Genomic DNA, 115,343 nt, shown 5'->3' with positions numbered 1-115,343 from the left:
AAGTGCAGACTTCCCGCAATTTTCTCGTCAAACAAAATGTCCTTCATCGGGTGCAGAATATACGGGTTAAAGCCAATCGCAAATTCCCCGATGTATCTCGCACCTTCGTCTGAATCCAGAATCTCATTCAGGCGAGTTGTATCACTGCCGGTCGCTTCCACAATCTTGCCGTTCTCAAAGCGGAATTTGATATTTTCAAAGGTAATTCCATTATAGAGCGTTGCCGCGTTATAACTGATCGTACCATTAACGGAATCACGCACAGGAGCAGTGTATACCTCGCCGTCAGGAATATTTTTCTGACCGGAGCATTTTTCGGATTCGATTCCCTTGATCGAGAAGGACAGATCCGTTCCCGGTCCTGTGACGCGTACCTTGTCGGTCCGGTTCATCAGTTCGGACAATGCGTCCTGAGCCCGGTCCATCTTGGCATAATCCAGATTGCAGACGTCAAAATAAAAGTCCTCAAAGGCCTCTGTGCTCATACTTGCCAACTGAGCCATGCTGGCATTCGGGTAGCGAAGCACAACCCACTTCGTCTGCTTTACCCGTTGCTCGCTATGTACCGGGTGAGAATACAGCGAATTATACAGCTTCATCTTGTCTTTTGGCACATCAGACATGTCGTTGACGTTGGAGCCTGCACGAATGCCGATATAGCAATCCATCATCTTCATGCGAACCAGATCATATTCAGCCCAGGCTTTGATTCCTTCCTCAGTCGCATATTTCAGCTGCGAGCTTTGTACGGCCTTGTCTGTCAGCTCCACAAAGGCGTTGCCGCCCTTCTTCCCGATTTCCTCGACAACTGCCTTAAGCAGGTCGCGCTCGTCGCCAATCATCTCTACGAGTACATTTTCTCCTGGTTGAACATCGACCGAATAACCGACCAGGTTCTCCGCTAATTTCTGAATTCTTGGATCTTTCATGTAGAGCAGCCTCCTCCAGATACTTGCTTTCGTATTTTCGCAGCGAGCCCGCTGCCTGAACACCGTTCGACATTTAGTTGAACAATGGTTAATTTATCTATTTCATTGTAGCACGGCACAGGACAGAAGTCAGCACAGCCTATTTACCGTATTCAAATTTACTGTCCGTAAGCAATGCCTCCTGCTCCTGAATACCACGGGTATTCGTATAGATCAGCCTGGTCTCTGAGGTCATACGTTCAGGAAGCCCTGTGTTCCGGTTAATCGTCAAATAATAGACGGTTTCTGCCTGACAAACAGCAAGCATGTTATCGAGATGCTTCCTCCCCTTTGACCATTCCCGTTCCAGTTCCGATTCCACCTCTTTGCGCTGTCCCCCCGAGAGGTTCTGCAGCCTGCGCTTCCAGCCGGTACGCACCGCTTCCATTTCCTCGACCAATTGCTTGTTCAATACCTTCTTCGCGGCTTCCGGGTCAAGCTGAATACGCAATACCCGGGTTCCCCTCGCCGCCGCATGCTCCTCGGTAATGGTCTTGGAAGCGCGGCGAATAGATTCCAGCTGTTCCAGCGGATTAAATCTGGACAGCCCAGCCGTGAGCGCGGAGACTTGGCTATCTGCTACTTTCCAGGTTTCACCGTTCCAGGCAAGCTGAATCTGAGCTTGCGAGGTACCGGCCGCCTCGATCTGCTGTCCCTTGTCCTGGCCCGCTTTCGTTGAAGGGAGAGTGCTCTGCATGCTCAGCTTCTGATGATCCTTCAACTCGCCGCTGTACCCTAACTGCTCATCCAAACTCCAGCGCTGTCCCCTTGCTACTGCCGCTTGCCCCTTGAACTTGAGCGTATCAATCCCTGCCAGTCCGGACCAGGTGAAATCAAACCACTCCTCAGCCGTTTTCGATTCCTGCCAACCGCAAGACGCTAAAAGAAACATTACCATGTACAGGCAAGCCACTCTGCCTATCGTAGATTTTCGCATCCGATCTTCACCTTCCCGGTCAGTATTTCAGTATTGTATGCTGGCGCCGTTTTCCTTACTTATTCCGGTGTTTATTTAGGCTTAGACTGTCCTTCGCATGAAAATCTATACAAAAAAAGAAGCCTGCATAATTCGACCTGCAGACTTCCTGCACCAGTGACGCACTACCCAACGCACGACTGGTTTCTTCCGCTCTTTTTTGCTTTATACAACGCCATATCAGCCAAATAGAACAAGGACTCTACGCTGACCTTTTCCGATTCAAGTGTCCACCCTGATATTCCGCAGGAAACGGTGACCTGAGGATCGGTCTCGGAGGCGACTCTCAGACGTATCTTCTCCGCAATTTGTTGTCCGATATGAACGTCCGCCTCCGGTAAGTAGATTGCCAGTTCTTCCCCGCCCCAGCGGGCTGAAATATCGCTTTTCCGGACTGTACTCTTTATAATTGCACATACTTGCTTTAATATCCGATCACCGACCTGGTGGCCAAAGGTATCATTAATCTGCTTAAAGGAATCGATGTCAACGATAATCAAGCATCCCTTTTCATGAAGCCTAAGCATTTGCGACACCCGATCATCCAGATACCGCCTAGCATACAGCTCCGTCAGCATGTCCTGGTTAGCCATTCGCTGCACTTCCGCATGCAGCGAAGCATTCGCAATCGAAAGAGCTATATGGGAAGACAGAACTTGCAGCAGCCTATAGTTATCATAGGAGAAGAAATGCTCCTTCCGATGTGCAAGCATAATGGTGCCGATCACCTCTCCCCTCACAATGAGCGGGGTAACGATCAATGACCGTGAGCCCGTATCCTCCATAAGCTTGGACTGCATTTTATTATCAGCCTTGTAATCTGATAATATCATCGGCTCCCGAGTGGAATAGACCACACCTGAGAATCCATAATCCTTAGGAAAATGCTCTTTGGATAACTCCGGAATATTGCAAGCCATCACCTCAAAATACTCGCCGTCTCTGTCAATCTGACAGATGCAGCAGTATTCCGCATGGAAAATAGACAGAAGTTCTTCTGTTGCAAATTTGAATACTTCCTTCAAACGAAGGCTTCCATTTAAGCGCTTAGTCAATTCATTAATCAGCCGAAACTCGCTCACAAGAAGATTGGACTGCTCGTACAATTTGGCATTTTCAAAGGCAGAACCGGCCGTATCCGCCAACATTTCAATCAAACGGAGATCCGCTTCCTCAATATCATCCCGGGGAATCACTAAATGAAACACGCCGTATACTCCTTGCTTTCCGGTTAGCGGGACTGCAACTTCCAGACATGGTTGCCGCATTTCATTGAGACACTCATGTCGAAGCATCTTCCCTTGCATAAATGCTCTAACACACATGTGGTCGTCTTCCCCCTGCAGCTGCAAGGATTTAACCCTCGGGTCTCGGCTAAGATAATCCTGGGACATTAGAAGTTCTACCTCAACTCCCGGATACATTCCCGAAATCCGCTCGAACACTTCAGTAAGCACGGCATCCACATCAATTTGATCGTGCAGCTTTTGAACCACCTGAAACAGAATGTTCCTCCGGTGTTCCTCCTGGCTTGACTTGTGCTGAAGACTCAGTACATCCGAGACAAATAACGCTTTAAAGAATTTGTAAAAGCACGACAAAAAATACCTTCCCGCCAACTCAACCCAGGACAGTGCGAGCGGTGCGGTGTCCGGCTGCAACCCGCTGACCCTGCAGCCCAGCACTGCAAACAGCTCCTTAGTATGCCTGGACAGCAAGGGTACAGCAAGGTAGTGGCTGCCTTCGGAGAGAGAAGATACGGCTGCGGAGCGGTTCACACAATCCCGTGCAACCCGATTGCCCTCCTCCATCTCTTGATGAAGAAGCAATTGTCCTGAATAGTCGGCAATAAACCAGACGACCTCATCTATGCCCGGAAGCAAAGGCAGTTCCTTCGACCATTCTTCATAGGTCTCAAGGAGTAGCGGTGTAATATAAGGATAGTCATAAGAAGTAATATCCACGAATTCGAGCCAGTCCGTATAGTCCATACGTGTCCGGGCTGAATCTACGGTTTGGAGAGAAAAGCCAGCGTTGCCTTGCAATGTCGTCATCAGATCGTCATGGGGATGTTTGGCCATAGATAGCTCCCTTTCACTCTCGTCTTCTCTTGAGAAGCGAAGAAGTCATGTACTCGAAGCCTTTCGATTCTGGATGCAGGATGATTAACGAATTGACAGCCGCTTGTCCGTATAATTTATGTACATCCATTCTACTATCTAATTAACACGTTTGCATTAAAAAATCTCTATTTTCCAAGCTTTCCCTAGGACAAAAGAACTATCGACAAAATTCCAGGAGAACATGCATATTACGCCCTTGACTTTATAGCACTAATTCATATAATATTTATTGTTGATAAAGATCAGGATAGGATCTTGATTAGGGCGTAACGCATGCGAGCACCCTCTCGGTTTTTGTTGCCGACAAGACAGCGGCTGAACTTTCTTGTCGGAGGGCGGACATCTATCCTCCGCACGCACAAACAAAACCCGCGCAAGTAGAACCCTACACAGAAAATTATTGATAAAAGGAGTCTACCTATACAATGGCACGTTACACTGGTCCTAAATTTAAACTCAGCCGCCGCCTTGGCATTTCCTTGAGCGGTACTGGCAAAGACTTGAAACGCCCTTTCCCTCCAGGACAACATGGTCCTAACCAACGCAGAAAGGTTTCCAACTACGGCATGCAGCTGTTGGAGAAGCAAAAACTGCGTCATATGTACGGTTTGGGTGAAAAGCAATTCCGCACACTCTTCGCACACGCGCAAAAACAACCGGGTATTGCCGGTGAAAACTTTATGGCCCTGCTCGAAAGCCGCCTGGACAACCTGGTATACCGTCTTGGCTTCGCTAATTCCCGTGCAGGTGCACGCCAATTGGTAGCTCATGGTCATATCACAGTGAACGGCAAGAAAGTGGATATCGCTTCCTACCGTGTGAGCCTGGGTGACGTAATTGGTCTTCGCGAAAGAAGCCGCGGCTTGTCTTCCGTGAAGGAAGCCCTGGAAAACCGTTCGCATCTTCCAGCTTACCTGGAGTACAACGACAACGCTATGGAAGGCAAGTACATCCGCCTGCCAGAACGTTCCGAGTTGTCCCAAGACATCGACGAGAAGCAAATCGTCGAATTCTACAACCGTTAATAACGAGAACAGCCGTCCGCGTGGACGGCTGTTCCTTTATGTTCCAAGATGTATCTTCTCTAAATTATTTCTTCAGTATGGAGCCCCTGTTCTGCGGCAGCATACCTTTCGAAGCTTCGGGAGTCCAGCGGCGGACTGAAAAAGTTCCCTTGCAATTCCTCACAATTTAACTCTACAAACAATTCCTGCTCGGTTTCTGTCTCTATACCTTCCGCAGTAACCTTGAGCCCCATGCTGTTAACCAGACCGGCAATTCCTTTCACTACAGAGGCGTTATCTTCGGTAAGATCTTCTCCATTATGAAAAAAGGTCCTATCCAGCTTCACGGTTGAAACCGGCAGATGCCGAAGTCTGCTTAAGGAGGTATAACCGGTTCCAAATTCCTCAATGACAATTTCAATTCCCATTCTCTTAAGTTCCTGCAAGGCCTCGACGACCTGTTCAGTCTGATTCATAAATACACTTTCCGTAAGTTCTAGCCCCAAATAATGCGGCTCAAGACCTGTCTGGCGCAAGATTGAATGTATGCGTCCTACAATGTTCATCCGGTAGAAATGCTTGGTGGACAGGTTCACAGAGATTGGCAGTTTATGGACCTTAAGTTCATGCCATTCCTTCGTCTGTCTGCATGCTTCCCGGAGCATCCAGAAATCAATATCCGCGATCACACCCGAGGCTTCGGCAATCGGAATGAACTTTGACGGGGGAATCGCTCCCAGTTCGGGATGATTCCAACGTATGAGCGCCTCATATCCCCTCATTCGCCCTGTTACCGGATTCACTTTAGGCTGATAGACCAGATATAACTGCTCTTCATGCAAAGCGGTTCTTAGACCGTTCTCCAGAAGCACGGTTTCATTCATCGCATTCTCTCTGTCTCTGTTGAAAATATAGTAGCTGCCCTCCCCCTTCTCTCTGGCCGCATACATGGCCATATCCGCTTTCCTGACGATATCATCCTGACTGATCCCATGCTCTGGATAGATACTGACTCCAATACTCAACGTAATATAAATATAATTCCCCTCCAGCTCGAGCGGGGAGTCAAACAGCCTGCCGATCCGCTTGGCCATTTCAGGAAGATCGTCATCCGAAATATATTTGTACAGGAAAATGAATTCATCTCCTCCCAGCCGGAACACCTCGCACTGCTCATCAGCAAGCTGCTCAAAACGAAGTGACACCTTCAGCAGCAGCAAATCCCCTGAGATATGTCCCAGGGCGTCATTCACTTCTTTAAACCGGTTAATGTCGACAAATAGGACCGCTATCTTCTCCCGTAAGCCCGTATCCCTGATCATTTCACTGAGCCGCTGACGAAACCTTAGCCGATTTGGCAGCCCGGTCAAAGTATCGTAGTAAGCAAGATATTTCAGCTTCTCCTCCGAAACGCGCAACTGGCTATTTATCGACTCCATTTCTTCGAACCTGTTCAGTAATTCGTCTGATATGCTTTTAAAATTATGCGCTAACGAATCAATCTCCAGAATCCCACTGGAGGACCAGTCAGGTACAGCCATCTGCCTGAGCTTGACCGGCAAACGGCTTGAATTGAGCTCCAGCCGTTTTAGGCTTCGTTCAAGCCAGGCGTTGATACACAGAGCCAAGCATACCGCAATGGAAGCGCTTGCCATCATGTACAGGATTTGATATATGTACTCCAGAAAAATGGCTGTCTGATAAGGCATAACAGGCAGGATGACCGATATCAGATATTCCTGCTTGTCCGAAGATGCTGTGTAGACATAATTCGCATCATGCCAGCGTCCGGTGGGAAGCAGGGTGCTCTCCTCAGGAAGGTCAATCTCGAACCTGCTCTCGACCGGCTTCAGCGGCTCCCTCGGCTTCCAGTTTGCATATAAGCTCATATCGCTGGCAGCCAATGCAACCCCCTCCTTGCCTGCAATAACGATGTTGAGCAGGTCAGGAGCAGGGGTTGCGAAGCGGGATGCAATCTCCTGCAGATCCCCGGTCTGAAGTCCCTCCTCTCCCCTGTGCTCCAGCTCGCTTAAAATACGTTCAGCCGTGCTCTCCGCCGTCTTGAGTGCATTCATCTTGGAGGAATCGATAGAATGCCAGCCACCAACGGTCAGGTTAATCAAGAAGGGGAGCGATACGGTGGTGACCGTTAGATGGAATAAGACGCGCTTGAACGGAATCGGCGGACGGTATTCTTTTGCAGGTGGTATGACTCTTCTCATCACATAGTAGTCCAGCATATCGGCTGTAAGGATATTAAACAGGCTGTTGGACACCGTGATTGCAAACAGAAGTGCAAATTCGATCATGGTATAGGAGCCGCTTGTGAAGAATAAAGCCGTCGTTAAGGGGAGCCCGATCAAAAGCCAGAAGTACAGGTCAAGCTTCAGTACCTGTCCTTGATTTCTGTGAATACAAATCGCAATCCAGAGCAGTTCCAGGAAAAAGATCAGCACATAGGCAGGGGCGGCATTCAGTGCAATCATGATTCCATAAGCGCTTGCAGATACCAGGATACCCATCCGGATCCCTTGGAGTCGAATAAGCCCAATAAGAAAAATGTTCGTAAAAACGACGGTGATTCCAAAAATAAGATGCGGGCGAGTGAACATGCTCACGAACGCCAGCATCATCAAAACAGCGATACACACCCGCCGGACCAGTTCTGTCTCCGCACTATCCTTTTTCATTCATCACTCCTCCTCCAAAAAAGCCGCCTGCTTGAAAAAAAAGACCTAATGGGGCCTGAAAGGTCCATTCGGTCTTATACAAATCTGTCCTATTAGGTTAAGCGGTTGTGAGATAATCGGATCTCGATCCAATTCTACAATAGAATTACACAAATTCATAGAACCTTCGACCTATAGAAGTGAAAATTCTGTCTATTTTATCACAAGCCTGGCAAATTTCCGTTTCCCTGCCTGGAAAATGTCCCCGGCAGACTATTGAATTTCAATATCCGGGCCGGCCACTTTCCCTTCGTTCGGCTTCACCGGCTCGTGCTGAATGATGTCCAAAATGCACGAAAGCTAAACTTAAAAGCCAATTTATGCTATAATGGGGACGGTAAAAAAGGAGGAACATCCATGGTTCAAGAGAATGAGAACAGCTCCGGAAAGAAGCGGAGATCGAAACCGAAGAAGACGCAACCTACCCGCAGACGCAAACGCGGACGCTGGGTCTGGGCAACTCTCGGATGGCTTTTCCTGCTGGGCATTGCCGGGGGCTTGTTCGCCGGGGGCGCTGTATTCGGATATGTCTCTTCCATTGTAAAGGAAGAACCTATACGCTCCCAGGCTGATATTGAGAAAAAGATGAATTACAATGCCATTACCGGATTTGCATATTTCCGTGACGGGCAGCCGATTGGACAGCTTCGTTCGGAAGAGGACCGCCGGCCCGTGAATCATAAGGAAATTCCCGCAACCGTCATTGACGCGGTTCTCGCGATTGAAGATAACCATTTTCGGGAGCATATCGGCATCGACTTCAAGGGAACCCTTCGTGCCGTCAAGCAAAGATTGTTGAACGAAGACGTTCAAACCGGCGGAAGTACGTTGACCCAACAGCTTGCCCGAAGAGTATTTCTGAATCTCGATCGAACGGACAACCGGAAGGTCAAGGAAATTCTGCTTGCACTGCGTCTGGAGCGTTTTTTAGGTAAGGATGAGATTCTTACCGCCTACCTGAATAAGGTTCCGTTCGGCAATGGTTCCAACGGATATCAGGTCTATGGAATCAAGGCTGCGGCCAAAGGAATTTTTAATATTACTAATCTAGAGGATCTCAATATCGCACAATCTGCTTATCTGGCGGGTCTTCCGCAGCTTCCCTCCTCCTATTCGGCCTTCAACGGCAAGGGGGAATTCAACCAAGAAGCCTTCGACCGCGCTCTGAAGAGACAGCGGTTGGTGCTTCAGCGGATGCTTGAGGAGAACAAAATTACCGAGTCTCAATATCATGAAGCACTCGCCTTTGATATTAAGTCTTCCCTGGCTCCGCAGACGAAGAAGGCTTATGATACCTTCCCTTACCTGATGCTGGAGACAGAGCGTCAAGCAGCCATCGTCATTGCAATGCTCAACAATCCGGAGCTGACCAAGGAAGAAGCGTCCAGCAATTCTCAGATTCTGGAGGAGGCAAGGCAGGAGCTGTTGACCGGTGGATACCGCGTCTTTACGACGATTGATAAAAAGGTCTACAACTCCATGCACAAAATCTCTGACGATGCGAATAACTTCTCGCCTTATAGCGAGACCAAGGGTTTGGAACAGGTTGCAGGCATGATGATCGACAATACCACAGGAGCCATCCTAGGCATGATTGAGGGTCGGGACTTCTATACAGAGCAGATGAACTATGCCACCCAGATGGTCCGGCAGCCCGGCTCTACCATGAAGCCGATAGCCGCCTTCCTGCCTGCAATGGAAGAAGGACTCGTCCAGCCGGCAAGCATCATCGACGATTCGCCGATTATCCTGCGCGATTACCAGAAGGGTTATCACATTCCGGTAAATTCAAGCGGAGGCTATAAGGGACTGGTAACCGCCAGAACCGCACTTAACGAGTCTCGAAACGTCCCTGCTCTGAAGATTTTCAATAACATCTTAGGGATAGATAAAGCGTGGGATTTTACGAAAAAGCTCGGAATTACTACTCTGGATGAGCAGGATTATTCTGCGCAAACCGGGGTGCTTGGCGGCCTGAAATACGGAGTATCGGTTGAGGAATTGACGAATGCCTATTCCGCCATCGGCAATGGCGGACAGTTCAATGACGCCTATATGATCTCTAAAATTACCGATTCCAACGGAAATGTCGTCTACCTGCACGAGAATGACCCGCAGCGTGTGTTCTCCAAGCAAACAGCTTACCTGATGACCGATATGCTTCGCACGGTCATCACAAGCGGAACCGGGACGTCCATTAAGAGCGATTTTGATAAATACGGAAAAATCCCTGTGGTCGGCAAAACCGGATCGACGCAAAATTATGCGGATGTCTGGTTCATGGGATATACGCCGGATGTGACTCTGGGAATCTGGATCGGCTACAAGGAGCCGGTCAATACCCTCTCCAGTGAGGGTAAATCTCGTGCCAGAAAAATTTGGGCACTCGTTATGAACGAAGTGACCGATAATGTTCCCGATCTGTTCGTGACGAACGAATTTGCCAAGCCTGAGGGTATCGTCAGTAAAACCGTGTCCGGCTATAGCGGCAAGCTGCCGACAGATTTGACAAGGCAGGCCGGCAAGACGGTTACAGATATTTTCAACTCAAAATTCGTGCCTACCGAGCCGGATGATGTATTGGTCCGTATGAAATACATCACTTATGAAGGCGTCAATTATATCCCTCAAGAGGCCACACCTGAGGATATGGTTCTCGAAAAGGTCGTCATGAAGCGTGAAAAGCCGATCCAGGCGCTGATTGAAGAATTGGAAAATGCCTTTAAAGTCATGAAGAATCACAAGTCGCTCAGCTTTTATATGCCGAAGGATGCCGGAGAAGATGCGCCTAGCAAGCCGGATCCGCGGGTTGACGACGGTAATCCTCCTGCCGCACCAGCCAATGTAAGGCTGGATAGCTCAAGCGGAGCAGCCGTTGTAAGCTTCGACAAGAATCCGGAAAGTGATGTTGTAGGTTATAGGCTCTACCGGTCTATTGACGGAAGCACCTTCCAATACACAGGAAGCGTTGCACGGACTGGCGGGGACACGGTGATCAAGGATCCTGGCAACGGCGGCTTTAGCAGTTCCTATTATGTGACTGCGGTTGACGTGGCAGGCAAAGAATCCGTACCAAGTGCGATTGTCGGTTACAATGACTGGTTCCCTGATTTCCCTGACGCTTCGGAGGGCGGAGAAGGAAGCGGAGAAGGAAGCGATCCGTCCGGAGAACAGCAGGGTGAAATCTTCCTGCCGCCAGCTGCACCAGGACAGGTTAGCATACAAAATAATGATAACAGCATTACGGTAACTTGGCAGTCCGGAAGTCTTGCGGATCAAGTGATCAGCTACAATATTTACTATTCGGAGCATGAAGCAGGTCCATTTAATCTGCTTGGCACCTCCTCCACCGCACAATTCAGCTTTATGAGCGACAAGGGCGGATGGGTCCAGGTAACGGCTGTGAATGCTCTTGGGGAATCTTCTCCTTCTGCACCGGCCAAAATCACGAATTAAAAATGGCTGTCTCAAGCTCTATAGCAGAGCTTGAGACAGCCATTCTCATATATTCAACCCTCTAGTCCTCAATTGTCGACAAATCACCAGCCGGGAGATTCAGCTCCCATGCCTTCAGGACACGACGCATAATCTTACCTGAACGGGTCTTCGGCAGCTTATCCTTGAACTCGATCTCCCTTGGAGCCGCATGCGCCGACAAGCCTTCCTTCACAAAGCGCGATATCTCTGCCTTCAGCTCTTCTGTCGGGTGATAGCCTTCTCTCAATGAGATAAATGCCTTGATCACCTCTCCCCGCACCGGATCAGGCTTTCCGATAACGCCCGCTTCGGCCACTGCCGGATGCTCGACAAGCTTGCTCTCGACTTCAAAGGGGCCTACTCGCTCCCCGGATGAATTGATCACGTCATCGATCCGGCCTTGAAACCAGAAATACCCGTCCTCATCCATATAGGCCGTGTCCCCGGAAATGTACCATCCGGGAATTCGGAAATATTCCTCGAATTTGGGCGCATTGTTCCAGACAAGCCGCATCATGGACGGCCAAGGCGTGCGGATGGCCAGATTCCCCATGCGGTTCGGCGGCAATTCCTTGCCATTGTCATCGATGATAGCCGCCTGAATACCGGGAACGGGTTTCCCCATCGAACCCGGCTTGATCGGCAGGGACGGATAATTACAAATCAGCTGTCCTCCCGTCTCCGTCATCCACCAGGTATCATGAATCCGGTGTCCATACGTCTTATGCCCCCATCGTACAACCTCCGGGTTCAAGGCTTCTCCGACAGACAGGACATGGCGCAAGGAGGACAAGTCATACTCCCTAACAATATCTTCACCGGCGCCCATCAGCATCCGGAAGGCCGTAGGAGCACTATACCAGACTGTGACAGCGTAACGCTGGATGGTGTCATACCAGTCCCCCGGGCTGAAACGTCCGCCCCGTACCACATTAGTTACGCCATGCAGCCAGGGTGCAAAGATCCCATAGGAAGTGCCTGTAACCCAGCCCGGATCGGCAGTGCACCAGTATACGTCATCCTGCTTCAGGTCCAGTACAACTTTACCGGTATAATAGTGCTGGAGCATGGCATTATGGACATGGTAGATGCCCTTCGGCTTTCCCGTTGAACCGGAGGTATAATGCAGGATCAATCCGTCCTCACGGTTCACCCACTCCATCTCCGCATTTGTGGAGGCCTGACTCATTTCACTGTGATAGTCAAGGATCCCGTCTTCCTTCTGCACATGATCGCCAGCAACAAAGACATATTTCAGCAGCGGCAATTCATCCCGCCGTACACGCGGCAGCAACGCAGTTGTTGTCACAAGCGCAACCGCTCCGCTATCCTCAAGACGATCCTTAACCGCTGTCTCCATGAAGGCTTCGAACAAGGGCCCGGCGATCGCTCCTATCTTGAGAATGCCAAGGAGGCAAATGTACAGCTCCGGGCTGCGAGGCATGAATACAAATACCCGGTTTCCCTTTGAAATCCCCTTGCTTCGAAGCACATTCGCAAACTGGTTCGACTTTGCCTGGAGCTCTTCAAAGGTATAGGATTCTTGTCGTCCATCGCCGTCTTGATACAGAAGAGCAATCCGTCCCCCTCTTCCCTCGTCCACATGACGATCAATCGCTTCATAGGCCATGTTGACCTTCCCGGTCTCATACCAGGTGAACTGCTTCTCCACATCTTCCCAATGAAATTGACTGCAGGCTTCTTCATAATTGCCCAAATTGGAAGAAGCAGCTCCTACAGCTATAATCTCTCCTTGCAATTGACTCATTGTTCCATCCTCCCCTTGAAATTCTTCAACTTATAGCTGTTGCTTTCAATGAAAACGGATTCAAATCTGAATAGAACATAAATTGCAGAATTTCTGAATTGAGCTTGAAAGAAGCAGAAATTGATATTAAAATCACATTGTCAAGATGTAAATGTGAAAATATTATGTCGGAGAACATTATAGCACACCCCTCTGCAAGCGGCTATACTTTTCAGGAATTGATTTTTTTGGTATAAGTGAGGGAAATGAACCAAGGAGGCGGCCAGGATGGAGCATCGAAAAACGTATATCCGCCACACCCTACCCTATGGTGAAGAGGAAATTGTACTGGAGGGGCCTGTATCACCTTCCCACCTTCGTACTTTGCGGATGCATCCCGATCTGGACGCCTTCCGAAGGCCCCAGGAACAATGGAAGGCCCTGATTGAGATCGCCGAGCTGCCGGAGGGGCGAATCATTCTCGCACGGGTACTGGACGAAATTATCGGCTACGTTACCTTTCATTATCCCGATGAGATGGAGCGGTGGTCTCAGGGAAGGATGGAGGATTTGATTGAGCTCGGAGCCATCGAAGTAGCGAATGCGTACCGCTCCTCTAAGATCGGGTCCCGGATGATTCAAACGGCGTTCGAGGGGGAGCAAATGGAGAACTACATCGTATTTACCACGGAGTATTATTGGCATTGGGACTTAAAGACAAGCGGACTCTCCGTCTGGGATTACCGCAAAATGATGGAACGGCTGATGCAGACGGTCGGGATGGTCTGGTATGCTACAGACGATCCGGAAATATGCTCGCATCCGGCCAATTGCTTAATGGTTCGCATAGGTAAAGAGGTACCGATAGAGTCGGAGGAAAAGTTCGACCGAATCCGGTTCCAGCAGCGATTTATGTATTAGAATTAAAGTTTTGAATGGAAAAGGGATGGGGGAGGCTATGAGCGGAAGAGCATTATTTGTAAATCATGATAGAGCGGCAAATTACCGTTTTCATGATCGGCATCCTTTTCATCCGATTCGTCTGGAGCTTACCGTCGATCTGCTGTCCTGCATCGGCGCTCTCGAGCCCGGACACTTACTGAAATCCCGGTCTGCCGAGGAAGAGGAACTGAGGTGGGTCCACCAGCCCGCATATATCGAGGCAGTTAAAGCCCTGAGCGTGCCGTCTCCGCAACCGGAGATCATCCGGAGCGCGGAACGTTACGGACTGCTGGATGAGGATACACCTTACTTCACAGGCATGCATGAGGCAGCTTCGGATGTTGCAGGCGGGACTATCACGGCGGTAGAAGCCGTGCTGTCCGGGCAATGTGAGCACGCCCTGCATCTGGGCGGCGGTCTTCATCATGCACTCCCTGCCAAAGCAGCCGGATTCTGTGTATACAACGACGCCGCTGTTGCAATCGAATATGCCCGGAGACGCTATGGGGCAAGGGTCTTATATATCGATACAGATGTTCATCATGGGGATGGAGTGCAATGGAGCTTCTACTCCGATCCAGATGTATGCACCTATTCTATCCATGAGACTGGCAAATATCTGTTCCCCGGTACCGGATTCGTCACGGAACGCGGGGAGCATCATGGGTATGGCGCCTCTGTGAACATTCCGCTCCAGCCCTACACGGAGGATGCCTCCTGGATGGAGTGCTTTACCCGGTCGATCTGGAGGCTGGCTGACCACTTCAAGCCTGACCTGATCTTGAGCCTGCATGGCTGTGATGCCCACGCATTAGATCCGCTCTCGCACATCCATTGCAGTATGGAGATCTATAACCAGATGCCGCATATCCTTCATGAGTTAGCTCATACCTATTGCAGCGGCCGCTGGGTCGCTATCGGCGGCGGGGGCTACGACATCTGGCGGGTTGTTCCTAGGGCCTGGAGCCTGCTGTGGCTGGAGATGAGCCACCATTCGCTCAAGCAGCAGCTGCTGGAGTCTTCTCCTCTCCTGCCTCTGCCTTCCGCCTGGATCGAAAAATGGCAGCCGCAGACGTCGTTCAAGCTGCCGGCCTGCTGGCTGGATGATATGTCTCACTGGGAAGGAATTCCCCGGAAAGCGGAGATTACAGCAAAAAACCGCGAGACCCTCGCGGTTGCCATGCAGGAGTATCCGGAAATTCGGGAGCAGCGAACGATCAGCCCTCATAATTAGCAAGCATGTCCGCTATGATCTCATAAGAACGGCTTGCGGCCTCTACCGAGAACTCCGAGTAATTTGCGCTTGCCGTACCGTCCGCCTTGTCAGACATGGAGCGGAGCATCACATACGGAATCTCATTCCTGTAGCACACTTGTGCTACAGCCGCCCCCTCCATTTCCACACAGGCACCATCCATCTCCTCATAGAATCGCTTGATGAGCACTGAATCGGCGATAAATTGATCCCCGGAGAGCACCCGGCCTGTCAGATAACTGCTGCTGGTACAGACCCTCTCGCAAGCCTGCTGAGCAAGAGCGATAAACGGCAGGTGGGCCGGAAAATCGGATACCTCCTGATAGGGTGTTACTCCAACCGGATATCCCAGCGGCGAGCAATCCATGTCATGCTGCTGGCAAGAGGAGGAGATCACGATATCTCCGATGTCCAGCGACGGATCGACCGCACCGGCCACCCCCGTAAACCATACGGCACCGATATCGAAGCGGTCAATCAACAGTTGGGCAGTCATTGCCGCGTTTACCTTTCCAACTCCGGACTTGCATACCACAATTTCTTTACCATGAAAATTTCCCTTGCTAAAGGAAGTGCCTGCATAGCTGAAGTTCTCGGTTGCTTCCAAGCCCTGTAATAAAAGCTGAATTTCTTCATCCATCGCGCCTATGATTCCAAGTGTGGCCACTACCCCAATTCACGCTCCTCAACGTGCCAAATTTTTTGAAATTTCAAAAAAAGCTCCTTATGCAAGGAGCTTTTTTCCGTGTTAACCTTTTTCATATATTTGTCTTTATAATTATCTCTATTTGTACAGCTATTAGTTACACATGACTTACAGACAGACGCAAGATCGTCTCATGCGGCAAAATAACCCGAGGGTTGTCCACCGCTTCTTTCTTCATCAGCTTGGTCAACAGACGCATCGCTACCGCGCCAAGGTCATACATCGGCTGCGCCACGGTTGTGAGCTGAGGCCGAACCATGGAAGCCATGCGGATGTTATCAACACTGATTACGGAGAAATCATCCGGAACCCGCAAGCCTTCATCCTGGATGCTGTGAATCGCACCGATTGCCATCTCATCCGTTGCTGCGAATACTGCCGTCGGCCGCTTCTTGAAGCCAAGGAAATACTTCATAGCCTCGACACCAGATTCGTAGCGGTAATTGCCGATTCGGACCAAGTCCTCATCATACGGAATATCCGCCGTCTCCAGCGCACGCTTGTAGCCCTGGAACCGGGCATATCCGTTCGCCGGATCCTGGAGCGTACCACTGATCATCGCAATATGGCGATGCCCATGACGAATCAAAGTGCTGACCGCATCAAATGCCGCTGCTTCATGGTCGATGTCGACAGAAGGAATTGTGTCGTGCTCTTCACTCGTCGCGCACAGAACAATCGGAACCGCAGAGGTCTGGAACGCCTGAAGATGCTCATCGGTTACGGTGCCGCCCATGAACAGAAGTCCGTCCACCTGCTTTTCAAGCAAGGTATTGATTACACGGATTTCCTTCTCCTTCTTCTTGTCGGCGTTACACAAAATAATGTTGTAGTGATACATGTTCGCAATATCCTCGATACCGCGTGCAATTTCCGCAAAAATCGAATTGGAAATATCGGGAATGACCACGCCTACCGTGGTCGTCTTCTTGCTGGCGAGGCCTCTTGCCACAGCATTCGGGCGATATCCGAGCCGTTCAATCGCTTCATAGACTTTCTTTCGAGTCTGCGGCTTCACATTCGGATTGTTGTTCACAACCCGGGAAACCGTAGCCATCGAAACGCCCGCTTCACGTGCCACATCGTAAATGGTTACTGTCACATTCTTCTCTCCATTGCCAATAGATTTTCAATTAAAAATATGATACGACAAAAAAATACTTTACGCAATGATAACGCTTTAATTCGATAAGACTTCCTCTAATGCGTCTGCAGTAATTCTCGAATGGGAGGTATTCCATACCGCCTGTCCGTTCTTGACAAGAATCGCCTGCGGAGATTCATGCTTGACCCTCAGCTTGTCCGCAGCCTCATTGGATATCTCCCGATCTTCCACTACATAAATCAAACCGTATGTAACTTGTTCATTCGGTGTCTGACTCAAGTAAGCTTCTGCTTCCCGACAGGCTTCCGCACTGATCGGACATCTTGTGCTGTGCTTGAACAGCAGGACCGGCTGCTCTGCCGACCGTGTCAGCAAGGCCGATAGTTCCTCTTTGGAGACGATTCTTTTCCATTCCGGCATCAAGTTTCATCCCTTTCAGAAAACTGCTTTTTCATTTTCTAATCATATCTTACCAAAAAAAGAAAGTTAAACACAACTCCATTTAAGAAAAACATCTAAAATTCTCTTTATTTCGCCCCAGAAAATTGGCGTTTACTAACAAAATTCGACAGAGTGGCTAAGCGGACCGTGATTTCATTCATCCAATTTTTGTCGTTCGATTTTTGAGCACAGCCGTATAAGTCGAGCAAAAGATTAATTCGCTCCTCGCAGCTCGTCACCAGCATGGCCTCATTGAGGTCGGCTTCCAGCATCGGATCAGTAAACAAGCCATACAGGACGTCAGCCAGTTCATTCACCTCAGGAAACAGGATTAATCCGGTCTCGCCCTGCTCCTCCAATTGGAACAGAAGATCCAGCAGATCGGATTTCACAGCAGAAAGTACTTCATAGCGTTCGCAATCATCACATTCCATAATCGGCACCCGGTCTACCTGAATCCCATTCTTGTATATAACCAGACGGAAGCCGAGGCTCATACGATGTCCGCAACGGCATAGCTTGCGCACAGGATCACCTCATCTAATCATCAGCAATTTTCATAGAAAAAATTTTAATGAATCACAACTTTTTGATACAATCTAAATATTACGGATGGAATAGGCTGCTCGTCAACGGAAATAATAGACAGGAGGAGACGAATTTGAGATTATCTGGTAAAAGAATTATTGCTTTGGTCGATGATGAATTTGAGGATTTGGAGCTTTGGTATCCGATTTATCGCGTTCGTGAGGAAGGGGCAACTGTACATCTTGCCGGCCCGGAGAAAGGCAAAAAATACATTGGGAAATACGGTGTTCCCGCGGAAAGCGAGCTTTCCTTCGATGAGCTGTCTGCCGCTGATTATGACGGCATTCTCGTTCCCGGCGGATGGGCCCCGGACAAGCTTCGCCGCTACAAGCAAGTGCTTCAGGTGGTTCGAGAGCTGCATGAAGCGAAGAAGCCGATCGGGCAAATTTGTCATGCGGGATGGGTGCTAATTTCAGCAGGAATTCTAAAAGGGGTCACTGTCACCTCAACCCCAGGCATTCGCGATGATATGGAAAATGCGGGGGCCATCTGGAAGGATGAAGCCGTTGTCGTTGATGGTCATATTGTTTCCGCACGCCGACCGCCTGACCTGCCGGAATACGGCAAGGCATTTGTTGATGCCGTTGCAGGGCAGGACTGAAGCAAGTTATATAAGTTGAACTACTGAATTTTACGTTCTGGGGGCAACGTGTGAAGCACACTTATGCCCCTTCTACGTAGTTTTCTAGTTCAACTCATGATATAAGCGAAAGGGCAATTTCACAGAACTGATCGTTCCCGTGAAATTGCCCTTTCGCTTATATTTTTTAGCTTTTCGTCCATCTTGTAAGTGCTGCTTCAATCTCTTCAGAGGTTGTTAGCGTGTAGCAATGCTTGCCCTGCTCCATCCCCTCGGCCAATGTGCTGTTCAGAATCCGGTGCTTCACTCGAAGCAAGGATTGAGGCGACATGCTCAGGTTGGTCACACCAAGATAGAGCCAGAGCGGAAGCGCCTTTTCATCGCCGGCCATTTCCCCGCAGACGCTAACGGAAATCCCGGCTTCCTTGGCGGCCAGCACCGTCTGCCGCAGCAGACGAATAACGGCAGGATGATAGGGATGATAGAGATGCGCAACCTTCTCGTTCATCCGGTCTACGGCCAGCACATATTGGACCAGGTCATTCGTGCCGATACTGAAAAAGTCGACCTCCTGCGCCAGCAAATCAGCAATTGCGGCAGCCGCAGGAATCTCAATCATGATTCCGGTCTCAATATCTTTGTTGAAGGGCAGCTCACGGCGAAGCAGTTCCTGCTTGGCTTCCTCCAGAAGCGCATTGGCTTGCCGCACCTCCTCCAGAGTATGAATCATCGGATACAAAATCTTGATCTGTCCGTACGCACTCGCCCGCAGAAGCGCCCGAAGCTGGGTCTTAAACATCTCAGTCTCGTCCAGACTGATTCGGATCGCTCTGAAGCCGAGGACAGGATTCTCTTCCTCAAACAGCGGGAAGTACTCCAACTGCTTATCTCCGCCAATATCGAGCGTACGAATCACTACCGGATGCCCGCCGGCCGCTTCCACGACCTGTCGATACACTTCGAACTGCTCCTCTTCGGATGGAAAGGCAGGACGGTCCATATAGAGAAACTCCGTCCGGAACAATCCGACCCCTTCGGCTCCATATTTGACCGCTTGCTCTACATCCTTCACAGAGCTGATGTTGCCGGCCAGTCTCATGCGGTAGCCGTCCTTGGTGACCGCATCGACCGATGCCAGCAGTTGAAGCTGCTCCTTGCGCAAACGCTGCTCCTCGGCAATCCGGTTAAACTGCTCTAGAAGCGCCCGGGAAGGCTCCCGATATACGGTGCCCTCATCCCCGTCAATGATGAGCAGATCGCCGGTTGAGAGCGGCTCTTCCGTCAGGCTTTCCAGCCCCGAGACCAGCGGGATTCCGAGTGCCCGCGCCATAATGGCCGAATGGGAGGTCTTTCCCCCTGACATAGTAACCATGCCGAGTACATTTTCCGGATTCAAATGAACCAGTTGGGAGGGAGACAGTTCCTTAGCCACCAGAATATAAGGCTGTGTATCAGAAGGCAAAGTGATCTCCGGCGTACCCAGCAGATGCTTCAGCAGCCGGTTCCCCACATCCTTGATATCCAGTGCCCGCTCCTTCATGTATTCATCATCCAGCAGATCGAACATCGTGACAAAGTGGTCGATGGCTTCTTTCACCGCCACCTCGGCCGCTTTATACTGACGCTCGATGATTCCTTGAATTTCACTCATAAATACAGGATCGTCAAGAATTGCAATGTGCGCATCGAAAATGCTGGATTCCTCAGCACCGACGGTTTCCCTGATTTCATTCTTCATGACCTCGATCTCGGTCTTGGACGTACGGATTCCTTCGTACAGGCGCTCAAATTCCTTGGCCAGATCCACCTTTTCCATCCGGCGATCCGGAACATCCCATTCCCAGGCGGGCAGCACAAAAGCCTTGCCGATAGCTACGCCCGAGGCTGCACCGATACCCTGTATCATGTTTCGACCCCCTAATCTTCTGCCGTGCTTATTCTCGCAAGTTAGGATTTGCTTCTCTCTAGTTCTTTATGGTAAGCCCAGCCTGTCAAATTTGTCAAAGGAAATTCCGCAGAACGAAGAAAGACCCGGATGTCTGAGCACAGCCGGGTCAGCCAATCATGGCTTGATTCATTTATCTTTTTCCGAGCAAAATACTGTCTTCCACCTTGATACAGCGATCCATGATCACGGTAAGTCCGCCTTCGGCAGCGATGCTCCCTGCCTCCTCGCTCACGATCCCTTGCTGCAGCCACAGCACCTTTGCCCCGATTTGAACGGCTTCACGGGCAACCTCTGGCGTATGCTCGCTGCGCCGGAATACATTCACGATATCAATCGGCTCCGGGATGTCGGACAGGGAGGCATAGACCTTCTCTCCAAGAATTTCCCCCTGCACCGCAGGGTTTACCGGAATGATCCGGTAGCCTTTTTGCTGCATGGCAGCGGCAACCATATACGAGGTACGGTCGCTTTTATCCGACAAGCCTACAACAGCGATATTGCCTGCCTGTTCAAGAATCTCCTTGATTTGCTCGCGATCCGGATTTTCAAATGCCACAAAGCATCTCTCCTTTCAGACTCAAGCTTATTTTACCCATTCCACCGAAGCGCCAAGCGCCTGCAAATGGTCGAAAAACTGCGGATACGATTTGGCCACATGATGCGCATCCTTGATCAAAAGCGGCTCCTTGCAGCGTAAGCCGACAACGGTGAGCGCCATGATCACCCGGTGATCAAAGTGGGCATTGATCGTCGCGCCGCCCTCCAGACCGCCAGGTCTGCCGTGCACAATGATCTCTGATCTGCCTTCCTCAACCTTCGCTCCCGCCTTCTTCAGCTCGTTCAAGTAGTCTGTGATCCGGTCGCATTCCTTATACCGCAGGTTCTCTACGTTATAGAATCTGGAGGTTCCATCCGCAAAGACGGCGGCTGCCACCATCGCAAGCACGGCATCCGTTGCCGCATCTCCATCGAATTCAACCGGGCGAAGGCGGCCGTTACCGGTTACATGAACCGTACCGTCCTGGTGCTTCAGCGGCACATCCATCATTTGCAGCACATCTACAATCGCCCGTTCGCCCTGCTTGCTCTTCTCCATCAGGCGATGTACCTTCACATCGGATTTCGTGACAGCCGCAGCCGCCAGAATCGCTGCAGAGCCAGGATAATCCCCTTGAACGGTGTAGTTCTTGGCCTGATAAGCCTGGCGTCCGGGCACACGAAACCGGGAGTAATCGGAGGAAGCGTCGATCTGGATGCCCGCCTGCTCAAGCACCTCCAGAGTCTGGCCGATCACGACCTTTGACTTCAGATCGCCGAGCACCGTAATCTCGCTGTCTTCCTCCAACAGAGGCGCCAAGAACAGCAGGGCGCTCAAATATTGGGAGCTGACCTCGCCGGAGACCGATATTTTGCCGCCTTGCGGCTTCCCGCCCATAATCCGGATCGGCAGCTTGCCGTCCTGATGCTCGATTTGCACTCCCATGCCTTCAAGCGCAACAATCAGATCGCTGTGCGGCCGCTTGCCAAGAGAATCAGGATAACTGTTCACAAAGGTAACATCCGGACAGAGCGAGGCGATCGCCATCAAAAAGCGCAGCACCGCCCCGGCATTGCCAACATTCAGCTCCTTCACATCGCGCGGACGTCCTCCAAAGCCGGTGATCACAATTTTCTCTTCATCCTCTTCCAGCACAGCGCCAAGATCCTGAATGCAGCGGCGCATGGCATCGCTGTCTTCGCTATGAGCCGGATAATAGACCGTACTCGTTCCTTCCGCCAGAGCGGCAACTAATAAATAGCGTGTCGTATAATTTTTTGACGATAATGCTCCGATTTCGCCATTCAATTCCGGTGTAGGTCTCACGATCAAGTCCATGGATACAGCTCCCCTTCATTCATTTCACTCATTGATTAATTCGATGAACCGCGGTAATGCGTTAAAATTTCAGCCGATACTTCTTCCGGACTTTTCCCGGAGGTATCGATGATCACATGGGCAAAATCGTACGCCTGTCTTCGTTGCTCCAGTAAAGCCTCTACCCGAGATCTGGCCCCGCCGGCCAAGAGCGGCCGCCCAGGGTCCTCGCCGACCCGGCTGACAATCTCGTCCAGGGTAGCCTTCAAGGCCACGACCCAGCCCCGAGAGGTCATCTCCAGGCAGTTCTCTTTGCGGAGCACCGCGCCGCCGCCAGTAGCCAGGATGATGCCCTCCTGTGCCAGCACATCCTTCAGAACAGCGGCCTCCAGGTCTCGGAAATAGGGCTCTCCCCGCTCTGCAAACAGCTGCGGGATCGGACAACCGGCCGTCTCCGAGATCAAGGCATCCAGATCAACGAGCGGATAGCCTGTCTCCTCTGCCAGCCTTGCGCCAACGGTTGTCTTGCCGGTGCCCATCATGCCGATCAGCACGATGTTGTCCTGCTTCTCCTTCACCATCTCACCCGCTTCAGCGCAGCCTGCTTCATCAGGCCGCCGTATTCAACTTTCTCATATACTAAACTTTTTCATATCATAACACACGCCGGAAGCTTTCGGCATCCAGGTTAAAAAAAAGGCGCCGCAGCCTGCGGATTTCCGCGGCCGGGCGCCCTTCTTCAAGCAAGCGTCTGCTCTTAGAACCATTGATGGTGGAATACGCCTTCCTTGTCCACACGTTGGAACGTATGAGCGCCAAAGTAGTCGCGTTGTGCCTGCAGCAGGTTGGCTGGCAGACGCTCCGTACGATAGCTGTCATAGTAGGAGAGCGCGCTGGAGAAGCCAGGAACCGGAATTCCGTTCTCTACAGCAGCCGCCACAACCTTACGCCATGCGTCCTGATAGCTTTCGACTACATTCTTGAAATAGGAATCAAGCAGCAGGTTCTTGAGCTGCGGATCACGATCATAAGCATCCTTGATATTTTGCAGGAACTGCGAACGGATAATGCAGCCGCCGCGGAAAATCATCGCGATGTTGCCGTATTTCAAATCCCAGCCGTATTCATCGGAAGCATAGCGCATTTGAGCGAAGCCTTGCGCATAGGATACGATCTTGCTTGCGAACAACGCCTTGCGTACCTGCTCAATGAACTCAGCCTTGTCGCCGGCGAAGGATTTCACTTCAGGGCCGCTCAGCACCTTGCTTGCCGCAATCCGCTCGTCCTTCATCGCAGACAGGAAGCGGGAGAACACCGATTCCGTAATCATGGAGAGAGGCACACCAAGATCCAATGCACTTTGGCTTGTCCATTTGCCCGTACCCTTTTGTCCTGCAGCATCCAGGATTACGTCAACCATCGGCTTGCCGGTCTCTTCATCGTACTGCGAGAAGATATCCGCCGTGATCTCGATCAGATAGCTGTCCAGCTCGCCTTTATTCCATTCGGTAAAGATCTCATGAAGCTCCTTGGCGTCCAGACCCAGAACATCCTTGAGCAAATGATATGCCTCGCCAATCAGCTGCATATCGCCATATTCGATACCGTTATGAACCATCTTCACATAATGGCCTGCACCGTCAGGTCCGATATATGTACAGCAAGGATCACCGTTTACTTTAGCCGAAATTGCCGTCAGAATCGGTTCAACCAGCTTGTAGGCACTCTCTTGTCCGCCAGGCATGATGGCAGGACCGTTCAGCGCGCCCTCTTCGCCGCCGGATACGCCGGTACCGATAAACCGGAAGCCCTTTCCTTCCAGCTCCTTGCTGCGGCGCTGTGTGTCCGGGAAGTAGGCATTGCCTCCGTCAATAATAATATCGCCTTGATCCAGGTAAGGCAGCAGGCTCTCGATTGTAGCGTCTGTTGCTTTACCGGCTTGTACCATAATTAAAATTTTGCGAGGAACCTCTAATGATTCAACAAATTCCTGCACAGAGAATGTGCCTACAAGATTCTTGCCCTTGCCTTCATGTTCAAGAAGGTCATGCGTTTTCTCCGGGGAGCGGTTAAACACCGATACGGTGAAGCCTCTGCTTTCAATATTCAAGGCCAGGTTTTTGCCCATGACAGCCAGGCCGATAACGCCAATCTGTTGTTTTGACATATTCTCCATCCTTTTCTCACTTTTTTAACAATAATATCATTTTAACTGTTTTGAGTACAGACGTTAAATCGTAAATTCCGATCTCCTTTTTCACAAAACAATCCCCCTGAGTCTCAGGGGGCTGAGCCGAAGCCGGTGAAAGCTATAGTATGCCCGTTCTTCTTACCATTCAAGCTGAAGCAGCAACCTTCTGATCTTCTTCAGCCGCTCCTTGCACTGCTCGGAAGCCGACCTATCCCCGCTCTGGAGCGCTTCATGCAACCGTTCAAGCTCGTGATCCAGCTCCCGCTGAAGCTGCTCCAGCTGCCGCTCGGCTGACTGGGAGATGAACAGGTCGATCATTTGCTCCGCATCCATCATCATGTTTTTCTGATACAGGATCCGATGCTCTACCCCCGTAATCTCGACAAGGCGGATGACCTCTCCGAACAAAATATTCTCCACCAGAATCTGGCGGTCCTTGAATCGTTTCACTACGGCATGCCCCCGCAAGTCGCCGATCAGCTTCTCCAGCCACTCCGCCAGCCTTGCATCGCGGATCACGTAATCGCCGGCCAGCCGGTATTCTTGGCCCATGCGCTGAAAATGCAGCTTGGTCAGCTTGCGGCCCGTGCGCACAGAGATAATGAATACATCTTCATTTTCGCTCCAATATAAGGAATATCCATCCTGGATCAAATCGCGAATCAGCTGCTGTATGTGCCGGCGGTCAAAACGGAGTTCCAGATTGCAGTATTCCACCTCATAGCTTTTATTCACGGCACTCCCTCCCTATCGAATGACACTCCTGCGTTTACTACATCCTATGTAACGGGACTCGGTTTATTGATTATTTTTACCCGTTTCGGGCTATTTCTGACGCAAGCAGGCGTCCGGGCCTGTGCTATAATAATGACTTAGGACTTGCTGTTCGACAGGAGAAGACTTTTGACAGGAGGAATCAAGATGACTTATCCCGGATTTACCGGACAAGATTTCGATAGCTTGACTGTGCCCGGGCTTGAGCCGCGGATGAACGCGATCATTACCCATATCAGACCAAAGCTTGAGGAGCTCGGGCAGTCCTTTGCTCCCTTTCTTTCCACACTGTGCGGAGAAGAAATGTATCATCATGTAGCCAAGCATGCCAGACGCAAAGTCAATCCGCCAAAGGATACCTGGGTAGCCTGGGCGCCTAATAAACGGGGCTATAAAGCATTCCCGCATTTTGAGGTTGGCATGTTTGAATCTCATTTATTCGTGATCTTTGCAGTTATTTATGAAAGTCCGAATAAGTCTATTTTCGCCGAATCTTTACGGAAACAAGCATCCAGGTATAAAAAAATGCTGCCTGACCATTTGTACTGGTCCATGGATCATATGGATCCGGGAGGAACGCCTAACGGAGAGGTTAGCATCAAGGGCCTGAAAGAAATGGCGGAGAAGCTGCGAACTGTTAAAAAAGCGGAAATTCTCTGCGGCCTGCGCATTGACCGCGATGATCCGCTGCTGACGGATGGAGAACGCCTCTCCTCTACGATTGAGGAGACATTTACGACGCTGCTTCCATTGTATAAAGCTTCATTCTAAGCGATCCCTGCCCGCTGCCGATGGAAGTGCTTCCTGTCCATCGCGGCGGACATTTTTGTGTGAGAGCCGCAAATGAATGAGGAACAAAAGGCTCATCGCCCCGGCGCTTGCCAAGAAAGGAGCATGCGGACCGAAGAAGTCCCAAAGCCTGCCGGACACGACCGGCCCTATCACCATGCCTGTCCCCTGAATGGCAAGGAAGAATCCCCAGACCGCCCCCTTCTCTTTCTTCGGCAGAAGTGTCGATACCATCGTATTCCAGGACGGAAGGATACAGGCATAGCTGGCCCCGATCAGAATGACGAGCCCCCATACCAGCAAGCCCGGCATTCCTTTTGCATACGCAAACAGGCCTATGGACACGGCAGCCAAAGCGAATCCGGCATTCAGAAACGAGGTTGTTCCCCATTGATCCACGAGCCGTCCGACCGGAATCAGCCCAAGTACAGTAAATCCCCCGCCCACAATCAGCATGAGGCTGAACTGCTCAGGCGATAACCCCAGCTCGGTTCGCACAAACAGAGTGATCACTGGAGTCAGCAGGCCCACGGCAAAGGACTGCAGAAATAACGCCGGATACAGCAAGCGGCTCACATGAATATTTCGACGTACCTCTCCTATCGTCTGGGCCAACCGCTCCTGAAGATGCTTGAGCTTGTCAAATGGCCTTGAAGTGTTAACTTTCCCTCTCCTTGGCGCCTCCTCTTCTTCCGCCTCCTTTACTACGCCAGGCAATGCCAATGAGATCAGCAGAACGGCTCCGATACAGCCAAGCAATACGCTGAACACCAGTGCATACGAAATTCCGACGAGAAAATTGATCAGGACCGGGCCAAGACCTGTTCCGCCCAGACTTGAGATTTGAATCACGCCCATGGCCGTGGCAAAATTCTGATTCTTTTCCGTAACCGATGACACACCCAGCATGACACAGGGCCACAAGGGAGAGGTCCCCGCCCCAAGCAGCGCGCAGCCGAGCACGATATAGCCGATCTGATGTGTGAAGGCAATCAGCAGGACCGCAATCAGCATAATACTGATGCCCAGCGTCATCGCGAGCCGGAAGCCAATTCTGCTTATCAGCCAGCCAGCAGGGGCTCGGAATAGATTGTCCCCGATATATTGAGTGGAGAATGACAAACCAATCGCGAGAGCGCTAAGTCCCAGCACATCTCCCATATAGACAGGGAGAATAGAGACCAAGAGCGCGCCTTTTACAAATTCAATTAGAAACATCATCGTCCACAAGCTGAGGAAGGTGGGCGTAAGCAAGTTACGATTTACTTTCGGCAAAGGAATCTCCATGTGGTCTCCTCCTCCGTATACAGTCTGATTGGTGCTCCTTCTATCCTATTATTTCCTCTCCAAGCTTCTTAATAACCCTGGGTACTGTCCAGTGATATCCAACACGGCTTTCGCCCAAAACTTCGCTTGCATTCCGGGCCCATTTTGCTATACTCAAGCTTGTTGAAAATTTACTTGAAAGGCAGGGACGGCTCTATGGATCATCAAAGAACGCCGCTATTTTCCGCGCTGAAGCAGCACGCTGCTGCTGGTCCCGTACAGTTTCATATTCCCGGGCACAAAAAAGGGCTCGGAACCGATACCGAATTCCGTGAATTTATCGGCGATAACGCCCTTGCTATCGATTTGATCAATATTGCTCCGCTTGATGATCTTCATCAGCCGACCGGAGTTATTGAAGAAGCACAACAGCTCGCTGCCGATGCTTTCGGCGCTGACTATACCTTTTTCTCCATTCAGGGGACAAGCGGGGCCATCATGACTATGGTCATGTCTGTCTGCTCTCCCGGGGACAAGATTATCGTCCCGCGAAATGTCCATAAGTCCGTCATGTCGGCTATTATTTTCGCCGGGGCCAAGCCTGTATTCGTATCTCCGGCTCAGGACGAGAATCTTGGAATCGATCATGGGATTACTACCTCCTCGGTTCGCCGTGCCTTGGAGCGGCATCCTGATGCGAAGGCAGTGCTTGTTATCAACCCGACTTATTTCGGCGTATGTGCTCATTTGCAGGAAATTGTTGAGCTAGCACACAGCTTCCATGTGCCTGTTCTCGTAGACGAGGCGCATGGCGTGCATATTCATTTCCATGAGGAGCTGCCCATGTCTGCAATGGAGGCCGGGGCTGATCTCGCGGCAACCAGCGTGCATAAGCTTGGCGGGTCTATGACCCAGAGCTCCGTGCTTAATCTGAACGCCAAGAACGGTTACATCAACCCTCAGCGCGTGCAGACGATTATCAGCATGCTGACTACAACTTCGACTTCCTATGTGCTGCTGGCCTCGCTCGATGCGGCCCGGAGAAACCTCGCCCTTCATGGGCATGAGATGATCCAGGAGACGCTTGCGCTTGCCCATGATCTGCGAAGTAAAATCAATGAAATTCCCGGCCTGTACAGCTTCGGGCGTGAAATTCTGGGGGGCGAGGCCACCTTTGATCTGGATCCGACCAAGGTAACGATTCATGTTCGGCACCTTGGAATTACCGGCTATGAGACAGAGAACTGGCTGCGTGAGCATTACCGGATCGAAGTCGAGCTTAGCGACATGTATAATATTCTCTGTATCATTACCCCTGGAGACACGAAGGAATCGGTGGATACCTTGCTTGCAGCCCTGCGGGAATTGTCAGAGACTTACTATAAAGAGAACAATGCAAACGAATTGGTGGTCAAAATCCCGGAGATTCCGCATCTCTCACTGATCCCTCGGGACGCCTTCTATGCGGATACCGAGGTTATTCCGTTTAAGGAGTCTGCAGGCCGGATTATTGCGGAGTTCATCTATGTCTACCCGCCGGGAATTCCGATCCTGCTGCCGGGCGAGGTAATCTCCCAGAGCCACATTGACTATATCGTCGATCATGTAGAGGTCGGGCTGCCGGTCAAAGGACCGGAGGATCGTTACATTAATCAGGTAAAGGTCATCGTTGAAGCAAATCCGATTTTCTAAAAGAGAAAAAAAGAAGCTCCCTTTGCGGGAGCTTCTTCTGTATATAACCAATGGAGGTTTGCAGCCTATTCTTGAGATTGAACCAATTCATTATAGGCTTCTTCGACCTGCTTCCATTCCGCTTCGTCTTCGATATTGTAGAGCACCATTTCTTCGTTCTCTTCTTCCATCCGAAGAATAATGCCGTCTGCACCAGGATTGTTACGCTCAAGCAGCAATGCATAGAGCTTCTCGCCCACGTCGAAGGTTTCGACAAGAACCATCTCAACATCCTTGCCTTCTTCGTCTGTCAGCGTTAATACAAATTCCTCATGCTCGTGCTCATGGTCATGATCATGTCCGCAGCCGCAAGCGTCGCCATGCGCGTGATCGTGATTGTGATCGCTCATTCAAATACCTCGCTTTGATTTATTGGATAGTTAACCTGCCGGTTTCTCTCGTATCGTAACATTTTCAAAGAAAGAGGTCAATTTGAAGCCTTATTTGAGCACATTGATGCTCTTCTCGGAGACGAGGACAAAATCTGCGCCATCCGCAGGCTTCATATAAAAACCAACGGTGTATTTACCTGAGCTTTTAAAATCATACGTGTAATCTTCCGTGCGGAACCAAAAGTTATCCTTTTGATCCTTAATCTCGCTGCTTTGAATCACTTTCGAGCTGCCATCCGGCGACGTAATCGATACACGGACCTCGGAAATATTGGCGCTCAGATTATCAATTTGGGAGAAGACATTGAACTTCAGTTTCCCGGTTTTCTTAATTTCACCAAATACGGTATCATCCGCAAACAGGAACATGTGCACATTAGGTTTATTATAGGTTACTGTCTTGGAGCCCTCATCATATTTAACCAGTCCTTCAAGCTGACGAACCGGAACATAGGTCTTTCCATCAATCACATAACCGCCTTCCTCCAGCTCGCTTCCATTTAATAGAAGCTTCACTTTCTGGGAAGCCGAATCCGCAAACAGCAGCGATCCTCCCATTAAGGAGAAAGCAACGACTAGAATTGCAACTCTTCTCCATTTCATTATTCAAAACCTCCAATTGGTTTAATTCATGTTGATGTAAATGTATACTCTATAAGAGAAGGCAAGTTGCGCTATTTTCACGAAAGAAAAGAAGATTTTTAACTTAAAATGCCGTATTTATTATTGTCCCGATAAAGGAGGAAGGTAAATTGGCGCTTCATTTACAAATGCTGGGCACGGGCGGCGCTTTCGCTAAGGCTTATTATAATAATAACGCGTTGCTCTCAACAGATGATTTCACCTTACTGATCGACTGCGGGATTACAGCTCCGATGGCCATGCATCAGCTTGGGGTCACCCCGGAGAATATAGATGCGCTGCTCGTCACTCATATTCACGGCGATCACGTCGGCGGTCTGGAGGAATTTGCGTTCCGGATGAAGTACGGCGCAGGGCGCAAGCCGGTGCTTTATGTGGCGGAGGCTTTGGCCGGCCCCCTATGGGACCATACGTTAAAAGGAGGACTCGGGCAAGACGGGATAACCTGTCTTGAGGATGTTTTTGATGTTCGCTTGCTGAGGGAAGGAGTTCCATGCAAAATCGCTGAGGGCTTGAAGGTGGAATTGATCCGGACTCCTCATATCCCGGGAAAACCAAGCTTCTCCCTCTACATCAACGAGGAAATCTTCTATAGTGCAGATATGATATTCCAGCCCAAGCTCCTGCAACAGCTTGTTGACGAGAGGGGCTGCCGCAAGATCCTGCATGAGGTTCAGCTTACAGGCTCCGGTGAAGTCCACACCACGCTGTCCGAACTGCTTTCGCTTCCCCGGAAGCTGCGGGCGATGATCTCGCTCATGCACTACGGGGATGAGATGGAGTCATTTAACGGTCAGACCGGAGAGATGGACTTCCTACGCCAGCATAAACTCTATACGCTCTAAGCACAATACAGGAAAGGCCGCCTCCGAAGATCCATCATTTTCGGGAGCGGCCTTGTGCGTGCTATTCAGTTTCGAATCCTGGCAGAGAATCCAGGTTGTTAGACGGATCTCCATCGGCATCGCCCCGAATATACAACTCGCCGTCTCTTCCTTTAAAGAGATTCACACCCGCAATGGCCCCGGCCTGAACCTCCTGCTTAGCCTGCTCATAATCCAGAATGCGGCCGCTTGATGTCTTGAATGCTTTAAGATCACCGTCGCCGTTTTTTTGAACTGCGATGAAGGTTTCTCTCGAATCGAGTGCCATGACGAACTCATCTCCTCCGTATTATTTCCCTCTGGGGATCTGGGGATAGAGATAGTATGCCCTGCCTTTCAAAGAAACATGACCCCTCGTATAATGCGAGTTCAAAAAGTCAGCTTTTCAGCACCGAGAAGGTTGCGAGAACCCAAAGAAGGAGGCACGGAGTGTAGGCAGAACCTACATGAGCAAAATGCTTCCAAAGGAAGCATACCTCGTAAGCATCCGCTTGGACTTCGAGGGTAAACGCAAGAATCGATGTCGAATCAACCCCTTGGAACACTTCGTGATCAAAAGATGACTTTTTGAACAACTTCTTATAAGGACTTGGTCATCCGTACATGAGGAATTCCCGCATCATCGAACGGTTCCGTCGAAATCGTCTCATAGCCCAGCTTCGTATAGAATGCTTCTGCCTGACATTGAGCATCAAGCACGGACTTGGTTAGTCCGAGTTCACGGGCCAACGCCTCCATGCCGAGCAGAAGTACACTTCCTATTCCGTGGGAGCGATATTCCTTACGCACAGCAATCCGCTGCATTTTGGCGGCATTATCGACATAATAGATCAATCTGCCGGTTGCAGCAGGCTCGCCGCCGACTTCAACAAGAACATGATGCACCTGATCTCCAATCACATCATATTCATCGATCTCCAGATCCACCGGCACCTTCTGCTCTATCACGAATACCTCTTTGCGAATCTCCAGGCATTCCTTTAATTGTATATCGTTCTCTACGTGAATGATGACTGCTGCCATAGCTGTGCCTCCGCCTCCTTTACATCGTAGCATTATACAAAAAAAGTATTATCGTGTATAGTTGGGACAGAAAAAGACCATGCAGTGAAGGAGCCGATCTTCGTGGGTATAACAATTGCCGCCTCTATTGTCATCGCGATTCTTCTCATCTCATCAATGTTCTATGTAACGAAAAAGGGCTACTCCCGCAACTGGGACGAGGAGCAGGAGTAGCCGATTGTCCCCGGGTTACGGATAGATCGGTACACCCGGATAGACCTCCTTCAGCACCTCTTGCGGGTACACCTCATCCGCCAGCGCCGGCACCAGCCACCAAGGCTCACTTTGCTGGCGCTCCAATGTAGCCTGGCTGGCCGTGAAGGTGCAGCCTGTGGTCAATATAGACATCACTAAGAGCCCAGCCGCAAGCACGCTTATCTTTTTCCAGATCGTCATAAGTCGAATATCCTCCCTCTACATCTGTCTGTCCAGTATTGCCATGGAAGAGAGGGTTATACCGCCTTGAAGCGGACACATGCAAAACAACCCCGGATATAGATATATCCGGAGCTGGGGATGGATCAGTGTTATTATGGTAAATCCGCATTCATTAAGACATTAAGAATCCGAGGGCGGTTCCTTTGTCTTGTCCTTGTCCTGTTTTGAAAAACCAGCTTCGAATGCAACTCCCAAAGCCACGCCTAAAGCTATTCCTATAGCAATATTGTCAAAAACGATCCAATAAAGCACGCCAAAGCTTATTCCCATAGCTATGCCTGATCCGGTCGATGAGCTCTTCTTCTTCAAAATTGCACCTCCTGCTGTTTCTTACTATTTACGAGTTAAGGAAAGGAGGGTTCCATTCTACTGTTCTGACACTCTGTGGGTTTGTATGTCTGTGGGTTTGTATTGACATTCCTCTTGGTCCCTGATATTATCTATTTTATCTTCACTATACAAACGATCTGCTAGCTCAGCTGGGAGAGCACCATCTTGACAGGGTGGGGGTCAGTGGTTCGAGCCCACTGCAGATCATACAGAAAAACCCTTGTATATCAAGGGTTTTTTGCTTTTTATGGGCAATGTGATGTGCTTAAATAAGCCCCGCAATATGAAATTGGTGCCGGATTGGTGCCCTTTATTTAACTAAAGTGTCCGTTGTCTTACCTTGGCTTCTTATTGCATCCTGCTTAATAGGAACCCACGCCGCATATTTCACTTTCGATCCTTTCCGTTGCTAACTCCAATGACGAATTCCAAGGGTTCTTCTTGACATTCTTATCCTTACTTACGGTCATACTAGATTCCTCCTATATTTTCCTTGAACGGACCATTTCTCTGTAGAAATGAATGAATGTATTTGTTACAATGTCATCATAAAGACAAGGAGCGGGACTTATGGATAATAAACAATTTGAAATCATAAATCAGCAATTTGAGAAAATGAACTCTCGCCTAGATAGTGTTGACCAACATCTCAGCCGTGTTGACCAACATCTCAGCCGTGTTGACCAACATCTCAGCCGTGTTGACGAACGTCTCAGCCATGTTGACGAACGTCTCAGCCGTATTGAAGAAGATCAGCACTTAATTAAAAGAGCAGTGTTAGATACGAATGAACGGGTAATGAAAATGGAATCCGTCCTAGAGAATCAACATAGAATCATTGAACTGCTTTCTACACGTTCTATCCAGCAAGAAGCTGAATTGAAAAGAATTAAGTAAATCGATCCGGTGCCGGTGCATCGGATTTTCTTTTTATGCACCTTATTCTGGACCTCTTACAGGCGATACCACATAGCTCCTGCCATGCATGGATTCCCCCTCCTTGCTGCACAATAGTTGAACGGACATCCTGCATCCGACCCGGATGCCAATCAATGTAAAGTGCAATGGAGGAACTTTATTGATGAGACTCAAGACTGCAAGCTGTATAGCCTTATGCCTGTCGTTTACGTTTTTGATCCAATCGGTACCAACGGATGCCGCCCCGGCAGCCAATCTGAGGGGCAGAGAATATTATGAGGAGCGCGGTGATATCGTCTGGGAGGTTCCCACGGAAGAGAAATATATCGCCCTGACCTTCGATGACGGTCCCGATGAGAAGCAAACGCTGCTCATTCTGGATTTGCTTAGCCAATATCATGCCAAGGCTACGTTCTTTGTGGTCGGCGACCGGGTGGAACGATATCCCGAAATTGTTCGCAGGGAACTTGCGGAAGGCCACGAGGTGGCAAATCACTCATATACTCATCCGGCATTCCAGCGTCTGTCAAGCGGGTCTATGGAGGAGGAATTAAATCGTACTCAGGAAGCGGTCTTCAAGGCAACAGGGACAAGACCGATCTTATTTCGCCCGCCCGGAGGTTACTACAATGAGCGCCTGATTTCCCTTTCAAAGCTGCATCATCTTCAAATGGTCTTGTGGTCCTGGCATCAGGACACAAAAGATTGGCGCTCACCGGGCGTGCAAGTCATCGCAAACAAGGTGCTTGATAATGCACGAAGCGGCGACATCGTGCTTATGCATGATTTTGTGCATAGGAGCTCCCAGACTTACGAGGCCTTGCGGATCATTCTGCCTGAGCTGGAGCGTCGAGGATACTCCCTGGTGACAGTGTCCGAGCTGCTTTCGCATAAAGTCGCCCCGAAGAACCACATCAAGGTAAGCTACTAATCATCCTGAAAAAGGAGTTATACACTATGGATAGCCATGCTTCTTCAAAATCCTCTAAGCAAATTAAGAAGGAAACAGAATTGGGCCCCGGTGTTGATTCTATTCCCACGCCCAAACAGCCGTTATCTTCTACAGATGGCCCGGAAGATATTGTGGGTGCGCTCATGAATGGGGATGCAGACTCGCAGCAGCCAGTTAAATCCTCAGAGAAAAACTAAAGAGCCGATTCATCCCTCTTACCAACATATGAAGAGCCGCATACACGTGGAGCAATCTGTCTCCTGAACGTGCATGCGGCCCTTCTTTTGTTAGGTGTATGAATACTGTCGCTTCTTTCTTTTTACGAAAAACTCAGTTCAGATCCTCACCAGCTTCCAGCCCATCAAACACGCTTTTCTCAGGCATTGACTTAGCAGACGGGTGACGCTCCCAGACCAGCTCAAAGGTTTCATAGCGGTATTGCGGCAGCATATTCGGACCTAATTGACCGAACACACGCTCAACGCTGAACATCTGGGATTCATGAGCTTCAAGGGCACGACGCTTTATATCCCATTTACCTTCCCCGTCTATTCTCAGAAGTCCCGACATTCCTGACATATCCGACAGAGGTGACCCCAAGTGATTGTAATACAATTTTTGCACAGAAGAAGCCTTTCCCCCGTAGATAACACTGTTCACAGCATGATGAATGACAATATGGTCCTGATGACCGGAAATACCGTCCTCAGGGAAGGTGACAACGATGTCGGCCTGATGAAGATTCAGAAAATCTGCAATCTCCTGCTGAAGCCGTTCCGGGTCAGCATCCTTCAATTTCCCGTCTCCTAGATCCAGCTGCTTAACTGCGGAAATCCCCAACACATTAGCTGCCTGCTCCAGCTCTTGATCACGCCTCGCAGCCAGCTCCTCCCGGCTCATCTCACCTAACCGCCCAGTCTTTCCCGCTTCCCCGCGGGTTGCTGTCAGAAGCACCGCTTGACCGCCTCGATCCGTAATATCCTGAATTAAATACGAACAACCGAATGTTTCATCATCTGGATGAGCGTAAACAAACGCCGCTGTAAAATTTTTACACATATCGATCCCTCCAACTATTTCTATACTTACTATACTTCAATATTGACTAAGTGCTTAAAATTCTCTACAATTCAGTAGAATCTACTATAAACAGGTGATCTGGCATGAGTCAACCCAAAGAAATGCCCACGCGGAATAAAATTCTGCAGATGATGAAGACTACCGGACCGATGAGTACCCGGGAAATAACAGCCGAGTTGGGAATTACGGAGATGGCGGTGCGCCGTCACCTGGGCGTGATGGAGCGCGATGGGCTTATTGAGTCGAAGATGATCCGCCAGACGCTGGGGCGTCCTACCGCGGTATTCGGGCTTACTGAGCATGGAGAAAGCTTATTTCCTAAAAATTACCACTCTTTAACATTGGATTTGCTTGGCGAGCTGGAGCAGGAGCTTGGCGAGGATACGGTGAAGCATTTGTTCGATCGACGCAAAGTGAAGCTGAACCATCAATACGAGCCGGAGATGCAGGGAAAAGATTTTCATGAGAAGGTATTACGTCTGGCTGAAATTCAGAATGAAAATGGTTATATGACCGAATGCGTGAAAAAGGACGACGACCAGTATGTTCTGATGGAGTACAATTGCCCGATCTCTCAAATCGCTAACCGGTATAACCATGCTTGCGACTGTGAGCTCAAGCTGTTCGAAAGTCTGCTTGATGCCGATGTTGAACGAACGGAATGTCTTGCCCAAGAAGGGCGAAAATGCGTCTATATCATCAAAAGTAAATAGAACTTATTCATAATGAATAGCCGGTAATCTCCCGCATTATAGTGGAGGCCGGCTATTTTTTTTATAGATCTATCCCATGGAACGCCGCAAGTTCCGCTTGAATTTGTTGGCGTATTAGCGCGAGACATTCTTCGGAGGTCTTAGCAAATACTTTATTTCCATTAACCATGGCATAAGGTCTAGCTCTACAAAGCCCGCACAGGTTCAAGCAATCGAGCCGCAATACGGCGATTTCCGGGAACTCCTCTTCCAACTTCTCTATATCCAGCGAGGACAGCAGGTTCGCTTCACAGATCTCAACGACAACTATCCCTAATCCCATGTTTCAAAACCTCCTGTTAAGGGTATAATTTATCCGATCAATCATTATGATAAATACGTGGGCTTTTGTCAACGTGTTCAAGATTGACATCACGATAAAGCATACTTACTATACATGTATGTTGACTAAGTTCGTGAGGATAATTATAATAGATTGTGTTGAGACTATCTTACATATTCCATTTGGAGGTTGATAACTTATGGCACACCAATTACCGGCATTGCCTTATGCCAACAACGCACTTGAACCGCATATCGATGAAACAACGATGATGATTCACCATGATCGTCACCACAATACGTATGTTACAAACCTGAACGCTGCTCTGGAATCTGCTCCTGAGCTCCAATCCAAATCCGTTGAAGAACTGATCAAAGATTTGGACAGTGTTCCAGAAGGTATCCGTACGGCTGTCCGCAACAATGGCGGCGGACATGCCAACCACTCCTTGTTCTGGGAGACAATCGGTCCTAACGGCGGCGGACAGCCTTCCGGCAAGCTGGCAGCAGCCATCGATAGTGAGCTTGGCGGCTTCGACAAGTTCAAGGAAGACTTTGCGAAAGCAGCTACAACCCGCTTCGGCAGCGGCTGGGCGTTCCTGGCTGTAGATGCTAACGGCAAATTGTCCGTATACAGCCTGCCTAACCAAGACTCCCCGATCATGGAAGGCAAGACACCGATCCTAGGTCTGGATGTCTGGGAGCATGCTTATTACCTGAAATATCAAAACAAGCGTCCGGATTACATTAACGCCTTCTTCAATGTTATTAACTGGGCTGAAGTGGAAAAACGTTACGAAGCTGCCCTGTAAGTTGTCTTCGTAAGATTATTTAGCGACAAAAAAGCCGTTCTTGGAGCAATGATCAGTTCAATGCTCCAAGAACGGCTTGTTTTATGGCTTCAAATGTGAGGTTCGGGATATCAAGGTTGGGCGAACGTAGATCCGAACTGCTTCCCGGAGACTTTCAGTCAAGGAGAGCAGCAAGTCGGCCGCCGCTTCACACATCCGCTCCTTCTCCACCCGCATCGTTGTTAAGGCAATATCAATGCTTCCTTTATACTGAAGATCGTCAAACCCGACTAACGCAATATCTTCTGGTATCTTTAATCCCCGCTGCTCCAATTCCTTAGCTAGCAAATAAGCGATCCGGTCATTTCCGCAAAAAAACGCCTGCGGTAATGGATTCATTCCCTTTACAAAGTTGTGAATTTCCCGCTCCGAGTCCTGGTAACTGCCGGAATGCGTAAGAATATAGTCCCTCTGGATCGTCAAATCGTGATCAAACATCGCCTTCCAGTAGCCTTGCCAGCGCTCTTCGTGGCTCGATGCCAGATTCACGGGGCCAATAAATCCGATCTCCTGATGCCCCGAAGCAATCAACAAGGATACCGCCTCATAGGCACCTTCTACATTCGCGGACACGACTGCGGGACAAGGCAGGCTCCGGTGATACGAGTCCAGCATAACAAGCGGTACATCCAGCTCCCACACGCGTCTCACATAAGCTTCTTTAAGCGCGCCAAACAGAACAATTCCCCTGTACGCAATCTCCGCGCAATGACGCGGAAGCTCCAGCCGCTGTTCCATATCGGCGGTAATTCTGACCAGCACGGCATTAAGCCCGCGGTTCCGGATGCTGCCCTCAATTCCCCAGATCATATCGTGAAAGAACTGAAAGTGATCGTTATCCTCATAGTCCATAACCCGCTCCGGTACAAGCACCAGAATATTTCCGCGCTCGGGCAGCCTAGGCTCTCCAAACCGACCGTAACCAAGCTCCTTCGCCGCTTCAATCACCCGTCTTCTTACCTCTTCACTGACACCCTTTTTATTCAGCAGGGCAAGCGATACCGCATTCTTCGAAATTTGTAAATGGTCAGCAATCGTCTGCATAGATACTTTCTTTTTCCGGGCCATCAGCTTTTCATTCCTTCCAAAACATGATACACTTGGCCTAACATTACTTTACAAAAATAATTCTGTCAAGTTTGTCAAGTAAATCAATGAAACATCGGAGGGTTAAACCATTGAATTACGCAATTGGTATCGACATTGGCGGCACGAAGACCGCCATCGGTCTCGTGGATTCCGAAGGCAATGTTAAGGATAAACTATCCTTGCCGACGGACCAATCTGTAAGTCCTAGCGAAATGGTGGACCGTATGGCTTCAGCGGTGCGGCAGCTGGCTGATCAGGCTGGATTATCTATCGAATCGCTCACAGGCATCGGAATAGGTGCTCCCGGGCCGCTGAACACGAAGCTGGGACAAATCTCCGAGCCGCCCAACTTACGCGGCTGGTGGGGGTTCCCGGTTGTTGAAGCCGTAAAGCGGCACTTTGATCTGCCGGTCTTCTTCGAGAACGACGCTACAGCCGCTGCGCTGGCGGAGAAATGGATCGGTGCGGCACGCAACTCTCAGCATTTTATCTACATCACGATCAGCACAGGTATCGGAGCCGGCATTTACAGCCACGGTCGTCTGATTACTGGCGCTTCCGGCAACGCCGGAGACGTCGGACACTTTGTCGTCGCTCCAGAAGCAGGCCAATGCGTCTGCGGTCAAGAAGGCTGCTGGGAATTCGTTGCCTCCGGCACAGCCATTGCGAGACAAGCCAGCGAGCTTCTCGGACGCCCCGTGTCTACCAAGGAAGCCATTGATTTGGCGGTCTCTGGCGATCATCCTGAGATGACCGCACTGATTGAGCGAATCTTCAAATACATTGGGGTGGGCTGTGTAACCCTGATTAATACGCAGGATCCCGAAATGCTCGTGCTCGGTGGCGGAGTAAGCCAGGTAGGAGAACCATTGTTCAATGCGGTCAAAGATTATGTATCCCGCTATGCGCTTAATCCGACCGGCCGCGAGACACGGATTGTCCCTGCTGCGTTATCCCAAGATGCCGGCCTGATCGGTGCGGCAGCGTTGGTACACGTATCATATTAATAATGAACCATAAATGAACCACATAGGAGGAATTTCATAATGAATCAACCCATTTTTTTAGAGCCTGTATTTCAAGAACGAATCTGGGGCGGTACGAAATTGAAGGAGCTCTTCCAGTACGACATTCCTAGTGAACATACTGGGGAATGCTGGGCCATCTCAGCGCACCCGAACGGACAGAGTATTGTCAGCGGCGGAGCCTATCAAGGTCTCAAGCTCGGCGAGCTATGGAGCCGGCATCCGGAGCTGTTCCGTTCCTCTTCCTCTGTATTCCCTCTGTTAACGAAGCTTCTCGATGCTTCTGATGACCTGTCTGTACAGGTTCATCCTGATGATGAATATGCCGGCAAGCATGAGAATGGTGAATTGGGCAAGACGGAATGCTGGTATATCGTTGATGCTGAGCCAGGATCCGAGATTATTTATGGAATTGAAGCAACTACCAAGGAAGAACTTGTACGTATGATCCGTGCAGGCGAGTGGGACCAGCTCCTCACCAAAGTCCCTGTTAAAGCCGGAGACTTCTTCTATGTACCTAGCGGTACCGTACATGCATTAGGAAAGGGAATCGTCGTACTGGAAACACAGCAGAGCTCCGATACGACCTACCGTGTATATGATTATGACCGGAGAGATGCTCAAGGAAATCTGCGGGATCTGCATCTAGAAAAGGCGATCGACGTGACAACAGTACCTCAAAGCTATGTTCCTGTATCATATACCGTATCCGAGGAGAAGAACCTTAAGAAAACCTCCTTTGTCTCGAACTCCTTCTTTACGGTGGAAAAATGGGAAGTGTCCGGTCAGGCTGAGGCAGCCGAGCAAGCCAAATACACCTTGTTCAGCGTCATTGAAGGCAGCGGTGAGCTTCGCCATCAAGATTCCGTATACCCATTGAAGAAAGGTACGCACTTTATTGCACCGGTGGACTTTGGAGCATTTGCTTTGTCCGGAGAATTAACAATGATCGTTGCTCACGAATAGAGCGCATATAAATAGGCCGGGTTGCTGTTCATAACGAACACGACCCGGCCTTTATTTTTATTGATCTTGAATAGCTGAAAGATAACGGTCTTTCATAATTCCCATATGATGGATAGCATGTCCTGCGATAATATAGGCAATTGCTCTTGCAGTAGTATCATGCCCCGAGGCATTGCCGACACGCATCCAGGCCTCATCATCCAGTTGACGGAACAGAGAGAGTGTAGCGATTCTTACAGCAGCAAAATCCTGAAGCAGATCATTAATTGAGCGAGTGTCGGCCTGAGAATGAGCAACGAACAAATTTTCCTCAAAGCCGGGAAGCGGGGTCTTATCCCCTCTGGCTATCCGCAAAAGTCTGTAGCTCATGATACGCTCCGTATCCGCAATATGCCCAAGCACTTCCTTCAGACTCCATTTTCCCTCTGCATAACGGAATTTAGATTGTTCCTCAGAAATGCCTGACAATAGTTGAATGCATTCTTCAATTTGTGATTCCAGCAACACGGCTAAATCAACATCTGGAACTTTTTCAACATACGGTTCAAAATGACTTCCATATTCTCCAGCCAACGGGCGCTCCAGCATATAATCACACTCCTGTAAGGTTCATATCATCATTCACAGCTTCAATCTTCCCATACTTGCTCCATCAGTCTCCGGATCTTCGACGACCTTTCTTTCGTTAAGGCAATATCCACATTCCACTTGTGTCCATCCCATACAACAACATCTCCAGGCTTCACTTCCGGCGACACAAGCGCTCGCGGCACGTCCTGATGGACCCCATCAATCTCCAGAATACATATTTCCTCTTCCATTCCCTCGACGATGGCTGTCAAACGCCTCACCTCCCTGTCAAGACCTCGATTTGTTCTCCATTTGTGGAGATCTCGATGGAGCCTTGAAGATCATTACGATATACCCTTACTCCGGCCTCAGCCAGACGGTTCAGAATCTCTTCCTTGGGATGGCCGTAAGAGTTCTCCCCCACCTGAATAACACCCACCTGAGGACGAACACGCTCCAGAAAGCTGACTGACGTCGAGGACTTCGACCCATGATGACCCACCAAGAGGACATCTGCTTGCAGATCGGCGCCGGATTCCAGCATTAATTTCTCGCTCTCACGCTCCGCATCTCCGGTCAGCAGGAACGAGACTTTTCCGTAAGTGACCTTCAGCACTGCACTCATATTATTGCTGTCATCACTCGTCTTCACCGGGGCAAGCATCTGAATCTGAACTTCCCCGTCCCAATCAGGGACCACCCCTGCCTTGGCTGTCTTCACCTTCAGTCCTTTGCGCTGGATCGATTCCAGCAAGGACTCGAACGTCCTCGTATTCGCCTGGATCTTCGGCATATAGATAGCGCCAATATCATGGTGATCGATGACACGATCCAATCCGCCGATATGATCCGCGTCCGGGTGGGTTCCAATCATCACGTCGATCCGGCCAATTCCATACATCTCCAGATAATCCAGCATTACCTGCTCCTGATCGTTATTCCCTCCATCAATCAGCATCGTTTTTCCTGATGGACTAATTAACAGCTGGGAAGCTCCTTGGCCTACATCCAGGAAAACAACCCGCAGATTCCCGTTCTGCGCATCGGAAGATGCATTCCAAACCTCATGTTCTTGGCCCGCTTCCGAGAGAAGCTCTGTCCAATTCGCTGAACAGCCGGCCAATCCCAGCAGTAGACAAAAGCCCAATACATAGATGCCGATTGTCTTGCTTAACTTCTTTAATTGCCTAACCCGATCGTGTCTGCCCATAGTTGCCATTACCTCTTCTTCATAAATCTTTTTCTACTATAGCATAAATGATTGCCGTTTCTCATCTATTACCAAGCAAAAAAAGGGCTGCTCCGTTGGATCCATGATCCTTCAGAACAGCCCAGATTGTAAAAGTTAATTATTTTACAGATACGCGAATCGTCACTGTCTTGCCGCCATAGACCGCTTTGATTGTTGTGCTGCCCTTGGCAACAGCCTCAATCTTGCCTCCGGTTACCTTAGCAACAGATGGCTTTGAGCTTGTCCAGACCGCACTGCCCGTTACAGTCGCCTTGCTGCCTGTATCGTATTCTGCTGTCAGAACAACTGTTTTGGCGGAGCCTGGAGGCAGAACCAGGGACTTCTCATCCACAGTAACCTTGCTTAATTTGGCTACAACACTAACATTAATGCTAGCCTTATGTCCTTGATAGGACCCGGTCAGTGTCGTAGTTCCCAGAGCTACTGCCTTGACGGATGTCGAAGAAATCGTAGCCACTTCGGGATTCGAGGATTCCCAGCCCATTTTGCTGGACAGGTTGACTGTCTTGCCATTGCTATAGAATCCAGTTACCTTGATCGACTTGGACTTCTTAAGGTTCAGTTCAATACTGGTTGGATTCACAACAATCTTTGTAATCTTCTGTTCAATCGTTACTGGAATCGAAATGGTCTTATTGGAGAAGGTGCCTTTCAGCGTAGCCGATCCCTTCGTCAAGCCTTTAATCGTTTTTCCTGTTGCAGAAGTTTTAATTACGCTGTTCGATCCTGAGAGTGTCCACTCTACCGTTGCCGAAACATCGCCCTCTTCTCCATCTTCCCAGACAGCAGTAATTGCAGGCAACTTCGTCTCTTCACCAATTACCACGCTTAATTTCTCTTCATCCGACAGCAAGGTGAGCACCTTTTCAGTTACTTCAAGAGTAACACTGATCTCGCTGTCACGGACGCTTAAGCCCGTGCCTGCAAGAGACGGAAGCTTCGCCGTAAGTGTCACCGTTCCCTTGGCAACAGCAACAACCTTGCCGTTCTCGATTTTGGCAATGCTCTCATCTGCTGAGGTCCACTTCACAATATCGCTGACATCCAGTTCCTCCTCGTCCAGCTTCGTTGCTGTTATCTTCGGCAGGCTGGAGGAATCTCCCTTGAACAGCTCCAGCTTCGTCTTCTCCGCCTTCAGAGCTGTTACAGTTGGATATACCGTTACTTTGATCGATTTGCTGATCCCCATATGGCTGACCTTAATGGTAGCCGAACCAGCTGCTCTTGCAACGATCTTGCCATCGCTTACCGTAGCCACCAGCAGATTGGAGGATGTCCATTCCGCAACAGACGTAACATTATCATCCCTGTTTGCACCGCTTCTCATTCTTGCTTCCGCATCAATCTGTTCAGCGATGAACATCGACTGATCTGCGGACGGATTCACAATAATGACCTCATAAGGCGTACGAACATAAACGTCCGTTTTCGCCGTTACTCCGAGGTGGGTCGCAGTTACAGTAGCTTTCCCCAAGCCAACCGCTTTGATCTTCCCCTTTTCAACAGTGACTACAGAACTGTCCGAAGTACTCCAGGTTGCTTTTTCTGTAACATCTGTCTTGGAATCCTTATCGTCTGTATGCGTTGATTGCGCATTTACTTGCAATTCATCGCCAACGACAAGCTCCAAATCCTCGGCCGTTTCTGTTGTTCCATTCGGAGTGTATTGCAGCTCCAATTTGGAATAAGGCAAGATTACCGTGACCTTGAATGTCTCAGTCAATCCTGCATATTTGGCCGTTACCGTCGCCGTACCTTCGCCAACCAGAGTTAGCTGGCCTTTTTCAACGGTAAGTACAGAAGTATCGGAAGAGCTCCAGGTTGCATCTTTCGTAACATCCGTGTCCTTCGACGTCCCAGCTCCGTCCAAAACGCTCGTCACCAGCGCCTTGACTGCAAGATCGCTTTCCTCTGCATCGAGACTGTATTTGCCTTCAGAACTGTATTCCAGCTTCAATTCCTTATGAGATTCTTTAATGATTACTGTAATTGAAGAGGTCGCACTGTTGTAATCGGCACGAATTGTTGCCGTACCCACCTTAATGGCAGTCAGCGTTCCCTTCACCACTGTAACAACCGAATTATCGGAGGAACTCCAGTTTGCAGTATTCGTTAAATCTTGCGTCCCTGTGGAGCCTTCAAATGTCCCCCACACCTTAATCTCTTTAGAGCCGCCTACCGTCATCTCCAGCGTGGTTCCTTCTCCATCAATGGCAATGGATTTAAGATCACCCGTAGCCGCCATCGCTCCATGAGGCAGTATAGTTGTAAGCAGTAAGGTGAGCATCAGGAGCCAGCCCGTCATTTTTCTCTTCACCATTCGTTTTCTCCTTTAATTCCATTATTTGCCGGAGTCCATTCCAGGCCTATAGGTTTTTTATCGGAAAAAGCAGCATCAAAAGTAACCTCCATCCCAAAAAACATGACCATTGTCCTAGGAGTCTGTTTTCCAGAATTAATTAGTTACTACAATTTGCTACAACAAAAAACAGCTGGTTTTGAATCATAGTCGCGATTCAAAACCAGCTGTTTTCGTTCAGTCGATCATATGCCGAGGACCGGGATCGAACCGGTACGGTAGTCACCTACCGCAGGATTTTAAGTCCTGTGCGTCTGCCAATTCCGCCACCCCGGCAAAATATCAGCGCAAAAATGAATATACCATGTTTTTGTCATCATTGCAATCCTTAATTCACATTTTAAAATGAGCCAACCCCACAGCTTACTCCATACGGAGTCGCTATGGGGTTGTAATTTGAATATACTGGAGCTAATTCGGCTTATGCACGGTCGCTTTCGCGTCTGCGCATTCCTGCCAGACCAAATAGTCCAAGCAGACCAAGCCATCCCCAATTGGATCCTGTCCCGGTCACAGCCCGGGCACGGACCGTATTTGTCCGGTAGTTGCCTGTTCCTGTCGTATTGTAGTCCCGTGTCGTTGTACGGTTATTCAGGGAATTGCTTCTCATCGTATTTCGATTAGTGTTCATATTCGGATTCATCCCATTGTTATTTGTACCGTTGAACATATTCGGGCCATCGTTCAGCATATTGGTACCCATATTGGTATTTGGAACATTCATCCGATAACCATTGCCGGAATAGCCGTTAGTGGACAAATCCCGGTCCAGATTGTTGGTCATTCTTTCAATGGGATTGTTCGCCATATTTCCCCGCACGGGTGCTCCGCCGGTGGTCGTGTCACCAAGCGTACCGTAAGCACTTGCTGGAACAACTAAAGCTGCTGATAAGGACATGGTTGCAATAAGTGCAGTTAATTTTTTGTCCAACCGTAACACCTCCATCGATATTTTTGCTTACGATGGTAAGCTTCCCGGAAGCCCAGGCACTTATGCAGATTTAAGGCTGCAGCATTTTGCCAGCACATAGATCCCAGCCATTCATCGGACCTGACATTTAAACTTTTAACGCCATCATCATTTTTCTCTCATTAATGATAATTTCTGTATTCCTGCGGGGTTTGCCCCGTAATCTTTTTGAACAGATAAGCAAAATAAGCCGCTGTCTGAAATCCCACTTTTTCGGCCACCTCATAAACCCTCACGGTAGGGTTGTGAAGCAGTTCTTTCGCACGATTTATCCGCACCTCCTGAATATAATCCGAGATGGTTTGTCCCGTTTCCTTCTTAAACAGCACACTCAGATAACTTGCGTTAATATGATTCATCTCTGCCAGTTGCTTTACGGTCACGTTCTCATGCAGATGCTCGTAAATATATTCACAAATGGCCTGGATAAGATGATGCTGCTGAGTAGCCTGCTCATTGCGGCTTGCTGTCGCATATTGAGCCAAATACCGGAGCGCCAGTTGACGAACTTGGGAAGCCTGACTGCAATCCAGAATTTGCTGCATAACAGACACATTCATTTCAGCATTCAGCGCTTCCGGACGGGTCGGCTTTCGGGATAGCTCGCTGAGAAGCCCAAGGGCAAAGGCCTGAAGATAGGAGAGCGACTGTCCTGTTTCCAGCAAGGCAAATACGTTACTAGCATATTCAAGCGCCTTGTCAGCTTGCTTCGCTTCTCCCAGCATATGGATGATTTCGGGGATATACTCCTCGCTTACTCGCTGGTTCTGAAAGTCATTGTCATCCAACTGATTCTCATATAGCACAAGACCACGCTCCAGCAACCTTGCTCGAGCCATCATAAATTTCATCCTTCTGTAGGCTAGCGGCACATCGCTCCATTTCGGGCAGGTTTGGCTAATGCCCACCGTAATCGACAAGCCATGCTGCTCCAGCATGACATCCTGGATAAATGAAATCTGCTTCTCCAGCCTGGCCTTATCCTCCGAAGCAGGATTGATATGAACCGTCAACACCTCCTCCGGGCCAAGCTTTGCTATGATCACTGAGCATATATCCGACAGACTGACACTTACCGCTTTGAAAAATGCTGCCCCGCGCATGACTCTGCTTCTGGCATCTGTTCCTTCGACCAGCAAGCGATCCGAGCTGAAAAGAACGAGCCGAACGCCTTCTTGCAGGTCAGGCAACTCGAGCAAGCGCGTCCATGAAGCTACTGTCTCAGACTCAACAGCCCCTTCAATCAGATCATGAATAAACCTTTCCTTCACGACATCCAGGCTTCCTGATACCTTTGCCTGCAGTTCGGTTGTTTCTGCTTCAATCCGGCGCATCTTCTCCAGAGAGGCGCGAAAGGCAGCCAACTTGCCTTCTATCTCTGCTACCTTAATGGGCTTTAGCACATATCCCCGTGCGCCTACCTCAATAGCCTCCTGCACAAATTCAAATTCATCGTAGCCGCTAACCATCAGCACCTGGATGCCCGGGTTCGCTTTTTTACAGCGGGCAGCCAGCTCAATTCCATTTATCCCAGGCATGGACACGTCCGTTACCAGTACATCAATCCGGCGCTCCCGCAGGATAGCCAGTGCTGCTTCACCAGACATAGCGGTCAGCGGCTGCGCGTAACCGAGTGATTCCCACTGGACATGGCGCGCCAACCCCTCCACGTGCATAGGCTCATCGTCTACGATCAATGCTTGAATCATGCTCCCCCTCCTTCCGAATTTCTGGACGTTCGGCGCATGCCGGAATGATAATGGTAACCCGTGTTCCGCAGCCCGCATCGCTATCAATACCGAAATGGCTCTCGCTTCCGAAATAAAGCTTCAGGCGCTCTCTGATGTTAGCGGTTCCAAATCCGTTGCCCTTGCCGACCCGTTCCCCGTGCTTGAGCAGCTTTAGAGTATCAGGCATAATACCGGCTCCGTTGTCCTCAACCTCGAATCGAATCCGATCACCCTCCCGGCTGGCTGAAATCCGAATGAAGGCACCTTGTTTACTCGTAATGGCACCATGCAAATAGCAATTTTCAACAATCGGCTGGAGGAGCAACTTGATCGTATAGAACGGATAAACCTCATGGTCGATATCCCACTCCACTCTCACCAGATCCGGAAATCGAAGCTGCTGTATTTCTAAGTAGGCTTGAACATGCTGCAGCTCAGCTTCAATTGGTGTGACATTGATGCGATTGTCCAGCGCAAGCCGATAAAACGTCGTCAGCGCATCAATTGTCCGGACCTGCATTTGGTCGTCAAGATCCATTGCGCGCCAACGAATCAGACTGAGCGAATTATAAATAAAGTGAGGATTGATCTGAGCCTGCAGGACGCGGAACGCTTGCTCTCGTTCCTTCAGCTTCGCTTCCGCCATATCTGTGACCAGCTTGCCCAGCTTGCCGGACATGGAGTTGAACAGCAGCTCCAATTCGCCAAGCTCATCCTTGTCACGGCTCCGAACACTCACATCGAATTCGCCATGGGAAATATCATTCATCCGGTTTCCCAGCTTACGGATACGCCAGACAATGTTTTTCATAACCGTCATAATCATAAAGGTGGATAACAGAAGGAAAAATGCTACACCACCGGCAATGCCGTATAGTACCCATTTAGATTGATGCTCAAGCTGATCCAGATCAATAACGGCTACGATACTCCAATCCGCTCCAATTGCCTGGGAAAAGTATCGGTCTCCATCTGATATCATTCCATCCTCATCGGTGATCCCTTCCAGTACTCCGGGCAGTATGGAGTCCGCCAGTCTGGCGATCTGACTAGTATCTGTGGCCGCAATAATGCGCTGATCAGCATCCAGAATATAAAGCTCCCCCGCACCATTGAACGGCTGAGCCAGCAACTGGCCGAAGACAGTGTCGTAGTCAAGCTGCATGAACACCATACCGATTCCTTCGCCAGTCGGTGCCATGATTTTATGAGTGATGGCAAGCTCATCAGATCGACTCCGCACATTTTGCCATTTCGGTGCTAGCTCCGACTTCAGTGTCTGCTGATACCAGGTCAATTCCGAAATGCCGGACAAGAAGCGCTGCTCCGGTTTCCACAACAGCCGGCCGTCTTGAACCAGCGTAGAATTCTCATGATAAATACGGAAATTCTCGATGCCTGGCAAATATTTACTCATCTCCGTGAACGATCGATCGACGTATTCAACCGTATTCAGTTGCTCAGACATATCATTGTATTCCCTGAATAATCTTATGATCAATTCTCCATCCGTCGCGGTACGCATGGCCAACAGGTCATATCCCTGCTTCCGGAATTCAATATTTTGCGCCGTCTGACGCAATGCTTCCTTAATTGTAATCATGTAATTGTTTCGCACATTCTGCAGGGTATAATAGCCGGCCAAAATACCAAGCACGATCGTTGGAGCAAGTACAATAATGCCGTAGAGCAGCAACATCTTCCTTTGAAGGTTAAGAGAACTCGTCAGTCTGATAGCCGCTCCCTCAATAAATCTCAGCAGCATCATAGCTGTCCCCCGATCTTAATCGACATGGATCTAAACAGCAAAGGGAGCAAGCCCTTGTGAAGGCTGCTCCATGCCGATAAGCGTTTAGTATTCGCCGTTTTCCTGAACAAGCGCTTGATACGATTCATGCCATTCCTGCTTCAATTCGCTCCAGCGAACACGCTTCTCCAGTGCATCGCGGAAGGCCTGCCAGATTTCTTCAAACTGCGCATCGTCCTTGGACATAATAAGCTTGGCTCGGTATTCCTTTCGCAAATTCTCCAGTTCAGGGCCATACTTCTCCCACAGACTTCCAGGCTTTGCTGTTATTGTGTCATAGAGGTGTGCAGTGCGAACTCCTCCCATTTGTCCAATCACTTTAGAGAACTTCTGCGTCTTGGCAGCGCCGGCTACGCTTACCTCATTGTTCCACCAAGGATACCATTCATAGTTAAAGGAAGCTAGCATATAAAGCTCCGGAGTAACCGTTGCCTTCTGTGCAGCGTCGCCCGAATTGCGAGGTCCGCTGTAGGCTTCATCAATGTATTTCCACGATCCCAGAGGCTGGTCAATCCAGTCCCAGTATAAGCCCGCCGGCCCCTCATTAACGATCTGCTGCATTTCAGCCTTAGGCTGGAGTGTATAGTCAAGGAATTTCAGGATTGCTTCAAGGTTTTTCGTGCTCTCGCTGATATATACATCGTATCCGGGATACGGATTGACGATCTGATTATAGCCCACCGATTCAACACCATTTACCTTTGGAAACGCTATCGGTTCATAATACCAGCCAGACTCGGTAGGCCCATCCAGCGTCTCCCAGATCGTCTGATCGACATTCCAGAAGCTGCCGACGTTCATGGCTGTACGGCCAGATTTATTCTTTTCTTTATAGCGTTCCTTCTTGTCCGTAACAACCTCTGGATCAATCAGCTTTTCACGGTACATCCGGCTTATCCATTGATAGGCCGCCTTATATCCCGGATCATCATATAGGAATACGAATTCGCCATTCTTCTCCTCGACAGGAATGACACCGCCCGCGCTGCCGGTTGTTACGCCAAAGGCACTTAGCACTGCATTCTCGTCATTCCAGCCTGCCGAATCGTTCTGATCCATCAAGAAGCCCATTGGATTCAACGCTTTGCCGGACTCATCCTTTTGTTCTGCCGCCTTCTTGAGGAAGCTTTCGATACCTTCAAGGCTGGCCAGATCCTCTAGCTTCATCCCCGTCTTCTCAACAACATCTGTCCGTACGAGCCAAGCCGTAGACACCCAGCCTGGCCAAGGCTCGTCAGGATTCTGGTCGAACCAGGTCGGAATGGACCAGATGTGCCCGTCTGTATCGCGCATCCGCTCCAGATACTCCTTAGGAATCGCCGCCAGATTAGGATATTTATCAGGCATTTCAAAATATTGCTCCAGGGCCATCACCTGCCCGGAGCGGATCATGGCATTTTTGACCGTCTCGCTGCGGCTGAAGATAGCAGCATCCTTGAAGCCGCCCGTGTTCAACCGCAGATTCAATGCAGTCATGGCATCACCCTGCATCGCCTCCAGTTCTACCTGGATTCCCGGCTCTTCTTCTTTCCAATACTTTTGAATAAGACTATCGTTGTTTATGGTTGCCGTCCATCCCAGCCATAAATTGAACGTATTTGAATCTCCCGAGGATGCCTCTCCGCTGCTTTCGTTCGGCTTTCCCGTACCGCCTTGAGCTTCATTGCCTGTCTTGGCTCCCGGACTCGAGCAAGCCGTTACGATGAGCAGCAATAGTGCCAGTATTCCTGCAACAAAACTTGCACTTCTCTTTCCCGCCTTCATGTGTTACCTCCCCTTTGCCTTCTGATTTTTGGTATATGTTGCGAAGCAGTATACCCTTAGTAGACAAGCGAATTTATAGTTAGCCTTTCACTGAGCCTATCAATACTCCCTTAACAAAATATTTTTGAAGGAATGGATACACGCACAATATCGGAAGCGCACTGACCATGACAACCGCCATTTTGATCGACATGAGTGTGACATTTTGTGTCTGCGCTCCTCTCGCCAGTGCCTCCTGATTTGTATTTGAACCGAATACGGCTGACAGGTCAGATGCATTCAAAAGCTGCTGCAAGAAAGTCTGTACCGGAATCAGTGACTGGTCAGTCACATAGAACGCGCCTGCAAACCAGTCGTTCCAGTGACCTACAGCCGTAAACAGCCCCAACGCTGCAAGCATTGGCTTGGAAAGCGGCACAATGATCTGAAATAATACTCTGATCGGACCTGCTCCATCCAGTTCGGCCGACTCAACCAGCGCCTCCGGAATACCTTGGATGAATTTCAGCATGACAAACATATTCCAAGCTGAAAACATACCGGGGATGATATAGACCCAGAACGTGTTAACCAGACCAAGATTGTACAGCTGAATGTAGAACGGAATTAGGCCGCCATTGAACAGCATGGTAATCAATATATAGCTGAGCAGCGCATTGCGCATCGGCAGCATCCGGTAGGACAAACCGAAGGCCGCAAGTAATGTGATCAGCAGCCCCGTAATCGTACCGATAATTGTACGGCTAATTGTAATAAGGTAGGAGTGGCGAATAACTGCGTTGCCCAGTACGATTTCGTAGTTAATCCAGGTAAAAGACCTTGGCCACAAGTAAACCCCGCCTTTAGCTGCATCCGCACCTTCATTCAACGAAATTGCAAGCATGTACAAGAACGGATACAGTACCGACAGACACAGCAGCGACAGTAGAAAGACAATAACGGTCTGTCCTATTTTCTCGCTCATTGATATCTTCATTGCTTACCATAACCCTTCGCCGTTGATTTTTCTGGACATCTGATTTGTCGCTAGCACAAGAATCAAGGCAATCACAGACGAGATTAGTCCAACCGCAGTCGCCATGCCGAAGTAACCCTGCTGCAGTCCGCTTCTAAGCACGTAAGTATCGAGGACATCCGAAACTGCCATGTTGGCCGGATTCATCATCGGATAGATTTGATCCATCCCTACCGTAATCAGACTTGGAATGCTGAGAATCAGGATGATCGAAATCGTTGGTGCAATCCCCGGAAGAGTAATGTGTCGAATTTGTGCCATTTTACCGGCTCCTTCAACCTTTGCTGCTTCATAGAGCTGTGGATCAATGGTTGTAATTGCAGCCAGATAGAGAATGGTGTTCCATCCCACTTCTTTCCACAAACCGCTGGATACAATAATAGGCCGGAACCATTCGGTTGACCCAAGGAAGAAAATGGAATCCCCGCCTGCCTTTAAAATCAAATCGTTTACTAATCCCCCGTCCATGGTCAAGAATGACTGCAAAATGTATGCTACAACAATCCATGAAAAGAAGTGAGGCAAGTAGCTAACGGATTGGACGAATCTTTTGAACCCTGAATGACGAACCTCGTTAATCATCAGCGCAAGCAAAATGGGTGCCGGAAATCCAAAAATGAACTTCAGGACGGAAATAAAAAGCGTGTTTGTTACCACTACCCAAAACTGAGGCTCACTGAGAAATATAAAGTTTTCCAACCCAACCCACGAACTGCTCCATATTGACGAGCCAATTTGAAAATCCCTGAATGCAATCTGAATGCCTGCCATGGGTATATAATTGAACAGGAACAACAAAATCACTGCTGGCAAGATCATTAGATACTGCCAGCGGTACTTATAAAGACTGCCCACGAGTACCTCCCCCTTTGCCTCCATTCTATCTGCTGGCCTGAACGTCCACCATATAACAACGGTTGGATATTGATTGCAATGATTTGTTCTTTTTAACCATCGGCTTAGGTTAGTCAGTCAGTTGCTTCCTTCATCTCTAAGTGGCTCCTCTATTCCCCCTCTCCTAAGCCTTCCTGAACCCCTGTCGAACTGGGTTTCATAGACAAAAAAATAACCCGGCACCTGATCGGTACTGGGTGGAATCGAAGATGATATCCTGCTGAATCCTAGGCATCGGGTATATCCCGTAGCCTTCAATAGATGGAGCAGTCCTAAGGCTGCAGCATTTTGCCAGCGTGGAGAAGCAATTTCATCCCTTCAGCAAGCTGCTTCTCATTCAGATAAGAATAACTAAGACGGATGTACGGAGTGGACGAATCCCACGGATCGCAAATAGCTCCCGGCAGAAAACTGACGGATGCCTTCAATGAATGATGGATTAGCATGTTCACATCCCAGCCTGGGGGAAGCTTCACCCAAAGATTGAGACCTCCCTTCGGACTAATCCATGTTAGGCCGCTGCCTTCTAACTGCTGCTCCATAGACGCTTTACGGAGTTGCATCGCTATTCGAAGCTTTGCGATATGTCCCTGCATCCGATCTGTAAAAAAAATATGCCGGAATACCGCTTGATTAAACAAGGGACTTCCATTGTCTGTCATCGCTTTTATGCGCAGCAACTTGACGATCCGGTCTCCTCGGGCCATCATAACTGAAATTCTCAGGCCAGGTGAAATATACTTACTGAAGCTGCGAATATAGACCACTACTCCTTCGGTATCATAAAAGAAGCATGGAGGCGGAGGCGGTGCGTCAAAGTATATGTCATGGCAAACATCATCCTCCAAAAGAAGGCACTTATACTGTTCCGCCAATTCCACCAGTTCCTTGCGCTGATAGGCTGACAAGGTAAATCCGGTTGGATTATGAAAGGTCGGAATTATATAAAATAGGACAGGCTGGTGTGTTCGCATCAAATGCTCCACCTGATTCATATCGTATCCACTTTCCGTAAAATCAACAGGATGAAGCGTCGCCTTCTGCTCCTGCAAAGCTTCAATCGCCGGACCATAGGTAGGCCGTTCAATCAGCACATGATCCCCCGGCTTCACGAATGCACGCGCAGCGAGATCAATAGCCTGCTGAGCACCGCTTGTAATCAGCAGCTCGTCCGCTGTTACCGAGAAGTTGGAGGTCTCCAGCAAATAATCAGCCAAGCTCTCTCTTAAACGCAAATCGCCGGCGGTTGACGAATAGGTTCCTAAGAGCCTTGGCTCCATATCCAGCAATTGCTTGATATCGCTCGATAAATGCCTGTTTGGAAGTAAATCCGGGGCAATCAGGGCACGGGACATCTGATACAGGATCGAATCATCTTTATAACTCGGGGACTCAACATAAGGCTTCTTTGTCTCCACAGACTTCTCACATACATAGAAACCGGACTTGGTTCTTACATCAATCCATCCATCCTCCTGCAAGCGCTGATATGCCTTAAGTACAGTCAACCGGTGAACGCCAAGCCTGCTGCCCATGCATCGGACCGAGGGAAGCTTGTCTCCCGGCTTCCATTCCCCTTTTAGAATGGCTTGAACTACTGTTTCATACACCTGCTCTGATTTCGACATCGCGATCCCTCTGTTCTATTTTTGGCAATCTGTTCTATTCTAATTCTATTATAGTAAAAGAAAAGGAGGAGACCACATGAAATATTATGTAGTGGATGCGTTCAGTGAACAATTATTTAAAGGAAACCCCGCAGGTGTCTGTATTTCCGATTCATTTCCAGACGCACGCCTTATGCAGAACATTGCCATGGAAAACAATCTTTCCGAGACCGCATTCCTCGTCCCGAGAGAACAACAAGGACATTTCGACTTGAAATGGTATACGCCGGAACTCGAAATTGAATTGTGCGGACATGCCACCATCGCAAGCGCTTATGTTGTCCATCATCATGTCGATTCCAGCCTGAAGGAGATCTCATTTCACACTTTAAGCGGTGTACTTACCATCAGCGTGCATGAACCGCTGTATGAATTGGATTTTCCGTCTCGTCCGCCTGTGTACAGCAACACCACTGAGCTGCTTGAAGAAGTCTTGGGAAGCACACCTGTGGAGACCTTTATGACCGTAAATGACATAGGAATTCGTTATTATGCCGTGCTTGAGAATGAGCTGCAAGTCCGAAGCTTTGCTCCCGATTTTGCCAAGATTAAAGCTATCCCCGGCAATTTTGGTCTGGTCCTTACGGCAAAAGGCGACAAGGAGGACTTCGTGTCTCGCTTTTTTGCTCCTGCAGCAGGAGTCAATGAGGATCCGGTGACGGGGTCGATCCACACCACCCTGATTCCCTATTGGACCGATAAGCTGGGAAAATCAAAGCTCATTGCACGACAGGTCTCCAAGCGTGGAGGCGTGCTCTATTGTGAACATAAGGGTGAAAGGGTCAAAATCGGAGGACATGCCATTCAGTATCTTGAAGGGGAATTATTAGTAGGTCCAACTCCATAAACCAAGCTTGCCTTTGCAAGGAGTCGGTAAGATCAGCTTATTCAGGCCACGAATTTCCCATGCATAACGCCCTTCGGAATAATCGCCAAAGCCGATTTCGAGGGCATCGCGTTCGGCGCTAAGATGGACGAACTCGTCGTCATGCACCAGAATTACATCCTGTTTTTCTTCAGAAAAGGATTGAATTTGATAGCACGCTGCAAGCTCGCCCACAGCAATTACGGCCCCGGTAGGCAAGTCTGCCGGGGAACCGTACCCGTGCTTTGCAAGCACCCTGCGTATCGGTTCGGAGTTGCAAGCACTCATATCCGCGGTTTTGCTAGCATGAATGGCAATTTGTCCCCGGTAACGGACAGGCCAGCTTCGAGTTTCTAATTTCTTTTCTCCCACTGCAATTAAAGTGGCCCAAGGCTGTTTTATAGTAATGGCCTTCATTTCGCCCTTCATATCGAATACCCTTTCTAGATGAATTAATGGTGAAATATAGACTTTATGTCCCGATGCAGCACTTTGGACGTCGCATTGATTAACAGCTCTTCTAATGCCGATATACTTGCGACACTGCAAAGCAGTAGAATCGTTATGCTCAGCGGAAACATCGAATAAAGAAACGGAAAGAGGAATAAAGCGAACCCGGTCGCCTTGTTACTATAAGTATGTAAAAATGTTAGTTTACCGTATTTTCTGAACCCCACGATGATAGATAAAAATCGGGCAGCAGCAATCAGAATAATCCATGGGATGGACCACCCTGGAAGTGCTATATATGTAATATAGATGAAGAGCACAATGCCAATAAATAGAAAATCAGAAACACTGTCAAGCGCCTGACCAAAATTGCTGGTCGCACCCAGCCTTCTCGCCAAATAGCCGTCCAGCACATCACTTAGACCACAGACTATATAAAGTGTATAGAAAGGAGGAGAGAAAGGCTCCGCAAATAACAAGCTCACAGCGCCAAATACTCTTACCAGCGTTATAAAATTGGGTATGAAAGAGATGCTGCTCACCCCGCTTGAGGTTTCATGCTTGCTATTATACCATAGAGTCCCCCCCTTGGCTCACAAGGGGAGGACTCTTTATCATATCCCTATCCTTATCAGGCTCTATGATGCAGTCAGCCCTGGTCTCAGCTGCAAAGCTGAAACTGGGGATACTGGAGCCCCTGGCTGGATATTTCCAGAGCCCGAATAAGTCCACGTTCCAGTATTAAAGAAATAATTTCTGCCGTTATTGCTATCCCATTGCCCATTTCCGTTGTTGAAGCATGCCTCTAAGCGAGTTGCTTCTCCAATATTGACTGTAAGCTTGCTATAGCCCATTAATTCTGAGACTTCCATCGCTACTCCCGGCACGGCTGTCCATGTCCCACCTTCCGGGCGGTAATGCAAGTAAGGTGTGCTGAAGCCATGCTTATAATATACCGTCACAGTATTGGCAGTTGTCGGATCGGGTGCTCCTTCTACGATCTGACCATTACCATTGTATGTCCATGTACCCGTGCCGAAAAAATAGTTTCTCTGATTATTGCTGTCCCATTGCCCGGCCCCGTTATTAAAGCAAGCCTCCAGGCGCGCTGCTGTTCCAATATCAACCGTAAGCTTGCTGTAGCCGGGAACTTCAGAAGCTTCCATGGCAACTCCCGGTACGGATGTCCAGATTCCTCCTTCGGAACGATAGTGCATGTAAGGCGTGCTGAAGCCGTGCTTATAGTATACTGTCACTTTGTTGCCCGTTCCGCTAGGTTCCGTAGCGGCTTCTAAAGCTTCACTCGGGTCCGACTCATTGTTGGCGGCATCACGAGCTTTAACGATATATGAATACGACGTTTCCGGAGAAAGTCCTGAGTCCGTAAAGGTAGTAGCAGTGGAACTCCCGGCCTTAACTCCATTCCGATAAATATCATAGCTTGTTACTGCAATATTATCGGTTGAAGCATCCCAGACTAATGTAATAGTCTTATCCGTCGCCTTAGTGGAACACAAATTTCCAGGTGCACTTGGAGCAACCGTATCTCCTTCTCCATCCGGGTTCGCATCATGCCAAGCGCCATCATACCAGCCTTCGGCACTCCTAATGAATCCGGCTTGATTTTGCCCAGGGTTTTGCTTGCCGGTTCCGTCCCGGAAAATCACCGAGGCAGTGTCAACACCGTCGATCTTATAAGAATACCAATCTCCGGCTTCGTGGACCATGGCCGGGGCAGTAGCCCAGGTTGGCTCAGCAATCTTGGGTGAGGTGCCATAGTAATACAAATACGGATTTCCCCAGTCTGCCGGCTTCTTGAAATGGATTGTCAGTCCGGCATTAGGATCCTTCTTAGTATATTGATACTGCTGCGTCGATACTCCTTCCTCATTCTCCGCATACAATCTCAGCGTGGTCACTTCATCAAAACTCATATCTTCGCCGATCGATAATAATGTTCCATCTGTAAATTCGATACCCTGACGCGGATCCGTGCCATCCAGGGTATACTTCCCGCTTGCTGCCTTATCCAAGAGCAGCTTAATCGTCAATGTTTCGGTCTTGAAGGTTCCTCCGGCAGGCGATGCCGATAGAATCGGAAGCTTGGTTTCCGCTCCCTGCTCAATTAATATCAGCCCGTTCTCCCCCGGCGTAAAAGAAACCATGCCGCCGCTTACTATAGTCTCGTTTCCAGTATAAGAATCCCGAACCATGGTCCCGTCAGGGAATGCCGCAGCTACATTCACACTCGTAGATCCCGATGCCCCCACAACAACGACTACCTTGTCCTCAATTCCGTCCTTGCTATAGGCCCGTTTAAACGTATAGGGGGTGTCACTGATTTTTTCATGACTGCCTGCCCCCACAGAAATATGATTATTGCGGAACTGCCCTACTTTCTGCCAATGCGACAAAACATTCTGATCCAAGTTGTTCCAATCCATCGATGAACGCGTTCCTTGCTGCGGATCGGATCCGGTCTCGCCAAAAGCCCGAGCCGATTCATCGCCGTAGAAGGTTTGAATCCCTCCAGGCAGAAGAAGCAAAGCGGTCCCGGCCTGGATTAATCGACTTCGATCGTAGAGTCGCGTATCATGTGAGGAAATGTAGCTAAGTACATTGAAGTTAGGATCGCTGTTGATTTTTGAGGCATAATCCGCATAGATTCCTTCCAGCGAATTGATGTTGGCATCCTGGAACGAGAAGTTGATGATCGAGTCAAAGCCGTTGTTGAAATATTCGCTTTTGCCTACGCCATGACCCCATACCTCCCCGGTCATCCAGAAGTTGTCTGTCCAGTCTGCTCCAGGCTTACCCGGATTGTTTTGTCTCCACCGTTCGAGCGCAGCGCTGCTATCGTTCTTTAGCTGCTTCCAGCGGTTTAATTCTACATGCTTTGCCGTATCTGCACGGAACCCGTCAATCCCGAATTCTTCGACCCATGCTGCAAGCCACTTGCTCAAGTAGTCTGCCGGCGCGATGCCCAAGTCTTTACGCAAATTTTTGGCTGCAGGAACAATCCACGGCTCATAACCGCTGGTCTCCTTTCCCCATTTCGTTACAAGAAGCGGCGGTAGCCCGATGCTGCTCGTCACATTCGTGCGAAAATCCGGCAAATCGCCTACACATAGCGTCAAATCACTTCCGCCGCAATTTTCATAACCGGCAATTCCTGCACGTACCCAACCGCCCCACCAGGAGGACCAAGCGGAAGAATCATTATAATTAATATAGTCATGATAGCTGTGCCATGTCTGACCGCTGACCGGCGTCCAGTCGGCACCGATCCCGTTCCTTGCGCCGAAGCCATATTCCTCCATATCCTTCAAGGTCCCATATCCCGCGTGATTCATAACCACGTCGAGCACAACTCGAATTCCCTTGGCATGAGCCGTATCGACAAACTCGCGCATCTCTTCCACAGTGCCCATATTTTTGTCCATCATCGTGAAATCAAGCGCATAATATCCATGATAGCCATAATGAGCGAAGTCTCCGCCAGTTCCTCCGCCCACCCAGCCATGCATCTGTTCATAAGGGGCCGTAATCCAGATCGCATTCGTTCCTAGCTCGGTAAAATATCCTTCATTCAGTTTTTGTGTAAGCCCTTTCAAATCACCGCCGTGGAAAGTCCCAATACTTTTCCCGGTTACGTCGACGCTTGGTCGGCCGTAAGAATTGTTGTTGTTCGGGTTTCCATCTTTAAATCGATCCGTCAGTACAAAATATATGTTAGCGTTATCCCAACTGAAAGGTTTATTTGCAAGCTCAGTTGCTTGCCTTGTTGCAGCAGCAGCTTTTTGAGGCTCAAATCCTTGTAGGACATAGATGGAGGTGACTAGAAAAACAATGCTAAGAAATAAAGAACTGATCTTCTTGAATTCTCTCATCACAAAATTGTCTCCTCTCATTTTTTGTGCAAACGTTTGAATTTTAGCTTATACTCGCTTCGCTTCCGTTTAATAAAAAAATAATTATGCCAGGAATCCTTGTGTGCTCTTGTTTTAACTTCCCTCCTCCTTTCTATAAAGTGTGTAACTTAGCCCAATGGAAGCACTTACAATAATCAATATGCTATTAGTGTTTAATATTGTAAAATGCTTAAGGGGATTGTACCAGATATTGTCTCTTCCTGTATACTCTTTCTTGTCCAAAATTCCATTTCAGCAAAATCAATGACCCCTTTCCGGGCAAAATAAAAAAGCACCCGAAGGATGCTCATTGAAAATTCGGAGCTCTAATGCATGGTCAAAATAATAGTGTGTCGAAGATCAGGTTTAAGCGCCAAGCTGGACATAGCTCGATGCTCAATTTGATACTTAACATCCACTTCTACAACCTCAGAAAGTTCGGAAAGATAAGCATTTGCTTCCTGTTCAAGGGAAGCCAAGTCATCGCTTTGAAATATCTTAATCTGATACATATTCCCCACCTCCTTGACATCATAATTCGACATTAGGAAGGATTTCCCTTCTTCGCTTCATTTGTTTATCATTAAAATTCGATTTCATTTTTTTGATCTATGGGCATTTGCCGTGAGCGGAATGGGTTGAAGTCCATAGACTGTACTCGAGTAAAAATTTTGAGGAGGTTATCCATGGATACCAATTATCAACAAGTCGCATGGCACTGTTGAATAAATATGTTGGTATTACTACTTCTGACGGACAGTCTCATGACGGGTTTATAGCACATGTTGATCAAGACTATATTACGCTTGCTATTCCCACAAACGAGATGTATGGGCAGATGAACGGAATGCCTGCAAGAGAAGCTACGTATAGACAATTTGGATTCTTTCCAGGTTTTTTTCCACGCCGCCGCTTCTTTCCGAGACGCATACCATTTGGTGCAGTTACCGGGTTATTTTTGCTTCCGTTTTTCATTTAAAGATGTATGGTGGACTATCCCCACTCAAAAGCGTTTGTTCATCCTTTTAGGTGGGATAGTCCGCCTATTTTATTAATTTCTCCAGTACCAAAACTTTTCATTTGACATAGATCTTACTTTTGAAACGCCCGCCGGTGTTCTTGCTCGGAAGCATTAAATCGGAAAGATTCGCTGACGCTATTACTTGGTTGTCTGAAGCTTTGTTTTATCTTCCAAGACTCATCATCAAGCTTTTCACCTAAAAATAAGACCATACATTTGGCAAATGGGCCGGAAATGGACCTCCCGAGTTCGTTCATCCGGTTATAAACGCTACTCCGTTACCTTTCATCAACTTCTCGACTTCTCATTTATACTTCTTGAATTACGTTTTGGTCAGAACTATCAAGAATTATATACAAAACAATTCCTCTAATCCACTCCATTCAATAACAATATTGAAGCACGTATCAACACGTGTTATAATGAATGTGGAGGCGAAAAGGATGCGAAGTTATTCTTCAAGAGAAATTATAAAAATGCTTAAGAATAACGAATGGTTTGGGTGAAGACAGTTGGGGACCATTGGCAGTTCAAACATCCAACTATAAGAGCTAAAGTCACCATAGTTCATCCAGAAAAGGACGTAGCTATACATATCCTAAAGGATATCGAGAAGAAATCGGGGCTCGAATTCTAGCCCCTCTTCTCTTAAACATAAGAATAAAAAATGCAAGTTGGTATATTAATTTTCGATGAAAGGAATGAGTTCCTTGAAGAATGAGTTTCAATATGTGGCTGTGCTAGATTTTACAGGAAAGCATATTGCCATTACTTTCCCTGATCTCGACGAAGCATTATCACAAGCAAACGATATCGAGACAGCCATACGAAGAGCAGATGAAGTGCTGAAGCTGACAATCGAGAGTCGCATTGAGGATGAGGAAGAAATTCCTGAGCCGACTCCGTTAGACAAAATTGCCTTACATGATGGTCAGCGCACGATTGTTGCAAAATGTGTAATAAAAGAAAAAATCAAATACGACAAGAAAACATTAACCTTACCGCATGACCTTAATCTTGCTGCCGAAGCAGCTGGACTAAATTTCTCACAAGTCTTGCAAAAAGCTTTGCGTGAGGAATTAGCTGAAAGATAAAAAAGCACTTCCCTGATCGACAATCGGTCAGGGAAGCGCTTTTTAGATTGGATTAGAACCTGGGATAATGGTGTGGACAATTCTGTGTGAGAAGTTACTGTTTAGCTCTTTCATTACCTGTGTTTCCACCATAACGGTGATTATGTGGGATCCTGCCATCTATTGTGGTATACCCCTCAAAATAATGATAGTGCCCACCACCTGCCAAGGGTATGGCAGGGCCAGTTGTTCCTCTAATCATGTGTTTATGTTGGTCATTAAATGATGTTTGGGCATGATATTTATGGACGTGTGGAACACCACTTGGAGCCGGTTCAGTTACACCCACGTAATGATGGAAATGTCCAACATCAAAGGATGTATCTCCTTCAAAGGGATGAACATGAACGTTAACGGGCCTTCCATCCCAAGATGTAAGAAAAAGTTGATGTGAATGTCCCGAATCGGAGTCATTGGAATGAACAACAATTCCCGTTACTTGTATTTCCATCACATAATACCTCCCCTACATTAAAACAAGATTTCTTTCTTGTTTACCTTCATACCACACAATGACCGATCGAACATGTCAAGAATAAACAAGAATCGTTCGGCTTCACGAAAAACATGATCCGCTAATAAAGGGTGAATGATACTTTTGACTCGACACTCCTCAATTAAGTCGCGCGCAGTCTTCTTAAAATCTCGCAATGATTTGACTGAAATGCGGTTTTCATCAACAAATTGACTTAGTAATGGATGGGTTTGCGATTGTGGACGCATGGAACTTAAGTCAATGGCTTGAAACATCAACGTATCAAAATCTTGGCTAAACTCCCTTGCTTGTTCCACTAATTTTCGCTCGGATGGATCAAGCAGATGACCTATAAATTTTGCATGGTCAGCCATGATTTTTAGGAAAAAGACATTTTCATCGATAATCGCATCAGGTAATGGTTCAAGTCTCCCGCTATTGAGTTCCTCTAACCGATTTCTAAAGTAATTTGCTTCTCGGCTAACATGATCTACAAGCAAAGGGAAATTTGTTCCCCCAGGAAGTTGGCACCTTAGTATAAGCCCAAGTACCTTCCTCTTAAATGCCCAAATGTGTGAAGCGGCACTGTGAACTTCTGAATTAAACTGTCTAATTGTTTGGGGATCAGTATCTGCTTGATATGAATGTGATCTTCTTTCAATATCCTCAAAGATTGCATAAAATTGATTAGCCTCATTAATTAACTGCGTGTCTTCACACCTAAATCCAAGTCGAAGAAATAAGGAATGTTCTTTCATAATGCGTGACCAAAAACGTATTTCGTCTAATGATCTGACTACAAAAGGATCCGACAAACCATATCCCACTCCTTTAGGTAAACTTAAAGACAACCATTATATTTACTTGATAGCAGAGTATATGGGCATGACATGTTTAAATATGCTATTGGAAAATCAATTAGGGTTAAAAAAAGCCTCTCCTGCTTTTTTTGCAATCTGAGGCAGGAGAATTATCAGGCGTAATCATTGTTGTCCTATAATTATACGTTCCCTGTCCAGACCCGCCGATTCAAATTACAGAACGATAGCCATAGCTTCCTCTAGTGCTGTGCTGCCTTGGCGTAGGCTCGGGAGTGTATGAAATTTCATCCAATGCCAAAACTTTTCATTTGACATAGATTCTACTTTTTGAAACGCCCGCCGGCGTTCTTGCTCAGTCATGTGGTTTAACCTTCTTAAATCTGATATGATATAGTAAAATACTTCCATATGCGAGGTGGCTTTATGAAATTTGGAAGATTAAAAATCGGAAAGATTCGCTGACGCTATCACTTGGTTGTCTGAAGCTTTGTTTTATCTTCCAAGACTCATCATCAAGCTTTTCACCTAAAAATAAGACCATACAGTTGGCAAGAGGGCCGGAAATGGCCCTCCTGAGTTCGTTCATCCGGCACAAAGCAAAAACCCCTTGCATAGCAAGGGGTTTCGCACTTATGGGCCCTACAGGACTCGAACCTGTGACCGATCGGTTATGAGCCGAGTGCTCTAACCAACTGAGCTAAGGGCCCCCGATTCGGGGTAAAGAATTGCGGGGGCAGGATTTGAACCTGCGGCCTTCGGGTTATGAGCCCGACGAGCTACCGAGCTGCTCCACCCCGCGTCGTAAATAGCGACATTTATTAATATACACGACCTTGACGCTCGGCGTCAAGGTCCTTAAGGAATAAATCTGACTCCGTACTTTCCTCTTCTGGAACGAAAAATTTCAATGACCCGCATTTCGTCAAAGCCGTAAATCCAGCCGTCATGCTCAAGCCGCTTGGCAAGACAGCCAGCCTGAAACTTCGTTCTGTATAACTTATTGAAATATACCCACCGCAAGTTTGAGTCACCTCCCGTGCAAGAATCAGAATAGGCTTTGGAACTTACCTATAGATTACCCAAATAAACAAAAAAAAGCCGCCAAATTTCATTCGGCGACTTCGTTCATATTAGTTAAATTCCCGTATTCCCGGTATCCTCCGGAATAAACGGCGTTCCATCTTCCTGGAACAATGTTTTTGGATTAAGCTTGATCTCCTGAAGCATGGAATTGCCTTTCTCGGACCAGGCCTTCAGAGCTTCAGCCGGCGTCTTCTTGTTCTCAAGCACTTCCTGGAAGTAATTACGGCCCATACTGTTTATACTATACAAACCCTGCTTCTCCATCATCAGACTTTCCAGCTTCGAGTCGGTCGGCGGTACCGGCTTCAACAGGTAGAACGCCTGAACATTGTAATCGAGACCTTGTTTGGGCTGGATATAGGATTTGCGAGATACCATCTCATAGGTGTTGCTGCGGGATTTCAGCTTGGCGAACTCTTCGCCATTGATGAACTTGATGAATTCCCATGCGGAATCAGCATTTGGTGCGCTGCTGTTGATGGAGAAGGTGTTATTCAGCCAAATATTCCCGCCCATATCCGGTTTCTCCGGATGCACAGGCACGGTAACTACATCCCAATCGACCGCCGTGAAATTTTTAATCTTCGAGGCATTGTTATTAGCATCTGCAACTTCATTGATGTAGTAGCTCTCTGCCACCGTCATAGCTACCTTACCGGACAGGAACAAATCACTGCTGATCGCTGTCCATGGCTCGGAGTAGTCGATATTGTTGTTGTTAGGGATAACTTCATCCTTCGCCAGCTTGCTGACCGTCTCCCAGACCTTTGTCCATTGCGGTGTATCCACGGTCATAGTCTCAGCTTTATCATCGAACGTTTTTAACTGCAGCGTATTTAAATAGTTATTTTGCATATCCCAGTAAGGATCATTTCCTTTGTAACGGTTAAATGCAAATCCGTATACACGGTCATTCCCTTCGCCTTTTGCTACTAATCGCGCTTTATCAAAAATTTCGTCCCAGGTCATTTTATCTGTAGGAGGTGTGACCCCTGCATCCGTGAACAGCTTCTTATTATAGAAGAGCGCTGAAGAAGAGAAGGAAGGAGTGAGGGCATATAAATTCCCGTCTCCTAAATCCTTGATCCCCTCGATTACCGACGGAACATAATCCGTTGTATCAAATTTATCTTCCTGTATAAGCGGATCCAACTGCTTCAAAAGATTCTCGGCAATCAACTGCTTCAACGTAGATGTATCGGCAACGACCACATCAACCGGATTGCTGCCTGTCATAATTTTCTTCATGCTCTCCAGGTAATCAGGCTGCACATATGGCTCTGACCCGTCATTGTAGCGGTATTGGTTCTGATCAATCGCAGGAACAATTTCAATCGTAATATTGGAGTTCGCATATTCAAAAATATCCGTGTATTGCTGGCGGAAATAGGAGTCATCCGTACTGCCGTAGAGGACCCCGATTCTCAGCACCTTCTCTTCTTGTTGTTGTGCGGATTTGCCGCCCGTACATCCAGCTAGCAAACCCATCACTACCATAGAGCTAAGCAATACAGAACCGATTTTTTTCAGCTTGCCGAATCCCTTATGACTCATTCGTATTCTCCCCCTCTAAAGTTTTTGGTGCTGTAATAATGATCTTATCCCCTTCAAATTCCATGCTTGCGCGTCCGCCAATCCCAATGGCTTCAAGATATTCCTTCGGAACCTGCAGACGGCCGACGCGATCGACCACGACAAAAGCCTCGTGCACCTCTTGCAGCGCACCTGCTCCCGAATCGATGGAGGCCAGATCCAGATTCGGATTCCGCTTGACGAACTCGGTGCTTGTAAGTCCGTCTCGGATGGCTACCACACGGTCCACTTTGCCGGCCAGAGCCAGATCATGAGTAACAATGACGATAGTGATCCCAAGCTCGCGGTTAACCTGCCGGAAAATATTCATAATCTGGTCAGAGGTCGCTGTATCGACCGAGCCTGTCGGTTCATCCGCAAGCAGCATTTTCGGACGATTGGAGAGCGAGATCGCAATAGCTACCCGCTGCTGCTCCCCCCCGGACAGCTGATGCAGCTTATTGTGCATTCTGTCCTTCAGTCCGACCCATTCGAGCAGTTGCTTGGCATAGGCACGGTCCAGCTTCCCTGTCAGCAGCATCGGCATCTCCACATTCTCCAGGGCTGACAGATAAGGAAGCAGGTTGCGGGCATTATTCTGCCAGACAAATCCGACCGTATTGCGTTTATATTCCACCAACTGATCATCTCGGATCTTGAGCAGATCCCAGCCTCCGACATTAACCTGGCCGGCAGACGGGCGGTCAAGTCCGCCCAGAATGTTGAGCAGAGTTGACTTGCCGCTGCCGCTGTTGCCGATAATCGCCATCATCTCACCCTGCTGGACATTCAGGTTCAACCCCTGCAAGGCCACTACCTCGAGATCTTCTGTTTTAAAAATTTTAACTAGTCCTTCGCAATGGATCATACCTTACCGCTCCTCTCCCATCTTCACGGCCTGATGCACGCGCAGTCTGCGGATTTGCCAGAACAGGAGCCCTGCTCCCATCAGCAGCATCACGAACACGACGACATATAATTTCAACGTATCGGAAGAGTTGAAGATAATTCGGAACGGCGGCACCTGTGTAGTTACATTGTCCGCTGTCTGCAGGAACGGCAAGTATAGCTTGCCGGCAACCTTGCCGATGACAATCCCTAGTATAATCGATAGTCCTGCTGTGAGCAGCTGCTCTGTAAGCAGCATGAACGTCAACTGTCTGCGGGATAAGCCCATCGCCCGCAAAATACCGAATTGTACGACCCGGCCAGACAGATTGAAGAACCAATATAATACGTATCCGATCAGTGATACGATAACAGATACCATAAAGCCCAAACTTAGAATCCCGAATACCCCGCCCCTGGTCGGGTGCTTGCTCTGGGTCGCTAGCTCACTGCGAACATCCTTCACAGAATAGAGGTCTACGCCCTCCTCGGCCAGCTTCGTAACCAGCGGACCCACCTTGGCATCGGGCTCCATCTTCAGCCATACCTCGTAAGGGGTGAGCGGGGACTGATCGTAAATATAGTCAAGATTGGCAATAACAAACGGCTGTTCATCCGGATACTGACTTGGCCAATAAGGCAGAATGCCGTAAACTGCGAATTCGAGCGTAGCCTCTCCCAGCGATACCGTAAACACATCGCCTGGCTTGAGCTGATATTTCTCAGCCAATCTGGAAGGCACCAGCGCTGCGCTCTCATGCATTCCCAGCAAGTTCAGATATTGATAAGGGTGAGCCGGGAACAAGTCATTGCGGAACCAAGCCACTTCGGCAAATTGATCGTTGTCTATCCCCATCAAATTCCCTTGCCCGGCTGATTTCCCGGATATAATGATGTTCGCCTTTGTCTGCAATACTCTTGCAGCGTGCTCCACTCCTTCAAGCTTGCGGAACACTTCAAACGGAGGCTCCGAGTAGATCAGCTTCGCCGGCTGCTGTCCCTGTCCGCCGCCTTGGCCTCCACCACCTTGGCCGCCACCGCCGCCGCTTCCGCCTCCATTACCACCGTTGCCGCCTCCATTACCTCCGCCGTTATTTCCACCCTTCGGAGGGTTCTTCGACAGCTCGGGAGTAGCCTCCCATACCGTCTGCATCACAACGTCGGCACCGTACTTGTACAGTGTCCGCTCGGTGGAGTTCAAGTCGATCGTTCTTGCAGCCGAGGCGTTATAAACACCTAGCCCTAGCGTCAGAACGAGCAAAATCATGAGCGGATAGTATGAAGATGAAGAACGTGATAATTGCGTCAAGCTTAAATAGTAAGGGACCGGAAGCCACTTCTTGCCGATCCAGCCGATCAGCTTCAGAATCCACGGGAACACACGCAGGAAGAAGAGTCCGATAGAGAAAATTGCCAACGCGGGTACGAAGAATAGAAATGGCTGTACCTGCAGCTGATCTGTCGTCATACCCGTCTGGAAGGTCAGCATTTGCCGTTCATAGAACAAATAATAACCGTAACCCGCCAGGCCCATCAGCACAATATCGATGAACCAGCGCTGCCATCCCGGTCTGCGATCAGATCTCGCCTGCTTCTGCTTGGCATTCACGATCGAAGCTCTTGCATAGGATACCGCCGGAAGCACCGTCGCCAGAATCGCAATAATAACTGCGGCAGCCCCTAGCAAGAGAGCGTCGGCATTAAACCCGACCGGAATCGATTTGCGGTTGACAAAGGCCAGAAACCCGTCCGCCGAGCCGATGCTTTTGGACATAAACCATCCGAGAAGCGGTCCGGCAATTAAGGCAACGGCTCCGAGAAGCAGCCCCTCCAGCAAATATATGAATATAATCTGCTTTGTGGAAGCACCCCGGCTGCGCAAAACGGCAATATCGCTTTGCTGCTTATCCAGAGACTGGCGGGCATTCATCACGATAAAATAGAAGACCATGGCAATCATCGGCGCCGCCAGTGTAAACAACATGGTTTGCATTTGCAGGCTTTGCCTGCGGAAATCATCCAACAAGCTGCCGAAGGAGAGATCGACCTTGGTGTCCTTCAGCTTCTGGTATAGCTCGACATTCAGTCTCTCCAATGTGCTGGACAGCGGAGAGAGCTGCCCCGTCTTGATCTCGCGAAGATCAAAGGCGTAGTACCAGCTTGAATTATGAAGCGGAATGCCAAGCTCATTGAGCAGCTTCCCGTTAAAGGCCTGCTCGCTGACATAGAATGTATTCATCATGCCTTCGTAGCCCTGGTACCAATAAGGATCGCTCTCATTTTCCGGAACGAAGGTGCCTACGATTTTTACTTTCAAAGTAACATCGACACCGCTGTATACCGGGTATTCCATCACATCGCCGACGTGAAGATCCTGACGGTACATCGCCTCTTCAAGCATCAACGCCTCAAGCACGTCTCCGCCTGCTGCTTCTGAGAACAACTGTCCTCCCGTTATCGAGATCCGGTCTCCCAAGCCGCTCATCGAGACGATGCCCATCGTACGAGTACGGCTGGCATCCACCTTGGTCGGATCCTCCGGATATACCTCAGTACCACGGATTGACCGGGAGTTAACATATGCTTCATACGGGAACCCAACCTGCTCAGGCACCTCCGAAGCTATGTATTGACTGACGGCTTCCAGTCCGGACAGGTCCGTCTTGGTTCCGCCAGGAGCCTGATAGCTCATAATAAGCGAGCCGGCAGGGAGCCCTTCGCTCTCCGCCTGAAGCGTGCTGGAGACCACCCTTTTCAGCGACCCGTCCGAATACATCGGTATACTCACCGTAAACGAAACAGCTACGATCAATCCCAATAGCGTACTGAGCGTCAGCCATTTCGTATTCCACATTTTTCGAAATAATAGCCGAAGCAAAGGAACTCCCATTAGCGACCCACAACTTTCTGTCCCGGCTCAAGCCCTTTAATGATTTCGACATCCGTCGAGGTCTGCATGCCAACCTCCACATCCGCCTCCCGTTTCGAGCCGTCAGGCTCTGCCACCTGGACGTAGGTTCTTGATCCGATGGAGCGAAGCGCAGAGATCGGAATCAGCGTTGCATTCTCCTTCCGTTCGGTCACAATGGATACGCTAAGCTGCCGCCCGCGCTCCACATCAGCAGGCCACTTATCCAGCTCCACAATCAGATACTTATCTGCCGTATCCTTCTCGGGCCCCATGCCCCCCTGATTTCCATTATTGTTCGAGTCGCTGGTCGTGACAGGCATCGCCTTGACCTTACCCTGGAACACCCCGGCAGCATTAATGTCCACCTGCGCATTCATCCCGACTGCCAGCTTGGTCAAATCCTCCTTGGCAAAAGAAGCCGCTACAACCAGTGAAGACGTATCGGAGATAATGCCCAGCGATTCATATGCCTTTATCGTTCCGCCCTTCTGAGCGGTCATGGAGACAATCGTGCCTGAAAATGGCGCACGCAGTGTACCGTCGGCAATTTTCTGCTCCAGATCGACCAGCGCCTGTCGCTGCTCTTCAAAGACGATGGATGCTTTTTCGAACTCAATCTCATCCATCTCATCCTTCGTTCGAAGCGTTTCCTTCATGGATAGCTCCTGCTGACGGAAATCGAGGCGTTTCTTGCGAAGATCCTTCTCCAGCTCCTTCACATCCAGCACGATCAGAACATCGCCCTCGCTGACTTTATCGCCGGCCTTCACCTTCACTTCCTGGATATGAAGCCCGTCCTCTGTAAAATACAGCGGCTCTTCGCGCTGGCTCATAATTTTACCGACAGCACTAACCTTCAGTTCGATCGTCTCGGATCGCACCTCGTACTCCGGCTTCTTAGAGATAGTAGGAGGCGTAATGACCGGAAGGACCTCCTCCTCATCCTCGTTCGGGAGCAGTGAACAGCCTGTAGCTGCCGTTGCAACGGCCAGACAGATTGACATCACTCCCAGCATTCTGCGGGCGCCTTTCCTACTTCCCGATAAATTTTCCATCCACCATTTCGTAAACATGGTCTGCAACCTCCAAAATTGTAGGATCATGAGTTGTCATGCAAATTGTCATATGCTCGGTATGAATGATATTTCTAAACACAGCCATGACCTGAGCGCCCATCTGGGAATCCAGATTCGCCGTCGGTTCGTCCGCCAGCAGCAGCTTCGGCTTATGGGCGATCGCCTTGGCAATCGCAACCCGTTGCTGCTCCCCGCCTGACAGCTCGAACGGCCGATGGAACATCCGCTTGCCCAGACCCACCAGTTCCAGACAGTGGGCTACCCTTTGCTTCCATTCACTCGAAGGAACGCCAGCCATCCGCAGCGAGAGTTCGACATTCTCCCAAGCCGAAAGTAAAGGAAGCAAGGCATACGCTTGAAAAATAAACCCGATATCATGTCTGCGCATGAGCGTGCGCCTGTCATCATTCAGCTCATGCATCGGCTGTCCACGGAACAGAATCTCCCCCGAGGAAGGCTGATCAAGGCCGCCGAGCATATTCAATAGCGTCGTCTTGCCGGAGCCGGACCGTCCCTTTAGCATGACGAGCTGGCCAGGTAATACCTCCATGTTAATGCCTTTCAGGACATGGATTTCTCCACCGCCAACCGGAAAGGATCGATGAACCTCCCGAACAGACAGAATCGCCCCCGTCTCAAGAGGAACCGGTACTGCCTTGTCACCTGGTTCATGATCGACGGGTTTATCGGAATGCTCCTCCTCGAGCAAATCTTCCGCTTCCGTCACGTCTCCCTCCGAATGCTCGGACAGTGAAGCTTCATCTCCACGCCTTGTACTTTTGCGAAGCCACCCTATCATCTTTTATCGTTCTCCTTTATGTATCACTCATGTCATGCATTATAAACGAAAAAACATGCCAAAAAGTTACAATGTATTTTACGATATTGAGATTTAATTTCCATATTTTTATCACTGATAGAGTCTAGCATTTTTGGTAGAATTATGGAAGTTATTTATTTCCTAAATGTGAGGCGGACTTTATTCATGAAATTTCTTCGCGTTGTACTGCTGACTGTACTGCTCGGCATAGCATTCCTTCCAGCACAAGCCCCGGTGCTTGGCAGCGGCCTCTCTTTTCGGGATCTGGATGGCAGCTATGCCAAAGAAGCTATTATTTCATTAACTGAAAAGAACATTATGAAAGGAACCTCGGCATCTACCTTTTCTCCTGCTCAATCTATTACTCGTGCAGAATTTCTAGTTACCCTTAACCGCCTGCTGGGACTTGAATCGGTTTCATCGGCCGTTGCATCGTACAAGGATGTAAAACCAAGCGACTGGTACTACTCAGCCATTCAAGCCGCAACCGGGGCCGGGCTCACTGAAGGCCTGGGGGGTGGAAGGTTTGCGCCCAAGAATGCGTTGACAAGACAGGAGGCGGCCATTTGGCTGCAGAAGATCACCGGCACTTCTTCCGCCTCATCGGTGGATATCCAACGTCTGGAATTCCGGGATCATGCGGCAATCTCTTCCTGGGCCAGCGGGGCTGTATATGCGATGGCCAAGCTTCAGCTCATGCAAGGAAACGAAGGAAAATTCGAGCCGCAGCGGGCGTTGTCCCGGCAGGAGACCGCTGTCATTTTGGACCGATTGCTTCAGAACACGGTCTGGTCAAGCAAGCTTGCCGCCAAGGTGCCCGATAGGGTCCAGCTTGGCTGGCAATACCAGCAGAGCAATGCCGAATTCAAGCAATCCGTGCTGTCATCCAATGTGAATGTACTGTCGCCAAGATGGTTCTTTCTCGATGCGGACGGCGGAATCTCGGATAGCGGGAGCAGCGAGCTTGTCAGTTGGGCGCATCAGCATGGAAAGAAGGTATGGGCCATGTTCGGCAACCGGCTGAATCAGGAAAATACCAAAGCTTTACTAGCCTCCCCCGCCAAAACATCAGCTGCAATCACAAAAGTGGTTCAACTTGCCCAGAAATACGGCCTGGATGGAATTAACCTCGACTTTGAAAATGTAGCCCCAGCAAATCGCAAGGCCTTCACCTCCTTCGTGACCGAGCTTGCCAAGCAGCTTCACGATAAGGACATTACATTATCCGTCGATGTCTCACCGGATCTGGGTACGGATTGGACCGAAGCGTTCGATTATGCAGCAATTGGCAAGCAAGCCGATTATGTCGTTCTAATGGGGTATGACGAGCACTGGAGCGGAGGGGAAGCAGGCCCGGTCGCTTCGCTGCCTTGGGTGCAAAGCGGCTTGGATACACTGCTTGAGGAGGTTGAGGCTTCCAAGGTGATCCTCGGCATGCCGCTTTACACAAGAGATTGGACAGTTAACCCCTCGGGAGCTGCACAGAGCTCCGAGGATCTGAGGCTCGGGGAGCAAACGCAGCGAGTTACTACGTTTGGCCTACGTCCTAGCTGGAACAGCAAACTGGGCCAATATGTAGCAAGCTATGTCTCTGGCGGGAAGACCCATCAAATTTGGTTGGAGGACAGCCGCTCCTTATCTTCAAAATACAGCATGGCCCTGGAGCGAGACGTCGCCGGATTTGCCTACTGGCACATTGGGGGAGAGACGTCCGACATCTGGCCTGCTCTGCGGAATGCGGCCAAGTACCACACATTAAAGCAGCCCTGATTAATAGGAACAAGCCCGCGCGTGACTGATGCGGGCTTGTTCTTGTATACCTGCTATTTCGGAATAACCGGATAACAGATCTCTGTCACCCAATTCTCCGGGTTGGGATCGATAGCCGGACTGACATGATAAATCGAAAACATTGACTCGGCCTATAAAAATGTATGATTTACTGTCCGAACGAGCTTGGATCCTCCCGCCAGGACTTCAGCAATGCCAAATCCTCCGGCTTGATCAACCCTTGCTCCACCGCTACCTCGATCAGTGCTGAATAGTTAGACAGCGTCTGCAGCACAACCCCTGACTCTTCAAAGGCTTGCGCAGCCTTATCCAACTGATAGCTGAAAATAGCCAAAACTGCCAACGGCTCGGCTCCTGCCTCGCGGATTGCCTGCGCTGCTTTAATAGAACTGCCTCCAGTGGAGATCAGATCTTCGATGACGATCACTTTCTGCCCCGGCTTAATCAACCCTTCGATTTGATTCTCCTTGCCATGGCCCTTGGCCTTGTCCCGGACATAAGCCATAGGCAGACCCAGCTTCTGAGCGGTGAAGGCGGCATGCGGAATCCCTGCCGTTGATGTTCCAGCTACAACCTCCGCTTCCGGATATCTCTCCGAGATCACCGCTGCAAAAGATGCTGCGATCAGATCCCGAATCTCAGGATAGGACATCGTTAGTCGGTTATCGCAATAGATCGGCGATTTAATGCCTGATGTCCAGGTAAAGGGCTGGTGCGGACGCAGGGCTACAGCACCAATTGAGAGCAGCCCTTCTGCGATTTGCCTTGCAATATTTTCCGTGTTCATCATGCTTCCATCATCTCCCCAATAATCTGTTCCGCCGCTTCGCGCGGTACGGCTGCCCCGGTAATCGGACGCCCGATTACCATATAATCTGTGCCTGAACGTACGGCTTCCGCCGGCGTCAGGGTGCGGGATTGATCTCCCCGGCTGCTGCCCGCAGGACGGATGCCCGGCGTCACCGTAATAAAGTCTTTGCCGCAATGAGCCTTAATCGCAGGCACTTCAAGCGGCGATGCCACCACGCCATCAAGCCCGGCCTCCTTTGTCAATGAGGCATAAGACAATACGGCTGACTCCACGCTTCCCGGAATACCGATCTCCCGGTTCATCGTCTCTTGATCTGTACTTGTAAGCTGGGTAACACCAATCAGTAAAGGTCTTGCTGCTGAGTGATTATCAAGCGCTTCAAGCACGCCTTCCATCGCGGAAGCCATCATGCTCTTCCCTCCGGCGGCATGAACATTGAACATATCTACCCCAAGGCGGGTGATGCTGTTTGCGCCTCCTTTCACCGTGTTCGGGATATCATGGAGTTTTAGATCCAGAAATACCTTGTAGCCGCTTGCTTTCAGCTCCTTGACAAAATCCGCTCCGGCCGCATAGAAAAGCTGCATTCCCACCTTCATATAGCAAGGGATCCCCTCCAATTCACGGATCAAGGTCTTTGCTTGCTCAGCCGAAGAATAATCCAGTGCCACCATCAGCTTGCCCGCGGCCTCGCTGTACGATAACGACATTCTTTCTCCTCCCGTCACACCTGCGGCTCCGTTGCTTCTTATAGCTTCGGAGCCGCAGGATCTTATATTGGGTTTTAATCAACTATCCGATTATTACAGGCTCGGCATCGCCTGGGACGAGAAGTTGATCGTCTCCAGCATATTCAGCAGTGCCCGCACCGTATCGAGCGAAGTCATACATACGATGCCGTTCTCAACCGCTTCCCGGCGAATCCGGAAGCCGTCGCGCTCCGGTTCCTTGCCCTTGGTCAAGGTATTGATGACAAAGTGAGCCTCGCCGCTGCGGATCAGATCAAGAATATTCGGCACGCCTTCGGTCAGTTTGTGAACCGTAGTCACGCGTATGCCTGCTTCTGTGAGCGTTGCAGCCGTGCCTTCGGTCGCGATGATTTTATAGCCCAGCTTGTAGAAGCCCTTCAACAGCTCTACCGCTTCTTCCTTATCTTTATCCGCAACCGTGGCAATGACAGCCCCGGTGGCCGGAATCTTCATCCCCGCGCCGATCAAGCCCTTATACAATGCCTTTGCATACTGAGGATCACGGCCCATAACCTCGCCTGTTGATTTCATTTCCGGTCCAAGTGTCGGCTCCACTCTGCGCAGCTTGGCGAAGGAGAATACCGGTACCTTGACCGCCACCTGCTTGCTCTCCGGCCAGAGTCCATCCTGATAGCCCAAATCCTTCAGCTTCGTTCCGAGGATACATTTCGTAGCTACATTCGCCATCGGAATATTGGTGACTTTGCTCAGGAACGGTACCGTCCGGGAGGAGCGCGGATTCACTTCGATAACGTATACTTCATCTTTGTAGATGACGAACTGAATGTTAACCAGACCCACGGTTTTCAGTTCCTTGGCAATCTTCATTGTTATTTCGGTGACTTTGCTTTTCAGTTCCTCTGACAGATGCTGAGGCGGATAGACCGCAATGGAGTCGCCCGAATGGACGCCTGCGCGTTCTACATGCTCCATGATACCCGGGATCAATACGGTCTCTCCGTCGCAGATCGCGTCAACCTCTACTTCTTTACCGAGCATGTACCGGTCAATCAGTACCGGATGCTGCGGGTTGATGTTCACCGCTTCTTTCATGTATTTCAGCAATTCTTCATCGGAGTAGACGATTTCCATCGCCCGGCCGCCAAGTACATACGACGGACGAACCAGCACCGGATATCCGAGCGATTGGGCGGTTGCGGCCGCTTCCTCTACCGAGGTAACCGTACTGCCCTTCGGCTGCGCGATGCCCAGCTTGGAGAGAAGCGCCTCGAACTTCTTGCGATCCTCCGCTTCATCGATGCTGTCCAGACTCGTTCCGAGAATCCGCACACCTGCCGCTTGCAGCGGAGCCGCCAGATTAATTGCGGTCTGTCCTCCGAACTGTACGATCACACCGACCGGCTGCTCCTGCTCAATGACATTCATGACATCCTCGATGAAGAGCGGCTCGAAGTACAAGCGATCCGATGTATTAAAGTCAGTGGACACCGTCTCTGGATTGTTGTTTATAATTACTGCCTCGTACCCGGCCTTTTGAATGGCCCATACGGCATGAACCGTGGAGTAGTCAAACTCAATGCCTTGCCCGATTCGGATCGGACCGGAGCCGAGGACCACAATCTTTTCTTTATTCGTATGAATGACTTCATTTTCTGTCTCGTAGGTCGAGTAGTAGTAAGGCGTAGACGCCTCGAACTCGGCCGCACAGGTGTCCACCATTTTATAGACCGGCTTCAGCCCCCGCTCCTTGCGGAATTGGGTAACGCTTTGCTCGGTCAGATGGGTCCCCTGCGGTTGTCCCGCCGCCCGCAGTTCTGCAATGGCACGGTCGGTGAATCCAAGACGCTTCGCTTCAAACAGTGTCTCGTAGTCCAGTTCGCGCTCAGCAGCAATGTTGCGCTCGAACTGTACGAGCCGCTCAATTTTGTCCAGGAACCACCAATCCACTTGCGTCAGATCCTGAATTTGCTGGAGCGTATAGCCTCTGCGGAACGCTTCGGCGATCAGGAACAGCCGCTCATCATCCGCTTTAATGAGGCGTTGATTCAGCACCTCTTCTTCAAGCAGGTCGGCCCCCTTAAGATACAAACGGTGGGTGCCAATCTCCAGCGAACGAACCGCTTTTTGAATCGACTCTTCAAAGGTGCGTCCAATCGCCATCACTTCCCCGGTCGCCTTCATCTGCGTGCCGAGCTTGCGGTTGGCATGGACGAACTTGTCGAACGGCCAGCGTGGAATTTTGCTGACGATATAATCAAGGGTCGGCTCGAAGCAGGCATAGGTCTGTCCGGTTACCGGGTTCACGATTTCATCCAGGGTATATCCCAGTGCAATCTTAGCCGCCATCTTGGCGATCGGATAGCCTGTCGCCTTGGATGCGAGCGCCGAGGAGCGGCTTACCCGCGGATTCACTTCAATCACATAGTATTGGAAGCTCTGAGGATCCAGAGCAAACTGTACGTTGCAGCCGCCTTCAATGTTCAGAGCGCGGATGATCTTAAGCGAGGCCGAGCGAAGCATTTGGTACTCCCGGTCAGACAGCGTCTGGCTTGGAGCTACAACAATACTGTCCCCGGTATGTACGCCAACCGGATCAAAGTTCTCCATGTTGCAGACGACAATGCAGTTGTCATTTGCATCTCGCATCACCTCATACTCGACTTCCTTCAAGCCTGCGATCGATTTCTCGATCAGGCACTGCCCGATCGGGCTGTAACGGATACCTGAGGCAACGGTCTCTTTAAGCTCACTGACATTCGCGCAGATTCCCCCGCCTGTTCCTCCCAGCGTGTAGGCCGGACGAACGATAACCGGGTAGCCGATCTCTTCCGCAAACGCCAGAGCCTCCTCCACCGTGGTAATAATTGTACTTTCCGGAACCGGCTGCTCCAGCTCGCGCATCAGCTCGCGGAACAGGTCCCGGTCTTCCGCCTTTTCAATGGAATTCAACTGGGTTCCGAGCAACCGGACATTTTCGCTCTCCAGTACGCCTGCACGGGCAAGCTCAACAGCCATATTCAGACCCGTCTGACCGCCGAGCGTCGGCAGAAGCCCATCCGGACGCTCCTGGCGGATGATCTGGGTGACGAAATCAAGCGTGATCGGTTCGATGTACACCTTATCCGCCATATTTGTATCCGTCATGATCGTTGCAGGGTTGCTATTGATCAAGACAACCTCTACGCCCTCTTCTTTCAGCGCTTGGCACGCTTGCGTACCGGCATAGTCAAATTCAGCGGCCTGACCGATCACGATCGGACCGGAGCCGATGACGAGAATTTTCTTGAGATCTTTATTTATAGGCATGTACTTGTTGCTCTCCTTTCGCGATGGAGATCCATTTCGTTTGACGCGGCTTCTGTGGATGCTGACGCTTATGTTCGCGAATCATCTCGATGAAGCGGTCGAACAGATATCCGTTATCATGTGGTCCAGGCGCGGCTTCGGGGTGGTACTGTACCGAGAATGCCGGATGCTTCGTATGCTTGACGCCCTCTACAGTCTTGTCATTGTTATTAATATGGGTAACGACCAGATCCGTCCCTTGCAGTGAAGCCTCGTTGACGGTGTAGCCGTGATTTTGCGATGTAATATAGCAGCGCCCGCTTTCCAGCTCTTTAACCGGGTGATTTCCGCCGCGATGTCCGAATTTCAGCTTTTCCGTATCTGCTCCGCAGGCCAGCGACAGCAGCTGATGGCCCAGGCAGATGCCGAAGATCGGATATTCACCAAGCAGCTCGGAGATCATTTCCACAGCATAAGGAACGTCTTTTGGATCGCCAGGGCCGTTGGATAGCTGAATGCCATCCGGATCAAGCCGGCGAATCTCCTCGGCTGTCGTATTATGCGGGACAATGACCACATCGCAGTCACGCTTGTTGAGTTCTCTCAGGATGCCGCTCTTGGCCCCAAAATCCACCAGAACGATCCGCTCCTTCGAGCCCGGGCTGCTATAGACATGCGTGGTCGAGGTGCGAGCCACCTGATTACGAAGCTCATCTATACTGGTTAACTTCATTTGCTCCTGTAATTCCGCCACCGACTTCGCCGAGGTTGTGATAATCCCCTTCATCGTACCGTGCTGGCGGATAATCCGGGTCAGCATGCGGGTATCAATATCGCTGATACCTGGAATCCCGTATTCCTTAAGTAAGTCTCCAAGGCAGTACTGCGCCCGCCAATTACTTGGCGAAGGCTCGTAGCGGCGGACGACAAACCCGTGGATCGACGGGGCAATCGACTCGAAATCGTCGCGGGAAATACCGTAGTTGCCGATCAAGGGATAGGTCATTGTCACGATTTGCCCGCAATAGGACGGATCGGACAGAACCTCCTGGTATCCTGTAATTCCGGTATTAAATACGACTTCGCCGGTCATTTCCGCTTCTGCGCCGAACGAGAGTCCGGTGAACAGCGTGCCGTCTTCCAACAACAATCTTGCCTGCATCTTGCAGCACTCCTTTACGTGTATGTTCTAAATAAGCCCATGCTTTCTTAATTAACTTAATTTTCTCTGAAAATAATGCGGCCTTGAACGACAGTCATAACAGGCCAGCCCGAGAGCTTCCAGCCGCCAAACGGCGTATTGTTCGACTTGGATTCAAATTGCGCCGGATTGACTTCCTGTTCCTTCTCCAGATCAACCACCGTCAAGTCTGCAGGTGCGCCGGCTTGCAGACGGCCTGCGCTTAGCCGGAATACATCGGCCGGTGTTTCCGTCATTCTTTTGACCAGAAAATCCAGGCTCCATCGGCCGGTCTTGACGAATTTTGTATACAGGAGCGGGAAAGCTGTCTCGAAGCCAACAATTCCGAACGGCGCTTGAAGCATCCCTCTAGCTTTCTCCTCCGCACTGTGGGGCGCGTGATCTGTAACGATCATATCAATGGTTCCATCCTCCAGCGCCTGGATGCAGGCCTCCACATCACGCCGTGACCTTAGCGGCGGATTCATCTTCCAATTGGTATCCAGCCCTGGAATATCCTCTTCTGACAGGATCAGATGATGAGGACATACCTCTGCGGTTACCCGAATTCCAATTTCCTTGGCTTGCCGGATCAACCTGATCGACTGCTCCGTACTGACGTGGCACACATGATAGTGCACGCCCGTCGCTTCAGCCAGCAGAATGTCTCTTCCGACATGGATAGCCTCCGATTCATTCGGAATCCCCTTCAGCCCATGGCGCTCGGCGAAGGAGCCCTCAGCGACCGGTGCCCCGACCACCAGCGAGTTATCCTCGCAGTGCGCGATCACCGGCATATCCAGTGAAGCCGCCAGTGCCATGGCATCCTTCATCATTTGAGCGCTTTGCACGCCTACACCATCATCGGTATAGCCGATTGCACCAGCTTCTTTCAGGGCGGCAAAGTCCGTCAGTTCCTGTCCTTGCTCCCCTTTCGTGATGGCTGCATAAGGCAGCACCTTCACTAACCCGGCTTGCCGGGCCTTCTCGCGAACGAAGCTTACAACCTCTGCATTGTCGGTAACAGGCTTCGTGTTCGGCATGCAAGCGATGGTTGTGAATCCTCCCTTAGCCGCAGAACGCGCTCCCGTCTCAATCGTTTCTTTATGCTCGAAGCCCGGTTCCCGAAGATGGACATGCATATCAATGAAACCTGGTGTAACCAGCTTGCCAGCAGCATCGATAACCTCAGCTCCGGTATTCTCCGTTAGTTCCGAGACACTCTCTCCGAACTTGACCTCTTGAATGATTCCATCTTTCACTACAATATGTCCTGTAACCAATTCGCCTGCTTCATTCAGAAGTCGGGCATTATTTATGATAAACAGCATCTTATATCACCCTCGCTTTCGAAATGTCTATTTTAACGCTCTCTCCATTACAGCCATCCGGATTGGAACCCCGTTCGACATTTGCTGGAAGATCCTCGACTGTGCGTGCTCTACAACCAGATCGTCAATCTCGACATTTCTGTTCACCGGCGCAGGATGCATGATAATCACGTGCGGCGGCAGCAAGGCGGCACGCTCTTCCGTGAGGCCATACTCCTGCCGGTATTGATCCGCGGACTTCAACAATCCCTCGGCATGGCGCTCAAGCTGGACCCGCAGCATCATGACCGCATCGGCGCACAGCGCTTCCTCCATGGGCACATATGGAGCGTGTACCGCTAGCTCCGGTGCTTGCATACTAGGCGGGGCACAGAACTTCACCTCGGCGCCGAATTTTTGCAAAGCCCACAGATTGGAGCGCGCGACCCGGCTATGCTTGATGTCACCGATGATCGAGACCTTGAGTCCCTTTAGCTCACCAAAATGCTTGCGCATGGTGTACAAGTCGAGCAGCGCTTGTGTCGGATGCTCGTTATTTCCATCCCCGGCATTGATCAGCGGTACCGATACACGCTGGGCCAAATCTGCCAGCAGGCCGTTTGGCTTCAAGCGGATGACTCCGGCGTCTATACCCATCGATTCCAGAGTGCGGACAGTGTCATAAATGGACTCTCCTTTTTCCACACTGGATGCGGCCGCCGCAAAGTTCAGCACTTCGGCACCAAGTCTTTTCTCGGCCATTTCGAAGGAGAAGCGGGTACGGGTGCTGTTTTCAAAGAACATATTGGCTACAAAACAATCCTTTAAAATCGGTGTCTTCTTCTCAGTCCGGCTTTCCCAATAAGCTGCGCGATCCAAGATGGAACTGATCTCCGCAGCGCTCAATTCTTTCAGACCAAGGAGGCTGTGTTCCTTCAAGCTAGAGGATGTGATCGTCATGTTACTCATCCCCCCGTGCCTGCAAGATTCTGACCAGATCGGTTCCGTCCGTCTCCTGCAGCAGAACCTCAATTTCCTCCGATTTGGAAGTTGGCACATTCTTGCCAATGTAATCCGGTCGGATCGGCAGTTCCCGGTGACCTCGGTCAACAAGCACGGCGAGCTGGATCGAATCCGGACGCCCTGCGTCCATAATCGCATCCATCGCAGCCCGGATCGTTCTGCCTGTATACAGGACATCGTCCAGCAGAATGACCTTCTTACCTTGCACGGATACGGATAATTGAGCTGATGCGCTATTCTTGCCTTGTTCTGCCCGATCATCACGATAGGAGGTTACGTCAAGCTCCATCCATGGGATCGCTGTTCCCTCAATCGCCTCCAGGCGTTCGGCCAGGCGCTGTGCGAGATATACTCCTCTTGTCTTGATTCCGGCCAGAATGCATCCTTCAACACCGCTGTTGCGTTCAAGAATTTCATGGGCAATCCGGGTCAACGCCCGTTTCATTGCCATTTCATCCATGATCATATGACTCTCGTTGCTCATTGGAATTAGCCTCCCCAGAGAATTCCTCATCCAGGTCCGTGATTGGCCACAAAAAAACTCCTTGCCGCATTCAGGCAAGGAGTCGCTGGTCATAGTGTCCCACTATGACAATCATGTAGGTCCAAGGCATAGCATGCCGCTTCAGGCATATCTATCCCCAACCTCATTCACGTTACCTTGCCAGCCTCACGGGACTGAATTAAAGGTTCTTATTGATTTACATGAATTATGACAGACCCGTGAGCGCCTGTCAAGCAGACCCTATTTGGCAATATGGCTGCGTGCTCCCTGTGAAAGGCTATAAAATTCATTAATGATACTAATAAATATACATTACAATTAATATTTATTCAATCCATTCACTTAATTATTTTTCCCATCCCGTACAGATTTTCTCCAGAACAAAAACACCCTAAAGATCTTGATCCTTAGGATGTCCTTCTACTGAGCTAAAAAAACTACGAAGAAAACGCTCCATCGTCACAGTTTCGTGCAAGTGCGCAGCACAATGCTTTAACAGCAATAGAAACCGGATTAATGATTCTGCGTGTCGGGGCAACGTGTGAAGTGTGCTTACGATCGCTGTTGTTCGCGGATTCCTTTGATTAAATAAAATCTGAAATTGTAGGAATCCACTCACAAAGGCGAACGCTTTCGCTTCTACAGCACACTTCACACTTTTGCCTTTTACGCAGGCTCTTCGGCTTTAAATGTGCCTGGATGCACTATTGTAGCTCCCCCTCCGTACGTCAGAGGCATGGAAAAATGCACCAGAATCAACTTTCCTAGCTTACAGGCTCGTTCATTCAGCATAGCATCTTGATACCTGATGCATTACAACAGTAACTGCGCATCATTGCACCTCCAGCGGGTAGCTGGATTCAGTAAAATGGCAACAAAGTATGTATACGCACACACCTCGCATCATGAAGATCTCACACTGCGTAAAGCTCCCAATGTACGGTGCTTCACAGCATGACGACGGTTGGCAGACCCTATGCATATACGGATCACACACATGCAGTGAAAAAAGTTACTCTAAATATAGGTAAAATGGTGGGAATGCGGATATAGTGAAATTTTTGTACTTAAAGTAGACTAAAACGTAGGTTTGGCTAGTTACTGGAGATCTAAGGTAAGTTTTTTCACTAAATGTGGGTTCGAGCGTCGAATGCTAAATTTAAGGTAAGTAATTTCACTGGAGCATGATGGAATGAGACTGGATAAGTGGGATGAGTAAAGCTTGGAACAAGACTGGAATGCGTAGTCGAATAACGAAGTTCCGCGTTCTGCGCAAGATCGAAGCAACGTGCGACTGGGCGCAACTTCAGGCGCTCAGTGTTCCATTGGCAATTCGTAAAGTGAATCGCGCAGGCTTCCATTTGTGATGCCTAGCCTAAGGAGAGCCTGCAACAGGGGAAAGTTTGGAGGAGGCTTGCGGGGTGTATCCTGCTTGCGTCCACAGGCGGCCAATTTACTGTAATGCATGTGGGCGCAGGCACGTGCAAACTGCATTTCAGTTAAACTCCAAAGGCGAAGTGAACAGGGCATAAGTGTGAATTGTGCTGAAGAAGCGTCAGCGTTCGCCTTTGTGAGCGGATTTCTCCCTTGTTTGAACTTGGTCAATCATAGAAATCCGCGAACAACAGCGATCGTAAGCACACTTCACACGTTGCCCCTCTAACCCGCCCTCTAAATGTTTAACTGTTTTCCGCTATTGCACACTTTCCCGCTTGCAGGCCGCAGTCACTCGCCAGAATGCTGCCTAGAACACAAACTTCACTCCGCCAAGGCGGCGCTTGATCTCTTCGATCACCTGCTTCTCGGCTTCAATACCGTTAGCGGCAAAGGTTACAGAAAAACGGACGTAATGCCCGGCATCATCCCAAGGCACGGTCGAGATCAGCTTCTCACAAATTAAATATTGAGAGAATTCTTCCGCAGATGCGAAGGACGGGCCTCCCTCCACGCCTTGCGGAGCTTCGACATAAAGGAAAAAGGAGCCTTGCGGTTTTTTCGCCTTGAAGCCTAATTCATTCAGCGCCTCGACCAACAGATTGTGACGCCGCGAATACTTCTCCGCAATCTTCTCGGTAATCTCCGGCTTTGACAGTCCATATGCCGCCGCCTTCTGAATGGCGATAAACTGTCCTGAATCATTATTGTCCTTCACATCGCTAAATGCCTTAACAATCAAGGGATTCCCGGCGACAAATCCGATTCTCCAGCCGGTCATATTATACGACTTGGACAAAGAATGCAATTCGACGCCCACCTCTTTGGCTCCGGGAACGGACAAGAAGCTGAGCGGCTTAAGGCCGTCATAAGTCAGAGCAGCATAGGGCGCATCATGAACTACGACAATATCGTATTTCTTGGCCCAGGCCACAACCTCGATGAAGAACTCCTTTGTCGCACTAGCTCCCGTGGGATTGTTCGGATAGTTCAGGTAGATCAATTTCGCTTTTGCTGCAACTTCCTCCGGGATGGAGGACAGATCCGGAAGGAACTGATTTTCTTCCGTGAGAGGCACATGATATACTTCGCCGCCCAGATATTTAGTATGGGTTCCGAGTACCGGATATCCCGGCACCGTCAATATGGCAAGGTCTCCCGGGTTGATGAAGCAGGACGGCAGCATCGCCAACGCCGGCTTGGAGCCAATCGAATGAACGATTTCTGTAGCCGGATCAATCCCCTCCACACCAAAGACTTCCTTCAGATACCTGGAGGCTGCTTCCTTAAACTCGGGAATCCCGTTATCTGCATAACCGCGGTTTTCCGGTTTGGCAGCTTCCTCAGCCAGCTTGGCCACAATTCCGGCATCCGCCATTTCATCGGGCTCGCCCACTCCCATATCGATCAATTCGATATCCGGGAAATCCTTCCTGGCAGCCGCTTTGGCCCGCTTGATCTTCTCAAATTTATAAATTGCAGTATCCTTACCATAATTTGCTCCGCCAATTCGGTCAGCAAACTGCCGTTGGATAAACGTATCTTGATATTGCTCTATGCTCATAACCGACAACTCCTTATTCAGCTTGGAAATGCGAAACATTTTCCCTTTTTATATTGCTGGAATGCCGGTTTTTTAACAATGGATTAAACACCAGAACGTTTGTACTATTCGACTACATAGAGAGATATCGTTCATCCCCTGGTTTCTATATAAGTTGAACTATTGATTTACGTTTCGGGGCAACGTAGCTTATTTAGTTCAACTCATATAGATACAAAAAATCCCCGGCTCAGCTATCGCTACGTGCGATGCTAAGCCAGGGAATCTTCATTACCGATTTCGCAAGGAATGAAGCAATTCCTCCATATCATCAGGGAGGGGTGCCGAGAATTCTTTATACTCTCCGTTTGCCGGATGGACAAAGCCCAGTACCGCGGCATGAAGAGCTTGTCCTTGCATTTTAATGCCTTTGCTTCTGCCATACAATGGATCTCCCACAAGCGGATGTCCGATAAATTTCATATGCACCCGGATTTGGTGGGTACGGCCCGTCTCAAGCTTCAGCTCCAGCAAGGTGTAGTCGCCGAATCGCTCGACAACCTGAAAATGCGTCACTGCAGGCTTGCTGTTCCGCTCGATAACCGTGTACATTTTCCGGTCATGAGGATCCCGGCCAATCGGCGCATCCACCGTTCCTTGATCATGACTGACATGCCCGTGCACGAGCGCATAATACTTCCGGGTTACAGAATGCTCCTTCAATTGAGCAGCCAGAGAAGCGTGAGCCATATCATTCTTAGCGGCCATCAATAGCCCGGAGGTATCCTTATCAATGCGGTGAACAATACCAGGCCGCAGTTCTCCATTAATTCCCGACAGGTCCTTGCAGTGATGCATGAGCGCATTGACCAGGGTTCCGGAAGCATGTCCCGGTGCCGGGTGAACGACCATCCCGCGCTGCTTGTTCACAACGATAACATCGCTGTCCTCGTAGTAAACATCCAACGGGATCGCTTCAGGCACAATCTCTACCGGTTGAGCATCGGGAATCGTTAATGTAACCGTATCTCCGGCGTTCATTTTATAATTCGACTTTACTTGTTCACCATTGACGGCAATATTGCCATTCTCAATCCATAGCTGTATTTGACTGCGGGAATATTCGTCCCCGGTGATGGACTTGACGTATTTATCAATTCTCTCTCTGGCACTCTCCGGCTCTACAGTCCATTCCTGGCCCGTGCCTTCCTCCAGATCAAGCCAGTTTTCTTCGTTATGAGTCATACTTGCTCCTCTTGTTTGATCTCTGCTGCTTGCTGCTTCTCCCGGCGAATCTCCAAAATGGAATCCAGAATGATCAGAGCCACGCCGACAACAATGCAAGAATCCGCAACATTAAAGATCGGGAAGGTATAGGACCCGAAATTGAATTGCAGGAAATCCACAACTTCTCCGGTCAGCGCACGATCAAAGAAATTGCCGACCGCACCGCCAAGCACAAGCGCAAGTGCTGTTTGAAGCAGACGGTTGCCCGATTTTCTTATCTTAAGCATGTACCACACAATACCGATCAATACGACCGTAGTCACCACAATAAAAAACCATCGCTGGTCCTGTAAAATTCCAAAGGCTGCGCCGCGGTTCCGATGCGAGGTAATCAGGAAAAAGTTGCCGATGACCGGAATTTGTTCGTTAATGGTCAGGCTCGTTGCAATCCAATACTTCGTTGCCTGGTCAATGAGAAATGCGATCAATGCGATCAGAAAAAATATCACTCGGGAAGTCACCTCGTTAATTTAGTTATGCCTAGGGAAGATCCCGGCAGAAATAACCACTTCTAAGACCTGTATATTGTAGCACAGCGGGAAATGAGCCGTCCATGTGCGAAAGGATTTTCCTTAGGTAAAACGTCATGTCTCGGTGCAGAATAGCAGTATGACCAAAGCACCCGTGCATGATTCGCCATTCCTTCGGATTCAGTAAACGAAAGCTCGGAAAGGAGTACGATATAACCATGAGCTCAGCTAACTTGAACAACGCACAATTAGCCGAATTGAAGGACCAGCTCGAGCGGGCAGAGGCTGATCTGCGGCACAGGCTCGCAGAGCAAGAACATTATGGCCTGAACGGGTCCCTTCGTGATAATACGAGCGAGCTGTCTGCGATCGACAATCATCCCGCCGACATCGGTAGTGAAACCTTTGAGCGGGGCAAGGACCTGGCCTTGAACGAGCATGCCGAGCTGCGGCTCACACGCATTCAGGATGCCCTGGCCAAGCTGGAGAATGGCACCTACGGCTGCTGCGAGGCTTGTGGACAAGCGATTGGCTACGAGCGGCTTCAAGCCATTCCCGAGACCGAATACTGCCGGGAGCACAGCCCTCAGTCCTTTGTCTCTGCAAAACGTCCGATCGAGGAACAGTTCCTCGCCCCTCCATTTGGCCGCACAAGCCTGGATGAACACGAGGAGCAAAATGGATTTGACGGAGAGGACGCCTGGCAGATCGTTGAGGGCTTCGGTACTTCCAATTCGCCAGCCATGGCAGAGGACAACGAGATCGATGACTATAATGACATGGAGATTGAAGCCTCTGCTGAACTGGACGGATTCGTAGAGCCTTATGAATCCTTTGTTGCTACCGATATTTATGGCCAAAATGTGTTCTTTTACCGTAATGGCGTATATCGCAAGCATATGGAAGCTACAGAGCACCTGAACAGCGAGGACTCTTAGGAGGATGTTCAAAAAGTCAGCTTTTGATCACGAAGTAATTCAAGATGGTCATTCGATATCGAATCTTGCGTTCACCGAAACCTGACTTTTTGAACTCGTACTTTAAGCGGCGGCTCTAATACGTATTAAGCTCGAGCTGGCGCTGAACGATCCGCACAACATCGGCGATATAATCTCCGATGATCGGCAAATTCAAGGCCCCAAGCAACTGGAGAAGATAAATAATCGTAGCGGCAAAAAAAGTAAAGCCAATCGCAATTCCCACACCGCGCGACGTTCCTGACAGCAGGTTGAGCCAGATCAGCCGCCATGGTCTGTTCAGCAACTGCGTATATTCCGCAATACGTGATTTCTCTAATTGCTGGGTCCAGGTTAGCGTCAGACGGTGCAGCTCATTCATTTGTTGTTCCAGCTCCGTCTTCGGCCCAGTTTGTCCCTCAGCCGTACCGCCGGAGCTTCCTGATGTCCTATCCGTCTCGCCCTGCCTCATCCCGTACCTCCTCCGCAAAATGGAAACGAGCCCCAAGCAGAGCGTCCCCCTAATCAGGAGGACTTGCTCTGCCCAAGCTCGTTTCTTTGTTCGTTATAGCCTAGTATGGCCTTTAGGCTTGAATATAAACACCGATTTGCTTAGACCCAAGATCCACGGATTCTCCGAGCTTTTCATCGTCTGTATAAGCCACATCGGTTAAAAGCACATTATCGCGGAGGACTTGTTCAAAGGAAGTAATCGCCGACTTCAGCTCCTCATCTACACGCAGCGTCAGATGAACCCGCTTTTCGATCGGCAGATCCAGCTTCTTGCGGGTATCCTGCACCGCGCGGACAACCTCGCGTACCCAGCCCTCTTGTTCAAGCTCAGGCGTAATATCCGTATTCAGGGCTACGGTTATACCATATCCCGATGCCGAGGCAAATCCGGATTTCGCCTGCTTTTCCACAAGCAGCTCCTCTGCAGTGATGCTTAGCTCCTCCCCTTCAGGAGAAGTCACATTGAAGCCGCCCTTTTCCACGATGGCACGTGTCTGCGCAGCTTCCAGCTCTTTGAGGTAGCCCTGAAGGAAGCCGATATTTTTCCCATACTTTTTGCCGGCCACCTTCAAATTCATCTTGAGCGTGAAATCAACAAACCCGCTGTCACTATGCTCGATCTCGATCGCCTTGACATTGATCTCGTCCTTGATGATCTCTTCATAATCAGCTACTGCAAAATCACGATCCATCGATACGATCAGCGCCGATAACGGCTGGCGTGTCTTGATGCCGGTCTCGTTGCGAACATTCCGCGCCAGCTCCACAATTTGACGCGCGCTTTCCATATCCGCTTCCAGAGCCGCATCAATCAGCGCCTCGTCTGCAACCGGATAATCCGCCAGATGGACACTCTCGCCGCCTCCGAGATTCGTAAAGATATCCTCGGACAGCATTGGTGTGAATGGAGCCATCAGCTTCGATACGGTCAGCAGCACCTGAACAAGGGTCTGGTAGGCAGATAATTTGTCCTCGCCAAGTCCGCTGCCCCAGAAACGGTCACGGGAACGGCGAATGTACCAGTTGCTGAGCTCATCGATGAACGTCTCAATTGCCTTGGAAGTATTTACAAAGTCATTGACGGCAAGGCCCTTATCCACCAGCAAGATCAGGCTATTCAAGCGAGACAGAATCCAGCGGTCCAGCTTGTTCGAGGAAGAGCGATACGAATGCTCTTCCGGATTATAGCCATCGATTCCGGCGTATAACGTGAGGAATGCGTGCGTATTCACCAGGGTATCGACAACCTTGGACTTGGCTTCAGCCACAATTCCCTTGGAGAAACGCTTGGTACTCCATGGCGCGCTGTCCGACAAGATAGCCCACCGGAATGCATCGGTTCCAAATTCATTGATGATCTCCCACGGATCAATCACATTGCCCTTCGATTTGGACATCTTCTGTCCGTTCTCATCCAGGATGTGGCCGGTTGCAATAACCGCTTTATAAGGAGTCTTGCCTGTATACAAGGTGGACACCGCCAGGAGGCTGTAGAACCAGCCGCGGGTCTGATCGATGCCTTCACAGATCATATCGGCAGGGAATTGCTCCTCAAATACCTCCTTGTTCTCGAACGGGTAATGATGCTGGGCGAATGGCATCGAACCGCTGTCGAACCACACGTCGATGACTTCGCTGGTCCGCTCCATGACGCCCCCCTCACAATGCGGGCAAGCTACCTTTACTTCGTCAACATAAGGCTTGTGCAGCTCCAGATTCTCGCTAACCTCATGAGCCGCATGAGCGCGAAGCTCCTCCAGGCTATGCGGAGCGAATTGTCCTCCGCAATCCGGGCATACCCAGACATTAAGCGGCGTTCCCCAATAACGGTTCCGGCTGATATTCCAATCCACCAGCTCCTCGAGGAATTTGCCGAAGCGTCCTTCCCTTACATGGCCCGGATACCAGGTCACGGAATTATTATTTGCAATCAATTGATCCTTCACAGCTGTCGTCTCAATGAACCAGCTGTCCATGGCATAATAGAGCAGCGGGGATTTACAGCGCCAGCAGAACGGATAGCTATGCTCATACTTTTCTTTACTGTACAAGAGACCACGCTCAGACAGGTTCTTTACGATATCAAGATCACAGTCCTTAACGAACCGTCCGGCAAAATCACTTACCGTATCCTGATAGCGCCCTTGGTTGTTCACCACGCTCACATAACTGATACCATTCTCACGGCAGGTACGATAGTCGTCCTCGCCATGTGCCGGCGCCATATGGACGATCCCTGTACCGCTTGCATCGGTAACAAAGGATGCACCGACGATCACATTAATTTTATCAGCCTGTACATAGCTAAATGGCGGAGTATAGGTTTTGCCGACAAGCTCGGCGCCCTGAAGTGTAGATTCAATAGAGTAGTCGCCCTTCATGACCTTCTCCACCAAATTACGGGCGACAATATATACCCCATCCTCCTGCTTCACTTTTGCATATTCCATGTCCGGATTCACGGCAAGGGCAACGTGGGCCGGCAGCGTCCAAGGCGTAGTCGTCCAGGCTAGTACATATTCGCCGCTATCATTCAATTTGAACTTGGCTGTAGCACTCAGATCCTTTACATCCTCATAACCTTGCGCAACCTCATGCGAACTAAGCGAGGTCTGGCAGCAAGGGCAATAAGGGCTTACCCGATGACCCTTATACAACAGTCCCTTCTCATGAATGGTGGCCAGAATGTTCCATACACTTTCGATATAATTATTTTCAAGGGTGATGTAAGGGTGATCCAGATCGGTCCAATAGGCGATAGCCTCTGTGAATTCACGCCATTGCTTCTCGTAGCCGAATACACTGTCCTTACACTTCTTGATAAATGCTTCCACACCATACTTCTCGATCTCTTGCTTACCCGAAATACCAAGCACCTTCTCTACGCCCAGCTCAACCGGCAGCCCATGCGTATCCCAGCCAGCCTTGCGCACAACCCTGTAACCCTTCATCGTCTGATAGCGGCCGACAAAATCCTTGATTACACGGCCCAGCACGTGACCGATATGCGGCATGCCGTTCGCAGTAGGAGGACCTTCAAAGAACACATAATTCGGTCGTCCTTCCCGGTTCTCGATACTTCTCTTGAAAGTATCCTCAGCATTCCATTTATCCAGGATCCGCATGTCTCTGGCTCGTGCTTTTTCCCTTACATCGACCTTTTTCATTTCATTTCAGCTTCCCTTCTTCAATTTGCATGACTGCTGTCTTAGAAACAACAAAAAAAGCCCCGCCCCGGAAGGGACGAGACTCTGCTCGCGTTACCACCCTTGTTCCACGTGATCCTGCATTCCGGCAATTCTAAGCTGCCGGGAGGTACGTGACACTCTGATCCCATACGCATCATATGGGGCCGGTATAACGGCCGACAGCCGGTATGACTTACTCCTCCTGCCAAGCAGGTCGTTTCAGCCAGACTTCTCCGGGATGATCTTCCGTCAGCGCCTTGAACATTGGCTTTCAGCAATCGCCAACTCTCTGAGGAACAAAAGGCTGCGTACTCTTTCCCATCATCGAATCCATATTAGAGGTAGTTCAAAAAACAACTTTTGATCACGAAGTAATTCATGATGATGTTTCGACATCGAATCTTGAATATAAATTTATTTATAACGCATTCGCTCTATAAATGTCAACCGGGCAAGTCACTAGTACAGTTCCTTTACCTCGCGTTGACGCTCAATTTCCTCGTTCCGGTCACGGCTGCTGTCTAGCGAATCCCAACCATCCTGACTGAGCAGATCGAGCTGGGCTTCAACCAATGTCCGGAAACGGGCGCGGTAAATCGAAGCCTGCTTCTTGAGCTCTTCCACCTCAAGCGCAATTTTGCGGGACTTGGACAACGACTCGTTGACGATTCGGTCTGCGTTCTTCTCCGCTTCCTTCACGATCAGCTGCGCTTCCTTCTTCGCGTTATTCTTCACTTCGTCAGCCGCTTCTTGCGCGACGATAATCGTCTTGCTAAGGGTTTCCTCTATATTGGAGAAATGATCCAGCTTCTCCTGCAGGGTCAGCAGTTGATTGTGCAGCTCCTTATTCTCTCGGATCACAATCTCGTAATCTTTAATGACCTGGTCAAGAAATTCGTTAACCTCATCCTCATCATAACCGCGAATGCGTCTAGAAAACTCCTTGTTATGTATATCCAGCGGTGTCAATGGCATGATCCGCACCTCCTATAAAGTAGTCTATTTCGACAGAAACAGAAAATTTCCTGCAAACGGATCAGATAAATTTGCCGATCTTTACTCTAAGTCTGCCCTTTTTGGTGATGCCTTCGCATTCCAAAACCTTGAAGCGGCCGAAGCCTTGAAGCGCGACGATATCCCCTGCCTTAAGCGCCGTGGAGGGATCCTCCTCCGTTCGAAAGTTAACCCTGCAGCGCCCTGCCTTGATCGGTACGAGCACCTTGCTGCGGCTTAGCCGGAACACGTCGCTTGCAATCCCGTCTAAACGTAAAGAAGCCACTGTCAAGTCTAGCGGCTCAAGGGCAGCTTCTGTCGTCTTCAATGCATTCAATTCAAGGATCTCTGTCATTACGTTTACACGGTGCACCTGATGGAGACTCATCGTGAGAAAAGGAGCAATCTCCTCCGCAACAACGATATGACAACCGTCTTCCCGTACATGGATATCCCCGATTTTTTCACGCTTCAGCCCAATCCCGAGCACGGCTCCAAGGTAATCTCCATGCTGCAGCGATGAAAGCCGCTGATCATCTGAGGTAATATCCAGTACCTTCATGCGCATCGGCTCGCTGGATACGTCACGGTAGTCGGGAGCGATCAAGGCGCGTCTTCGTTCAGCCCCCTCATAGCCGCCGTCCAAACACAAGGCGGCATCGGGATGCCGGTTAACCAGTGTTTGCAATATAAAGCCTTGCCGCGGATCCAGAAAATCAGTGAGCTTGACCTCATGATAATCCCCGGCATTCACCACCCATTCCCAAGCCTTGTCCACAAAGGGACGTTCCTCCGGTTTGAAATGATCATAGATGTCATGTCGCATGGTAAGCTCTCACCTTAAAAAACAAATTCCAGGACAGCAATCAGACCAAAGGCTGCCAGACGAAGGACGAAAATCGCCACGATCGGCGAGAAGTCAATCATCCCCATCAGCGGCGGAATAAAGCGCCGGAACGGCGACAAATACGGCTCAACCAGCTTCCCGAGCCACTCGCCAATAAAGCTCTCACGAGCATTAGGCAGCCAGGACATCAGAATATAAATCAAAATCATGTAAAAATAAATCTGATATAGCATCATTACAGTATTATAGATCCCCAAGCTGTCCTCACCTCATTTTGTTGTAATCGGAATCCTCGGTCAGTATTTCCGTAATCGATCCTTGAATCTCCACCGTATCCGGTGTGCAGAGGAAAATATTGCCCCCAATTTTTGAAATGCTTCCACTGAGCGCATAAATTGTTCCGCTAAGGAAATCGATAATTCGCATCGCCTGATCATTGCGGACACGCTGCAGATTTACGACCACACTTCGATGAGAACGCAGATGGTCCGCAATTTCCTGGGCCTCGTCATAAGAACGCGGCTCATACAGAATGACCTTGACATTTTTTTGCGAGTGAATGCTGACTACGTTGCTTCCCTTTTGGTTTTTACGATTTTCAAAGCTAGGGGTTTCAAATTCCGGCTGTTCCTGTACCGAAAATTGTTCACGCTCTACGACTTCTTCCTCTTCCTGCAGCCCCAAAAAGTTCATAAACCGGTTCATAACTCCCATTAGATCTGTTCCCCTCCCACTAAAAGAGTTCCAAGGCGAACCCATGTCGCCCCTTCTTCCACTGCTACTTCAAAATCACCCGACATACCCATAGACAGCTCAGTCAGCGGCTTGCCATATACATTAGTTGCGTTAAGCTTGTCCCTGAGCTCTCGAAGCCCGCGGAAGACAGGACGCGTCTCCTCCGGATCGTCACAGTCCGGCGCCATCGTCATAAGCCCGATAACCGATACGTGCTGCAGCTTCGCAGCCTCTCTCAAGAAGCTCTCCGCTTCCTCGGGCGCAATGCCCTGCTTGGAAGCCTCTCCGGATACATTCACCTGCAGGAATGCCTTGACTTCAGTGCTGGCAGCAGTTGCCCGCTTCTCCAGCTCCTCAGCCAGCGACCATCGGTCAAGTGAATGAATATATTGAAATTTACCTATGATGTCCTTCACTTTTCTGCTCTGAAGGTGGCCGATAAAATGCCATACCCCCTGCCCTTCAAGGGCTTCCCATTTCGGCACTGCGACTCCCGGCCGGTTCTCCCCTATATCGGCGATACCGGACTCCAGGATCTGACGGGTCATATCCACAGACACGTACTTGGTGACTGCGACAATTCCCACCTCTTCCGGTAGTCTTCCACTGCGTGCGCAGGCCGCCGCGATCCGTTCCCTTACATGCTGTATTCGCTGTTCCAATGCCAAGAAAGGATCACCTCTCCTTCAACCCAATCCAGCTTGCCATTCTTCCGGTTACCCCCTGATGCTTACGATAAGAGAAGAACGCGTCGTCATGGCAGCTTGTACACCAACTTGTACATTCGATATTCATCGGCAATATTCCTGCTTTTATCATAATAATTCGATTCAATTCTTTCAAGTTCAGCATGCTTCGGCCTTCTGTCTCAGAAGGAGCCGCAACAGCTTCAAGTGCGCCATCCTGTTCATCAAGCTGCGCCATGACTTCCCGGACGCGCCCCATCACAGCTTCGTCCACCTCATAACAGCACCCTCCGATACTCGGCCCGATCGCTGCTCTGATCTCGCTTCTGAGGCTCCCGTACTCCTGTTCCATCACCCGGACGACCTCCTCGGCGATCAAGCCAACCGTCCCCTTCCAGCCTGCATGGGCCAATCCAACCACCTTTTTAACCGGATCCATAAAGTAAAGCGGCACGCAATCGGCATAGAATGAAGTTAAGAGAATTCCCGGCACATCTGTAACAAGACCATCCGTAGCTTGAAAAGCGTTCTCCCGCTGCCGCAAGCCTCTTCCCTTATCCTCTGCCCTTACACAAGCAACGCGTATTCCATGCACCTGCTCCCCGCAAGTCCAGGCATCCTGCGCGAACCCAAGCGCTGCTGTCAGCCTGCTTCGATTCTCCAGTACATCGTCCGGCTTGTCTCCGACGTGAAGGGCCAGATTGAAGCTGTTGTAAGGAGCGCTGCTTACTCCGCCGCCCCGTCCTGTAAAGCCGACACGGACAAGTGGCAGCTGTGATTCCCAAGCTTTCAAGCCGTACAGTTCAGGTGCTCCTTCACTAGCATTCCTTACAAACGGTTCCATCATCCATCTCTCCTTACCGCGCATCACAAATAAGACATATATAATTACACAGTGTACCATAACTCGGCCCCGGCTGCGCCCCGGACTAAAGTCCGGGTGCCGCTGCCGTCAGCTTCTCCGCTCGGTCCGGCCATCCCGATCGATGTATACCGTAGTCTCATAATTAGCCGGACGGTCACGCGCCTCTTCCATTTTCACCAGGACGACGTCCGATCCGATCTTGACGATATTTTTCCAAGGAATGATCAGGTCTCCGCCATTACCGAACAGCCCCAGAAACCGACCGCCGGCAGGAACCACAATGGCCTCAATGACTCCTTGGCGAAGATCAAGCTCCAGGTCGCTGATTTGGCCCAGCCGTCTGCCGTCTACCACATTAATGACATCCTTCGTCTGGAAATCGGAAATTTTCATGCTTGCTCTGACGATGTTGTCCATCTATTCATGCCCCCCGCCCATTTGCTATTCCCTATACTATATGTCCGTCGCTTTAAAAACATAAGCACATAAAAAACCGTCCGGATCATCTCCGAACGGTAAAATTTGCTTTAAGGGCACACATGGGACTTAAGATTTGACATGCTTCTGCATCTGCAGAATAGCGGATTTCTCCAGCCTGGATACCTGGGCCTGCGATATGCCGATCTCATCGGCAACCTCCATCTGGGTTTTGCCTTCAAAGAATCGCATCGAGAGAATCATTTTCTCCCGCCTTCCCAGTCTTTGCATCGCTTCACGAAGCGCGATCTCCTCGATCCAGGACACATCCTTGTTCTTGTCATCACTGATCTGATCCATCACATAGATCGGGTCGCCTCCATCATGATAGATCGGCTCAAACAGGGAAACAGGATCCTGAATCGCATCCAATGCGAAGACGACATCCTCCTTCGGCAAGCCCAGCGCTTCAGAAATCTCAAATATCGTCGGTTCTCGTGAATTTTGATTTGTCAGGCTGTCCCGCATCTGAAGCGCCTTATAAGCGATATCTCGCAAGCTGCGGGAGACGCGGATCGGATTATTATCTCGAAGATAGCGGCGAATCTCTCCGATGATCATGGGAACCGCGTAGGTTGAAAATTTGACGTTCTGCGACAAATCAAAATTATCGATAGCTTTCATGAGTCCGATGCAGCCCACCTGGAACAGGTCGTCCACATACTCTCCCCGATTATTGAACCGCTGGATGACACTCAGTACGAGTCTGAGGTTGCCATTTACTAACTTTTCTCTGGCTGATCTTACGTGGTCTTGCTGCAGCGAATGGAACAGTTCACGCATTTCCGCATTGGTTAGAACCGGCAATTTAGCGGTATCGACACCGCAAATCTCGACTTTATTTCGGGTCATCAAGTCTACCTCCCAAGGAGAAACATTAATGATCATTATCTCCCGGGCCTGTATTTTTATTCCTGAAATTCTGTCGAAGCCTGCTTCGGCATCTACACCATTTTGTTAAATTCCTTACGCAGCCGCTTAATAATCCGCTTCTCAAGACGTGAAATATAGGACTGGGAAATTCCCAGCAGATCAGCCACATCCTTCTGCGTCTTCTCATCCCCATCCACAAGGCCGAACCGCAGCTCCATGATGAGCCGTTCTCTCTCACTCAGCTTATCCAGCGCCTTGTGCAGCAGCTTGCGGTCCACCTGTTCCTCGATATTACGATAAATCGTATCATTTTCAGTCCCCAACACATCGGACAGCAGCAGCTCATTCCCATCCCAGTCGATATTGAGCGGCTCGTCAAAAGAAACCTCGGTGCGTATTTTACTGTTCCGTCGCAGGTACATGAGAATTTCGTTCTCAATACAGCGGGAAGCATAGGTTGCCAGCTTGATTTTTTTCTCCGGATCGAAGGTATTTACCGCTTTGATCAGACCGATGGTTCCGATCGACACCAGGTCTTCAATGTTAATGCCCGTATTCTCAAATTTTCTGGCTATGTAGACAACCAGGCGCAGATTCCGCTCTATGAGCATCGCCCGGATGGCGGTATCTCCTGAAGGCAAGCGTTGCAGCAAATACTCTTCCTCTTCGCGTGTAAGCGGCGGCGGAAGAGCCTCGCTTCCCCCGATATAATAGATTTCGTCGCTCTTAAGTCCGAAAAGAAACAACAGTCTGTAATATTGCAGTTGCAGCATCAGCTTCCATTTTACACGCATGATCTTGTATCCTCCCCTATTCCAATCCCAGCCTGCTGTTCATGTTCTTCCATCAGTGCGGGATGAATGATTGCCCTGTAGCTTCCTTCCGAGGACAGCGTTCCCCCATCCAGCCCCACAAGCACTCTAGTTGTCAAATAGCTCTTGTTCTCCAGCGTCACCGTCACCTTATCGGGTTTCAGGGCCAGCATAAACTGAGAGCCTCTGTTCACACCCCTGTAAGGAATTAATCTCAGCCGATCCCGCCATGGGAAGGCTTCGTCCTCCGTCCATTGAAGAATAAGGTTGTCCGCAGACAATCCGCTATTCTGCGCCGCCTGGCTGAAGCTTTGCGGCATATAGGGCTGCCATAGCGACATTTCAGTGACCATAACCGGCAAGCGGCTCAGCGGATCCCGGAGTTGATTACCCGTGTCAATCAAACCTGTGCATGAAATCCTGGTCTGTCCAAGCTCAATGAGAACCTCCGCATAGTAAGAGGATAGATTCTCCTGCCTGCGGCGCCCGGCCACTACCATCCTGAACCAGAGCAGCACGAGGGTAAAGACAACGAGGGTGAACAACGTCCCAATCTCCAGCGAGAAGCCCATGCCTCCGGTTGCGGTGTACCAAATTCCATTCCAGAGCTCGCCTGAGCTCTGCAGCAAATAATGGATGCCCAAAATCCCTCCGGCTGCGGCAAAATTGACAATATAGAAGGCGCCAAGATTGCGAATGTAACTCTGCAAACTAACAAATCCGAAGGCAATCCACAGCATCACTACGGAAAATAAAAACTTTACCAAAAACGTGAACAAAAAGGATAATGCGGGCATAAACATCATTACAACATAGGATGCGCCGACCCCTGCCGAAAGCAGCAGTCTCCAAATGACCACCTTTCGCTTTCTGAACCATGCGGTAAGCAGCAGCAAACAGCCATCAATAGCAAAATTCATTAGAAAGATCAGATCAAGATAAACGACCAAGCTCTATCACCCGCTCTGAATCTGCCCGTTTCTGAATCTAGTGATGCTGACCTTTGTGCAGATGGTTATCAGTATAAAGAGTTCGATATGTAAAGTCTGTCTAAAATTGAAGACAGGAACACACTAGTTTTGTCGATTGCAGGAAATATAACAATTGAACTAGTTATTGAACGTTGCAGGGCAGCCGTGTGAAATGATCTTACGATCGCTGTTGTTCGCGGATTTCTATAATTGGACTAAGTTCTTACAAGGGAGAAATCCTCTCTCAAAGGCGAACGCTCCCGAGCATATGCTTCCGAAGCAGCTTTCTTACAGAAAGCTTCTACTTCAGATCATTTCACACTCTTGCCTAGCTTCGTTGCCGTCTTAGTATTTTGTAGGGTATTTCGTACAAAGAGCGATCTCTACAAGGTCATGTCGAGTGTTTTATACGAAAAACCATATAACTTTTCGATTTAAGGATGCTCTGTCATTCTTTTTGTACGATTTTTCGCCCAACACGCAATGAATGTAGTAAATTTGAGAACAACTTGTACGAAAATTCGTACAAATATCTTCTTCTTTCAATAGAGCTTCGGGTCAAAGGATCCTAGACCCCTATGAAGGCTATCTGAAAGGAAGCTGCTCCGAAAGTATATGATATGCGTTCATCTGTGTATGCTGGTCCGTCTGGCGTTGTGGTGAGATGTGTGGCGAGGTCAGCGGAGACTGGAGGTTTTCTGAAGAAGCGGAGCGCCCGCCTTTGCGAGTGGATAACTTCCTTTGTGGAGTTCAATCAAAGGATATCCGTGAAGCAACAGCGACCGCAAGGACAGCTTCACTCACAGCGCCTCTCACGAGTCTCCACAACATCTCCCAATCGAAAAAGAGGACCGCCCCGCCGGATCCAAGATCCTTTGGGACAGCCCTCTTCGGGGAAGACGTTATTTAGTAATTAGCTATTCATTATTCCGGCGGTTACGAAGAAAGGTTGGGATGTCCAATTGATCGCTGCTCGTCTGATTTCCAAACGGACGCAACGTGGACGACGTACTGCGGGAATCAGCTTGCTCAGTAGCAGCAGGACCTGTGCCTGCACTGGTTGCCGGCTTGCGGCTAGGCATCGTATTTGCTTTATGCTCAAAGCCCGTCGCGATCACAGTCACCTTGATTTCTTCCTTCATTTCCTCATCGATAATCGCACCGAAGATCATGTTCACTTCCGGATCGGAAGCGGAAATAACGATCTCGGCAGCCTCATTCACTTCATAAAGCGACAGGTTGGCCCCGCCGGTAATATTCATAATAACGCCGCGTGCTCCCTCGATGGAGGTCTCCAGCAGCGGACTCATGATCGCTTTGCGGGCCGCTTCAGCAGCACGGTTCTCGCCGGTAGCAAGACCGATACCCATGAGTGCGGATCCGCGCTCGGTCATGATCGTCTTCACGTCGGCAAAGTCGAGGTTGATCAGACCCGGTACAGCAATCAGGTCAGAGATACCTTGAACCGCCTGGCGCAAGACATTATCAGCTTCCCGGAACGCTTCCAGCATTGGAGTCTTCTTATCCACAATCTCCAGCAACCGGTCATTCGGGATAACGATCAGCGTATCAACCTTTTCTTTCAGCCCCTCGATTCCCAATTCGGCTTGCGAGGAACGCTTACGTCCTTCAAAGGTAAACGGACGGGTCACAACCCCGACCGTCAAAGCGCCGCATTCTCTGGCAATCTCTGCAATGACAGGAGCAGCGCCGGTTCCCGTACCCCCGCCCATGCCTGCCGTTACAAATACCATGTCCGCTCCCTTGAGCGTGTTGGCAATCAGATCGCGGGATTCTTCAGCCGCCTTCTTGCCGACCTCAGGATTAGCTCCTGCGCCTAGTCCACGGGTCAGCTTGTCCCCGATTTGAAGCTTATGCTCGGACTTGGCCAAATGCAGTGCCTGGGCATCCGTATTCACTGTGATGAATTCCACGCCCTGAACACCGTTCTCGATCATCCGGTTTACGGCATTGCTACCGCCGCCGCCAACACCGATGACTTTTATTTGAGCCAAGCTTTCCATTTCAAAATCAAATTCCAACATACTCTTCCATCTCCCCCTCATTGTGCCTGGATGGCTCGTTCCTCGTGCTGATTCAAATGATATAACTATATGAATTCGCTAAATAATTTCTTAAGGCGCTCCATAACGCCCGGTTTACCGGCGGTTTCCTGATTCGCTGCCGGCTTTGGCCGGTTCGCAGATTTCTTGGCTCCCGAATTGCGGACACGTATATTCTTGATGACCTTATACAAAATGCCCACGCCGCTTGTAAATCCAGGATCACGTACCCCGATGTAATCGGGAACTGCGATTCTTACGGATGCGGCCAGTTCCTCCTGCGCAATCTTCAGAAGCCCCGGCATCGACACGGTACCTCCCGTAAGAATATACCCTCCAGGCAGCTCACTGTAACCAAGACGCTTGACTTCTTGTCCAATCAATTGAAAAATCTCTTGAACGCGCGGCTCGGCAATCGCTGCCAAATCCTCTTGGGTAAACTCCTTATCAACATTGCTGCCGATACGAGTTACTTTAAATGTGACATCCGAAGCAGCATCAGCGATCGAAGCGCAGCCGTATTTCAGCTTAACCTTCTCCGCCTGATCTGTTAAAGTACGCAGCCCGTACGCGATGTCGTTCGTTATAAATTCCCCCCCGATCGGAAGCGTGGATGTCGCAAGAATGGCTCCGTTCTCAAATGCTGCAATCGTCGTAGAGCCGGCCCCGATATCCACCAGGATGGCACCCATACTCTTCTCGTCCTTTGACAAGGCAAGCTGCCCTGATCCCAGCGATAGAAGCACGAGATCGCGAACCTTCAGCCCCGACTTTTCCACACAGCGAAGCAGATTATGTATGGCTGTCTTGGCACCGGTCACGATGGTGGCTTCCACCTCCAACCGAACTCCGATCATTCCCCGCGGATCCTGAATTCCCTCTAATCCGTCAACGATATACTGCTTGGCGACTACATCAATAATTTCGCGTTCTGGTGGAAGTGCAATTACCTCCGCCGCCTTCAGAACGCGCTCAATATCCTCTTCACCGATTTCCCGGTCCTGATTCTGTACGGCTACAACTCCGTGGCTCGTTTGGAGTCCGATATGATTTCCCGATATACCGACGTATACTTCAGATATTTGAATACCCACCATACGCTCAGCATGGTCCACAGCACTGCGAATGGACTGGACTGTCTGGTCAATATCTACAATCGCACCTTTGCGAATTCCTTCCGAGTCGGCAGATCCAACCCCAATAATATTAAAGGCTCCATTACTAATTTCACCGATAATAGCACGAACTTTGGATGTACCGATGTCCAAACTAACAATGATGTCATTGTTGCTCAAGCCCTGGCACCTCCTATTTCCCTTTAAAAATTATGATCATATTGAAAACATACACTCTACTTATTCAACGCGGATGATTCTTTCCCTCTTTTTTCTACATTTTTTTTAGTTCCAAATTTTACTGGTAGGAGCGTAAAAAAACGCAGATAGGAAACTAGCCCATAAAATGTATTTTATCATTGTTTTTCAGTCATGAGTAGTATCATTTTCATCCCCGTTCTCAACTTCCATCGCATCGAAGGGAACATAAGTGTCCGCCTCCAAAAGTGTGAGCAAACCCGGGTCTTGGGAATCCATGATCATCCCCATGTATTCCGCTTTATCCTGCAGAACAGATATGGAAGAAATCACTTCAAAGCCTGAACGTGTATACATCTTGATACGATCGGGATAAGAGACCGTTGGCGATGGTATGATCTCTGAAATGTCCAGTAATAAGGCATCCGGAATATTTGCGAGCTTCATGCAAAGCTTTGGCAAATACGGATCCTTGTCATCCCATCCCGTCAGAATCGGCTTATCCATCAAGGTGGACCCGTTCGTCTGCGGTACCTTCGTCCCATTGGCCAGAAGGCCGTTTACCTCGCCGGCATCCGTGAATTCATAGGCGACAACTGGATGCTCCTTCACCAAGATATGGAGCTTGCCAGGGAAAGACTTGTCCACGGTCACCGCCTCGATGGAAGGCACCTCAGCTAATCTCCCTTCTATTTTCCCGTTGCTTGTCCCAAAATAGGGATCGCCCATCTGCACGCCTGCAATCTCCAGAAGTTCCTCATTGGAGTGATACATATTGCCTTCAAACGTAATCTCCGAGATTTTACTGAGCGAAGAACGGAAAAATAAAACGCAGAGCAGCACCAGAACCAATACAAACAAAATCACAGCTACTTTGCGGCCGCCCTTTTTCTTGGGAGGAATCGGATTCTTCAATACAGGCACATTCGCTTTATGCATATCTATTCTCCGTCAAATGCTAAATTTGCCCTGGTTCCCCTCCGGGGAGGGGTCCCTCAGGCATGTGCTCAAGCCAGATCCAGCTTCATAGCCGGCGTCTGACGATGCATCTTACCGCCTAGCCGTTGAAACATCAGCTCGATCCGATCATAGCCGCGATCGATATGATGAATCTGTTCCACCACAGTCTTTCCTTGCGCGGCCAAGCCGGCAATGACGAGAGCCGCTCCGGCGCGTAAATCCGTAGCCTCCACCGTGGCTCCGTACAATCTGGGAACGCCCCGAATGAATGCCGCATTCAAATCCACCGAGATATCTGCGCCCATGCGGACAAGCTCGTCGACATGCTTGAATCTTCCTTCGAACACGGTCTCCTTCATCAGGGTCATCCCTTCGGCTAACGAGAGCAGAACCATGATTTGCGACTGGAGGTCGGTAGGAAAGGACGGATATGGGGACGTAACAATCCGGTCAACTGCCTTGGGCCTCCCGCTACTGCTTACGGTAATTATATCATCGCAGATCCCGATTTGAACACCGGCACGGCGCAGGACATGAATCAGTGAGGTAAGGTGGACCGGATTGGCATGTGTGAGCCGAATCGTTCCCCGGGTAGCAGCCGCAGCAATCATCACCGTTCCCGCAACTATTCGGTCCGGAATAATCTCATACTCGCAAGGAGTAAGTTTGTTGACTCCCCGAATCGTTATCGTATCCGTGCCCGCGCCTATGATACTGGCTCCGAGTTCATTCAGGAAACGCTGCAGATCCTGAATTTCCGGCTCCCGCGCCGCATTGGTAATCACGGTTGTCCCTTCAGCCGTTGCAGCAGCCATCATAATATTCTCGGTGGCGCCCACACTCGGGAAGTCCAGGTGGATATCGCAGCCCTTCAATCTGGAAGCTCTGCACCAAAGCTGATTGTCCTGCTCTTCAATCACGGCACCCAGCGCAGACAGCCCCTTCAGATGCAGATCGATCTTGCGTTCACCTATGGCGCAACCGCCCGGCTGATAGATGCACACCTCACCGAATCTGGCAAGCAGCGGGCCCATCAGAAAAATAGAGGAACGCATCAGCTTCATCAACTGCTCCGGAACATGACTGGAGTCAGCCCCTGAAGTGTCCACAGTCACAAGATCATCTCGCTGCACAGCTATACAGCCTAATGCATTCAATATCTCCAGCATCACTTCAATATCCAGCAGACGGGGAACATTGCGCAGCTGGATTTTGCCTTCCGTCAACAAGGTAGCCGCCAGAATCGGCAGGGCAGCATTTTTCGCTCCATGGATACGTATGGATCCTGATAGGGGTTGCCCGCCTTCAATCACCAATTTGTCCAATGTATCACCTCCGAGTTTAACGTTCGCCCACGAAGAATACCTCCGGTACCAATACAATGTCGTATTCAGACAAAATAGCGGCCTTAATGATCTCCATGAGCTCAAGAACGTTCTCTGCTGTTGCTTGCCCGGTATTGACGATGAAATTGGCGTGCAGCGTAGAAACCTCGGCTCCACCTACGCTTCGTCCCTTCAAGCCTGCGGATTCGATCAGCCTTGCGGCATAGTCGCCCGGAGGATTGCGGAATACGCTCCCTGCACAAGGCTGCTGCAGCGGCTGGGTCTTTCTGCGGCGGTCTTTATAGGTGGCCATGGCAGCCGCGATCTCAAGTCGGTCGCCTTCGCTCAGCACGAAACGGGCTTCTGCAACAATACCGCGTTGGTCATGCAGGAGGGAGTGACGATACCTGAAATCCATATCCTCGCTTGTGTAAGTAACCAATTCACCTGTCTCCAAAACAATATCAGCAGATTTGAATATACGTGACACATCGGACCCATGTGCGCCGGCATTCATGTACACAGCTCCGCCCACCGTTCCGGGAACACCTGCAGCGAATTCCAGACCGGTCAGGCCTTGTTTGCCTGCCATTACGCTCAGTCTGACAAAGGAGGCTCCTCCACCGGCTGTAACCGCGCTGCCGTCGAACCGGATATCCTCGAATCCTTTGCCAAGACGAATGACAGCGCCGCGGATTCCTTTGTCCGATATAAGCATGTTGGAGCCCTTGCCGATTGTCATCCAGGGAATTTGTTCCTCCCGAAGCTGGCGGATCAGAGAGAGAAGCTGAGCTTTCGTGTCAGGTACGATCATCGCATCCGCCGGTCCGCCGATCTTCCAGGTCGTATACTTGGACATCGGCTCGTTCGGCAAGATTGCCCCGACCTCTTGTTCTGATAGTTTCGAAATCCACTGCTGCATCGCAAATCCCTCCTGTTGATGTTACCGGTACCGCGCCGGCGCTAAAAATCCATGCAAGCGTCAGGGTGTCACGAATTATACGGTATCTTATGCCCAGGGGCACAGGAGTGTGACACCAGCCCAGATCGCTGGCTGGACAGACTTATTTATGCTTGCTCGTGCTTGCCAGTCGTTGCAATTCGGAAACCAGCAGCTGTGCAGAATCAGGCTTGCCCAGCCCCTTCGAAGCTGCAGACATCCCCGCATGACGCTCCGGGCTCTGCATAATGTCCTGAATCGACCGGAACAGTCTCTGTCCGCTGAGCTCCGGCTCCAAAATAACACTTGCGGCACCCGCTTTTTCCAGCATTCTCGCATTTTTCTCTTGATGGTTATTGGTAACGTTCGGGGACGGGATCAGGATCGAAGGCAATCCCAAGGAAGTGATCTCCGCCAAAAAGGAAGCTCCCGCCCGGTTCACAATCAGAGAGGTGGCTGCCAGCACCTCCGGCATATTATGGACGTAAGCCAACACCTTCAAATTGCCGGGCAGCTGTCCCAGCTTGCCGGCAATCGCTTCCCGGGTCGAATCATAATAGCTCTCACCGGTGACATAAACAAAAGAAAGATGGCCCAGCTTCGGCAGCTCCGAAGCCATTTCGACCATCGCCTCATTAATTGCCTTCGCTCCGCGGCTGCCGCCAACCACAAGAACGATCCTGCTGTCATCAGGTAAACCCAGGCTTTTATAGCCCATCCGCTTATCCGCAGTATGTACAACGGTTGCCCGCGGATTTCCTGTATAAATGACCCGTCCGGCCCCGGAAAAAGCAGACTCCGAGCCTTCGAAGCTTACTGCGACGGTAGAAACGTATTTGCTAAGAAACTTGTTGGTTAATCCGGGAACGGCATTCTGTTCATGAATGACAGTTGGTATGCCCAGCTTCGCTGCCGCATACACCACCGGTCCGCAGACATACCCGCCTGTTCCAACCACGACGTCAGGCTTGAATTCCTTTAGCATCTGCTTGGAATTGCGGACCCCTTTCAAGAAAAGCATCACGGTCTTGACATTGTCCACCGAGAGCTTCCGCCGGAACCCGGTAATATCGATTGCCCGGAAGGGCAATCCTGATTTGGGAACGATAGAGCTTTCCAGCCCCCGTTGTCCACCTATATATAGAAATTCTGAAGCGGAATCCTCCGCTGCGCATTGGGCGGCTACTGCAAGAGCGGGATAAATGTGTCCCCCCGTGCCTCCGCCGCTAAGAACGACGCGCATAATCTCACCTCGCATAACGGGATAAATTAAGTAAAATGCCGAGTGCAGTCAGCATCAGGGTCAGTGAGGAGCCCCCATAGCTGATCAGCGGCAGCGTAATTCCGGTAACAGGCATGAGACCGATAACGACGCCTATGTTGATAACAACCTGAACTCCCACCATACCAACAATCCCTACCGCAAGCAAGCTGCCGAACATATCATCGACCGTCATGGCGACCCTCATGCCTCTCCATATTAATATCAAGAAGAGCATCAGGACAAGCAGACCGCCGATAAAGCCCAGTTCTTCAGCCAAAATAGAGAAGATAAAATCCGTCTGCGGCTCCGGCACATAGCTGTATTTCTGCCGGCTCATGCCAAGCCCCAATCCAGCCAGCCCTCCAGGACCAATCGCATAGAGCGATTGTATGATCTGGTAACCTGCCCCGAGCGGGTCGGACCAAGGGTCAAGAAACGCTGTAATTCGCTGCAGCCGGTAAGGGGCCGCCAAGATAAGCCCGACAAAACCGGCAGCCCCCACCGCGGCAAGCCCTGCCAGGTGCCGAATCTTTGCGCCGGCCGTAAAGACGATCAACAGCGAAGCGCCAAGCATCACGGTCCCGGTGCCGAGATCGGGCTGAAGCATGATCAAGCCGAAGGCTAGTCCGATGACGCCAAGCGGCGGCAACAGGCCCTTCGTAAATTGAGTGATTCTGTAGTCTTCTTTACTTAGCCAATAGGACAGGAACAGAATCATGCCCAGCTTCATGAACTCCGAAGGCTGGATGCCAAAGGAACTGATTCCCAACCAGCTTCGGGCTCCTCCGCGGACGACCCCGATTCCCGGAATCAGCACGATCACCAGCAGTGCGAAGCAAACGAGAAGCAAGGGCTTGGCATATTTTTTCAGTACCCGATAATCCAGATTCATCGTAAAGAACATCGCAATCAAGCCTAGCACTGCAAACAATAACTGACGCTTGACAAAGTAGAATGAATCGCCGTAATCATGGAACGCGAGCACCGAGCCCGCACTATACACCATTACAATCCCTATTGTCAGTAAACCGAGTATGCTGGCCAGTAACCAGAAATCCGGTGCCGAGCGGCCCTTGACCATCGTGGATGCCACCTTTTCACATGAAGTAGGGGCTTTTCCACCCCCCTACTTAAAGGGTATGCACCGCCTCTTTAAAAATGCGTCCACGCTCTTCATAGGAAGAGAACATGTCCCAGCTGGCGCAGGCAGGCGAGAGCAGCACGATATCTCCCTCCTCAGCCAGCTCGGCGGCCTGATGAAGCGCAGTGCGAAGCGTGTTGGCGGCACTGTCTTCATTATCGACCAACACCACTTTTGCTAGACCGGCCAACTCTGCAACCTGACCTATTTTCTCTCTGGTCTGCCCGAGGGCCACGACAGCCTTCACCTTATTTTGAAGGGCAGGGAGCAGCTCCATATAATCAGATCCGCGGTCCAGTCCTCCGGCGATCAGGACAATCGGTCCGGACAGCGCATTTAACGCTGTTACCGTAGCCTTCGAATTGGTCGCCTTTGAATTGTTATAGTAAGTGATGCCAGACTTATGGGCTACGAATTCCAATCGATGCTCTACTCCCCGGAATGTCCGCAGCGGTTCAATCAGAGCAGCCGGAGCCGCCCCTGCTGCTACAGACGCGGCGATTGCCGCCAGGGCATTCCCTATGTTGAATCTTCCCGGCAGCATAAGCTCGCTCACATCCATGATGGAATGCTCCGTGCCGTCCTCATCCCGGTAGATGATAGATCTGCTAAGTCCGTCATCTCCTTCTGATACATAGGACGGGCGTACGAATACTCCCGGAACCGTAAGCTCCTCCGTGAGCGAAAAGGGAAGGAGCCGCGCCTTCAGATATGGGACCAGCTGCCGGCAAACCGGATCATCCCAATTGATGACCGCTGTATCCTCCGCCCTCTGGTTCGCAAATAGCTTGGACTTCGAGGTGATGTAATCCTCCATCGTTCCGTGATAGTCGAGATGCGTCTCAGCCACATTCAGCAGCACGGCAACTGCAGGCCGAAATGCTTCAGTTCCTTTTAGCTGGAAGCTGCTAAGCTCAACGACCAGACAATCGTCAGGCTTGGCAGACTCGGCAGCGGCGCAGAGCGGTGTACCGATATTTCCGGCTACGATGGGCTTCATTCCCGCTGCAGCCAACATTTCTCCGATCCAGGTGGTCGTTGTCGTCTTCCCGTTGGAGCCGGTAATCCCGATGATGGGAGCCGCGGTCAAATAGTAGGCGACCTCAACCTCAGTTACAACCTCAATTCCAAGCTCAAGGGCGCGAACCACTGGAGGCGCACTGTACGGAATCCCCGGATTTTTTACCAGCAGCTTCACCTCTGGATGAATCAAGCCATCCGGATGTCCGCCGCATACAACAGAAATGCCCAAAGCTTCCAGCTCGGATGCTTCGGGACTCTCTTCTCTCGCCTTTTTATCATTCACAGTAACAATCGCCCCATATTGATGCAGGGTCTTTGCAACCTGTACGCCGCTCTTCGCTAAACCGAGGACGACAACCTGCCGCCCGCGGTAATCCTCTGGATGATTCATTCCTACAACCCCTTGTTCAAGTAAAGTCCAATGCAAGCCAGCAGGAGGCCGACCGCCCAGAAGGTCACTACGACTCGCCACTCCGACCAACCTGATAATTCAAAATGGTGATGGATCGGGCTCATTTTAAATACCCGTTTGCCTCGGGTCTTGAAGGAAACGACCTGAATCACGACCGAGAGCATTTCTATGACGAAGACGCCGCCAATGATCAGGAAGAGCAGCTCGCTCTTCGTCACGATGGCAATCGCTCCGATGGCTCCGCCGATCCCCAGCGAGCCCGTATCGCCCATAAACACCTTCGCCGGATGCGCATTGAACACTAGAAAGCCGAGCACGGCTCCAATCATGGCTGCGGCGCACACGGCTGCAGGCAATGAGGTAGCCTGCATTGCAATAACAGCATAGGCCCCAAGCGCAATGGCACTCACGCCCGACAGCAAGCCATCCAGACCATCTGTAAAATTAACCGCATTGCTGATTGCCAGCAGCATCACAACAATAAACGGATAATAGAACCAGGGACCCCAGTCAAACGAAATCCCTGTTCCCGGAATGCCAATGGCCGTGCTGTGTCCCTCGGACAGCAGCAGCGCGCAGAGTATCCCCGAAAACAGCAGTTGCCCGAACAGCTTCTGCCGAGCCGTCAACCCGAGTGATCGCTTGAATACAATTTTGATATAATCATCCAGAAAGCCGACCAGGCCGAACCCTAGTGTAGCAATCAGGAGGACGTAAAAATCCGTATTTACAACTGAAAATTTCAGAAAAGCCAAGGTAAACGCCAAAATAATGACGATCCCGCCCATTGTAGGCGTTCCCGCCTTCTTCTGATGACTTTGCGGACCTTCTCCGCGGATTTGCTGGCCAAATTTGAGCCTCCGAAGGAGCGGGATCAGCAAAGGGGCTGAGATGACCGCTAAGATAAACGATACACCGATTGTTAGCAAGATAAGTCCAAAATCCATGGGATCACCCCCCTTTCACCGTAATCATTGAGGAAAAGTGCTTCCTTTGAGCACATCGACGACTTCCTCAAGCTTCATCCCCCGTGAAGCCTTGACCAGCACCACATCATTTCCATGCAGCACCGAGACCAAGCTCTCAATAAGCTCGCTTTTATCATGATATGCAAAAATAGTGTCATGTTTCATCGTTTCCGCTGCGCCCTCTGCGATTTTATCGGAAAGCTTGCCGTATGTAAACAGCAAATCCACTTTATCCGGATGGAGGCAGCGTCCGACTTCCAGATGGTACTCCCCTTCCTCGGGTCCCAGCTCCAGCATATCGCCAAGCACGGCTATCTTTTTTCGGTAACCCTGCTTCTTCTCCAGCACGCCGATGGCAGCCTTCACCGAGGTAGGGCTTGCATTATAGGCATCATTTAAAATGGTAATTCCGCTAGACCCGATAACTGTCTCGATCCGCATTCCGGTAAATTCTGCCTGCTTCAGCCCTGCGGCAATCGCTTGCTCAGCCACGCCGTAATGGCGCGCAATCGATATGGCAGCCAGCGCATTGACGACATTATGCTCGCCGGGCAGATGCAATTCGAACACTTGCTTATCCGGGGCAGGATCCTGACTGGAGGTAAAAGCCGTCTTGCTCTCCGAATACTGAATCATGGTCGGATAGACGTCATTCCCGTCCTTCAAGCCGAAGGTCAGCGTCTTTAACTCCTCCGGTTTCAGGGTATCCGTCTCCTCCAGCACCTCATGCAGGAGCGGCTCGTCGCCATTAAAGACCAGCAGCCCGCCAGGTTTCATACCTGACAGGATTTCCAGCTTGGCGCGCGCAATTTCCTTTCTAGATCCGAGCTGAAGCAAATGGGATTCACCGATATTGGTAATCAGCGCTGTTTCCGGCTCAGCCAGATTGGAGAGCAGCTCGATTTCGCGCCTTCCGCTCATTCCCATCTCCAGCACGGCAATTTCCGTCGATTCAGGCATCGACAGCAATGTCAGCGGAAGACCAATGTGATTGTTAAAATTTCCACTTGTCTTATGCACATGAAAGGTGGTTGCCAATAAAGCAAAGACCAAATCCTTAGTCGTCGTCTTGCCGTTACTGCCGGTTATGCCGATCACCCGGGTCCCGCATTGATTCAAATAGCTCTTGGCCAATTGCTGCAAGGCAAGAAGGGTGTCCTCGACCAACACCGCCGGACCGGGAGCCTCTCCTTTGTCCTTCGCCCACAGTACGGCAGCAGCCCCCGCCGCAAGGCAGTCAGCGGCAAATGCATGTCCGTCAAACCGCTCGCCGGCAAGCGGAACAAACAGGCAGCCAGGCTGGATTTTACGGGAGTCCGTCACAATGCCTTCGATTCTGATGCTTTCGGCAGACGGGGTAGTAACCGCTCCGCCGCTCATGGCTGCAATCTGAGATAATGTCCGAATAATCACTTGTCCATACCCCTTATCGCTTCTTTCGCTACCAGCCGATCATCAAAATCATGAACCTCTTTACCGATAATCTGATAGGTTTCATGGCCTTTGCCCGCAATTAAGACCACATCGGAAGGTCCCGCCATCTCAACCGCCTTCCGAATTGCTTCCCGGCGGTCCGCGATCAATTCATAACGCTCAGGGGACACTTGATCTTCCTTCAGTCCCTGCTCGATATCTTGCAGGATCAGCAGCGGATCCTCTGTCCGCGGGTTGTCGGAGGTGACCATCATATGTCCGGACAACCGGGCCGCAATTTTCCCCATGATCGGACGCTTCGTCCGGTCGCGGTCTCCGCCGCAGCCAAATACGGTAATCACCTTTCCTTCCGCAAATTCATTGACCGTGTTCAGAACGTTTTCCAGGCCATCCGGTGTATGCGCGTAATCAACGATAACCGCAAAAGGCTGGCCTGCATCGACGGCTTCAACCCGTCCTTCCACTCCCTCAACGGCCTCCAGGCTGCGCTTGATCTCAGCTAATGGAATATCCTCCAGAAGGGTAGCAGAGATGGCTGCCAATGCGTTGTACACATTGAATTTACCAACCATACGAAGCTGGATATCACAGCTGCCGCGGAAGGTGTCGACATGGAACGACGTCCCCTTGGCCGTAATCTTGATCTGTGAAGCGCGAACATCCGCAGCTTGCTCCACACCATAAGTAATCGTCTCAACCGCTGTTAGCTTGGCAAAGTAAGCAGAAGCCGGATCATCCGCATTCAGCACCGCATAACTCCGCTCTCCAGCTTCGCCGCCCAGTGTATTGCCAAGCCTTGCAAAAAGCAGCCCTTTAGCGCCCCTGTATTCTTCCATCGATTTATGATAGTCCAAATGGTCCTGGGTGAGATTGGTAAATACAGCCGTACGGAACTTCGTCCCTTTGACCCGGCCCTGATCCAGCGCGTGAGAAGACACCTCCATCACGCAATAGTCGGTATCTGCATCCTTCATTTCACGCAAATATTGCTGTAAATCAAGAGATTCCGGGGTCGTGCCCGACATAGCAAAGGTCTGTCCGCCGTAGCGGCGCTGAATCGTCCCGATCAAGCCTGTATTCCGCCCCTGATCCTGAAGAATGCGTTCAATCAGATAGGTGGTCGTCGTCTTTCCGTTCGTTCCGGTGACCCCGATTACCTTCATGCCGTAGCTGGGGTGACCGAAGAAGACATTCCCAAACACAGCCATCGCCAATCTGCTGTCCTTCACCTTCAATTGCGGCAGGGGGCAATCCTCCAGCCAGCGCTGAACTACCAGTGCAGCCGCCCCGGCCTCCTTAGCCTTACCCGCATAATCATGCCCGTCAACCGTATGGCCAGGCAAGCAGATGAACAGGTCGCCTTGTGTAACCTTGCGGGAATCGACCGCAACCCCGTTCAGTTCTGTATTTTCATTGCCTCTGATCTCAGAAGCCACCATATAAGTCGATAAATCCTTTAGCAGCATACATACCCCTCCGTCTGTTACTTCGAATCGCCACTACATATATTATCACCAAAAATTATGAAGTTCAGGAATTTTATTCACTTTCCATGTCGTCATGATTATGCATGCTCTCGGCATCCGCTTCAGTTCCCATATAAATCCTTATCGTAGAGCCTTTCTCCACCCTGGTTCCAGCCTTTGGAGCCTGATTAATCACAATCGTTCCTGCTCCGGACCTCGCCAGGTTAAAGTTCATATTCATATTCTCATAGATTTCCTGCGTGGAATGTCCAATGAGGTCCGGTACCGTAACAATCGGGATTTCCCCGTATTTATACTTTTTGGTCACTTGCTCCTCCCGTGGAGGAATCTCCATATATTCCAGCGCATCCTTCAGTATATTGCGCACAATCGGAGCCGCCACGACCCCTCCAAACTGGATACCTTGGGGATTATCTACAGCGGTATAGACCACGATCTGCGGATCATCCGCCGGTGCAAAGCCGATGAAGGATACGATATGTTCATTTTGCGAATAGCGTCCATTAATAACCTTCTGCGCCGTACCTGTCTTGCCGCCGACTCGATAGCCATCGATAAAGGCATTGCCGCCGGTACCCTTTGCAACCACGCTCTCCAGCGCTTCACGCACCTGACGGGACGTCTCCTCGGAAATCACCTGTCTCACAAGTTGAGGCTCATTCTCGGACACGACTTCTCCGGTTTCCGGATTCGTCCAAGACTTTGCGACAAAGGGCTGATACAGATTGCCCCCATTAATAGCCGCGGACACGGCTGTAATCTGCTGGATGGGTGTCACAGACACCCCCTGTCCGAAGGAGGTCGTTGCCAGCTCCACCGGCCCGACATTGGCCAGCTTGAACAGAATCCCGTTCTCCTCGCCCCCCAGGTCAATCCCGGTCTTCGTTCCGAAGCCAAAGTCCTTGATATACTGGAACAGTGTCTCCTTGCCCAATCGCTGCCCCAGGGCCACAAACCCCGGGTTGCAGGAGTTCTCGACGACCTGCAGGAAGGTCTGGCTGCCATGCCCGCCTCGCTTCCAGCAGCGCAGGGTGGCTCCGCCTACCTTTGCATAGCCTGGGTCGAAGAACCGCTCATGAAGCAGGTCCACCTTCTTCTCCTCAAGCGCTGCCGCCAGTGTAATAATCTTGAAGGTGGAACCAGGCTCATAGGTCATCCAGATAGGCAGGTTCCTGTTGTAGACCTCGGCATCCACCTCTTGATAAGAAGCTGGGTCATAGCCAGGCCTTGCCGCCATAGCCAGGATTTCACCCGTTTTCGGGTTCATGGCGATCGATAGGGCTGAATTTGCCTGCAATCGCTCCATGGCCTGGTCCAGCTCGCGCTCCACAATGCTTTGGATCGATTTATCGATGGTCAGTGTCAAACTGAGCCCGTCCTTCGGCTCATTGTACTTCTCAGAGGATCCCGGCATTAACCGCCCCCCTGCATCCGACAGATAGGAGACGCTCCCGTTCTTCCCGCTGAGCTCACTATCATACTTGCTCTCGACACCTGTCAGTCCTTGATTGTACCCACCCGTAAATCCAAGAATATGGGCCGCAAGGCCGCCATAAGGGTAGAATCTTTTATTGTCCTCAGCAACAACAATACCCGGAAGAGCCAAATCACGAATTTGCTGCGCTTTATCCATCGTAATTTTGCGTCCGCCGGGTTGCAGCCTGACTATAGATTGTTTCTTCGTTACCGCTTGGAGCACATCGCTTTCGTTCATGCCAAGCAGCGGCGCCAGCAGGTTCGCCGTCTTATCCTTCTCCTTCACTTGAACGGGAATGACCATAACCGTAGGTGTTGTAATGTTGTAAGCCAGCACCTCCCCGTTGCGGTCGCTGATCT

General features: G+C 50.0%; 104 protein-coding genes, 4 tRNA genes and 1 other annotated feature (2 of these 109 cut by a window edge). Of the genes, 23 read left to right on the top strand and 85 right to left on the bottom strand.

The genetic code is table 11. The annotated features are described in order from the left end of the window. From KI362_RS02275 to KI362_RS02265, 3 genes are all read right to left on the bottom strand, one after another. Positions 1 to 929 carry the 5' portion of an aminopeptidase gene (locus tag KI362_RS02275; protein ID WP_301624541.1) on the bottom strand. Its footprint begins 190 nt before the window's first position, so 929 of the gene's 1,119 nt are visible here — the first part of the coding sequence; its start codon is at positions 927 to 929; the stop codon falls past the left edge of the window. Between the two features lie 139 nt (positions 930 to 1,068). Continuing rightward, the gene (locus KI362_RS02270; protein WP_301624540.1) at positions 1,069 to 1,905 is read right to left on the bottom strand and encodes a hypothetical protein; all 837 of its coding nucleotides are present in this window, start codon (positions 1,903 to 1,905) and stop codon (positions 1,069 to 1,071) included. 164 nt (positions 1,906 to 2,069) lie between these two features. Next, positions 2,070 to 4,025 carry a sensor domain-containing diguanylate cyclase gene (locus tag KI362_RS02265; RefSeq protein WP_301624538.1) on the bottom strand — a complete coding sequence of 652 codons (1,956 nt, stop codon included), beginning with the start codon at positions 4,023 to 4,025 and terminating at the stop codon, positions 2,070 to 2,072. 467 nt (positions 4,026 to 4,492) lie between these two features. On the opposite strand from KI362_RS02265, the gene rpsD reads away from it, so the two are divergent. Continuing rightward, positions 4,493 to 5,092 carry a 30S ribosomal protein S4 gene (gene rpsD / locus KI362_RS02260; RefSeq protein WP_044479201.1) on the top strand — a complete coding sequence of 200 codons (600 nt, stop codon included), beginning with the start codon at positions 4,493 to 4,495 and terminating at the stop codon, positions 5,090 to 5,092. A 59-nt stretch (positions 5,093 to 5,151) separates the two neighbouring features. Here rpsD and KI362_RS02255 read toward each other — a convergent pair whose 3' ends face one another. Next, entirely contained in the window at positions 5,152 to 7,761 is a 2,610-nt protein-coding gene (locus tag KI362_RS02255) for an EAL domain-containing protein (RefSeq protein WP_301624536.1), read from the bottom strand. Between the two features lie 396 nt (positions 7,762 to 8,157). On the opposite strand from KI362_RS02255, the gene KI362_RS02250 reads away from it, so the two are divergent. Next, a complete protein-coding gene (locus tag KI362_RS02250; RefSeq protein WP_301624534.1) occupies positions 8,158 to 11,256 on the top strand; it encodes a transglycosylase domain-containing protein in 3,099 nt (1,032 codons plus the stop codon). A 61-nt stretch (positions 11,257 to 11,317) separates the two neighbouring features. On the opposite strand, the gene acsA is transcribed toward KI362_RS02250, so the two are convergent. Continuing rightward, the gene (gene acsA, locus KI362_RS02245; protein ID WP_301624533.1) at positions 11,318 to 13,045 is read right to left on the bottom strand and encodes an acetate--CoA ligase; all 1,728 of its coding nucleotides are present in this window, start codon (positions 13,043 to 13,045) and stop codon (positions 11,318 to 11,320) included. 267 nt (positions 13,046 to 13,312) lie between these two features. Between acsA and KI362_RS02240 the strand changes: the two genes are divergently transcribed. After that, on the top strand, positions 13,313 to 13,945 hold the full coding sequence (locus KI362_RS02240) for a GNAT family N-acetyltransferase (protein WP_044479204.1): 633 nt from the start codon (positions 13,313 to 13,315) through the stop codon (positions 13,943 to 13,945). 37 nt (positions 13,946 to 13,982) lie between these two features. Then, on the top strand, positions 13,983 to 15,200 hold the full coding sequence (locus tag KI362_RS02235; protein ID WP_301624531.1) for an acetoin utilization protein AcuC: 1,218 nt from the start codon (positions 13,983 to 13,985) through the stop codon (positions 15,198 to 15,200). On the opposite strand, the gene KI362_RS02230 is transcribed toward KI362_RS02235, so the two are convergent. From KI362_RS02230 to KI362_RS02215, 4 genes are all read right to left on the bottom strand, one after another. Beyond that, positions 15,184 to 15,888: a 5'-methylthioadenosine/adenosylhomocysteine nucleosidase gene (locus tag KI362_RS02230; RefSeq protein ID WP_301624530.1), complete on the bottom strand. Its 705-nt coding sequence runs from the start codon at positions 15,886 to 15,888 to the stop codon at positions 15,184 to 15,186. The genes KI362_RS02235 and KI362_RS02230 overlap by 17 nt on opposite strands. Positions 15,889 to 16,024: 136 nt before the next feature. Next, positions 16,025 to 17,029, bottom strand: coding sequence for a catabolite control protein A (ccpA, locus tag KI362_RS02225; protein ID WP_044479207.1), 1,005 nt, complete (start codon positions 17,027 to 17,029; stop codon positions 16,025 to 16,027). Positions 17,030 to 17,107: 78 nt separating this feature from the next. Then, positions 17,108 to 17,452: a bacillithiol system redox-active protein YtxJ gene (gene ytxJ / locus KI362_RS02220; RefSeq protein WP_301624528.1), complete on the bottom strand. Its 345-nt coding sequence runs from the start codon at positions 17,450 to 17,452 to the stop codon at positions 17,108 to 17,110. Positions 17,453 to 17,559: 107 nt separating this feature from the next. Beyond that, on the bottom strand, positions 17,560 to 18,000 hold the full coding sequence (locus tag KI362_RS02215) for a hypothetical protein (protein WP_301624527.1): 441 nt from the start codon (positions 17,998 to 18,000) through the stop codon (positions 17,560 to 17,562). A gap of 134 nt (positions 18,001 to 18,134) precedes the next feature. Between KI362_RS02215 and KI362_RS02210 the strand changes: the two genes are divergently transcribed. Beyond that, on the top strand, positions 18,135 to 18,662 hold the full coding sequence (locus KI362_RS02210) for a type 1 glutamine amidotransferase domain-containing protein (RefSeq protein WP_301624525.1): 528 nt from the start codon (positions 18,135 to 18,137) through the stop codon (positions 18,660 to 18,662). A 166-nt stretch (positions 18,663 to 18,828) separates the two neighbouring features. Here KI362_RS02210 and ptsP read toward each other — a convergent pair whose 3' ends face one another. The 6 genes from ptsP to KI362_RS02180 form a co-directional block, all read right to left on the bottom strand. Continuing rightward, positions 18,829 to 20,547, bottom strand: coding sequence for a phosphoenolpyruvate--protein phosphotransferase (gene ptsP / locus KI362_RS02205; protein ID WP_301624523.1), 1,719 nt, complete (start codon positions 20,545 to 20,547; stop codon positions 18,829 to 18,831). Between the two features lie 172 nt (positions 20,548 to 20,719). Next, the gene (locus tag KI362_RS02200; RefSeq protein WP_301624521.1) at positions 20,720 to 21,145 is read right to left on the bottom strand and encodes a CoA-binding protein; all 426 of its coding nucleotides are present in this window, start codon (positions 21,143 to 21,145) and stop codon (positions 20,720 to 20,722) included. 27 nt (positions 21,146 to 21,172) lie between these two features. Next, entirely contained in the window at positions 21,173 to 22,465 is a 1,293-nt protein-coding gene (gene aroA / locus KI362_RS02195; protein ID WP_301624520.1) for a 3-phosphoshikimate 1-carboxyvinyltransferase, read from the bottom strand. Positions 22,466 to 22,500: 35 nt separating this feature from the next. After that, positions 22,501 to 23,022: a shikimate kinase gene (locus tag KI362_RS02190; RefSeq protein WP_374705608.1), complete on the bottom strand. Its 522-nt coding sequence runs from the start codon at positions 23,020 to 23,022 to the stop codon at positions 22,501 to 22,503. Between the two features lie 179 nt (positions 23,023 to 23,201). Continuing rightward, positions 23,202 to 24,611 (bottom strand): NADP-dependent phosphogluconate dehydrogenase, encoded by a 1,410-nt coding sequence (gene gndA, locus KI362_RS02185; RefSeq protein ID WP_212940984.1) that lies wholly within the window; start codon positions 24,609 to 24,611, stop codon positions 23,202 to 23,204. A gap of 162 nt (positions 24,612 to 24,773) precedes the next feature. Then, the gene (locus KI362_RS02180; protein ID WP_044479216.1) at positions 24,774 to 25,370 is read right to left on the bottom strand and encodes a hypothetical protein; all 597 of its coding nucleotides are present in this window, start codon (positions 25,368 to 25,370) and stop codon (positions 24,774 to 24,776) included. Between the two features lie 186 nt (positions 25,371 to 25,556). Here KI362_RS02180 and KI362_RS02175 point away from each other — a divergent pair, with 186 nt between their 5' ends. Then, the gene (locus KI362_RS02175) at positions 25,557 to 26,180 is read left to right on the top strand and encodes a YktB family protein (protein ID WP_301624518.1); all 624 of its coding nucleotides are present in this window, start codon (positions 25,557 to 25,559) and stop codon (positions 26,178 to 26,180) included. Here KI362_RS02175 and KI362_RS02170 read toward each other — a convergent pair. Beyond that, the gene (locus tag KI362_RS02170) at positions 26,172 to 27,485 is read right to left on the bottom strand and encodes an MFS transporter (protein ID WP_301624516.1); all 1,314 of its coding nucleotides are present in this window, start codon (positions 27,483 to 27,485) and stop codon (positions 26,172 to 26,174) included. The two genes, KI362_RS02175 and KI362_RS02170, sit on opposite strands and share 9 nt — an antisense overlap. A 195-nt stretch (positions 27,486 to 27,680) precedes the next feature. Between KI362_RS02170 and KI362_RS02165 the strand changes: the two genes are divergently transcribed. Next, positions 27,681 to 29,156, top strand: coding sequence for an aminotransferase class I/II-fold pyridoxal phosphate-dependent enzyme (locus KI362_RS02165; RefSeq protein ID WP_301624514.1), 1,476 nt, complete (start codon positions 27,681 to 27,683; stop codon positions 29,154 to 29,156). Between the two features lie 65 nt (positions 29,157 to 29,221). On the opposite strand, the gene KI362_RS02160 is transcribed toward KI362_RS02165, so the two are convergent. After that, positions 29,222 to 29,545: a DUF1292 domain-containing protein gene (locus tag KI362_RS02160; RefSeq protein ID WP_212940976.1), complete on the bottom strand. Its 324-nt coding sequence runs from the start codon at positions 29,543 to 29,545 to the stop codon at positions 29,222 to 29,224. A 90-nt stretch (positions 29,546 to 29,635) separates the two neighbouring features. Then, complete coding sequence (locus KI362_RS02155; RefSeq protein ID WP_301624512.1) at positions 29,636 to 30,190, bottom strand: copper amine oxidase; 555 nt, start codon at positions 30,188 to 30,190, stop codon at positions 29,636 to 29,638. A gap of 149 nt (positions 30,191 to 30,339) precedes the next feature. Here KI362_RS02155 and KI362_RS02150 point away from each other — a divergent pair, with 149 nt between their 5' ends. Further along, positions 30,340 to 31,074 (top strand): MBL fold metallo-hydrolase, encoded by a 735-nt coding sequence (locus KI362_RS02150; RefSeq protein WP_301624511.1) that lies wholly within the window; start codon positions 30,340 to 30,342, stop codon positions 31,072 to 31,074. 61 nt (positions 31,075 to 31,135) lie between these two features. Here KI362_RS02150 and KI362_RS02145 read toward each other — a convergent pair whose 3' ends face one another. The 4 genes from KI362_RS02145 to KI362_RS02130 form a co-directional block, all read right to left on the bottom strand. Further along, a complete protein-coding gene (locus tag KI362_RS02145) occupies positions 31,136 to 31,381 on the bottom strand; it encodes a DUF3892 domain-containing protein (RefSeq protein WP_301624509.1) in 246 nt (81 codons plus the stop codon). Positions 31,382 to 31,692: 311 nt separating this feature from the next. Further along, positions 31,693 to 32,136, bottom strand: coding sequence for a GNAT family N-acetyltransferase (locus KI362_RS02140; protein ID WP_212940965.1), 444 nt, complete (start codon positions 32,134 to 32,136; stop codon positions 31,693 to 31,695). A gap of 228 nt (positions 32,137 to 32,364) precedes the next feature. Next, positions 32,365 to 32,571 (bottom strand): hypothetical protein, encoded by a 207-nt coding sequence (locus tag KI362_RS02135; RefSeq protein ID WP_301624505.1) that lies wholly within the window; start codon positions 32,569 to 32,571, stop codon positions 32,365 to 32,367. Between the two features lie 162 nt (positions 32,572 to 32,733). After that, entirely contained in the window at positions 32,734 to 32,922 is a 189-nt protein-coding gene (locus KI362_RS02130; protein WP_044479227.1) for a hypothetical protein, read from the bottom strand. A gap of 155 nt (positions 32,923 to 33,077) precedes the next feature. Between KI362_RS02130 and KI362_RS02125 the strand changes: the two genes are divergently transcribed. The 4 genes from KI362_RS02125 (at position 33,078) to KI362_RS02110 (ending at position 35,010) form a co-directional block, all read left to right on the top strand. After that, a tRNA-Val gene (locus KI362_RS02125) sits at positions 33,078 to 33,150 on the top strand. Between the two features lie 363 nt (positions 33,151 to 33,513). Beyond that, positions 33,514 to 33,840, top strand: a complete 327-nt coding sequence (locus KI362_RS02120) for a hypothetical protein (protein ID WP_301624503.1) — start codon at positions 33,514 to 33,516, stop codon at positions 33,838 to 33,840. 184 nt (positions 33,841 to 34,024) lie between these two features. Continuing rightward, positions 34,025 to 34,792 carry a polysaccharide deacetylase family protein gene (locus tag KI362_RS02115; protein WP_301624502.1) on the top strand — a complete coding sequence of 256 codons (768 nt, stop codon included), beginning with the start codon at positions 34,025 to 34,027 and terminating at the stop codon, positions 34,790 to 34,792. A gap of 26 nt (positions 34,793 to 34,818) precedes the next feature. Continuing rightward, entirely contained in the window at positions 34,819 to 35,010 is a 192-nt protein-coding gene (locus KI362_RS02110; RefSeq protein WP_301624500.1) for a hypothetical protein, read from the top strand. Positions 35,011 to 35,143: 133 nt separating this feature from the next. On the opposite strand, the gene KI362_RS02105 is transcribed toward KI362_RS02110, so the two are convergent. Continuing rightward, positions 35,144 to 35,872 (bottom strand): PIG-L deacetylase family protein, encoded by a 729-nt coding sequence (locus KI362_RS02105; RefSeq protein WP_301624498.1) that lies wholly within the window; start codon positions 35,870 to 35,872, stop codon positions 35,144 to 35,146. Positions 35,873 to 35,976: 104 nt separating this feature from the next. Here KI362_RS02105 and KI362_RS02100 point away from each other — a divergent pair, with 104 nt between their 5' ends. Beyond that, positions 35,977 to 36,606 (top strand): helix-turn-helix transcriptional regulator, encoded by a 630-nt coding sequence (locus KI362_RS02100; RefSeq protein WP_301624497.1) that lies wholly within the window; start codon positions 35,977 to 35,979, stop codon positions 36,604 to 36,606. Positions 36,607 to 36,667: 61 nt separating this feature from the next. Here the strand turns inward: KI362_RS02100 and KI362_RS02095 are convergent, their stop codons facing one another. Next, complete coding sequence (locus KI362_RS02095; RefSeq protein WP_301624496.1) at positions 36,668 to 36,928, bottom strand: DUF1450 domain-containing protein; 261 nt, start codon at positions 36,926 to 36,928, stop codon at positions 36,668 to 36,670. A gap of 199 nt (positions 36,929 to 37,127) precedes the next feature. Between KI362_RS02095 and KI362_RS02090 the strand changes: the two genes are divergently transcribed. Further along, positions 37,128 to 37,739 carry a superoxide dismutase gene (locus KI362_RS02090; RefSeq protein ID WP_301624494.1) on the top strand — a complete coding sequence of 204 codons (612 nt, stop codon included), beginning with the start codon at positions 37,128 to 37,130 and terminating at the stop codon, positions 37,737 to 37,739. A gap of 81 nt (positions 37,740 to 37,820) precedes the next feature. Here the strand turns inward: KI362_RS02090 and KI362_RS02085 are convergent, their stop codons facing one another. Beyond that, on the bottom strand, positions 37,821 to 38,846 hold the full coding sequence (locus KI362_RS02085) for a LacI family DNA-binding transcriptional regulator (RefSeq protein WP_301624492.1): 1,026 nt from the start codon (positions 38,844 to 38,846) through the stop codon (positions 37,821 to 37,823). Positions 38,847 to 38,956: 110 nt separating this feature from the next. Between KI362_RS02085 and KI362_RS02080 the strand changes: the two genes are divergently transcribed. Together KI362_RS02080 and manA are read left to right on the top strand one after the other, a co-directional pair. Continuing rightward, on the top strand, positions 38,957 to 39,874 hold the full coding sequence (locus tag KI362_RS02080; RefSeq protein ID WP_301624490.1) for an ROK family protein: 918 nt from the start codon (positions 38,957 to 38,959) through the stop codon (positions 39,872 to 39,874). 39 nt (positions 39,875 to 39,913) lie between these two features. After that, positions 39,914 to 40,858, top strand: a complete 945-nt coding sequence (manA, locus tag KI362_RS02075; protein ID WP_301624488.1) for a mannose-6-phosphate isomerase, class I — start codon at positions 39,914 to 39,916, stop codon at positions 40,856 to 40,858. Between the two features lie 57 nt (positions 40,859 to 40,915). Here manA and KI362_RS02070 read toward each other — a convergent pair whose 3' ends face one another. The 12 genes from KI362_RS02070 to KI362_RS02015 form a co-directional block, all read right to left on the bottom strand. Continuing rightward, positions 40,916 to 41,431: a DinB family protein gene (locus KI362_RS02070; RefSeq protein WP_306432806.1), complete on the bottom strand. Its 516-nt coding sequence runs from the start codon at positions 41,429 to 41,431 to the stop codon at positions 40,916 to 40,918. Positions 41,432 to 41,487: 56 nt separating this feature from the next. Continuing rightward, positions 41,488 to 41,700 carry a DUF3006 domain-containing protein gene (locus KI362_RS02065; protein ID WP_374705607.1) on the bottom strand — a complete coding sequence of 71 codons (213 nt, stop codon included), beginning with the start codon at positions 41,698 to 41,700 and terminating at the stop codon, positions 41,488 to 41,490. Between the two features lie 5 nt (positions 41,701 to 41,705). Continuing rightward, a complete protein-coding gene (locus KI362_RS02060; protein ID WP_301624482.1) occupies positions 41,706 to 42,638 on the bottom strand; it encodes a ComEC/Rec2 family competence protein in 933 nt (310 codons plus the stop codon). A 139-nt stretch (positions 42,639 to 42,777) separates the two neighbouring features. Then, positions 42,778 to 45,000: an Ig-like domain-containing protein gene (locus KI362_RS02055; RefSeq protein WP_301624480.1), complete on the bottom strand. Its 2,223-nt coding sequence runs from the start codon at positions 44,998 to 45,000 to the stop codon at positions 42,778 to 42,780. A gap of 229 nt (positions 45,001 to 45,229) precedes the next feature. Then, positions 45,230 to 45,315: transfer RNA gene (locus KI362_RS02050), tRNA-Leu, on the bottom strand. A gap of 145 nt (positions 45,316 to 45,460) precedes the next feature. Next, positions 45,461 to 45,970 (bottom strand): WGxxGxxG family protein, encoded by a 510-nt coding sequence (locus KI362_RS02045; RefSeq protein WP_301624479.1) that lies wholly within the window; start codon positions 45,968 to 45,970, stop codon positions 45,461 to 45,463. A 161-nt stretch (positions 45,971 to 46,131) separates the two neighbouring features. Beyond that, positions 46,132 to 47,718, bottom strand: coding sequence for a response regulator (locus KI362_RS02040; protein ID WP_301624477.1), 1,587 nt, complete (start codon positions 47,716 to 47,718; stop codon positions 46,132 to 46,134). Next, a complete protein-coding gene (locus KI362_RS02035; protein ID WP_301624475.1) occupies positions 47,690 to 49,507 on the bottom strand; it encodes a cache domain-containing sensor histidine kinase in 1,818 nt (605 codons plus the stop codon). Before KI362_RS02035 ends, KI362_RS02040 begins: the two co-directional genes overlap by 29 nt. Before the next feature lie 84 nt (positions 49,508 to 49,591). Continuing rightward, entirely contained in the window at positions 49,592 to 51,310 is a 1,719-nt protein-coding gene (locus KI362_RS02030; RefSeq protein ID WP_301624474.1) for a hypothetical protein, read from the bottom strand. A gap of 79 nt (positions 51,311 to 51,389) precedes the next feature. After that, the gene (locus tag KI362_RS02025; protein WP_301624472.1) at positions 51,390 to 52,274 is read right to left on the bottom strand and encodes a carbohydrate ABC transporter permease; all 885 of its coding nucleotides are present in this window, start codon (positions 52,272 to 52,274) and stop codon (positions 51,390 to 51,392) included. Between the two features lie 15 nt (positions 52,275 to 52,289). Further along, positions 52,290 to 53,180: an ABC transporter permease gene (locus tag KI362_RS02020; protein WP_301624471.1), complete on the bottom strand. Its 891-nt coding sequence runs from the start codon at positions 53,178 to 53,180 to the stop codon at positions 52,290 to 52,292. Positions 53,181 to 53,491: 311 nt separating this feature from the next. Then, complete coding sequence (locus KI362_RS02015) at positions 53,492 to 54,847, bottom strand: aminotransferase-like domain-containing protein (RefSeq protein ID WP_301624470.1); 1,356 nt, start codon at positions 54,845 to 54,847, stop codon at positions 53,492 to 53,494. A 76-nt stretch (positions 54,848 to 54,923) separates the two neighbouring features. Here KI362_RS02015 and KI362_RS02010 point away from each other — a divergent pair, with 76 nt between their 5' ends. After that, entirely contained in the window at positions 54,924 to 55,733 is an 810-nt protein-coding gene (locus KI362_RS02010; protein WP_301624469.1) for a PhzF family phenazine biosynthesis protein, read from the top strand. Here KI362_RS02010 and KI362_RS02005 read toward each other — a convergent pair. The 4 genes from KI362_RS02005 to KI362_RS01990 all read right to left on the bottom strand — a co-directional run bounded on the left by KI362_RS02005 (position 55,713) and on the right by KI362_RS01990 (position 60,624). Then, complete coding sequence (locus KI362_RS02005) at positions 55,713 to 56,180, bottom strand: ASCH domain-containing protein (RefSeq protein WP_301624467.1); 468 nt, start codon at positions 56,178 to 56,180, stop codon at positions 55,713 to 55,715. The two genes, KI362_RS02010 and KI362_RS02005, sit on opposite strands and share 21 nt — an antisense overlap. 23 nt (positions 56,181 to 56,203) lie before the next feature. Beyond that, complete coding sequence (locus tag KI362_RS02000; protein WP_301624465.1) at positions 56,204 to 56,743, bottom strand: CDP-alcohol phosphatidyltransferase family protein; 540 nt, start codon at positions 56,741 to 56,743, stop codon at positions 56,204 to 56,206. A gap of 96 nt (positions 56,744 to 56,839) precedes the next feature. Continuing rightward, positions 56,840 to 60,091: a carbohydrate binding domain-containing protein gene (locus tag KI362_RS01995; protein ID WP_301624463.1), complete on the bottom strand. Its 3,252-nt coding sequence runs from the start codon at positions 60,089 to 60,091 to the stop codon at positions 56,840 to 56,842. A 347-nt stretch (positions 60,092 to 60,438) separates the two neighbouring features. Then, positions 60,439 to 60,624, bottom strand: a complete 186-nt coding sequence (locus tag KI362_RS01990) for a sporulation protein Cse60 (protein ID WP_301624462.1) — start codon at positions 60,622 to 60,624, stop codon at positions 60,439 to 60,441. 200 nt (positions 60,625 to 60,824) lie between these two features. On the opposite strand from KI362_RS01990, the gene KI362_RS01985 reads away from it, so the two are divergent. The 3 genes from KI362_RS01985 (at position 60,825) to KI362_RS01975 (ending at position 62,227) form a co-directional block, all read left to right on the top strand. Continuing rightward, a complete protein-coding gene (locus KI362_RS01985) occupies positions 60,825 to 61,091 on the top strand; it encodes a phosphatidylinositol kinase (protein WP_301624461.1) in 267 nt (88 codons plus the stop codon). Positions 61,092 to 61,626: 535 nt separating this feature from the next. Continuing rightward, the gene (locus tag KI362_RS01980) at positions 61,627 to 61,770 is read left to right on the top strand and encodes a type II toxin-antitoxin system HicA family toxin (RefSeq protein ID WP_301624459.1); all 144 of its coding nucleotides are present in this window, start codon (positions 61,627 to 61,629) and stop codon (positions 61,768 to 61,770) included. Positions 61,771 to 61,834: 64 nt separating this feature from the next. Then, positions 61,835 to 62,227: a type II toxin-antitoxin system HicB family antitoxin gene (locus tag KI362_RS01975; protein ID WP_301624458.1), complete on the top strand. Its 393-nt coding sequence runs from the start codon at positions 61,835 to 61,837 to the stop codon at positions 62,225 to 62,227. Between the two features lie 94 nt (positions 62,228 to 62,321). Here KI362_RS01975 and KI362_RS01970 read toward each other — a convergent pair whose 3' ends face one another. From KI362_RS01970 to KI362_RS01925, 10 genes are all read right to left on the bottom strand, one after another. After that, complete coding sequence (locus KI362_RS01970; RefSeq protein ID WP_301624456.1) at positions 62,322 to 62,717, bottom strand: YmaF family protein; 396 nt, start codon at positions 62,715 to 62,717, stop codon at positions 62,322 to 62,324. 20 nt (positions 62,718 to 62,737) lie between these two features. Next, entirely contained in the window at positions 62,738 to 63,556 is an 819-nt protein-coding gene (locus KI362_RS01965; protein WP_071784188.1) for a DUF2935 domain-containing protein, read from the bottom strand. 639 nt (positions 63,557 to 64,195) lie between these two features. After that, positions 64,196 to 64,269: transfer RNA gene (locus KI362_RS01960), tRNA-Ile, on the bottom strand. Positions 64,270 to 64,287: 18 nt separating this feature from the next. After that, positions 64,288 to 64,361 (bottom strand) — tRNA-Met (locus KI362_RS01955). Positions 64,362 to 64,417: 56 nt separating this feature from the next. Further along, complete coding sequence (locus KI362_RS01950) at positions 64,418 to 64,582, bottom strand: hypothetical protein (protein ID WP_212944140.1); 165 nt, start codon at positions 64,580 to 64,582, stop codon at positions 64,418 to 64,420. 114 nt (positions 64,583 to 64,696) lie between these two features. Then, positions 64,697 to 66,199 (bottom strand): ABC transporter substrate-binding protein, encoded by a 1,503-nt coding sequence (locus KI362_RS01945; RefSeq protein WP_301624453.1) that lies wholly within the window; start codon positions 66,197 to 66,199, stop codon positions 64,697 to 64,699. Then, entirely contained in the window at positions 66,189 to 67,085 is an 897-nt protein-coding gene (locus tag KI362_RS01940) for an ABC transporter ATP-binding protein (protein WP_301624451.1), read from the bottom strand. The genes KI362_RS01945 and KI362_RS01940 overlap by 11 nt, the downstream gene beginning before the upstream one ends. 3 nt (positions 67,086 to 67,088) lie before the next feature. Next, a complete protein-coding gene (locus KI362_RS01935; RefSeq protein ID WP_301624449.1) occupies positions 67,089 to 69,995 on the bottom strand; it encodes an ABC transporter permease in 2,907 nt (968 codons plus the stop codon). Next, complete coding sequence (locus KI362_RS01930) at positions 69,995 to 71,089, bottom strand: efflux RND transporter periplasmic adaptor subunit (RefSeq protein WP_301624447.1); 1,095 nt, start codon at positions 71,087 to 71,089, stop codon at positions 69,995 to 69,997. The genes KI362_RS01935 and KI362_RS01930 overlap by 1 nt, the downstream gene beginning before the upstream one ends. Then, positions 71,049 to 71,891: an ABC transporter ATP-binding protein gene (locus KI362_RS01925; protein ID WP_301624445.1), complete on the bottom strand. Its 843-nt coding sequence runs from the start codon at positions 71,889 to 71,891 to the stop codon at positions 71,049 to 71,051. The genes KI362_RS01930 and KI362_RS01925 overlap by 41 nt, the downstream gene beginning before the upstream one ends. A 186-nt stretch (positions 71,892 to 72,077) precedes the next feature. Between KI362_RS01925 and KI362_RS01920 the strand changes: the two genes are divergently transcribed. Continuing rightward, positions 72,078 to 73,682 (top strand): S-layer homology domain-containing protein, encoded by a 1,605-nt coding sequence (locus tag KI362_RS01920; RefSeq protein WP_301624443.1) that lies wholly within the window; start codon positions 72,078 to 72,080, stop codon positions 73,680 to 73,682. A 169-nt stretch (positions 73,683 to 73,851) separates the two neighbouring features. Here KI362_RS01920 and pyrE read toward each other — a convergent pair whose 3' ends face one another. From pyrE to pyrR, 7 genes are all read right to left on the bottom strand, one after another. Further along, on the bottom strand, positions 73,852 to 74,493 hold the full coding sequence (gene pyrE, locus KI362_RS01915; protein ID WP_301624442.1) for an orotate phosphoribosyltransferase: 642 nt from the start codon (positions 74,491 to 74,493) through the stop codon (positions 73,852 to 73,854). After that, complete coding sequence (gene pyrF, locus KI362_RS01910; RefSeq protein WP_301624440.1) at positions 74,490 to 75,224, bottom strand: orotidine-5'-phosphate decarboxylase; 735 nt, start codon at positions 75,222 to 75,224, stop codon at positions 74,490 to 74,492. Before pyrF ends, pyrE begins: the two co-directional genes overlap by 4 nt. A gap of 93 nt (positions 75,225 to 75,317) precedes the next feature. Next, positions 75,318 to 78,530 (bottom strand): carbamoyl-phosphate synthase large subunit, encoded by a 3,213-nt coding sequence (gene carB / locus KI362_RS01905; protein WP_301624438.1) that lies wholly within the window; start codon positions 78,528 to 78,530, stop codon positions 75,318 to 75,320. Further along, positions 78,517 to 79,671 carry a glutamine-hydrolyzing carbamoyl-phosphate synthase small subunit gene (carA, locus tag KI362_RS01900; RefSeq protein ID WP_044479254.1) on the bottom strand — a complete coding sequence of 385 codons (1,155 nt, stop codon included), beginning with the start codon at positions 79,669 to 79,671 and terminating at the stop codon, positions 78,517 to 78,519. Before carA ends, carB begins: the two co-directional genes overlap by 14 nt. Positions 79,672 to 79,727: 56 nt before the next feature. Further along, a complete protein-coding gene (locus KI362_RS01895) occupies positions 79,728 to 81,020 on the bottom strand; it encodes a dihydroorotase (RefSeq protein ID WP_301624434.1) in 1,293 nt (430 codons plus the stop codon). A 27-nt stretch (positions 81,021 to 81,047) separates the two neighbouring features. Beyond that, positions 81,048 to 81,959 (bottom strand): aspartate carbamoyltransferase catalytic subunit, encoded by a 912-nt coding sequence (locus KI362_RS01890; protein WP_301624433.1) that lies wholly within the window; start codon positions 81,957 to 81,959, stop codon positions 81,048 to 81,050. Between the two features lies 1 nt (position 81,960). Then, on the bottom strand, positions 81,961 to 82,506 hold the full coding sequence (pyrR, locus tag KI362_RS01885) for a bifunctional pyr operon transcriptional regulator/uracil phosphoribosyltransferase PyrR (protein ID WP_044479257.1): 546 nt from the start codon (positions 82,504 to 82,506) through the stop codon (positions 81,961 to 81,963). 1,259 nt (positions 82,507 to 83,765) lie between these two features. Between pyrR and KI362_RS01880 the strand changes: the two genes are divergently transcribed. Next, the gene (locus KI362_RS01880) at positions 83,766 to 83,894 is read left to right on the top strand and encodes a hypothetical protein (RefSeq protein ID WP_301624431.1); all 129 of its coding nucleotides are present in this window, start codon (positions 83,766 to 83,768) and stop codon (positions 83,892 to 83,894) included. A 377-nt stretch (positions 83,895 to 84,271) separates the two neighbouring features. Here KI362_RS01880 and KI362_RS01875 read toward each other — a convergent pair whose 3' ends face one another. The 3 genes from KI362_RS01875 to lspA all read right to left on the bottom strand — a co-directional run bounded on the left by KI362_RS01875 (position 84,272) and on the right by lspA (position 87,240). After that, positions 84,272 to 85,525, bottom strand: a complete 1,254-nt coding sequence (locus KI362_RS01875) for an LL-diaminopimelate aminotransferase (RefSeq protein ID WP_301624430.1) — start codon at positions 85,523 to 85,525, stop codon at positions 84,272 to 84,274. Between the two features lie 270 nt (positions 85,526 to 85,795). Then, positions 85,796 to 86,749: an RluA family pseudouridine synthase gene (locus KI362_RS01870; protein ID WP_301624429.1), complete on the bottom strand. Its 954-nt coding sequence runs from the start codon at positions 86,747 to 86,749 to the stop codon at positions 85,796 to 85,798. After that, the gene (gene lspA, locus KI362_RS01865) at positions 86,746 to 87,240 is read right to left on the bottom strand and encodes a signal peptidase II (RefSeq protein ID WP_301624427.1); all 495 of its coding nucleotides are present in this window, start codon (positions 87,238 to 87,240) and stop codon (positions 86,746 to 86,748) included. The genes KI362_RS01870 and lspA overlap by 4 nt, the downstream gene beginning before the upstream one ends. 239 nt (positions 87,241 to 87,479) lie before the next feature. Between lspA and KI362_RS01860 the strand changes: the two genes are divergently transcribed. Beyond that, positions 87,480 to 88,199 carry a TraR/DksA C4-type zinc finger protein gene (locus tag KI362_RS01860; protein ID WP_301624425.1) on the top strand — a complete coding sequence of 240 codons (720 nt, stop codon included), beginning with the start codon at positions 87,480 to 87,482 and terminating at the stop codon, positions 88,197 to 88,199. Positions 88,200 to 88,314: 115 nt separating this feature from the next. Here the strand turns inward: KI362_RS01860 and KI362_RS01855 are convergent, their stop codons facing one another. From KI362_RS01855 to KI362_RS01740, 24 genes are all read right to left on the bottom strand, one after another. Continuing rightward, on the bottom strand, positions 88,315 to 88,689 hold the full coding sequence (locus KI362_RS01855) for a DUF5665 domain-containing protein (protein WP_301624423.1): 375 nt from the start codon (positions 88,687 to 88,689) through the stop codon (positions 88,315 to 88,317). Positions 88,690 to 88,801: 112 nt separating this feature from the next. Next, positions 88,802 to 91,897, bottom strand: a complete 3,096-nt coding sequence (gene ileS, locus KI362_RS01850; RefSeq protein ID WP_301624421.1) for an isoleucine--tRNA ligase — start codon at positions 91,895 to 91,897, stop codon at positions 88,802 to 88,804. A 69-nt stretch (positions 91,898 to 91,966) separates the two neighbouring features. Continuing rightward, positions 91,967 to 92,252 (bottom strand) — a binding site (T-box leader). A 125-nt stretch (positions 92,253 to 92,377) separates the two neighbouring features. Then, positions 92,378 to 92,893: a DivIVA domain-containing protein gene (locus KI362_RS01845; RefSeq protein ID WP_301624420.1), complete on the bottom strand. Its 516-nt coding sequence runs from the start codon at positions 92,891 to 92,893 to the stop codon at positions 92,378 to 92,380. A 61-nt stretch (positions 92,894 to 92,954) separates the two neighbouring features. After that, positions 92,955 to 93,737 (bottom strand): YlmH family RNA-binding protein, encoded by a 783-nt coding sequence (locus KI362_RS01840; RefSeq protein ID WP_044479265.1) that lies wholly within the window; start codon positions 93,735 to 93,737, stop codon positions 92,955 to 92,957. A gap of 14 nt (positions 93,738 to 93,751) precedes the next feature. Then, positions 93,752 to 93,994 (bottom strand): YggT family protein, encoded by a 243-nt coding sequence (locus KI362_RS01835; protein ID WP_044480020.1) that lies wholly within the window; start codon positions 93,992 to 93,994, stop codon positions 93,752 to 93,754. 28 nt (positions 93,995 to 94,022) lie between these two features. Further along, positions 94,023 to 94,472: a cell division protein SepF gene (locus tag KI362_RS01830; RefSeq protein ID WP_044479266.1), complete on the bottom strand. Its 450-nt coding sequence runs from the start codon at positions 94,470 to 94,472 to the stop codon at positions 94,023 to 94,025. Further along, positions 94,472 to 95,161, bottom strand: a complete 690-nt coding sequence (locus tag KI362_RS01825) for a YggS family pyridoxal phosphate-dependent enzyme (protein ID WP_301624418.1) — start codon at positions 95,159 to 95,161, stop codon at positions 94,472 to 94,474. The genes KI362_RS01830 and KI362_RS01825 overlap by 1 nt, the downstream gene beginning before the upstream one ends. Before the next feature lie 7 nt (positions 95,162 to 95,168). After that, entirely contained in the window at positions 95,169 to 96,023 is an 855-nt protein-coding gene (gene pgeF / locus KI362_RS01820; RefSeq protein WP_301624650.1) for a peptidoglycan editing factor PgeF, read from the bottom strand. Positions 96,024 to 96,131: 108 nt separating this feature from the next. After that, a complete protein-coding gene (locus tag KI362_RS01815) occupies positions 96,132 to 96,461 on the bottom strand; it encodes a YlmC/YmxH family sporulation protein (RefSeq protein ID WP_044479269.1) in 330 nt (109 codons plus the stop codon). Between the two features lie 129 nt (positions 96,462 to 96,590). After that, positions 96,591 to 97,373 carry an RNA polymerase sporulation sigma factor SigG gene (gene sigG, locus KI362_RS01810; RefSeq protein ID WP_044479270.1) on the bottom strand — a complete coding sequence of 261 codons (783 nt, stop codon included), beginning with the start codon at positions 97,371 to 97,373 and terminating at the stop codon, positions 96,591 to 96,593. Between the two features lie 92 nt (positions 97,374 to 97,465). Then, complete coding sequence (sigE, locus tag KI362_RS01805) at positions 97,466 to 98,188, bottom strand: RNA polymerase sporulation sigma factor SigE (RefSeq protein ID WP_044479271.1); 723 nt, start codon at positions 98,186 to 98,188, stop codon at positions 97,466 to 97,468. Then, on the bottom strand, positions 98,179 to 99,156 hold the full coding sequence (gene spoIIGA / locus KI362_RS01800; RefSeq protein ID WP_301624414.1) for a sigma-E processing peptidase SpoIIGA: 978 nt from the start codon (positions 99,154 to 99,156) through the stop codon (positions 98,179 to 98,181). The genes sigE and spoIIGA overlap by 10 nt, the downstream gene beginning before the upstream one ends. A gap of 938 nt (positions 99,157 to 100,094) precedes the next feature. Beyond that, entirely contained in the window at positions 100,095 to 101,222 is a 1,128-nt protein-coding gene (gene ftsZ / locus KI362_RS01795; RefSeq protein WP_044479273.1) for a cell division protein FtsZ, read from the bottom strand. A 65-nt stretch (positions 101,223 to 101,287) separates the two neighbouring features. Then, positions 101,288 to 102,535 (bottom strand): cell division protein FtsA, encoded by a 1,248-nt coding sequence (gene ftsA / locus KI362_RS01790; RefSeq protein ID WP_044479274.1) that lies wholly within the window; start codon positions 102,533 to 102,535, stop codon positions 101,288 to 101,290. Between the two features lie 186 nt (positions 102,536 to 102,721). Continuing rightward, complete coding sequence (locus KI362_RS01785; RefSeq protein WP_301624410.1) at positions 102,722 to 103,492, bottom strand: cell division protein FtsQ/DivIB; 771 nt, start codon at positions 103,490 to 103,492, stop codon at positions 102,722 to 102,724. 68 nt (positions 103,493 to 103,560) lie between these two features. Further along, positions 103,561 to 104,838, bottom strand: coding sequence for a UDP-N-acetylglucosamine 1-carboxyvinyltransferase (gene murA, locus KI362_RS01780; RefSeq protein WP_301624408.1), 1,278 nt, complete (start codon positions 104,836 to 104,838; stop codon positions 103,561 to 103,563). A 16-nt stretch (positions 104,839 to 104,854) separates the two neighbouring features. After that, a complete protein-coding gene (gene murB / locus KI362_RS01775; RefSeq protein WP_301624406.1) occupies positions 104,855 to 105,760 on the bottom strand; it encodes a UDP-N-acetylmuramate dehydrogenase in 906 nt (301 codons plus the stop codon). Between the two features lie 142 nt (positions 105,761 to 105,902). Next, the gene (gene murG / locus KI362_RS01770; RefSeq protein ID WP_301624405.1) at positions 105,903 to 107,021 is read right to left on the bottom strand and encodes an undecaprenyldiphospho-muramoylpentapeptide beta-N-acetylglucosaminyltransferase; all 1,119 of its coding nucleotides are present in this window, start codon (positions 107,019 to 107,021) and stop codon (positions 105,903 to 105,905) included. Positions 107,022 to 107,025: 4 nt separating this feature from the next. Next, a complete protein-coding gene (spoVE, locus tag KI362_RS01765; protein ID WP_044479279.1) occupies positions 107,026 to 108,123 on the bottom strand; it encodes a stage V sporulation protein E in 1,098 nt (365 codons plus the stop codon). 49 nt (positions 108,124 to 108,172) lie between these two features. After that, positions 108,173 to 109,597 (bottom strand): UDP-N-acetylmuramoyl-L-alanine--D-glutamate ligase, encoded by a 1,425-nt coding sequence (murD, locus tag KI362_RS01760; RefSeq protein WP_301624403.1) that lies wholly within the window; start codon positions 109,595 to 109,597, stop codon positions 108,173 to 108,175. 2 nt (positions 109,598 to 109,599) lie between these two features. Next, positions 109,600 to 110,565 (bottom strand): phospho-N-acetylmuramoyl-pentapeptide-transferase, encoded by a 966-nt coding sequence (gene mraY, locus KI362_RS01755; protein ID WP_044479281.1) that lies wholly within the window; start codon positions 110,563 to 110,565, stop codon positions 109,600 to 109,602. Positions 110,566 to 110,589: 24 nt separating this feature from the next. Beyond that, positions 110,590 to 111,999 carry a UDP-N-acetylmuramoyl-tripeptide--D-alanyl-D-alanine ligase gene (locus tag KI362_RS01750; protein WP_301624402.1) on the bottom strand — a complete coding sequence of 470 codons (1,410 nt, stop codon included), beginning with the start codon at positions 111,997 to 111,999 and terminating at the stop codon, positions 110,590 to 110,592. Further along, positions 111,996 to 113,486 carry a UDP-N-acetylmuramoyl-L-alanyl-D-glutamate--2,6-diaminopimelate ligase gene (locus KI362_RS01745; RefSeq protein WP_301624400.1) on the bottom strand — a complete coding sequence of 497 codons (1,491 nt, stop codon included), beginning with the start codon at positions 113,484 to 113,486 and terminating at the stop codon, positions 111,996 to 111,998. Before KI362_RS01745 ends, KI362_RS01750 begins: the two co-directional genes overlap by 4 nt. A gap of 73 nt (positions 113,487 to 113,559) precedes the next feature. Then, positions 113,560 to 115,343: the 3' portion of a stage V sporulation protein D gene (locus KI362_RS01740; RefSeq protein WP_301624399.1), read on the bottom strand. 181 nt of this gene lie beyond the right edge of the window; the window shows 1,784 of its 1,965 coding nt (coding positions 182-1,965); its start codon lies off the right edge, out of view; its stop codon occupies positions 113,560 to 113,562.

The sequence above is a fragment of the Paenibacillus apis genome (genome assembly GCF_018333295.1).
Taxonomy (GTDB): Bacteria; Bacillota; Bacilli; order Paenibacillales; family Paenibacillaceae; genus Fontibacillus; species Fontibacillus antibioticophila.
This window is presented reverse-complemented; position numbering and strand designations above follow the sequence as displayed.

What these genes read in the sequence shown, in the direction of transcription:
- KI362_RS02270 (WP_301624540.1), bottom strand. Translation starts at nt 1,905, where the DNA reads ATGCGAAAATCTACGATAGGCAGAGTGGCTTGCCTGTACATGGTAATG.
- KI362_RS02265 (WP_301624538.1), bottom strand. Translation starts at nt 4,025, where the DNA reads ATGGCCAAACATCCCCATGACGATCTGATGACGACATTGCAAGGCAAC.
- rpsD (WP_044479201.1), top strand. Translation starts at nt 4,493, where the DNA reads ATGGCACGTTACACTGGTCCTAAATTTAAACTCAGCCGCCGCCTTGGC.
- KI362_RS02255 (WP_301624536.1), bottom strand. Translation starts at nt 7,761, where the DNA reads ATGAAAAAGGATAGTGCGGAGACAGAACTGGTCCGGCGGGTGTGTATC.
- KI362_RS02250 (WP_301624534.1), top strand. Translation starts at nt 8,158, where the DNA reads ATGGTTCAAGAGAATGAGAACAGCTCCGGAAAGAAGCGGAGATCGAAA.
- acsA (WP_301624533.1), bottom strand. Translation starts at nt 13,045, where the DNA reads ATGAGTCAATTGCAAGGAGAGATTATAGCTGTAGGAGCTGCTTCTTCC.
- KI362_RS02240 (WP_044479204.1), top strand. Translation starts at nt 13,313, where the DNA reads ATGGAGCATCGAAAAACGTATATCCGCCACACCCTACCCTATGGTGAA.
- KI362_RS02235 (WP_301624531.1), top strand. Translation starts at nt 13,983, where the DNA reads ATGAGCGGAAGAGCATTATTTGTAAATCATGATAGAGCGGCAAATTAC.
- ytxJ (WP_301624528.1), bottom strand. Translation starts at nt 17,452, where the DNA reads ATGCCGGAATGGAAAAGAATCGTCTCCAAAGAGGAACTATCGGCCTTG.
- ptsP (WP_301624523.1), bottom strand. Translation starts at nt 20,547, where the DNA reads ATGATACAGGGTATCGGTGCAGCCTCGGGCGTAGCTATCGGCAAGGCT.
- aroA (WP_301624520.1), bottom strand. Translation starts at nt 22,465, where the DNA reads ATGGACTTGATCGTGAGACCTACACCGGAATTGAATGGCGAAATCGGA.
- gndA (WP_212940984.1), bottom strand. Translation starts at nt 24,611, where the DNA reads ATGTCAAAACAACAGATTGGCGTTATCGGCCTGGCTGTCATGGGCAAA.
- KI362_RS02175 (WP_301624518.1), top strand. Translation starts at nt 25,557, where the DNA reads ATGACTTATCCCGGATTTACCGGACAAGATTTCGATAGCTTGACTGTG.
- KI362_RS02170 (WP_301624516.1), bottom strand. Translation starts at nt 27,485, where the DNA reads ATGGAGATTCCTTTGCCGAAAGTAAATCGTAACTTGCTTACGCCCACC.
- KI362_RS02165 (WP_301624514.1), top strand. Translation starts at nt 27,681, where the DNA reads ATGGATCATCAAAGAACGCCGCTATTTTCCGCGCTGAAGCAGCACGCT.
- KI362_RS02160 (WP_212940976.1), bottom strand. Translation starts at nt 29,545, where the DNA reads ATGAGCGATCACAATCACGATCACGCGCATGGCGACGCTTGCGGCTGC.
- KI362_RS02155 (WP_301624512.1), bottom strand. Translation starts at nt 30,190, where the DNA reads ATGAAATGGAGAAGAGTTGCAATTCTAGTCGTTGCTTTCTCCTTAATG.
- KI362_RS02145 (WP_301624509.1), bottom strand. Translation starts at nt 31,381, where the DNA reads ATGGCACTCGATTCGAGAGAAACCTTCATCGCAGTTCAAAAAAACGGC.
- KI362_RS02140 (WP_212940965.1), bottom strand. Translation starts at nt 32,136, where the DNA reads ATGGCAGCAGTCATCATTCACGTAGAGAACGATATACAATTAAAGGAA.
- KI362_RS02135 (WP_301624505.1), bottom strand. Translation starts at nt 32,571, where the DNA reads ATGACGATCTGGAAAAAGATAAGCGTGCTTGCGGCTGGGCTCTTAGTG.
- KI362_RS02120 (WP_301624503.1), top strand. Translation starts at nt 33,514, where the DNA reads ATGGATAATAAACAATTTGAAATCATAAATCAGCAATTTGAGAAAATG.
- KI362_RS02115 (WP_301624502.1), top strand. Translation starts at nt 34,025, where the DNA reads ATGAGACTCAAGACTGCAAGCTGTATAGCCTTATGCCTGTCGTTTACG.
- KI362_RS02110 (WP_301624500.1), top strand. Translation starts at nt 34,819, where the DNA reads ATGGATAGCCATGCTTCTTCAAAATCCTCTAAGCAAATTAAGAAGGAA.
- KI362_RS02105 (WP_301624498.1), bottom strand. Translation starts at nt 35,872, where the DNA reads ATGTGTAAAAATTTTACAGCGGCGTTTGTTTACGCTCATCCAGATGAT.
- KI362_RS02100 (WP_301624497.1), top strand. Translation starts at nt 35,977, where the DNA reads ATGAGTCAACCCAAAGAAATGCCCACGCGGAATAAAATTCTGCAGATG.
- KI362_RS02095 (WP_301624496.1), bottom strand. Translation starts at nt 36,928, where the DNA reads ATGGGATTAGGGATAGTTGTCGTTGAGATCTGTGAAGCGAACCTGCTG.
- KI362_RS02090 (WP_301624494.1), top strand. Translation starts at nt 37,128, where the DNA reads ATGGCACACCAATTACCGGCATTGCCTTATGCCAACAACGCACTTGAA.
- KI362_RS02085 (WP_301624492.1), bottom strand. Translation starts at nt 38,846, where the DNA reads ATGGCCCGGAAAAAGAAAGTATCTATGCAGACGATTGCTGACCATTTA.
- manA (WP_301624488.1), top strand. Translation starts at nt 39,914, where the DNA reads ATGAATCAACCCATTTTTTTAGAGCCTGTATTTCAAGAACGAATCTGG.
- KI362_RS02060 (WP_301624482.1), bottom strand. Translation starts at nt 42,638, where the DNA reads ATGGGCAGACACGATCGGGTTAGGCAATTAAAGAAGTTAAGCAAGACA.
- KI362_RS02055 (WP_301624480.1), bottom strand. Translation starts at nt 45,000, where the DNA reads ATGGTGAAGAGAAAAATGACGGGCTGGCTCCTGATGCTCACCTTACTG.
- KI362_RS02040 (WP_301624477.1), bottom strand. Translation starts at nt 47,718, where the DNA reads ATGATTCAAGCATTGATCGTAGACGATGAGCCTATGCACGTGGAGGGG.
- KI362_RS02035 (WP_301624475.1), bottom strand. Translation starts at nt 49,507, where the DNA reads ATGATGCTGCTGAGATTTATTGAGGGAGCGGCTATCAGACTGACGAGT.
- KI362_RS02030 (WP_301624474.1), bottom strand. Translation starts at nt 51,310, where the DNA reads ATGAAGGCGGGAAAGAGAAGTGCAAGTTTTGTTGCAGGAATACTGGCA.
- KI362_RS02025 (WP_301624472.1), bottom strand. Translation starts at nt 52,274, where the DNA reads ATGAGCGAGAAAATAGGACAGACCGTTATTGTCTTTCTACTGTCGCTG.
- KI362_RS02015 (WP_301624470.1), bottom strand. Translation starts at nt 54,847, where the DNA reads ATGTCGAAATCAGAGCAGGTGTATGAAACAGTAGTTCAAGCCATTCTA.
- KI362_RS02010 (WP_301624469.1), top strand. Translation starts at nt 54,924, where the DNA reads ATGAAATATTATGTAGTGGATGCGTTCAGTGAACAATTATTTAAAGGA.
- KI362_RS02005 (WP_301624467.1), bottom strand. Translation starts at nt 56,180, where the DNA reads ATGAAGGGCGAAATGAAGGCCATTACTATAAAACAGCCTTGGGCCACT.
- KI362_RS01995 (WP_301624463.1), bottom strand. Translation starts at nt 60,091, where the DNA reads ATGAGAGAATTCAAGAAGATCAGTTCTTTATTTCTTAGCATTGTTTTT.
- KI362_RS01990 (WP_301624462.1), bottom strand. Translation starts at nt 60,624, where the DNA reads ATGTATCAGATTAAGATATTTCAAAGCGATGACTTGGCTTCCCTTGAA.
- KI362_RS01985 (WP_301624461.1), top strand. Translation starts at nt 60,825, where the DNA reads ATGGCACTGTTGAATAAATATGTTGGTATTACTACTTCTGACGGACAG.
- KI362_RS01980 (WP_301624459.1), top strand. Translation starts at nt 61,627, where the DNA reads ATGGTTTGGGTGAAGACAGTTGGGGACCATTGGCAGTTCAAACATCCA.
- KI362_RS01975 (WP_301624458.1), top strand. Translation starts at nt 61,835, where the DNA reads ATGAGTTCCTTGAAGAATGAGTTTCAATATGTGGCTGTGCTAGATTTT.
- KI362_RS01970 (WP_301624456.1), bottom strand. Translation starts at nt 62,717, where the DNA reads ATGGAAATACAAGTAACGGGAATTGTTGTTCATTCCAATGACTCCGAT.
- KI362_RS01945 (WP_301624453.1), bottom strand. Translation starts at nt 66,199, where the DNA reads ATGAGTCATAAGGGATTCGGCAAGCTGAAAAAAATCGGTTCTGTATTG.
- KI362_RS01940 (WP_301624451.1), bottom strand. Translation starts at nt 67,085, where the DNA reads ATGATCCATTGCGAAGGACTAGTTAAAATTTTTAAAACAGAAGATCTC.
- KI362_RS01935 (WP_301624449.1), bottom strand. Translation starts at nt 69,995, where the DNA reads ATGGGAGTTCCTTTGCTTCGGCTATTATTTCGAAAAATGTGGAATACG.
- KI362_RS01930 (WP_301624447.1), bottom strand. Translation starts at nt 71,089, where the DNA reads ATGTTTACGAAATGGTGGATGGAAAATTTATCGGGAAGTAGGAAAGGC.
- KI362_RS01925 (WP_301624445.1), bottom strand. Translation starts at nt 71,891, where the DNA reads ATGATAGGGTGGCTTCGCAAAAGTACAAGGCGTGGAGATGAAGCTTCA.
- KI362_RS01920 (WP_301624443.1), top strand. Translation starts at nt 72,078, where the DNA reads ATGAAATTTCTTCGCGTTGTACTGCTGACTGTACTGCTCGGCATAGCA.
- pyrE (WP_301624442.1), bottom strand. Translation starts at nt 74,493, where the DNA reads ATGATGAACACGGAAAATATTGCAAGGCAAATCGCAGAAGGGCTGCTC.
- pyrF (WP_301624440.1), bottom strand. Translation starts at nt 75,224, where the DNA reads ATGTCGTTATCGTACAGCGAGGCCGCGGGCAAGCTGATGGTGGCACTG.
- carB (WP_301624438.1), bottom strand. Translation starts at nt 78,530, where the DNA reads ATGCCTATAAATAAAGATCTCAAGAAAATTCTCGTCATCGGCTCCGGT.
- carA (WP_044479254.1), bottom strand. Translation starts at nt 79,671, where the DNA reads ATGCAGGCAAGATTGTTGTTGGAAGACGGCACGCTGTTCACCGGACTC.
- KI362_RS01895 (WP_301624434.1), bottom strand. Translation starts at nt 81,020, where the DNA reads ATGCTGTTTATCATAAATAATGCCCGACTTCTGAATGAAGCAGGCGAA.
- KI362_RS01890 (WP_301624433.1), bottom strand. Translation starts at nt 81,959, where the DNA reads ATGACGATCACATCCTCTAGCTTGAAGGAACACAGCCTCCTTGGTCTG.
- pyrR (WP_044479257.1), bottom strand. Translation starts at nt 82,506, where the DNA reads ATGAGCAACGAGAGTCATATGATCATGGATGAAATGGCAATGAAACGG.
- KI362_RS01880 (WP_301624431.1), top strand. Translation starts at nt 83,766, where the DNA reads ATGCGTAGTCGAATAACGAAGTTCCGCGTTCTGCGCAAGATCGAAGCA.
- KI362_RS01875 (WP_301624430.1), bottom strand. Translation starts at nt 85,525, where the DNA reads ATGAGCATAGAGCAATATCAAGATACGTTTATCCAACGGCAGTTTGCT.
- KI362_RS01870 (WP_301624429.1), bottom strand. Translation starts at nt 86,749, where the DNA reads ATGACTCATAACGAAGAAAACTGGCTTGATCTGGAGGAAGGCACGGGC.
- KI362_RS01860 (WP_301624425.1), top strand. Translation starts at nt 87,480, where the DNA reads ATGAGCTCAGCTAACTTGAACAACGCACAATTAGCCGAATTGAAGGAC.
- KI362_RS01855 (WP_301624423.1), bottom strand. Translation starts at nt 88,689, where the DNA reads ATGAGGCAGGGCGAGACGGATAGGACATCAGGAAGCTCCGGCGGTACG.
- ileS (WP_301624421.1), bottom strand. Translation starts at nt 91,897, where the DNA reads ATGAAAAAGGTCGATGTAAGGGAAAAAGCACGAGCCAGAGACATGCGG.
- KI362_RS01845 (WP_301624420.1), bottom strand. Translation starts at nt 92,893, where the DNA reads ATGCCATTGACACCGCTGGATATACATAACAAGGAGTTTTCTAGACGC.
- KI362_RS01840 (WP_044479265.1), bottom strand. Translation starts at nt 93,737, where the DNA reads ATGCGACATGACATCTATGATCATTTCAAACCGGAGGAACGTCCCTTT.
- KI362_RS01835 (WP_044480020.1), bottom strand. Translation starts at nt 93,994, where the DNA reads ATGATGCTATATCAGATTTATTTTTACATGATTTTGATTTATATTCTG.
- KI362_RS01830 (WP_044479266.1), bottom strand. Translation starts at nt 94,472, where the DNA reads ATGGGAGTTATGAACCGGTTTATGAACTTTTTGGGGCTGCAGGAAGAG.
- pgeF (WP_301624650.1), bottom strand. Translation starts at nt 96,023, where the DNA reads ATGGAACCGTTTGTAAGGAATGCTAGTGAAGGAGCACCTGAACTGTAC.
- KI362_RS01815 (WP_044479269.1), bottom strand. Translation starts at nt 96,461, where the DNA reads ATGGACAACATCGTCAGAGCAAGCATGAAAATTTCCGATTTCCAGACG.
- sigG (WP_044479270.1), bottom strand. Translation starts at nt 97,373, where the DNA reads ATGACCCGAAATAAAGTCGAGATTTGCGGTGTCGATACCGCTAAATTG.
- sigE (WP_044479271.1), bottom strand. Translation starts at nt 98,188, where the DNA reads ATGCGTGTAAAATGGAAGCTGATGCTGCAACTGCAATATTACAGACTG.
- ftsZ (WP_044479273.1), bottom strand. Translation starts at nt 101,222, where the DNA reads ATGTTGGAATTTGATTTTGAAATGGAAAGCTTGGCTCAAATAAAAGTC.
- KI362_RS01785 (WP_301624410.1), bottom strand. Translation starts at nt 103,492, where the DNA reads ATGCATAAAGCGAATGTGCCTGTATTGAAGAATCCGATTCCTCCCAAG.
- murB (WP_301624406.1), bottom strand. Translation starts at nt 105,760, where the DNA reads ATGCAGCAGTGGATTTCGAAACTATCAGAACAAGAGGTCGGGGCAATC.
- murG (WP_301624405.1), bottom strand. Translation starts at nt 107,021, where the DNA reads ATGCGCGTCGTTCTTAGCGGCGGAGGCACGGGGGGACACATTTATCCC.
- spoVE (WP_044479279.1), bottom strand. Translation starts at nt 108,123, where the DNA reads ATGGTCAAGGGCCGCTCGGCACCGGATTTCTGGTTACTGGCCAGCATA.
- murD (WP_301624403.1), bottom strand. Translation starts at nt 109,597, where the DNA reads ATGAATCATCCAGAGGATTACCGCGGGCGGCAGGTTGTCGTCCTCGGT.
- mraY (WP_044479281.1), bottom strand. Translation starts at nt 110,565, where the DNA reads ATGGATTTTGGACTTATCTTGCTAACAATCGGTGTATCGTTTATCTTA.
- KI362_RS01745 (WP_301624400.1), bottom strand. Translation starts at nt 113,486, where the DNA reads ATGCTGCTAAAGGATTTATCGACTTATATGGTGGCTTCTGAGATCAGA.